Origin of the sequence: Streptomyces verrucosisporus, from assembly GCF_017114865.1 — a bacterium.
GTDB lineage: Bacteria > Actinomycetota > Actinomycetes > Streptomycetales > Streptomycetaceae > Streptomyces > Streptomyces fenghuangensis.
Genome location: NZ_JADEYH010000001.1, coordinates 279,154 through 393,745, shown reverse-complemented (window position 1 = coordinate 393,745; position 114,592 = coordinate 279,154). Strand labels below are relative to the sequence as shown.

102 protein-coding genes, 1 pseudogene and 1 riboswitch (2 of these 104 running past the window's edge) are annotated in these 114,592 nt (G+C 73.6%); of the genes and pseudogenes, 31 read left to right on the top strand and 72 right to left on the bottom strand.

The window, feature by feature from the left end:
• The 8 genes in view from hisF to hisD are tightly spaced (at most 48 nt apart) and all read right to left on the bottom strand, a layout consistent with a single transcriptional unit that may run on beyond the window.
• On the bottom strand, window positions 1–736 hold the 5' portion of the coding sequence (gene hisF / locus IQ279_RS01830; RefSeq protein WP_206346457.1) for an imidazole glycerol phosphate synthase subunit HisF. It extends 35 nt beyond the left edge of the window; the window shows 736 of its 771 coding nt (coding positions 1–736); its start codon is at window positions 734–736; its stop codon lies off the left edge, out of view.
• On the bottom strand, window positions 737–1,198 hold the full coding sequence (locus tag IQ279_RS01825) for a RidA family protein (RefSeq protein ID WP_206346456.1): 462 nt from the start codon (window positions 1,196–1,198) through the stop codon (window positions 737–739). It lies immediately after the preceding gene.
• Complete coding sequence (gene priA, locus IQ279_RS01820; RefSeq protein ID WP_093848396.1) at window positions 1,195–1,926, bottom strand: bifunctional 1-(5-phosphoribosyl)-5-((5-phosphoribosylamino)methylideneamino)imidazole-4-carboxamide isomerase/phosphoribosylanthranilate isomerase PriA; 732 nt, start codon at window positions 1,924–1,926, stop codon at window positions 1,195–1,197. Before priA ends, IQ279_RS01825 begins: the two co-directional genes overlap by 4 nt.
• Before the next feature lie 48 nt (window positions 1,927–1,974).
• Window positions 1,975–2,616, bottom strand: coding sequence for an imidazole glycerol phosphate synthase subunit HisH (hisH, locus tag IQ279_RS01815; RefSeq protein WP_206346455.1), 642 nt, complete (start codon window positions 2,614–2,616; stop codon window positions 1,975–1,977).
• On the bottom strand, window positions 2,613–2,777 hold the full coding sequence (locus tag IQ279_RS01810; RefSeq protein ID WP_206346454.1) for a CG2302 family histidine operon protein: 165 nt from the start codon (window positions 2,775–2,777) through the stop codon (window positions 2,613–2,615). The genes hisH and IQ279_RS01810 overlap by 4 nt, the downstream gene beginning before the upstream one ends.
• Window positions 2,774–3,364, bottom strand: a complete 591-nt coding sequence (gene hisB / locus IQ279_RS01805) for an imidazoleglycerol-phosphate dehydratase HisB (RefSeq protein WP_093655257.1) — start codon at window positions 3,362–3,364, stop codon at window positions 2,774–2,776. The genes IQ279_RS01810 and hisB overlap by 4 nt, the downstream gene beginning before the upstream one ends.
• Entirely contained in the window at window positions 3,361–4,476 is a 1,116-nt protein-coding gene (locus IQ279_RS01800; protein WP_206346453.1) for a histidinol-phosphate transaminase, read from the bottom strand. Before IQ279_RS01800 ends, hisB begins: the two co-directional genes overlap by 4 nt.
• Entirely contained in the window at window positions 4,473–5,792 is a 1,320-nt protein-coding gene (gene hisD / locus IQ279_RS01795; RefSeq protein WP_206346452.1) for a histidinol dehydrogenase, read from the bottom strand. The genes IQ279_RS01800 and hisD overlap by 4 nt, the downstream gene beginning before the upstream one ends.
• Before the next feature lie 174 nt (window positions 5,793–5,966).
• On the opposite strand from hisD, the gene IQ279_RS01790 reads away from it, so the two are divergent.
• The 3 genes from IQ279_RS01790 (at window position 5,967) to ybaK (ending at window position 9,045) form a co-directional block, all read left to right on the top strand.
• The gene (locus IQ279_RS01790) at window positions 5,967–7,586 is read left to right on the top strand and encodes an oxidoreductase (RefSeq protein WP_206346451.1); all 1,620 of its coding nucleotides are present in this window, start codon (window positions 5,967–5,969) and stop codon (window positions 7,584–7,586) included.
• 80 nt (window positions 7,587–7,666) lie between these two features.
• On the top strand, window positions 7,667–8,467 hold the full coding sequence (locus IQ279_RS01785; RefSeq protein WP_206346450.1) for an LON peptidase substrate-binding domain-containing protein: 801 nt from the start codon (window positions 7,667–7,669) through the stop codon (window positions 8,465–8,467).
• 74 nt (window positions 8,468–8,541) lie between these two features.
• Window positions 8,542–9,045, top strand: coding sequence for a Cys-tRNA(Pro) deacylase (gene ybaK / locus IQ279_RS01780; RefSeq protein WP_206346449.1), 504 nt, complete (start codon window positions 8,542–8,544; stop codon window positions 9,043–9,045).
• Between the two features lie 81 nt (window positions 9,046–9,126).
• On the opposite strand, the gene IQ279_RS01775 is transcribed toward ybaK, so the two are convergent.
• The 4 genes from IQ279_RS01775 to IQ279_RS01760 form a co-directional block, all read right to left on the bottom strand.
• A complete protein-coding gene (locus IQ279_RS01775) occupies window positions 9,127–9,816 on the bottom strand; it encodes a hypothetical protein (RefSeq protein WP_206346448.1) in 690 nt (229 codons plus the stop codon).
• Window positions 9,817–9,916: 100 nt separating this feature from the next.
• The gene (locus tag IQ279_RS01770) at window positions 9,917–10,774 is read right to left on the bottom strand and encodes an ABC transporter permease (protein ID WP_307792016.1); all 858 of its coding nucleotides are present in this window, start codon (window positions 10,772–10,774) and stop codon (window positions 9,917–9,919) included.
• Window positions 10,771–11,808, bottom strand: coding sequence for an ABC transporter ATP-binding protein (locus IQ279_RS28600; protein WP_372445059.1), 1,038 nt, complete (start codon window positions 11,806–11,808; stop codon window positions 10,771–10,773). Before IQ279_RS28600 ends, IQ279_RS01770 begins: the two co-directional genes overlap by 4 nt.
• 30 nt (window positions 11,809–11,838) lie before the next feature.
• On the bottom strand, window positions 11,839–13,254 hold the full coding sequence (locus IQ279_RS01760) for an NYN domain-containing protein (protein ID WP_206346447.1): 1,416 nt from the start codon (window positions 13,252–13,254) through the stop codon (window positions 11,839–11,841).
• 307 nt (window positions 13,255–13,561) lie between these two features.
• Between IQ279_RS01760 and IQ279_RS01755 the strand changes: the two genes are divergently transcribed.
• A complete protein-coding gene (locus IQ279_RS01755; RefSeq protein ID WP_206346446.1) occupies window positions 13,562–13,735 on the top strand; it encodes a hypothetical protein in 174 nt (57 codons plus the stop codon).
• A gap of 88 nt (window positions 13,736–13,823) precedes the next feature.
• On the opposite strand, the gene dnaE is transcribed toward IQ279_RS01755, so the two are convergent.
• On the bottom strand, window positions 13,824–17,366 hold the full coding sequence (dnaE, locus tag IQ279_RS01750) for a DNA polymerase III subunit alpha (protein ID WP_206346445.1): 3,543 nt from the start codon (window positions 17,364–17,366) through the stop codon (window positions 13,824–13,826).
• A 309-nt stretch (window positions 17,367–17,675) separates the two neighbouring features.
• On the opposite strand from dnaE, the gene IQ279_RS01745 reads away from it, so the two are divergent.
• The 3 genes from IQ279_RS01745 (at window position 17,676) to IQ279_RS01735 (ending at window position 21,139) form a co-directional block, all read left to right on the top strand.
• Window positions 17,676–18,368 (top strand): hypothetical protein, encoded by a 693-nt coding sequence (locus tag IQ279_RS01745; protein ID WP_241027388.1) that lies wholly within the window; start codon window positions 17,676–17,678, stop codon window positions 18,366–18,368.
• A 50-nt stretch (window positions 18,369–18,418) separates the two neighbouring features.
• A complete protein-coding gene (locus IQ279_RS01740) occupies window positions 18,419–19,210 on the top strand; it encodes a thioredoxin domain-containing protein (protein WP_206346444.1) in 792 nt (263 codons plus the stop codon).
• Between the two features lie 270 nt (window positions 19,211–19,480).
• A complete protein-coding gene (locus tag IQ279_RS01735) occupies window positions 19,481–21,139 on the top strand; it encodes an alkaline phosphatase D family protein (protein WP_206346443.1) in 1,659 nt (552 codons plus the stop codon).
• 67 nt (window positions 21,140–21,206) lie between these two features.
• Here the strand turns inward: IQ279_RS01735 and IQ279_RS01730 are convergent, their stop codons facing one another.
• Complete coding sequence (locus IQ279_RS01730; protein ID WP_307792012.1) at window positions 21,207–21,797, bottom strand: dienelactone hydrolase family protein; 591 nt, start codon at window positions 21,795–21,797, stop codon at window positions 21,207–21,209.
• Between the two features lie 141 nt (window positions 21,798–21,938).
• On the opposite strand from IQ279_RS01730, the gene IQ279_RS01725 reads away from it, so the two are divergent.
• Entirely contained in the window at window positions 21,939–23,069 is a 1,131-nt protein-coding gene (locus tag IQ279_RS01725; RefSeq protein ID WP_206346442.1) for a mechanosensitive ion channel family protein, read from the top strand.
• A gap of 93 nt (window positions 23,070–23,162) precedes the next feature.
• Here the strand turns inward: IQ279_RS01725 and IQ279_RS01720 are convergent, their stop codons facing one another.
• The 3 genes and pseudogenes from IQ279_RS01720 to IQ279_RS27685 form a co-directional block, all read right to left on the bottom strand.
• Entirely contained in the window at window positions 23,163–24,104 is a 942-nt protein-coding gene (locus tag IQ279_RS01720) for an RluA family pseudouridine synthase (RefSeq protein ID WP_206346441.1), read from the bottom strand.
• 110 nt (window positions 24,105–24,214) lie between these two features.
• A complete protein-coding gene (gene lspA, locus IQ279_RS01715) occupies window positions 24,215–24,835 on the bottom strand; it encodes a signal peptidase II (protein WP_372445058.1) in 621 nt (206 codons plus the stop codon).
• A gap of 55 nt (window positions 24,836–24,890) precedes the next feature.
• Window positions 24,891–25,635: pseudogene (locus tag IQ279_RS27685) on the bottom strand (TraR/DksA family transcriptional regulator).
• A gap of 443 nt (window positions 25,636–26,078) precedes the next feature.
• On the opposite strand from IQ279_RS27685, the gene ileS reads away from it, so the two are divergent.
• Window positions 26,079–29,228 carry an isoleucine--tRNA ligase gene (gene ileS, locus IQ279_RS01705; RefSeq protein WP_206346439.1) on the top strand — a complete coding sequence of 1,050 codons (3,150 nt, stop codon included), beginning with the start codon at window positions 26,079–26,081 and terminating at the stop codon, window positions 29,226–29,228.
• 194 nt (window positions 29,229–29,422) lie between these two features.
• Here ileS and IQ279_RS01700 read toward each other — a convergent pair whose 3' ends face one another.
• From IQ279_RS01700 to rsmH, 16 genes are all read right to left on the bottom strand, one after another.
• The gene (locus IQ279_RS01700; RefSeq protein ID WP_206346438.1) at window positions 29,423–30,544 is read right to left on the bottom strand and encodes a DivIVA domain-containing protein; all 1,122 of its coding nucleotides are present in this window, start codon (window positions 30,542–30,544) and stop codon (window positions 29,423–29,425) included.
• Between the two features lie 48 nt (window positions 30,545–30,592).
• Complete coding sequence (locus tag IQ279_RS01695; protein WP_093655225.1) at window positions 30,593–30,877, bottom strand: YggT family protein; 285 nt, start codon at window positions 30,875–30,877, stop codon at window positions 30,593–30,595.
• A gap of 67 nt (window positions 30,878–30,944) precedes the next feature.
• The gene (locus tag IQ279_RS01690; RefSeq protein ID WP_206346437.1) at window positions 30,945–31,589 is read right to left on the bottom strand and encodes a cell division protein SepF; all 645 of its coding nucleotides are present in this window, start codon (window positions 31,587–31,589) and stop codon (window positions 30,945–30,947) included.
• 216 nt (window positions 31,590–31,805) lie between these two features.
• On the bottom strand, window positions 31,806–32,549 hold the full coding sequence (locus tag IQ279_RS01685; protein WP_206346436.1) for a YggS family pyridoxal phosphate-dependent enzyme: 744 nt from the start codon (window positions 32,547–32,549) through the stop codon (window positions 31,806–31,808).
• Window positions 32,546–33,319: a peptidoglycan editing factor PgeF gene (gene pgeF / locus IQ279_RS01680; RefSeq protein ID WP_206346435.1), complete on the bottom strand. Its 774-nt coding sequence runs from the start codon at window positions 33,317–33,319 to the stop codon at window positions 32,546–32,548. The genes IQ279_RS01685 and pgeF overlap by 4 nt, the downstream gene beginning before the upstream one ends.
• An 11-nt stretch (window positions 33,320–33,330) precedes the next feature.
• Window positions 33,331–34,590, bottom strand: a complete 1,260-nt coding sequence (gene ftsZ / locus IQ279_RS01675; protein ID WP_206346434.1) for a cell division protein FtsZ — start codon at window positions 34,588–34,590, stop codon at window positions 33,331–33,333.
• A 276-nt stretch (window positions 34,591–34,866) separates the two neighbouring features.
• A complete protein-coding gene (locus IQ279_RS01670) occupies window positions 34,867–35,763 on the bottom strand; it encodes a cell division protein FtsQ/DivIB (protein WP_206346433.1) in 897 nt (298 codons plus the stop codon).
• A 32-nt stretch (window positions 35,764–35,795) separates the two neighbouring features.
• Entirely contained in the window at window positions 35,796–36,890 is a 1,095-nt protein-coding gene (gene murG / locus IQ279_RS01665) for an undecaprenyldiphospho-muramoylpentapeptide beta-N-acetylglucosaminyltransferase (RefSeq protein ID WP_206346432.1), read from the bottom strand.
• 6 nt (window positions 36,891–36,896) lie between these two features.
• Window positions 36,897–38,291, bottom strand: coding sequence for a putative lipid II flippase FtsW (gene ftsW, locus IQ279_RS01660; protein WP_206346431.1), 1,395 nt, complete (start codon window positions 38,289–38,291; stop codon window positions 36,897–36,899).
• Window positions 38,292–38,619: 328 nt separating this feature from the next.
• Window positions 38,620–40,065: a UDP-N-acetylmuramoyl-L-alanine--D-glutamate ligase gene (gene murD, locus IQ279_RS01655; RefSeq protein WP_206346430.1), complete on the bottom strand. Its 1,446-nt coding sequence runs from the start codon at window positions 40,063–40,065 to the stop codon at window positions 38,620–38,622.
• Window positions 40,062–41,120 (bottom strand): phospho-N-acetylmuramoyl-pentapeptide-transferase, encoded by a 1,059-nt coding sequence (mraY, locus tag IQ279_RS01650; RefSeq protein WP_206346659.1) that lies wholly within the window; start codon window positions 41,118–41,120, stop codon window positions 40,062–40,064. Before mraY ends, murD begins: the two co-directional genes overlap by 4 nt.
• Window positions 41,120–42,541 carry a UDP-N-acetylmuramoyl-tripeptide--D-alanyl-D-alanine ligase gene (locus tag IQ279_RS01645; protein ID WP_241027475.1) on the bottom strand — a complete coding sequence of 474 codons (1,422 nt, stop codon included), beginning with the start codon at window positions 42,539–42,541 and terminating at the stop codon, window positions 41,120–41,122. Before IQ279_RS01645 ends, mraY begins: the two co-directional genes overlap by 1 nt.
• Window positions 42,542–42,546: 5 nt before the next feature.
• Complete coding sequence (locus tag IQ279_RS01640; protein ID WP_206346658.1) at window positions 42,547–44,256, bottom strand: UDP-N-acetylmuramoyl-L-alanyl-D-glutamate--2,6-diaminopimelate ligase; 1,710 nt, start codon at window positions 44,254–44,256, stop codon at window positions 42,547–42,549.
• A 34-nt stretch (window positions 44,257–44,290) separates the two neighbouring features.
• Window positions 44,291–46,219, bottom strand: a complete 1,929-nt coding sequence (locus tag IQ279_RS01635; RefSeq protein WP_307792007.1) for a peptidoglycan D,D-transpeptidase FtsI family protein — start codon at window positions 46,217–46,219, stop codon at window positions 44,291–44,293.
• Window positions 46,216–46,527 carry a cell division protein FtsL gene (ftsL, locus tag IQ279_RS27680; protein ID WP_241027387.1) on the bottom strand — a complete coding sequence of 104 codons (312 nt, stop codon included), beginning with the start codon at window positions 46,525–46,527 and terminating at the stop codon, window positions 46,216–46,218. Before ftsL ends, IQ279_RS01635 begins: the two co-directional genes overlap by 4 nt.
• A 128-nt stretch (window positions 46,528–46,655) precedes the next feature.
• Window positions 46,656–47,612: a 16S rRNA (cytosine(1402)-N(4))-methyltransferase RsmH gene (gene rsmH / locus IQ279_RS01630; protein ID WP_206346428.1), complete on the bottom strand. Its 957-nt coding sequence runs from the start codon at window positions 47,610–47,612 to the stop codon at window positions 46,656–46,658.
• Between the two features lie 419 nt (window positions 47,613–48,031).
• Here rsmH and IQ279_RS01625 point away from each other — a divergent pair, with 419 nt between their 5' ends.
• From IQ279_RS01625 to IQ279_RS01610, 4 genes are all read left to right on the top strand, one after another.
• Window positions 48,032–48,562 carry a beta-class carbonic anhydrase gene (locus IQ279_RS01625; protein ID WP_206346427.1) on the top strand — a complete coding sequence of 177 codons (531 nt, stop codon included), beginning with the start codon at window positions 48,032–48,034 and terminating at the stop codon, window positions 48,560–48,562.
• A 143-nt stretch (window positions 48,563–48,705) separates the two neighbouring features.
• On the top strand, window positions 48,706–49,731 hold the full coding sequence (locus tag IQ279_RS01620; RefSeq protein WP_206346426.1) for an AAA family ATPase: 1,026 nt from the start codon (window positions 48,706–48,708) through the stop codon (window positions 49,729–49,731).
• Window positions 49,731–51,113, top strand: a complete 1,383-nt coding sequence (locus IQ279_RS01615) for a DUF58 domain-containing protein (RefSeq protein WP_206346425.1) — start codon at window positions 49,731–49,733, stop codon at window positions 51,111–51,113. Before IQ279_RS01620 ends, IQ279_RS01615 begins: the two co-directional genes overlap by 1 nt.
• Window positions 51,113–53,500 (top strand): transglutaminase TgpA family protein, encoded by a 2,388-nt coding sequence (locus IQ279_RS01610; RefSeq protein ID WP_206346424.1) that lies wholly within the window; start codon window positions 51,113–51,115, stop codon window positions 53,498–53,500. Before IQ279_RS01615 ends, IQ279_RS01610 begins: the two co-directional genes overlap by 1 nt.
• 212 nt (window positions 53,501–53,712) lie before the next feature.
• On the opposite strand, the gene IQ279_RS01605 is transcribed toward IQ279_RS01610, so the two are convergent.
• The 3 genes from IQ279_RS01605 to IQ279_RS01595 all read right to left on the bottom strand — a co-directional run bounded on the left by IQ279_RS01605 (window position 53,713) and on the right by IQ279_RS01595 (window position 55,753).
• Window positions 53,713–54,132: an SCO2097 family morphological protein gene (locus IQ279_RS01605; protein WP_206346423.1), complete on the bottom strand. Its 420-nt coding sequence runs from the start codon at window positions 54,130–54,132 to the stop codon at window positions 53,713–53,715.
• 223 nt (window positions 54,133–54,355) lie between these two features.
• Window positions 54,356–55,138, bottom strand: coding sequence for a methyltransferase (locus IQ279_RS01600; RefSeq protein WP_206346422.1), 783 nt, complete (start codon window positions 55,136–55,138; stop codon window positions 54,356–54,358).
• Between the two features lie 105 nt (window positions 55,139–55,243).
• The gene (locus IQ279_RS01595) at window positions 55,244–55,753 is read right to left on the bottom strand and encodes an SAV_6107 family HEPN domain-containing protein (protein ID WP_241027385.1); all 510 of its coding nucleotides are present in this window, start codon (window positions 55,751–55,753) and stop codon (window positions 55,244–55,246) included.
• Between the two features lie 614 nt (window positions 55,754–56,367).
• Here IQ279_RS01595 and IQ279_RS01590 point away from each other — a divergent pair.
• A complete protein-coding gene (locus IQ279_RS01590; protein ID WP_241027384.1) occupies window positions 56,368–57,870 on the top strand; it encodes a phytoene desaturase family protein in 1,503 nt (500 codons plus the stop codon).
• A gap of 40 nt (window positions 57,871–57,910) precedes the next feature.
• On the opposite strand, the gene IQ279_RS01585 is transcribed toward IQ279_RS01590, so the two are convergent.
• The 5 genes from IQ279_RS01585 to IQ279_RS01565 form a co-directional block, all read right to left on the bottom strand.
• The gene (locus tag IQ279_RS01585; protein WP_206346420.1) at window positions 57,911–58,897 is read right to left on the bottom strand and encodes a hypothetical protein; all 987 of its coding nucleotides are present in this window, start codon (window positions 58,895–58,897) and stop codon (window positions 57,911–57,913) included.
• Between the two features lie 22 nt (window positions 58,898–58,919).
• Window positions 58,920–59,837 (bottom strand): methylenetetrahydrofolate reductase [NAD(P)H], encoded by a 918-nt coding sequence (gene metF, locus IQ279_RS01580; protein WP_206346419.1) that lies wholly within the window; start codon window positions 59,835–59,837, stop codon window positions 58,920–58,922.
• Between the two features lie 109 nt (window positions 59,838–59,946).
• Entirely contained in the window at window positions 59,947–60,594 is a 648-nt protein-coding gene (thiE, locus tag IQ279_RS01575) for a thiamine phosphate synthase (RefSeq protein WP_206346418.1), read from the bottom strand.
• A gap of 135 nt (window positions 60,595–60,729) precedes the next feature.
• Window positions 60,730–61,095, bottom strand: a complete 366-nt coding sequence (locus IQ279_RS01570) for an Rv2175c family DNA-binding protein (RefSeq protein WP_206346417.1) — start codon at window positions 61,093–61,095, stop codon at window positions 60,730–60,732.
• A gap of 33 nt (window positions 61,096–61,128) precedes the next feature.
• A complete protein-coding gene (locus tag IQ279_RS01565) occupies window positions 61,129–62,379 on the bottom strand; it encodes an NAD(P)/FAD-dependent oxidoreductase (protein WP_206346416.1) in 1,251 nt (416 codons plus the stop codon).
• Between the two features lie 183 nt (window positions 62,380–62,562).
• A riboswitch (TPP riboswitch) is annotated at window positions 62,563–62,675 on the top strand.
• Here IQ279_RS01565 and thiO point away from each other — a divergent pair.
• The 6 genes from thiO to IQ279_RS01535 all read left to right on the top strand — a co-directional run bounded on the left by thiO (window position 62,673) and on the right by IQ279_RS01535 (window position 69,201).
• Entirely contained in the window at window positions 62,673–63,818 is a 1,146-nt protein-coding gene (thiO, locus tag IQ279_RS01560) for a glycine oxidase ThiO (RefSeq protein ID WP_206346415.1), read from the top strand. Its footprint overlaps the riboswitch before it by 3 nt.
• Entirely contained in the window at window positions 63,815–64,048 is a 234-nt protein-coding gene (gene thiS / locus IQ279_RS01555; RefSeq protein ID WP_206346414.1) for a sulfur carrier protein ThiS, read from the top strand. The genes thiO and thiS overlap by 4 nt, the downstream gene beginning before the upstream one ends.
• 8 nt (window positions 64,049–64,056) lie before the next feature.
• Window positions 64,057–64,854 (top strand): thiazole synthase, encoded by a 798-nt coding sequence (locus IQ279_RS01550; RefSeq protein WP_206346413.1) that lies wholly within the window; start codon window positions 64,057–64,059, stop codon window positions 64,852–64,854.
• Between the two features lie 135 nt (window positions 64,855–64,989).
• Window positions 64,990–66,960, top strand: coding sequence for a Stk1 family PASTA domain-containing Ser/Thr kinase (gene pknB, locus IQ279_RS01545; protein ID WP_206346412.1), 1,971 nt, complete (start codon window positions 64,990–64,992; stop codon window positions 66,958–66,960).
• A gap of 368 nt (window positions 66,961–67,328) precedes the next feature.
• A complete protein-coding gene (locus IQ279_RS01540; RefSeq protein ID WP_241027383.1) occupies window positions 67,329–68,165 on the top strand; it encodes a transglycosylase SLT domain-containing protein in 837 nt (278 codons plus the stop codon).
• 94 nt (window positions 68,166–68,259) lie between these two features.
• Entirely contained in the window at window positions 68,260–69,201 is a 942-nt protein-coding gene (locus IQ279_RS01535; RefSeq protein WP_206346411.1) for a deoxyribonuclease IV, read from the top strand.
• A gap of 72 nt (window positions 69,202–69,273) precedes the next feature.
• Here IQ279_RS01535 and IQ279_RS01530 read toward each other — a convergent pair whose 3' ends face one another.
• Window positions 69,274–69,897: a sulfite oxidase-like oxidoreductase gene (locus IQ279_RS01530; RefSeq protein WP_206346410.1), complete on the bottom strand. Its 624-nt coding sequence runs from the start codon at window positions 69,895–69,897 to the stop codon at window positions 69,274–69,276.
• A gap of 185 nt (window positions 69,898–70,082) precedes the next feature.
• On the bottom strand, window positions 70,083–71,432 hold the full coding sequence (locus IQ279_RS01525) for a class II 3-deoxy-7-phosphoheptulonate synthase (RefSeq protein ID WP_206346409.1): 1,350 nt from the start codon (window positions 71,430–71,432) through the stop codon (window positions 70,083–70,085).
• Window positions 71,433–71,794: 362 nt separating this feature from the next.
• Between IQ279_RS01525 and IQ279_RS01520 the strand changes: the two genes are divergently transcribed.
• A complete protein-coding gene (locus IQ279_RS01520) occupies window positions 71,795–73,702 on the top strand; it encodes an anthranilate synthase family protein (protein ID WP_307792082.1) in 1,908 nt (635 codons plus the stop codon).
• Between the two features lie 72 nt (window positions 73,703–73,774).
• On the opposite strand, the gene IQ279_RS01515 is transcribed toward IQ279_RS01520, so the two are convergent.
• From IQ279_RS01515 to IQ279_RS01500, 4 genes are all read right to left on the bottom strand, one after another.
• A complete protein-coding gene (locus IQ279_RS01515) occupies window positions 73,775–74,812 on the bottom strand; it encodes a 6-phosphofructokinase (RefSeq protein ID WP_206346407.1) in 1,038 nt (345 codons plus the stop codon).
• 180 nt (window positions 74,813–74,992) lie between these two features.
• Window positions 74,993–75,706 (bottom strand): response regulator, encoded by a 714-nt coding sequence (locus IQ279_RS01510; protein ID WP_206346406.1) that lies wholly within the window; start codon window positions 75,704–75,706, stop codon window positions 74,993–74,995.
• Complete coding sequence (gene macS, locus IQ279_RS01505) at window positions 75,703–76,923, bottom strand: MacS family sensor histidine kinase (RefSeq protein WP_241027465.1); 1,221 nt, start codon at window positions 76,921–76,923, stop codon at window positions 75,703–75,705. The genes IQ279_RS01510 and macS overlap by 4 nt, the downstream gene beginning before the upstream one ends.
• Window positions 76,924–76,954: 31 nt before the next feature.
• Entirely contained in the window at window positions 76,955–77,773 is an 819-nt protein-coding gene (locus IQ279_RS01500; protein ID WP_206346405.1) for a lysophospholipid acyltransferase family protein, read from the bottom strand.
• Window positions 77,774–77,970: 197 nt separating this feature from the next.
• Here IQ279_RS01500 and IQ279_RS01495 point away from each other — a divergent pair, with 197 nt between their 5' ends.
• Together IQ279_RS01495 and IQ279_RS01490 are read left to right on the top strand one after the other, a co-directional pair.
• Window positions 77,971–78,741, top strand: a complete 771-nt coding sequence (locus IQ279_RS01495) for an alpha/beta hydrolase (RefSeq protein WP_206346404.1) — start codon at window positions 77,971–77,973, stop codon at window positions 78,739–78,741.
• Entirely contained in the window at window positions 78,728–79,297 is a 570-nt protein-coding gene (locus IQ279_RS01490; protein WP_206346403.1) for a hypothetical protein, read from the top strand. The genes IQ279_RS01495 and IQ279_RS01490 overlap by 14 nt, the downstream gene beginning before the upstream one ends.
• Before the next feature lie 44 nt (window positions 79,298–79,341).
• Here IQ279_RS01490 and IQ279_RS01485 read toward each other — a convergent pair whose 3' ends face one another.
• From IQ279_RS01485 to IQ279_RS01460, 6 genes are all read right to left on the bottom strand, one after another.
• Entirely contained in the window at window positions 79,342–80,058 is a 717-nt protein-coding gene (locus IQ279_RS01485; protein ID WP_206346402.1) for an endonuclease/exonuclease/phosphatase family protein, read from the bottom strand.
• Between the two features lie 155 nt (window positions 80,059–80,213).
• Window positions 80,214–81,155, bottom strand: coding sequence for an ROK family glucokinase (locus IQ279_RS01480; protein ID WP_206346401.1), 942 nt, complete (start codon window positions 81,153–81,155; stop codon window positions 80,214–80,216).
• 207 nt (window positions 81,156–81,362) lie between these two features.
• Window positions 81,363–81,869, bottom strand: coding sequence for a DUF5304 family protein (locus IQ279_RS01475; protein WP_206346400.1), 507 nt, complete (start codon window positions 81,867–81,869; stop codon window positions 81,363–81,365).
• A gap of 166 nt (window positions 81,870–82,035) precedes the next feature.
• Complete coding sequence (locus IQ279_RS01470) at window positions 82,036–83,316, bottom strand: ArsA family ATPase (protein ID WP_206346399.1); 1,281 nt, start codon at window positions 83,314–83,316, stop codon at window positions 82,036–82,038.
• A 2-nt stretch (window positions 83,317–83,318) separates the two neighbouring features.
• On the bottom strand, window positions 83,319–83,768 hold the full coding sequence (locus IQ279_RS01465) for an SRPBCC family protein (RefSeq protein ID WP_206346398.1): 450 nt from the start codon (window positions 83,766–83,768) through the stop codon (window positions 83,319–83,321).
• Window positions 83,769–83,916: 148 nt separating this feature from the next.
• Complete coding sequence (locus IQ279_RS01460) at window positions 83,917–84,678, bottom strand: metallophosphoesterase family protein (RefSeq protein WP_206346397.1); 762 nt, start codon at window positions 84,676–84,678, stop codon at window positions 83,917–83,919.
• Between the two features lie 282 nt (window positions 84,679–84,960).
• On the opposite strand from IQ279_RS01460, the gene IQ279_RS01455 reads away from it, so the two are divergent.
• Window positions 84,961–86,754, top strand: a complete 1,794-nt coding sequence (locus IQ279_RS01455; protein WP_206346396.1) for an AMP-dependent synthetase/ligase — start codon at window positions 84,961–84,963, stop codon at window positions 86,752–86,754.
• A 251-nt stretch (window positions 86,755–87,005) separates the two neighbouring features.
• Here IQ279_RS01455 and IQ279_RS01450 read toward each other — a convergent pair whose 3' ends face one another.
• Entirely contained in the window at window positions 87,006–88,163 is a 1,158-nt protein-coding gene (locus IQ279_RS01450) for a glycosyltransferase family 4 protein (RefSeq protein ID WP_206346395.1), read from the bottom strand.
• A gap of 60 nt (window positions 88,164–88,223) precedes the next feature.
• On the opposite strand from IQ279_RS01450, the gene IQ279_RS01445 reads away from it, so the two are divergent.
• Complete coding sequence (locus IQ279_RS01445; protein ID WP_206346394.1) at window positions 88,224–89,528, top strand: glycosyltransferase 87 family protein; 1,305 nt, start codon at window positions 88,224–88,226, stop codon at window positions 89,526–89,528.
• Window positions 89,529–89,567: 39 nt separating this feature from the next.
• On the opposite strand, the gene IQ279_RS01440 is transcribed toward IQ279_RS01445, so the two are convergent.
• The 5 genes from IQ279_RS01440 to IQ279_RS01420 form a co-directional block, all read right to left on the bottom strand.
• The gene (locus tag IQ279_RS01440) at window positions 89,568–90,839 is read right to left on the bottom strand and encodes a peptidase MA family metallohydrolase (protein WP_206346393.1); all 1,272 of its coding nucleotides are present in this window, start codon (window positions 90,837–90,839) and stop codon (window positions 89,568–89,570) included.
• A 76-nt stretch (window positions 90,840–90,915) separates the two neighbouring features.
• A complete protein-coding gene (locus tag IQ279_RS01435; protein ID WP_372445056.1) occupies window positions 90,916–91,983 on the bottom strand; it encodes a C40 family peptidase in 1,068 nt (355 codons plus the stop codon).
• Window positions 91,984–92,242: 259 nt separating this feature from the next.
• Window positions 92,243–93,268: a C40 family peptidase gene (locus IQ279_RS01430; protein ID WP_206346392.1), complete on the bottom strand. Its 1,026-nt coding sequence runs from the start codon at window positions 93,266–93,268 to the stop codon at window positions 92,243–92,245.
• Window positions 93,269–93,593: 325 nt separating this feature from the next.
• Window positions 93,594–94,946, bottom strand: coding sequence for an NYN domain-containing protein (locus IQ279_RS01425; RefSeq protein ID WP_206346652.1), 1,353 nt, complete (start codon window positions 94,944–94,946; stop codon window positions 93,594–93,596).
• A gap of 22 nt (window positions 94,947–94,968) precedes the next feature.
• Window positions 94,969–95,214, bottom strand: coding sequence for a hypothetical protein (locus IQ279_RS01420; protein WP_093848576.1), 246 nt, complete (start codon window positions 95,212–95,214; stop codon window positions 94,969–94,971).
• A 436-nt stretch (window positions 95,215–95,650) separates the two neighbouring features.
• Here IQ279_RS01420 and IQ279_RS01415 point away from each other — a divergent pair, with 436 nt between their 5' ends.
• Window positions 95,651–95,932, top strand: coding sequence for an Lrp/AsnC family transcriptional regulator (locus IQ279_RS01415; RefSeq protein WP_206346391.1), 282 nt, complete (start codon window positions 95,651–95,653; stop codon window positions 95,930–95,932).
• A gap of 166 nt (window positions 95,933–96,098) precedes the next feature.
• Here IQ279_RS01415 and trpD read toward each other — a convergent pair whose 3' ends face one another.
• The 5 genes from trpD to ctaE all read right to left on the bottom strand — a co-directional run bounded on the left by trpD (window position 96,099) and on the right by ctaE (window position 101,550).
• Window positions 96,099–97,163 carry an anthranilate phosphoribosyltransferase gene (gene trpD / locus IQ279_RS01410; protein ID WP_206346390.1) on the bottom strand — a complete coding sequence of 355 codons (1,065 nt, stop codon included), beginning with the start codon at window positions 97,161–97,163 and terminating at the stop codon, window positions 96,099–96,101.
• Window positions 97,164–97,363: 200 nt separating this feature from the next.
• Window positions 97,364–99,007, bottom strand: a complete 1,644-nt coding sequence (qcrB, locus tag IQ279_RS01405; protein WP_206346389.1) for a cytochrome bc1 complex cytochrome b subunit — start codon at window positions 99,005–99,007, stop codon at window positions 97,364–97,366.
• Window positions 99,004–100,071, bottom strand: a complete 1,068-nt coding sequence (gene qcrA, locus IQ279_RS01400) for a cytochrome bc1 complex Rieske iron-sulfur subunit (protein ID WP_206346388.1) — start codon at window positions 100,069–100,071, stop codon at window positions 99,004–99,006. Before qcrA ends, qcrB begins: the two co-directional genes overlap by 4 nt.
• A complete protein-coding gene (gene qcrC / locus IQ279_RS01395; RefSeq protein ID WP_206346387.1) occupies window positions 100,068–100,886 on the bottom strand; it encodes a cytochrome bc1 complex diheme cytochrome c subunit in 819 nt (272 codons plus the stop codon). Before qcrC ends, qcrA begins: the two co-directional genes overlap by 4 nt.
• Before the next feature lie 55 nt (window positions 100,887–100,941).
• A complete protein-coding gene (gene ctaE / locus IQ279_RS01390; protein WP_206346386.1) occupies window positions 100,942–101,550 on the bottom strand; it encodes an aa3-type cytochrome oxidase subunit III in 609 nt (202 codons plus the stop codon).
• Between the two features lie 259 nt (window positions 101,551–101,809).
• Here ctaE and IQ279_RS01385 point away from each other — a divergent pair, with 259 nt between their 5' ends.
• Window positions 101,810–102,211, top strand: a complete 402-nt coding sequence (locus IQ279_RS01385) for a hypothetical protein (RefSeq protein ID WP_206346385.1) — start codon at window positions 101,810–101,812, stop codon at window positions 102,209–102,211.
• A gap of 94 nt (window positions 102,212–102,305) precedes the next feature.
• On the opposite strand, the gene IQ279_RS01380 is transcribed toward IQ279_RS01385, so the two are convergent.
• From IQ279_RS01380 to ctaC, 4 genes are all read right to left on the bottom strand, one after another.
• Window positions 102,306–103,499: a L,D-transpeptidase gene (locus IQ279_RS01380; RefSeq protein ID WP_206346384.1), complete on the bottom strand. Its 1,194-nt coding sequence runs from the start codon at window positions 103,497–103,499 to the stop codon at window positions 102,306–102,308.
• A gap of 122 nt (window positions 103,500–103,621) precedes the next feature.
• Window positions 103,622–104,020 (bottom strand): cytochrome c oxidase subunit 4, encoded by a 399-nt coding sequence (locus IQ279_RS01375; RefSeq protein WP_206346383.1) that lies wholly within the window; start codon window positions 104,018–104,020, stop codon window positions 103,622–103,624.
• On the bottom strand, window positions 104,017–105,759 hold the full coding sequence (gene ctaD, locus IQ279_RS01370; RefSeq protein ID WP_206346382.1) for an aa3-type cytochrome oxidase subunit I: 1,743 nt from the start codon (window positions 105,757–105,759) through the stop codon (window positions 104,017–104,019). Before ctaD ends, IQ279_RS01375 begins: the two co-directional genes overlap by 4 nt.
• Window positions 105,760–105,762: 3 nt before the next feature.
• Window positions 105,763–106,707, bottom strand: coding sequence for an aa3-type cytochrome oxidase subunit II (gene ctaC, locus IQ279_RS01365; RefSeq protein ID WP_206346381.1), 945 nt, complete (start codon window positions 106,705–106,707; stop codon window positions 105,763–105,765).
• 312 nt (window positions 106,708–107,019) lie between these two features.
• Here ctaC and IQ279_RS01360 point away from each other — a divergent pair, with 312 nt between their 5' ends.
• Window positions 107,020–108,477, top strand: a complete 1,458-nt coding sequence (locus IQ279_RS01360) for a cysteine desulfurase/sulfurtransferase TusA family protein (RefSeq protein WP_206346380.1) — start codon at window positions 107,020–107,022, stop codon at window positions 108,475–108,477.
• Between the two features lie 64 nt (window positions 108,478–108,541).
• Here IQ279_RS01360 and IQ279_RS01355 read toward each other — a convergent pair whose 3' ends face one another.
• Window positions 108,542–109,516, bottom strand: a complete 975-nt coding sequence (locus tag IQ279_RS01355; RefSeq protein WP_206346379.1) for a carbohydrate kinase family protein — start codon at window positions 109,514–109,516, stop codon at window positions 108,542–108,544.
• Window positions 109,517–109,714: 198 nt separating this feature from the next.
• Between IQ279_RS01355 and IQ279_RS01350 the strand changes: the two genes are divergently transcribed.
• Window positions 109,715–111,190 carry a hypothetical protein gene (locus IQ279_RS01350; RefSeq protein WP_307791995.1) on the top strand — a complete coding sequence of 492 codons (1,476 nt, stop codon included), beginning with the start codon at window positions 109,715–109,717 and terminating at the stop codon, window positions 111,188–111,190.
• Window positions 111,191–111,387: 197 nt separating this feature from the next.
• Here IQ279_RS01350 and erpA read toward each other — a convergent pair whose 3' ends face one another.
• Window positions 111,388–111,744, bottom strand: coding sequence for an iron-sulfur cluster insertion protein ErpA (gene erpA, locus IQ279_RS01345; RefSeq protein ID WP_093655108.1), 357 nt, complete (start codon window positions 111,742–111,744; stop codon window positions 111,388–111,390).
• 243 nt (window positions 111,745–111,987) lie between these two features.
• Here erpA and nadA point away from each other — a divergent pair, with 243 nt between their 5' ends.
• Complete coding sequence (gene nadA / locus IQ279_RS01340; RefSeq protein WP_206346378.1) at window positions 111,988–113,208, top strand: quinolinate synthase NadA; 1,221 nt, start codon at window positions 111,988–111,990, stop codon at window positions 113,206–113,208.
• 71 nt (window positions 113,209–113,279) lie between these two features.
• The gene (locus IQ279_RS01335; protein ID WP_206346377.1) at window positions 113,280–114,191 is read left to right on the top strand and encodes a GNAT family N-acetyltransferase; all 912 of its coding nucleotides are present in this window, start codon (window positions 113,280–113,282) and stop codon (window positions 114,189–114,191) included.
• Window positions 114,192–114,221: 30 nt separating this feature from the next.
• Here IQ279_RS01335 and pspAA read toward each other — a convergent pair whose 3' ends face one another.
• Both pspAA and IQ279_RS01325 read right to left on the bottom strand, forming a co-directional pair.
• Complete coding sequence (gene pspAA / locus IQ279_RS01330) at window positions 114,222–114,512, bottom strand: PspA-associated protein PspAA (RefSeq protein WP_093848470.1); 291 nt, start codon at window positions 114,510–114,512, stop codon at window positions 114,222–114,224.
• Window positions 114,513–114,589: 77 nt separating this feature from the next.
• Window positions 114,590–114,592: the 3' portion of a PspA/IM30 family protein gene (locus IQ279_RS01325; protein WP_206346376.1), read on the bottom strand. 804 nt of this gene lie beyond the right edge of the window; only the last 3 of its 807 coding nucleotides appear in the window; its start codon lies off the right edge, out of view; the stop codon is at window positions 114,590–114,592.

Genomic DNA, 114,592 nt, shown 5'->3' with positions numbered 1-114,592 from the left:
TCTTGACCTGCCCGATGCGCAGGTCGCCGAAGTGGAAGACACTCGCGGCCAGCACCGCGTCCGCGCCCGCCTCCACCGCCGGGGCGAAGTCGGCGAGCTTCCCCGCTCCGCCGGAGGCGATGACGGGGATGGTGACGTGCTTGCGGACGGCACCGACCATGGCGATGTCGTAGCCGTCCTTGGTGCCGTCGGCGTCCATGGAGTTGAGCAGGATCTCCCCGGCCCCCAGCTCGGCGGCCCGGTGCGCCCATTCCACCGCGTCGATGCCGGTGCCGCGCCGGCCTCCGTGCGTGGTGACCTCGAAGCCGGACGGCGTCACCGTCCCCTCCGGGCAGCGGCGGGCGTCCACCGACAGCACCAGCACCTGGCTGCCGAAGCGCTCGGCGATCTCCCGGATCAGTTCCGGGCGGGCGATGGCGGCGGTGTTGACACCCACCTTGTCGGCGCCCGCGCGCAGCAGCTTGTCCACGTCCTCGGTGGTGCGTACGCCGCCGCCCACCGTCAGCGGGATGAAGACCTGTTCGGCGGTACGGCGCACCACGTCGTAGGTGGTCTCGCGGTCGCCGGAGGAGGCGGTGATGTCGAGGAAGGTCAGCTCGTCGGCGCCCTCCGCGTCGTACACCTTGGCCATCTCGACCGGGTCGCCGGCGTCGCGCAGGTTCTGGAAGTTGACCCCCTTGACGACCCGGCCGCCGTCCACGTCCAGGCAGGGGATGACTCGTACGGCCAGGGACACTTAAGGGTGCTCCTTCGGTGTGCGGAAGGCTTCGATCTCCACCTCGACCAGTACGCGCGAGTCGACGAAGCCGGAGACGACCACGAGCGTCGCGACGGGGCGGACGGAGCCGAAGACCTCGCGGTGGGCGCGGCCCACCTCCTCCACGTCGCGCGCGTGGGTTATGTACATGCGGGTGCGGACGACGGAGCGGACGTCCAGGCCGAACGGCTCCAGGGCCGCCACTGCGCGCTCGAAGGCGGTCCGGGCCTGGACGTACGGGTCGCCCTCGCCCTGGATCGCCCCGTCGACCAGGGGCATCGTGCCCGCGACGAGGATCCGGTCGCCGATCTCGACGGCCCGGGCGAAACCGATGGTCTCCTCCCAGGGGCTGTCGCCGCGCACTCGCCGGAGCCGCCGGCCGTCCCCGTCCGTCTCCCCGTCTGCGTCGCTCTGCCGCCCCACCGCCGCGGACTCCGTCATCGGGACACTGCCTCCAGGGCCTCTTCCAGGGTGAACGCCTTGGCGTAGAGGGCCTTGCCCACGATGGCGCCTTCGACCCCCTCGGGTACCAGGGTGGCGATCGCACGCAGGTCGTCGAGGGAGGAGACGCCGCCGGAGGCGACGACCGGGCGGTCGGTGGCGGCGCAGACGTCCTTCAGCAGCTGGAGGTTGGGGCCCTTGAGGGTGCCGTCCTTGGCGATGTCGGTGACCACGTAGCGGGCGCAGCCCTCGGAGTTCAGGCGCTCCAGCGTCTCGTAGAGGTCGCCGCCGTCACGGGTCCAGCCGCGCCCGCGCAGGGTGGTGCCGCGCACGTCGAGGCCGACGGCGATCCGGTCGCCGTGCTCGGCGATCACCTTGGCGACCCACTCGGGGCTCTCCAGCGCGGCGGTGCCCAGGTTCACCCGGGTGCAGCCGGTGGCCAGCGCGGCGGCCAGGGAGGCGTCGTCGCGGATGCCGCCGGAGAGCTCGACCCTGATGTCCATGGTGCGGACGACCTCGGCGATCCGCTCGCGGTTGTCGCCGGTGCCGAACGCGGCGTCCAGGTCCACCAGATGCAGCCACTGCGCTCCCGCCCGCTGCCAGGCCAGGGCGGCCTCCAGCGGGTCGCCGTAGGAGGTCTCGGTGCCGGACTCGCCGTGGACGAGACGGACGGCCTGTCCGTCGCGGACGTCGACGGCGGGGAGGAGTTCGAGACGGTGGGTGCTCATCAGCTGGCGGTCCTAAGATCCTGGGGGTCGGTGGGGTGGCGGGTGGGGCTAGAGGGTGCTGATCCAGTTGGTCAGCAGCTGTGCGCCGGCGTCGCCGGACTTCTCGGGGTGGAACTGGGTGGCCCACAGCGGGCCGTTCTCCACGGCGGCGACGAACCGCTCGCCGTGGGTGGCCCAGGTGACCTTGGGGGCCGCCATGGCGGGGTTGGTGCTCTGGAGTTCCCAGTCGTGCACGGCGTAGGAGTGCACGAAGTAGTAGCGGGCGTCTGCGGGCAGGCCCGCGAACAGCCTGGAGTCCCCGGGCGCCTCGACGGTGTTCCAGCCCATGTGCGGTACGACGTCCGCCTTGAGCGGGCCGACCGTGCCGGGCCACTCGTCCAGGCCCTCGGCCTCGACACCGTGCTCGATGCCCCGGCCGAACAGGATCTGCATGCCGACGCAGATCCCCATCACCGGGCGCCCGCCGGCGAGCCGGCGCTCGACGACCCAGTCGCCGCGGGCCCTGCGCAGACCCGTCATGCAGGCGGCGAAGGCGCCGACGCCGGGCACGAGCAGCCCGTCGGCGTTCATCGCGGTGTCGTAGTCGCCGGTGATCTCCACCTCCGCGCCGGCCCGGGCCAGGGCACGCTCGGCCGAGCGCACGTTGCCGAAGCCGTAGTCGAAGACGACGACCTTCTTCCTCTCCGTCACGACCACACCTCCAGGCGCAGGATTCCGGCGATCAGGGACAGGGCGGCACCGATACCGAGCAGGGTGATGACTCCCTTGGGCATCCGCTGCTTCCAGAAGGAGACGGCGCCGCCGAGCAGGAAGAGTCCCACGAAGATCAGCACGATGGAGACACCGCTCACAGCGCGCCCTTGGTGGAGGGGATGCCCGTCTGGCGCGGGTCGATCTCGCTGGCGTAGCGCAGCGCGCGGGCCAGCGCCTTGAACTGGCACTCCACGATGTGGTGCGCGTTGCGGCCGTAGGGGACGTGGACGTGCAGGGCGATCTGCGCCTGGGCGACGAAGGACTCCAGGATGTGCCGGGTCATCGTGGTGTCGTAGCTGCCGATCATCGGCGCCATGTTCTCCGGCTCGCTGTGCACCAGGTACGGCCGCCCCGACAGGTCCACGGTCACCTGGGCGAGGGACTCGTCCAGCGGCACCGAGGCGTTTGCGAAGCGGACGATGCCCCGCTTGTCGCCCAGCGCCTGCCGGAAGGCGGCGCCGAGCGCCAGCGAGCTGTCCTCGATGGTGTGGTGGCTGTCGATGTGCAGGTCGCCCTCGGTCTTGACCGTGAGGTCGAACAGCCCGTGGCGGCCGAGCTGGTCGAGCATGTGGTCGTAGAAGCCGACCCCGGTCGACACGTCGACCTTCCCGGTGCCGTCGAGGTCGATCTCGACGACGACGGAGGTCTCCTTGGTGGTGCGCTCGACGCGACCCACACGGCTCATCGGTTGTTCTCCTTCAGTACTGCGCGTACCGCGTCGAGGAACGCGTCGTTCTCGGCCGGGGTGCCCGCGGTGACCCGCAGCCGGCCCGGCACTCCGTTGTCCCGGACCAGCACGCCCCGCTCCAGCAGCGCCTGCCACACGGCGTGGGCGCCGCCGGGGCCGTCGAAGTTCCCGAACTGCACGAAGTTGGCGTCGGAGTCGGTGACCTCGCAGCCCATCGCCCGCAGCTCGGCCACCAGCCGGTCCCGCTCGTCCTTGAGCTGCCGGACATAACCGAGGAGGGTGTCGGTGTGTTCCAGCGCGGCGAGCGCGGTGGCCTGGGTGACGGCGGACAGGTGGTAGGGCAGGCGCACCAGCTGGACGGCGTCGACGACGGCCGGGTGGGCGGCGAGGTAGCCCAGCCGCAGTCCGGCGGCGCCGAACGCCTTGGACATGGTGCGCGAGACCACCAGGCCCGGGCGGCCCTCGGTCAGCGGCAGCAGCGAGGGCCGGTGGCTGAACTCGCCGTACGCCTCGTCGACGATCACCATCGAGGGCCGGGCGGCCTGGGCGGCGTCGTACAGGGCCAGCACGGTCTTGGCGTCGACGGCCGTGCCGGTGGGGTTGTTGGGCGAGCAGACGAAGACCACGTGCGGCCGGCGCTCGGCGATGACCGCCTTCGCCGCCTCCACGTCGATGCGGAAGTCGTCGTCGCGCGGCCCGGAGATCCAGCCGGTGCCGGTGCCGCGGGCGATCAGGGCGTGCATCGAGTACGAGGGCTCGAAGCCGATCGCGGTGCGCCCCGGCCCGCCGAACGCCTGGAGGAGCTGCTGGAGCACCTCGTTGGAGCCGTTGGCGGCCCAGACGTTCTCCGCGGTGACCTCGTGCCCGGCGGTGCGCGTCAGATAGCGGGCCAGCTCGCCGCGCAGCTCCACCGCGTCGCGGTCGGGGTAGCGGTTGAGCCCGCGGGCGGCCTCGGCGACGCGTTCGGCGATGCGGGCCACCAGCGCCTCGGGCAGCGGGTAGGGGTTCTCGTTGGTGTTCAGCCGCACGGGCACGTCCAGCTGCGGCGCCCCGTAGGGGGACTTGCCGCGCAGTTCGTCCCGGATGGGCAGGTCGTCGATGCCGGTCACTTTCCCTGGGGCACCTTCCAGTCGAACCTCGCCTTGAGGGCCGCCCCGTGTGCGGGCAGGTCCTCGGCCTCCGCCAGGGTGACCACGTGGTGGGCCACGTCGGCCAGCGCGTCGCGGGTGTAGTCCACGACGTGGATGCCGCGCAGGAAGGACTGCACGGACAGCCCGGAGGAGTGGCAGGCGCAGCCGCCGGTGGGCAGCACGTGGTTGGAGCCGGCGCAGTAGTCGCCCAGCGAGACCGGGGCCCAGGGGCCGACGAAGACCGCGCCCGCGTTGCGGACCCGGGCGGCGACCTCGGCGGCGTTCTCGGTCTGGATCTCCAGGTGCTCGGCGGCGTAGGCGTCCACCACCGCCAGACCCTGGTCCAGGTCGTCCACCAGGATGGTGCCGGACTGCCGTCCGGCCAGCGCCTCGGCGATGCGCTCGGCGTGCTTGGTGGAGGCCACCTGGGAGGTCAGCTCGGAGTCGACGGCGTCGGCCAGCGCCTCGGAGGGGGTGACCAGGACGGCGGCGGCCAGGGTGTCGTGCTCGGCCTGGCTGATCAGGTCGGCGGCGACGTGGCGGGCGTCGGCGGTGTCGTCGGCGAGGACGGCGATCTCGGTGGGGCCGGCCTCGGAGTCGATGCCGATACGGCCCTTGAGCAGGCGCTTGGCGGCCGCGACCCAGATGTTGCCGGGGCCTGTGACCAGTTGGGCGGGCGCGCACTCCTCGGTGCCGTAGGCGAACATGGCGATCGCCTGGGCTCCGCCGGCGGCGTACACCTCCTCGACGCCCAGCAGGGCGCAGGCGGCCAGGATCGTGGGGTGCGGCAGCCCCCCGAACTCCTTCTGCGGCGGCGAGGCGACGGCCAGCGAGCCGACCTCGGCCTCCTGCGCGGGCACGACGTTCATCACCACGGACGACGGGTAGACGGCCCGCCCGCCGGGGACGTACAGGCCCACGCGCTCGACCGGCACCCAGCGCTCGGTGACGGTGCCGCCGGGGACGACGCGGACGGTGGAGTCGGTGCGCCGCTGGTCGCGGTGGACGATCCGGGCGCGGCGGATGGACTCCTCCAGCGCCGCCCGCACGGCCGGGTCGAGGTCGGCCAGTGCCTTGCCCAGTGCCTCGGCCGGGACCCGTACGCGCTCCAGCCGCACACCGTCGAAGCGCTCGTTGTACTCGATCACCGCGGCCGTGCCGCGATGGTGCACCGCGTCGCAGATCGGCCGCACCTTCTCCAGGGCGGCCTCGACGTCGAGTTCGGCTCGGGGCAGCAGCTCCCGCTCGACCCCGGCGGCGGCGAGGTCGCGTCCGCGCAGGTCGAGTCGGGTCATGGATACGGATCGAAGCACGTGTCCCAGTGTCTCAGACGCGATCCGGTGCCCGGCGCTCCGTATCAGTGCGTGATACGCGGTACGGGTGGGCCTGGAGAGGGCATCCAGATGTCAGTGCTGACCGATAGCGTCTTGATCGTCACGCAGTGCCATCTGTGACTTGGGGGACACATCGTGAGTGATGTTCCGAACAACGGTGATCCGCCGCCCGGGATCCGGCTGACCACCGCGGAGTGGGGCATGTGGCAGGCCTTCCGCAACGGCAGCGAGCACGACCTGCGCTCGGGCGAGGCGGAGCTGGACGACCCGAACGGCGACCACGAGTGGGGGCCGCAGCGGACGGTGCGGGCCCGCGTCGTCGCCCTGCTCCTGCTGCACGGTCCGCCGCCGCTGCTCGGGCGTGTCGCGTCCCTGCAGCTGACCGGTGTGTACGTGACGGGGCGGCTGGACCTGTCCGGCGGGACGGTCGAGCCGTACTTCGAGTTCCGGCAGTGCCGCTTCGAGCAGGAGGTGCTGCTGCACGAGTGCCGGCTGGTAACCGCCCGCATGATCGACTGCCACATACCCCGGCTGGAGGCCGCCCGGATGAGCACCGAGGGCGATCTCCACCTGCCGCGCTGCACCATTCCCGGCGGCGTCCGGCTCACCGACGCCTCCATAGGCACGGACCTGATGCTCAACGAGATGACGGTCGGCCGCGGAGAGCGAGTGCGGTCGCTGTCCGCCGACGGGATCGAGGTCGCCCAGGACCTCCAGGCCAGCCTGATGTTCGCCCAGGGAGAGGTGAGCCTGCGCGGTGCGGAGATCGGCGGCTCGCTGTTCATGTACGGCAGCGTCCTGCGCGGCGGCAACGGGCAGTACGCGCTGTACGCGCCTCAGATGACCGTGGAGCACTTCGCCCACTTCGCCTCCTCCGGGCCGCGCCGGCTGCCGGTCGTGCACGGCACCACCCCGCCGGGCGGCACCTCCTGGCCGCCTCCGGACGAGCACAGCCACATGGTGCGGCGCGTCAAGCGCTTCGAGTGCACCGGCGGGGTGAAGCTGGACGACGGGAAGTTCGGGGACTCGCTGGTGCTGGACGACGCGCGCTTCGTCCTCCAGCGCGACCAGGAGCTGTCGCTGCGCCGCGTCCAGACCCCGGAGCTGTGCTTCACGCCCGAGCGGCCGGGCGGCGGCCGGGTGGTGCTCGCGGGGGCGACCGTGGACAACCTGGTGGACAGGGTGGAGAGCTGGCCGGTGGACGAGGGGCTGTGGATGGCCGGGTTCACCTACCAGAACCTGATCCCGCGCGGCCGGTTCACCCTCGCCCAGCGGCTGCGGTGGCTGGAGACGGCGACGCCGGAGTACGCCCCGGAGCCGTACGAGCAGCTCGCGGCGGTGATGCGCAACAGCGGGGAGGACGCGGACGCGCGCGCGGTGCTGCTGGCCAAGCAGCGCCGCCGCCGCGAGACCCTGCCGCTGGCCGCCAAACTGTGGGGTTATCTGCAGGACTGGACGGTCGCCTACGGCTACCGGCCGGGCCAGGCCGCCCTGTGGATGGCGGTGCTGTGGGCCTCGGGCACGGTGCTGTTCGCCCGGCGGCCGCCGGCTCCGCTCAAACCGGGGGAGTCGCCGCACTGGAACGCCCCGCTGTACGTCCTGGACCTGCTGCTGCCGGTGATCGACCTGGGTCAGGACAGCCACTGGAGGCCAGGGGGGAGCTACCAGTGGACGGCCGCGGCGCTGATCATGCTCGGCTGGGTGCTGGCCACCACGGTCGCGGCCGGGGCCACCCGGCTGCTGAGACGCCAGTGAGCGTGCCCGGCGGGCGGGTGCGGCGGACGGGTGGCGGGTGACGGAGGCGCCCCGCGGCGGGGAGGCCGTAGGCTGCGGCTGTGACCACCACGCGCCTACCGATCTTCCCCCTCAACACCGTGCTGTTCCCGGGGCTGGTGCTGCCGCTGAACATCTTCGAGCAGCGGTACCGCGCCCTGATGCGCGACCTGCTGGAGATCCCCGAGGACGCGCCGCGCCGCTTCGGGGTGGTCGCCATCCGGGACGGCCGCGAGGTCGCCCCCACCTCGGTCGGGATGCCGGACCCCACGGAGCGGGCCGCCGCCGGGCCGGCCGCGGGCTTCGGCCCCGACCCGATGCGCGCCTTCCACACGGTGGGCTGCGTCGCCGACGCCACGTCCATCCGCGAGCGCTCCGGCGACGGCGGGGAGGCCGGCGAGGACGTGGACGGCGACGGGGAGCGGGACGGCGGGAGCACGGGCGGCTACGAGGTGCTGGCCACCGGCACCACCCGCTTCCGGCTGCTGTCCGTCGACGCCTCGGGACCGTATCTGGTCGGCGAGGTCGAGGAACTGCCGGAGGACGGCGGCGAGGGGGCGGGCGCGCTCGCCTCCGGTGTGCTGCGGGCCTTCCGCGCCTACCAGAAGCAGCTGGCCGGCGCGCGGGAGAGGACCCTGGCCGGGAGCCAGGAGCTGCCGGACGAGCCGTCGGTGGTGTCGTATCTGGTGGCCGCCGCCACCGTCCTGGACACCCCGGCCAAGCAGCGGCTCCTACAGGCTCCGGACACCGCCACGCGGCTGGCCGAGGAGCTGAGGATCCTCAGGCGCGAGACGGCACTGATCGGCAGGCTCCCCTCCGTTCCCGCCGCCGATCTCACCCGTGTGCCGACCAGCCCGAACTGAGAGCCCCCGTTCCCCGGCGCCGCCGGGGAACGGCGACCGCACACCAGCACCGACCGACGCGAGGCACGGCGAGAATGGCCAGGAAGAAGCAGAAGACGAATTCCGGGGGCACCCCGGCGACGGTGGCCGCCACGAAGGCGGGCGTGGACTTCACCCTCCACTCCTACGAGCACGACCCGGCGGCCCCCTCCTACGGGGAGGAGGCCGCCGAGGCGCTCGGTCTCGACCCGGGGCAGGTGTTCAAGACCCTCGTCGCGGACGTCGACGGCGCACTGACCGTGGCGGTCGTCCCCGTCTCCGGCTCGCTGGACCTCAAGGCTCTGGCCGCGGCGGCCGGCGGCAAGCGGGCCGCGATGGCCGATCCTGCCGCGGCCGAGCGCGCCACGGGCTATGTGCGCGGCGGAATCTCCCCGCTGGGCCAGCGCAAGGCGCTGCCGACGGTGGTGGACGCCTCGGCCGGGGGGCACGCCACCGTCTGCGTCTCGGCCGGGCGCCGCGGGCTGGAGATCGAGCTGGCCCCGGCCGACCTGGTGAAGCTCACCGGTGCGGTGACGGCGCCGATCGCCCGGTCCCGGTAGCCGGACGGCCGCCCCGGCGGCGGGCCGAGGCGCTGGGCGGGCCGAGGCGCTGGGCGGGGTGGCGCACCGGCGCCGGAGGGCTCACGCCCCCGGCCGGTCCTCCGCGCCGCCCGGCGGCGGGCCCCATCCGGGGTGGAGCGGGTGGGCGGGCTCGGGGTCCCGTGGGCCGAACAGGGACGTGAGGGCCAGGTGGACGCCCAGCGCGGCCAGCGGCCACACCAGCAGCGCCCCCTTGGCGTGGAGCTCCAGCGGTGCGTCGAAGACCCGGCCCTCGCCCACGGCCCCGGCCCGGGCCACCACGTCCTGGTCCGGGCCGAGCTGCACCCCCAGCCACCAGGCCAGCAGCGAGCCGGCCAGCGCACCGGCCGCCAGGCCGATCACCACGCCGACACCACCGCGGCACCGGGCCAGGAAGACCGCGGCCCCGCTCAGCGCGCCGATGCCCAGGGCCAGCAGGACGAACGTGCCGTCGGCGCCGACCGTCTCCTCGCCCTCGGAGTCCTTGAGGTAGACGGCCGTGCCGTCCGAGATCAGCGGAACCCTGGGGGCCAGCCACAGCCACAGCAGCCCGAGCGCCACTCCCAGGGCCGCCACGGCCACGGCCACCGCCGCGGCTTCGAGGGCCTCCCGCCCCGCCGGGGCACCGCCGTCCCCGCCCTCACCGGGGTTCCCACCGGGGTCCTTGCCGCGCGGGGTGCTCCCCCACGGGTCGTAGGGCGGGGGCGACTGGGACGAGCCGTGGTCCGGGGAGGGAGGCGTCGGTGCGGTCACCCCGCCATCGTGCCAGGTCCGGCCCCCGGCCCGCCGGGCGGTACCGCACATGGTGATCACCCGGCCCGGGCGGCGGCCGGGTGCGGAACCGGAGCGGCTCTCAGCGCACCGCGGCCCGGCGGTACGCCCAGGCGGCGGCGGCCAGTGCCGCGGCTCCGACGACGGCGCACACCCCCAGGTCGAGGATCACCTCGTCCCAGTGCGGCCGGGGCCCGAGGACGGCGGCCAGCGCCTCCACACCGTACGTCGAGGGCAGCAGGTCACGCAGCAGCCGGACCGGCTCCGGCAGACCTCCGGCCGGGAGCACGCCCAGCAGCAGGGCCGCCGACATGCCCAGCTGCCCGCAGAGCGTGGCCAGCTCCTGGCGGGGCGCGAGCAGGCCGAGGGCCGCGCCGAGCCCGGCGAGCGCCGCGCCGGCCAGCGGCACCACCGCCGCCAGCAGCCACAGCCCGTCCAGCGGAAGTCCGTAGAGCAGGCAGCCGGCCACCGCGGTGACGGCCGTGCCGGGCACCGTGAAGGAGGCGTACGCGCCCGCCGTGCCCAGCACCACCGCGGCGGGCGGCACCGGCAGGGTGGCGTAGTGGTCCAGTCCCCCGGAGGCACGCAGCTGGCCGAAGTACTGGGCCAGGAGGTTGAGCGCGACGAAGGCGACCACCAGCACGCTGGAACCGGCCACCACCGCCCGCGCCTCCTGCCCGGGCCCCCCGTCGACGACCCCGCGCATCAGGACCATGATCCCGACCGACTGGAAGGTCGCCACGAACAGCAGCGGGATGCGGGCCACCCGCGCCCGGGAGAGCTGGGCCCGGTAGACGGCTCCCAGGGCGGGCCACAGCCTCGCGCCCGGGGCGAGCGGGGCGGCTTTCGCCCCTTGCGCCTCCCCGCCGGTTCCCGCGCTCCCGGCGGCCTCCGCGGCCTCCGCGGCCTCCCGCCGGGTCCTCGCCACGGCCGTGCTCACGCCTTCACCAGACCTTCCGTGTGTCCTCCCAGTGCCAGATAGACGTCCTCCAGACTCGGCGTGGCGAGGGTGAAGTCGTCCAGCGCGGCGAACGCCGGGCCGCCGGTGACGGCGGCGACCGCCGCGCGCGCCTCCTCGGGAGGCAGCCGCAGCGTCCAGCGGCGGCCCGTCCCCGCGGTGTCCGGGCACAGCGCGGCGACCTCGGGGACTTCCAGCGGCGGCCGGTCGCGCCACACCAGCTCCAGCCGTACGTCCTCACCGAGCATGGCTTTCAGGCCGGCCGGGGTGCCGCAGGCCACCGCCCGGCCGCGGTCCATCACCGCGACCCGGTCCAGGACCAGCTCGGCCTCGATGACGTTGTGGGTCACCAGGATCACCGTGGCCCCGCGCTCGGCGCGCCGCCGGTCGACCGCCGCCCACACCGCGCGCCGCGCGACGGGGTCCATGCCGGTGGTCGGTTCGTCCAGCACCAGCAGGGGCCGCTCCCCCACCAGCGCCGCCGCCACACAGGCCAGCCGCCGCTGGCCGCCGGAGAGCCGCTTCAGGGGGCGTGAGGCGATCGCGCCGAGCCCCAGTTCCTCCAGGACCTCGCCGCTCTCGCGCCGCGCGGCCGCCGCGTCCAGACCGCGCAGCCGTCCTGTGGTCTCGGCGGCCAGCGCCACGGTCAGCTCGTCCAGCGCGGTGGACTCCTGGCCGAGGTAAGCCAGCAGCCGCGCGGCCCGCCGCGGATGGCGGACCAGGTCGTGGCCGAGGACCTCGACGCGCCCGGAGTCGGGGCGCAGCAGTCCGGTGAGCTGCCGCACCAGGGTGGTCTTCCCGGCGCCGTTCGGGCCGAGCAGTCCGAAGACCTCCCCGTGCCGGACGGTCAGGCCGACGTTGTCGCTGGCCCGTACGGCGGCGGTGGCGGGGGCTCCGCGGCGGCCACGCCGGGCGGGGTAGGTCTTGACCAGGTCGTGGACGCGTACGGCGGCCTCCGCCGGCGTCTCCACGCTGTCCACCGCGTCGCCCACCGCCTGCCCAGTGCCCGTGCTCACGAGCTACGAGGGTACGCGCCCGGCGCGGGCTCACTCCGCGGCGGGGGCGCGTTCGCCCGCGGTGCGGGCGTCGATCTCGCGCCAGAAGCCCGCGCGGATCGCGTAGCGGTCCTGTTCGTCGATCTGGTCGTCCTTGTGCGCCAGCAGGCCGAAGCGGGCGGCGTAGCGCAGCAGCTCGCCGTCGATGCGGTGCGGGATGCGGGGGTACTCCCCCGACAGCGTCCTCAGGTGGGCGGTGGTCGCCAGCCGCTCGATCCAGCGGCGGGCGAAGACCTGGCCGACCTCGAAGGGATCGCCACTGACGGTGGTGATGTCCTCCTCGCGGTCGGCCCACCGCTGCTCGGCGGTGGTGAGCTGGGCCAGCATCGGCAGGGCGGCGGACTCGGGGGACTCGGGGGCGGCGCCCCGGTCGACCCAGCCCTTGTCGGAGGACCAGCGCAGGGTGGCGCCGGCGGGCCCGGGGGAGGCGCTGTGGGTGTGCGCGGCGGGCCTGCCGAGTCCGGCGAGGTCCTTGGGGGTGGGCACCCCCCGGCCGTGGCCGGTGTCGGCGGCCCGCCCCTCCCCTTCCGCGAGACCTTCCATGCCTTCCCGTTCCCCTCCCGCGAGCCCTGCCGCGGGTCCCCGGGCCGCCTCCTCGGCGAACTCCCCGGCCGCGGGGGCCTCGGCGCGGTTCCCGCCGGGGGCCGGGGCCGGGGCCGGGGCCGGGACCGGAACGGTGCTGCCCCCGGCGCCCGCGGCGTCCGCCGTGCTCGCGGCGCCTCCGGCGTCCGGCGCGGAGACGCCGGGGACGCCGGAGGCGGCGGCCGGGGCGCTCCCGCCGGAGGGGGCGGGCTCGGGCAGCGGGGCGGAGAGGATGGCGGCGATCTCGGGCTGCTGGGGCGGGCACACCCCGGTCAGGTCCCTGGCCCGTACGGCACGGGTGATCCAGGCCCTGTCCAGTACGCGCCGCTCGTCGGCCTCGGCCACCAGGTCCTCGGACTGGTTGTAGTCGCCGTCGGCCGCCTGGACCGCCCACAGGTGGACGGCCACTCCGTGCTCCTTGGCGGACATCAGCCCGGGCAGCAGATCGCCGTCCCCGGTGACCAGCACGATGTCGGAGCAGGCGCGGTTGCGGGCCAGTTCCGTCAGCTCGGCGTGCATGGCGGCGTCCACGCCCTTCTGCGCCCACCGCCCCTCGCTGCGGGTGAGGGCGCCGAGCCGCACCGTCACGCGCGGCATGACCCGCAACCGCCGGTGCTCGGGCTGGGGCACCCGGTCGGGGGCGCCGTCGAACCAGTAGATGCGCAGCAGCCGGCAGCCGGTGTCCAGCTCCGCGCGCTCGCGCAGCCCCTGGACGAGCACGGAGTGGTCCACGGTGATCCGGGAGCGCGCGGGCTCGCCCGCCAGGAGGCTCGCGGCGGCGCCCAGGAGATATCCGGCGTCCACCAGGACGACGCAGCGGTCCACGCTCCACCCACTCTCGGTACGACCGGCACGACCGGTACGGCCGCCGGGGCCGGTGACGTCTGGCGCGGCCGCGGCGCGCTCGCCCCGGCCCCGTTCCTCGGAGTCTGTTTCGAGTCTGCCCGACCGTACAGGGCTTATGGGCCCCGGCTCGATCTTCGGCGTGGCGGGAGGCCGGTGTCCACCGTGCGGACGGCCCCTTCCCGGCGGAAGGGCGGCCGCCGGGGGGTGTCGCCCGACATGCGCACCGTGCGAACGCGTGCGACGCTGGGCTCGGCCCATCGTTCCGAGATCCGCACAGGAGGCGATCGTGGGCAAGCGCAAGAAGGAGAACCGCGAGCAGCACGGCAGGCGCACCGCCGCCGAGGAGACGCAGGAGCAGTCGAAGGCCACCGCCGAGCGGATGGCGCGGACGCAGCCGGCCGCGCAGGGAACCCCCGCCGACGTGGCGCGCAAGCACCGCAGGCGCTTCGGCCACAACTGACACCGGCCGCCGCGCACGGCACCGCGGCGGCCGTCGCACGGGGCGCCCCGAGGAGGACCGGGGCGCCCCGTGGCGCGTCCGGCCCGTCTCAGCCGGCCAGGCAGGAGGGGCCGAGCAGTGCCTTGAGGTCGCCGAAGAGCGCGGGATCGGCGGTGACCCGGTGCCGGTCCAGGCGCAGCACCGTCGTCTTGCGGCTGCCCTGGAGCCTGACCCGTACCTCGGTGGAGCCGCGGTGGTGGGTGAGCACCTCTCCCAGCTTCTCCACCAGCGGCGGGGTGACCTTGACGGTGGGGATGGTGATGGTGACGGGCGCGTCGGAGGCGGCGTCCGACAGGTCGGGGACCATCAGCTCCATGGCGACCAGCCGGGGGACGTCCTCGCGCTTGTCCAGGCGTCCCTTGACGAAGACCACCGCGTCCTCCACGAGCTGGGTGGAGACGAGCTGGTAGGTGGCGGGGAAGAACATGCAGTCGATCGAGCCCGCCAGGTCCTCCACGGTGGCGATCGCCCAGGCGTTGCCCTGCTTGGTCATCTTCCGCTGGAGGCCGGAGATGATGCCGCCGATGGTGACGATCGAACCGTCGGAGAAGTCGCCGCCGGTGAGCTGGGAGATCGCCGCGTCCGTCTTGTCGGACAGCACGTGCTCGAGCCCGAACAGCGGGTGGTCGGAGACGTAGAGGCCGAGCATCTCGCGCTCCTGTGCGAGCAGGTAGCTCTTGTCCCACTCCTCGGGGGAGAACTCCACGTCCATGCCGAAGCCGGGGCCGCTGTCGGAGGACTCCTCCCCCATCCCGCCGAAGAGGTCGAACTGCCCCTCGGCCTCCTTCCGCTTGACCTGCACCACGTTGTCGATCATGGTCTCGAAGTGCGCGGTCAGGCCCTTGCGGGTGTGGCCCAGCTCGTCGAAGGCCCCGGCCTTGATCAGCGACTCGACCGTGCGCTTGTTGCACACCACCGCGTCGACCTTGTCGAGGAAGTCGGGGAAGGAGGTGTACCTCCCCTTGGCCTTGCGGCAGGCGACGATGGAGTCCACCACGTTCTGGCCGACGTTGCGCACGGCGGTCAGCCCGAAGACGATCGTGTCGTCGCCGCGCGGGGTGAAGTTCGCCTCGGACTCGTTGACGTCCGGCGGCAGCACCTTGATGCCCATGCGCCGGCACTCGTTGAGGTAGACGGCCGACTTGTCCTTGTCGTCGCGCACCGAGGTCAGCAGGGCGGCCATGTACTCGGCCGGGTAGTTCGCCTTGAGGTAGGCCGTCCAGTAGGAGACCAGCCCGTACGCCGAGGAGTGCGCCTTGTTGAAGGCGTATCCGGCGAAGGGCACCAGCACGTCCCACACGGCCTGGATGGCCTCGTCGGAGTAGCCCTTCTCCCGGGCGCCCTTCTGGAAGTTGACGAACTCGGCGTCCAGGACTTCCTTCTTTTTCTTACCCATCGCCCGGCGCAGCAGGTCGGCCTGTCCGAGGCTGTACCCGGCGAGCACCTGGGCGGCCTTCTGTACCTGCTCCTGGTAGACGATCAGGCCGTAGGTGATGTCGAGGACCTCCTTGAGAGGCTCCTCCAGCTCCGGGTGGATCGGGGTGATCTCCTGCTGCCCGTTCTTGCGCAGCGCGTAGTTGATGTGGGAGTTCATCCCCATCGGACCGGGCCGGTACAGGGCCGAGACCGCGGAGATGTCCTCGAAGTTGTCGGGCTTCATCATGCGCAGCAGGGAGCGCATGGGGCCGCCGTCGAACTGGAAGACGCCCAGGGTGTCGCCGCGCTGGAGCAGCTCGAAGGTCTTGGGGTCGTCCAGCGTGAGGTCGAGCAGGGTGATGTCGACGCCCTTGTTGGCCTTCACCAGCTTGACGGCGTCGTCCATGATCGTGAGGTTGCGCAGGCCCAGGAAGTCCATCTTCAGCAGGCCGAGCGACTCACAGGTGGGGTAGTCCCACTGGGTGACCACCGCGCCGTCGTTCTTGGGGCTGAAGACCGGCACGTGGTCGATCAGCGGCTCGCTCGACATGATCACACCCGCGGCGTGCACGCCCATCTGCCGCACCAGGCCCTCGATGCCGCGGGCTGCGTCGATGACCTTCTTCACGTCCGGCTCGTTCTCGTACATCCCCCGGATCTCGCCCGCCTCGTTGTAGCGGGGGTGCTTGGGGTCGGTGATGCCGGACAGGGGGATGCCCTTGCCCAGGACGTCGGCGGGCATCGCCTTGGTGATGCGGTCGCCCATGGCGTACGGGTAGCCCAGCACCCGGGCGGAGTCCTTGATCGCGGCCTTCGCCTTGATGGTGCCGTAGGTGCCGATCTGGGCGACCTTGTCCGCGCCGTACTTCTCGGTCACATAGCGGATGACCTCACCGCGCCTGCGCTCGTCGAAGTCGATGTCGACGTCGGGCATGGAGACGCGCTCGGGGTTGAGGAACCGCTCGAAGATCAGCCCGTGCTCGATCGGGTCGAGGTCGGTGATGCCCATGGCGTACGCCACGATCGAGCCGGCCGCGGAGCCGCGGCCCGGGCCGACGGCGATGCCGTTGTTCTTGGCCCACATGATGAAGTCGGCGACGACCAGGAAGTAGCCGGGGAACCCCATCTGGACGATGACGTCCATCTCGTAGTCGGCCTGCTTCTGCCGGTCCCCGGGGACGTTGCCGGAGTACCGGCGGGCCATGCCGCGGCGGACCTCCTCGCGGAACCAGGACTCCTCGGTGTGGCCTTCGGGGACGGGGAAGCGGGGCATCAGGTCCTGCTTCTCGAACCATCCCTCGGCGTCGATCTGCTCGGCGACCAGGAGGGTGTTGCGGCAGCCCTCCTGCCAGGCGTCGGAGGAGTCGATGGCGTACATCTCCTCCGTGGACTTCAGGTAGTAGCCCGAGCCGTCGAACCGGAAGCGGTCGGGGTCGGAGAGGTTCTTGCCGGTCTGGATGCACAGCAGCGCGTCGTGCGCCTCGGCCTCGTGGGAGTAGGTGTAGTGGCTGTCGTTGGTGACCAGCGGGGGGATGCCCAGCTTCTTCCCGATCTCCAGCAGCCCGTCGCGGACCCGGCGCTCGATCTCGATGCCGTGGTCCATCAGTTCCAGGAAGTAGCGGCCCTTGCCGAAGATGTCCTGGTAGTCGGAGGCGGCCTTGAGCGCCTCGTCGAACTGGCCGAGCCGCAGCCTGGTCTGCACCTCGCCCGAGGGGCAGCCGGTGGAGGCGATCAGGCCCTCGGAGAACTCGGCGATCATCTCCCGGTCGGTCCTGGGCCACTTGACGAAGAAGCCCTCCATGTAGGCGTCCGAGGAGAGCCGGAAGAGGTTGTGCAGGCCGGCCTTGTTCGAGGCCCAGATCGTCTTGTGGGTGTAGCCGCCGGAGCCGGAGACGTCGTCGCGCTTCTGGTGGGGCTGGCCCCACTGGACGCGCCGCTTGTACCGCCGCGACTGCGGGGCGACGTAGGACTCGATGCCGATGATCGGCGTGATGCCCGCCTTGGTGGCGTGCTGGAAGAAGTCGTAGGCACCGTGGAGGTTGCCGTGGTCGGTCATGGCGATGTGCGTCATGCCCATCTCCTGACACGCCTCGAACATGTCCTTCAGCCGCGCCGCACCGTCCAGCAGGGAGTACTGCGTGTGTACGTGCAGGTGTGTGAACGGCGGTTTGGCCACGGCGGATGTCCTCCAACGAGCGGGCGTGCGGCGGTTCCCTGAACGGGTCCGAAGTCTACGTCCCGGCGGGCGGCGGGAGCCCTCTGCCCGGCGGGCGCGAGGCCCGTTCCCGCGCGCCCCCGCGCCTGTCGCCGCCGCGCCCCCGCGCGAGCCCTCACGAGATCCCGTGCGCCCCCAACGCGGGACCCCGCTGCCACACAGGTCACACCGCCCGCACCCGCGGCCGCGGGCATCGGTCGTGTTGCGATCCTCACCCGGCCCACGCCCTTTAGGCACTTCTTAACGGAGCCCGTGGCACACTCGGCTGCGATGAGCGGGACCGGCTTCACCGACACAGGCATCCGGGCGGTGCGCGCCGCGGTCTTCACCGCGGTGTGCCTCGTGCTGTCCGCGGGCGCCCATGTGCTGCTCTCGGCCGGTCCCCTGCCGTATCCGCCGCTCCTGGCGGTCGGCGCGGCGGTGTTCGTGATCGCCTTCGCCTTCGCCGGACGCGAGCGGGGCTTCGGGGCGATCGCCGCGCTGCTGGTGCCGCTGGAGCTGGCCGCCGACACCGTCTTCACCACCGGCCAGCACGCCTGCTACGGGCAGGCCGGCGGCCCGGTGGCCGGGCCGCTGCGGGCGGTCGGGCTGGACCTGCTGTGCGCGGGGGGCGACTTCGGCACGCCGCTGGCGCGGATGACCGCCTCCGGCGCGTCCCCGCTGCCCGTGGCCGCCCACCCGGCCGCCCCGTGGCTGCTGCTGGCCGCGCATGTGGCCGTCGGCCTCACCGCGGCCGCGTGGCTGCACCGGGGCGACGCGGCGCTCGCCCGGCTGCTGCGCGCCGCCGCGGCGGCCGTCTTCCGGCCGCTGCTGCTGGCCGCGGAAGCCCGGAGCGCGGCCGGCGAGGCCCCCGGCCGGGTGCTGCGCCCCGCCCGCCGCACCCGCACGCGCCGCGTGCTCCCCCTGCTGACCCACTCCGTCGTACGGCGCGGACCTCCGTGCTCCGCGGCCCTCGCCGCCTGAGCACCACCGCCCCCACCCACTCACGTACCGGACACGGAGAACACACCCCCATGAGCAAGCGCAACAGCCAGGAAGCCAAGCGCGCCGCCCGCGAGCGGCTGCGGGCCGAGCGGGAGAAGCAGGCCAAGAAGGACAAGCTGCGCCGCCAGGCGGTCGTCGGCGGCTCGGTGCTGGCGATCCTCGCGGTCGCGGGCGGCATCGGCTTCGCCGTCGCCAACATGGACGACGGCGGCAGTGACAAGTCCTGGGCCGACGCGGCGGACAAGAAGCTGGTGAAGCCTGCCAACTCCTCCGGGAAGAACGGCACGATCGTCCTCATCGGCGACGAGGACGCCAAGAAGACGATCGACGTCTACGAGGACATGCGCTGCCCCGCCTGCGCCAACTTCGAGCAGGCCCTGGGCGAGACGGTCAAGAAGGGCGCCGAGGACGGCAAGTACAAGCTGCAGATCCACCTCGGCAGCATCATCGACGGCAACTTCGGCGGCGACGGCTCCAAGAACGCCACCAGCGCCCTGGGTGCCGCGCTGGACGTGAGCACCGAGGCGTTCAGCGAGTACCACTCCCTGCTGTACTCGGCCGAGCACCACCCGCCGGAGAACCAGGACAAGTTCGCCGACAACGACTACCTGCTGAAGGTCGCCGAGAACGTCGACGCGCTCAAGGACAACAAGGAGTTCGAGACGGCCGTCGAGAAGGGCACCTACGACAAGTGGGCGCTCGAGATGATCGACAGCTTCAACGAGGCCGGTGTCCAGGGCACCCCGACCGTCCGGATCGACGGCAAGGACGTCGAGGTCAGCACGCTGCCCGCCGAGCTGGAGAAGCTCGGCGCCAAGTGAGCCGGCCGGCGGCCGGCGGCACCGCTCCCGGTGCCGCCGGCTGCCGGGCCGCACCGGCCCGCCGGTGCGCCGCCTTACGCGGCGTACCGGCGGGCCGGTCCCGTCCGGTGGGGCGGTGCGGTGCGGTGGCGCCGTGTGTCCCTGCACGGTGCGGTGCGGGTGCGGCCAGATCCGGCTCACGCCTCTTCCAGGACAACGCCGTTCGACCGGTTGGCGAACTCTTTCCGGCGCCCTGTCCCGTAGCTCTACCGGCACGTAGCATCTGCGGCCGTGACCGACACCCACACCGCATCCCACACCCCTGCCCCCACGCGGCGCACGGTCGTCGCGGCCACCGCCGCGACCGCCGCCGGCGCGGCGCTGCTGCCGCTGAGCACCCCGCAGCGCGCCCGGGCCGCGGACGGCCCGGCCTTCGCCCACGGCGTCGCCTCCGGCGATCCGCTGCCCGACGGCGTCCTGCTGTGGACCCGTGTCACCCCCTCCCCCGACGCGACGCCCGGCTCCGGAGCGGGCGCGCCCGTGGAGGTCGGCTGGGAGGTCGCCGAGGACCGCGCCTTCACCCGCGTCGTCGCCTCCGGCCGCACCACCGCCACCGCGGAGGCCGACCACACCGTCAAGGCCGATGTGCGCGGGCTGCGCCCGGCCACCGGTTACCACTACCGCTTCTCGGCCGGGGGCATCCTCTCCCCGGCAGGCCGCACCCGCACCGCTCCCGCCGACGGCACGGCCGCGGACCGCGTCCGCTTCGGGGTGGTCTCGTGCTCCCACTACGAAAGCGGCTTCTTCTCCGCCTACCGCCACCTCGCCGCCCGTGCCGACCTGGACGCGGTCCTCCACCTGGGCGACTACATCTACGAGTACGGCAAGGGCGAGTACCCGCTCAAGGACGGCGTCGTCCGCGAGATGCGCCCCGTCCACGAGACGGTCACCCTGGCCGACTACCGGCAGCGCCACGCCCACTACAAGAGCGACGCCGATCTCCAGGCGCTGCACGCCGCGCACCCGGTGATCGCGATCTGGGACGACCACGAGACGGCCAACGACGCCTGGTCCGGCGGCGCGGAGAATCACACACCCGGCGCGGAGGGCGAGTGGGAGGCGCGAGCCGCTGCCGCGCGCCGGGCGTACTTCGAGTGGATGCCGGTGCGCCCCTCCGTCGAGGGCACCGTCTACCGGCGGCTGCGCTTCGGCGACCTCGCCGATCTCCACCTGCTCGACCTGCGCTCCTTCCGCGACCGCCAGGCGGGCATCGGCAGCGGCGACGTGGACGACCCCGGCCGCACCATCACCGGCCGCGCGCAACTGGACTGGCTGAAGTCCTCCCTGGCGTCCTCCGGCGCCCGGTGGCACCTGGTGGGCACCTCGGTGATGATCTCGCCCATGGCCTTCGGCTCCGTGCCGGCGTACCTGCTCGGGCCGCTGGCCGAGCTGCTCGGCGTGCCCCGCGAGGGTCTGGCCGTCAACGTCGACCAGTGGGACGGCTACACCGACGACCGCCGCGAGCTGCTGACGCACCTGCGCGACCGCGGTATCGGCAACACCGTCTTCCTCACCGGCGACATCCACATGGCCTTCGCCAACGACGTGCCCCTGCGGGCCGCGACCTATCCGCTCCAGCGTCCGGTGGCCACGGAGTTCGTGGTCACCTCCGTCACCTCCGACAACATCGACGACATCCTGGGGGTGCCGCCGCACACCGTCTCCTCCGTGGCGGAGGCCGCCGTACGCGCCGCCAACCGGCACACCAAGTGGCTCGACATGGACTCGCACGGCTACGGCGTCCTCGACGTGGACGCCGAACGGACCCAGATGGACTACTACGCGCTGTCGGACAAGACCGACCCGCGGGCGTCCGCCGTCCACGTGCGCTCCTACCGGACCCGCTCGGGCACGCAGCGGGTGGAGCGCGCGGAGGACCCCGTGCGCTGAGGACTCTCCCCGTGCGGGAGGCCCGCGCTCCGGGCCTCCCGCACGCGCTTCGCGCGGCCTGCGGGGTTCAGCGGCCCGCCGGCTCCTCCAGCTCCGCCAGGAAGCCGAGTGCTGTCCGCCAGGTCAGCTCGGCCGCCTCCTTGTCGTGGTCCGGCAGGCCGGGGTCGGTGAACAGGTGCCCGGCCCCGGGGTAGCGGTGCACCTCGACGTCCGCGCCCGCCCGACGCATCCGCAGGTACCAGGCGTTCAGCCAGTCGTGCGGCTCGAACGGATCGGGGTCGGCGACGTGGAGCTGCACGGGCAGGTCGTCGACGGCCGCGTCCTCGGGGATGTCGGAGGTGCCGTGCAGGAGCAGCAGCCCGCGGGCGCGGGTGTCGGCGAGCGCGAGGTTCTGGGCGATCGCCCCGCCCAGGGAGAACCCGGCATACACCACCCCGCGCTCGGAGAGGGGGGCGGTGGCGGCGACGGCCCTTCTCAGCAACTCGTCGCGGCCGATCCCGTCCTTGATCGCCATGCCCTCCTCGACCGTCCGGGCCGTCCGCCCGCCGTACAGGTCGGGGGTGTGGACCTCGTGCCCGGCCTCCCTGAGCCTGACGGCCGCCTCCTCGACGGCGGGGCGCGGCCCGTAGGCGGAGTGGAACATCACAACGGTGGGCACGGTGTCACTTCCTTAGCAGGTCAGCCTCATGATCCACGTCACGGCGCCGCGCCGGGAGGCGGAGTCCTCCCATGGTGCCAGGTACGGTCGGTGGGGTCCTTTTTCCGTTCCCAGGAGTCTTGACGAGGAGTTCACACCACCATGGAGAACGTGCTGCGACCGCTGATCGTCTTCGGCGGCGCCATCATCCTGGCGTTCGCCGTCGGCTGGGCGGTGGACCGCGCGCTGCGGCGCATGGACGCCCGGCACCCGGAGACTCCGCTGTGGGGCCTGCTGCGCAGCGGCCGGGTCCCGCTCCAGGCGGTGGTCTTCGTCGGTCTGCTCAACGCCTTCGCGGACGAGACGCACCTGGCCAGGGACCACCAGAAGGCCGTCGACCTGTGGCTGAACCTGATACTGATCGGGGCCGCCGCGTGGCTGATGCTGCGGGTGCTGACCGCCGTGGTGGAGACGGCCTACTCCCGGTACGCCGGGATCGCCCACGACGCGGCGCGGGTGCGGCGGGTGCGCACCCAGCTGACGCTGATCAAGCGGCTGGCCACGGCGGTGGTCACCGTGATCGCCGGCGCGGCGATGCTGCTGCAGTTCCCCGCGATGGAGAAGCTGGGCGCCTCCATGCTGGCCTCCGCCGGTGTGCTGGGCATCGTCGCCGGTATCGCCGCCCAGTCCACGCTGGGCAACCTCTTCGCCGGCCTGCAGATCGCCTTCGGCGACATGGTGCGCATCGGCGACACGGTGATCGTGGACGGCGAGTGGGGGACGGTCGAGGAGATCACCACCTCCTATCTGGTGGTCCTCACCTGGGACGAGCGCAGGATCACCATGCCGGTGTCCTACTTCACCAGCAAGCCCTTCGAGAACTGGACCCGCGGCAACCCGCAGATGACCGGCACCGTCTACCTCCACCTCGACCACTCGGCGCCCATCGCCGAGATCCGGCGGAAGACCGAGGAGATCGTGCGTGCCAGCGACGCCTGGGACGGCCGCAGCCACGGCCTGGTGGTGACCGACTCCACGCCCACCACGGTCGAGGTCCGCGCGACGATGACGGCGCGCACCCCCGACGACATCTGGACGCTGCGCTGCCAGGTCCGCGAGGGGCTGATCACCTGGCTCCACCGGGAGCACCCCTACGCCCTGCCCCGCGTCACCACCGCGCAGGCGGCCCCGGCCCCGGCCTTCGAGCGGGGGCCGGAGCGTGAGGAGGCGGGTGTGGACGGCCGGGCGAACGGCGGACGGCCGGGGATACCGGACGCGCGGAAGCCCGGCTGAGAAGAGGCCTCGAAGCGATCAGCCCGGCACGGGCCCTGTGGGGCCGCGGTGTACGCCTCGGGTGTACTCCGCGGCCCCGCGGCGTACACGCCCCTACGCGCTCTCGGCCCGGATCCTGTCCAGCGCGGTCTGCAGGTCGTCGGGGTAGTCGCTGGAGAACTCCGTCCAGCGGCCGTCCGCGGGGTGTTCGAAGCCCAGCCGTACCGCGTGCAGCCACTGCCGAGTCAGCCCCAGGCGCCCGGCCAGCTTCGGATCGGCTCCGTAGGTGGTGTCGCCGACGCACGGATGCCGGTGGGCGGCCATGTGGACGCGGATCTGGTGGGTGCGGCCGGTCTCCAGCTTGATGTCGAGCAGGCTGGCGGCCCGGAACGCCTCGATGAGGTCGTAGTGGGTGACCGACGGCTTGCCGTCGGCGGTGACGGCCCACTTGTAGTCGTGGACGGGGTGCCGCCCGATGGGGGCGTCGATCGTGCCGCTGAGCGGGTCGGGGTGGCCCTGGACGAGCGCGTGGTAGCGCTTGTCGACCGTGCGCTCGCGGAACTGCTGCTTGAGCAGGGTGTAGGCACGCTCGGACTTGGCGACCACCATCAGGCCGGAGGTGCCCACGTCCAGCCGGTGCACGATGCCCTGCCGCTCGGCCGCGCCCGAGGTGGAGACGCGGAAGCCGGCGGCGGCCAGCCCGCCGATCACGGTGGGGCCGCTCCAGCCGGGACTGGGATGGGCGGCCACGCCGATCGGCTTGGCGACGACCACGATGTCGTCGTCGTCGTGCACGATCTCCATGCCCTCCACGGGCTCGGCCACCACCTGGACCGGGGCCGGCGGTGCGGGCATCTCGACCTCGATCCAGGCCCCGCCGCGCACCCGCTCGGACTTGCCGACCTCACCGCCGTCGAGCCGGACCTTCCCCGTGGCGGCCAGCTCGGCCGCCTTCGTACGGGAGAAGCCGAACATCCTGGCCAGGGCCGCGTCTATGCGCTCGCCCTCCAGGCCGTCGGGTACGGGCAGGGTACGGATCTCGGGAAGCTGGCTCACCCGGTCGAGTATGCCGGAAGCCGGTGGCGCCCCCGCCCGGCGGGCAGGCGCACGCGCCCGGCGGGGCCTTCCCCGCGGGCCGGGATGGACCGGCCGCGGACGGGGGCCGGTCAGTCCTTGTGAACGGTTCCGTCGGGGTCCAGGCCCCGGAAGGAGAGCAGCACGATCAGCACCCCGCCGCAGACGATCGCCGAGTCGGCCAGATTGAAGACGGCGAAGTGGGCGGGCGCGATGAAGTCCACCACATGCCCCTGGAAGACCCCGGGCGAGCGGAAGACCCGGTCGGTGAGATTGCCCAGGGCCCCGCCCAGCAGCAGTCCGAGGGCGATGGCCCAGGGGGTGCTGTACAGCTTGCGGGCGATCCGCGCGATCACCACGATCACGGCCGCCGCGATGACGGTGAAGACGACGGTGAGGGCCTCGCCGATGCCGAAGGCCGCGCCCGGGTTGCGCACGGCCTGGAACCGCAGCCAGGTGCCGATCACCTCGATCGGGTCGTGGCCCTCCAGCTTCTCGACCACGAGGATCTTGGTGACCAGGTCCAGGGCGTAGGCGACGGCCGCCACGATGGCGAGTTCCACCGTCCGCCGCCGTCCGCGGGGGGCCGGCCCGCCGTCGCTACCGGACCCGCCGCCGGACTCGGCCGCACCCCGGCCGGCGGCTGTGTCCACGGTCTCGGTCTCGGTCTGCGCCTCGCCCGGCTGCTCGCCGGACCGTTCCACCTCTGTCACGTGATGCAGGGTACGTCACGCCCGGGCGGCGGCGGGCGGCAGCGGCCGGCGGTGGTCAGCGGCGTTCCTGCCGCTGCTTGCACTCGACGCAGAGCGTGGCCCGGGGGAACGCCTGCATCCGCGCCTTGCCGATGGGCTTGCCGCAGTTCTCGCACACGCCGTACGTCCCGGCCTCCAGGCGGTCCAGGGCCCGCTCGGTCTGGTAGAGCATCTCGCGGGCGTTCTCCGCCAGGGCCATCTCGTGCTCGCGCGTGATGTTCTTCGTTCCCGTGTCGGCCTGGTCGTCCCCGGCTCCGTCGGCCGAGTCCCGCATCAGGCCGTTGAGGGCCTCCTCCGCGGCGTGGATCTCCACACGCAGCCGCTCGGACTCCGAGGACAGCTCCGTGCGCGCCTCCTCCACCTCCTGCTCGGTCCAGGGCTCCTCTCCGGGCCGTACGACCAGCTCGTCGGGGGCGGCGGTGGCCGCGGCCGTACGAGCCGGGGGGACCGGGGCGGCGTGCCCGGCGGCCCGCGCTCCCGTCGTGGACTTCTTGGCAACCACCGTCTCGGCTCCTGTCTTCCTGCCGGCCGCCCTTCCGGCGCCCGTGCTCTCCGCCGCCCTCTTCGCGGCGGACTTCCCTCCGGAGTGCTTCTTCCCCGCGCTCTCGGTGTCCCCGTCGCCCGCGGCGGCCTCGGGGTCCGCGGCTCGCGCCCTCCTCGCTGCGGGTTCCCTCGCCACCACGGCCACGACCCCTTCACATATTGTGATCTTGTGTATGAATCGTGACCGGAACGATAAATCGGCGCCGACTGTGCGGCAACAGGGCACGCCGGGCCGCTCCCGCTTCCCGGGCGCGGCGCCGCACCCTCGCGAAGCGTTCTGCCCTGCGCCGCGGGCGGAAAACCGGTCAGCCCCCATTGGGAGGCACCCTTACACTTGGGCTGAGCGAGAGGCGTCGAAGGGGACGAGTAGCGTCCGTATGCGGCCACGAGCGACCCGGGGACGGTGTGAGCCCGGGGGCGAGCGCGGCGTGAAGATCACCCCGGAGCCGCCGGAAGAAAGCCCCCGCGCACGTGCGGCCACGGCACGCGGTGCGACGGGCGGTGAGTAGAACCGGCATCGCCGCACCAATGAGAGGGCGGTGGACCCGTACCCGCGTACGTGTCCGGCGCCAAGGAGGGTGGTACCGCGGGCACCGGCGCCGACTGGCGGCGGTCTCGTCCCTCCGGCGGAAGTCACCACGTCCGTTGGAGGAAGCTCACCATGAGCCCGCAGCCCCCGCCCCGGTACCGTCCGGTGCCCGCCCAGGTCGACCTGCCCGCCCTGGAGCGCGCCGTACTGGACTTCTGGCGCGAGAACAAGGTCTTCGCCCGCGGCCTGGAACAGTCCGAGGGCCGCCCCGAGTGGGTGTTCTACGAGGGTCCGCCGACCGCGAACGGCATGCCCGGCGCCCACCACATCGAGGCCCGCGTCTTCAAGGACGTCTTCCCCCGCTTCCGCACCATGCGCGGCTACCACGTGGCGCGCAAGGCCGGCTGGGACTGCCACGGGCTGCCCGTGGAGCTGGCGGTGGAGAAGGAGCTGGGCTTCAACGGCAAGCAGGACATCGAGGCCTACGGCATCGCGGAGTTCAACGCCAGGTGCCGCGAGTCGGTGACCCGGCACACCGACGCGTTCGCCGAGCTGACGACCCGGATGGGTTACTGGGTCGACATGGACGACGCCTACCGGACGATGGACCCGGCCTACATCGAGTCCGTGTGGTGGTCGCTGAAGGAGATCTTCGGCAAGGGCCTGCTCGTCCAGGACCACCGCGTGGCGCCTTGGTGCCCGCGCTGCGGCACCGGCCTGTCCGACCACGAGCTGGCGCAGGGCTACGAGACCGTCGTGGACCCCTCGGTCTACGTCCGCCTCCCGCTGACCTCCGGCCCGCTGGCCGGCGAGGCCTCGCTGCTGGTGTGGACGACCACGCCCTGGACGCTGGTGTCCAACACCGCCGTGGCCGCCCACCCCGACGTCACCTACGCGGTGGCCACCGACGGCACCGAGAAGCTGGTGGTGGCCGAGCCGCTGCTGGCCAAGGCCCTCGGAGAGGGCTGGAGCGCGACCGGGCAGACCTTCACCGGCCGCGAGATGGAGCGCTGGGCCTACCGCCGCCCGTTCGACCTGGTGGAGATCGAGGGCGCCCACTTCGTCCTGAACGCCGGGTACGTCACCACCGAGGACGGCACCGGTCTGGTCCACCAGTCCCCCGCCTTCGGCGAGGACGACCTGCTCACCTGCCGGGCCTACGGGCTCCCGGTGGTCAACCCCGTCCGGCCCGACGGCACCTTCGAGGAGGGCCTGGAGCTGGTGGGCGGGCAGTTCTTCAAGAAGGCCGACGAAGCGCTGGTCGCCGACCTCGACGCCCGTGGCCTGCTCTTCCGCCACCTGCCCTACGAGCACAGCTACCCGCACTGCTGGCGCTGCCACACCGCGCTGCTCTACTACGCCCAGCCGTCCTGGTACATCCGCACCACCGCGATCAAGGACGAGCTGCTGCGGGAGAACGAGCGGACCAACTGGTTCCCGGAGTCGGTCAAGCACGGCCGCTACGGCGACTGGCTGGACAACAACATCGACTGGGCCCTGTCCCGCAACCGCTACTGGGGCACCCCGCTGCCCATCTGGCGCTGCGAGGAGGGCCACCTCACATGCGTCGGCTCGCTGGTGGAGCTGTCGGAGCTGACCGGCACCGACCAGTCCGGCCTGGACCCGCACCGCCCGTACATCGACGACGTCGTCTTCGGCTGCACCGCCGAGGGCTGCTCGCTGACGGCCGTCCGCGTCCCGGAGGTCATCGACGCCTGGTACGACTCGGGCTCGATGCCCTTCGCCCAGTGGGGCTACCCGTACCGCAACAAGGATGTCTTCGAGAAGCGCTACCCGGCGCAGTTCATCTCCGAGGCCATCGACCAGACCCGCGGCTGGTTCTACACGCTGATGGCGGTCGGCACGCTCGTCTTCGACCGCTCCTCCTACGAGAACGTGGTCTGCCTGGGCCACATCCTCGCTGAGGACGGCCGCAAGATGTCCAAGCACCTGGGCAACATCCTGGAGCCCATCCCGCTGATGGACCGGCACGGCGCGGACGCGGTGCGCTGGTTCATGGCCGCCGGCGGCTCCCCGTGGAGCGCGCGGCGCGTCGGCCACGGCACGATCCAGGAGGTCGTCCGCAAGACCCTGCTGACCTACTGGAACACCGTCGCCTTCCAGGCCCTGTACGCCCGCACCTCCGGCTGGGCGCCGTCCCGGTCCGACCCGGCTCCCGCCGACCGCCCGCTGCTGGACCGCTGGCTGCTGAGCGAACTGCACGCCCTGGTCGACCAGTGCACCCAGGCCATGGAGGCCTACGACACACAGCGCACGGGCAAGCTGCTGTCCACCTTCGTGGACGATCTGTCCAACTGGTACGTGCGCCGCTCCCGGCGCCGCTTCTGGCAGGGCGACGCGGCGGCGCTGCGCACCCTGCACGACGTACTGGAGACCGTCACCCGGCTGATGGCCCCGCTGGTGCCGTTCATCACCGAGCGGGTCTGGCAGGACCTGGTCGTCCCCGTTACCCCCGGAGCGCCGGACTCCGTGCACCTGGCCGACTGGCCCGAGGCCGATCTGTCCGCCGTCGACCCGGACCTGTCCCGCGACATGCTGCTGGTGCGGCGGCTGGTGGAGCTGGGCCGGGCCACGCGCGCGGAGTCGGGGGTCAAGACCCGGCAGCCGCTGTCCCGCGCACTGCTGGCGGCGCAGGGCTTCGAACTGCTCAGCGACGATCTGCGCGAGCAGATCGCCGAGGAGCTGAACGTCACCTCGCTCGCCTCCCTGTCCGAGGTCGGCGGCTCCCTGGTGGACACCACCGCCAAGGCCAACTTCCGGGCGCTGGGCCGGCGGTTCGGCAAGCGCACCCAGCCGGTCGCCAAGGCCATCGCCGAGGCGGACGCGGCGGCCCTGTCGGCGGCGCTGCGCGCCGGTACGGCGGCGGTGGAGGTGGACGGCGAGACCATCGCCCTCTCCCCGGAGGAGGTCATCATCACCGAGACCCCGCGCGAGGGCTGGTCTGTGGCCTCCGATGCCGGCGCCACGGTCGCCCTGGACCTGGAGATCACCCCGGAGTTGCGGCGGGCGGGACTCGCCCGTGACGCGATCCGGCTGATCCAGGAGGCCCGCAAGAACAGCGGCCTGGACGTGGCCGACCGGATCGCCCTGCGGTGGAGGTCGGACGACGAGGAGGTCGCGCGCGCACTGGCCGAGCACCAGTCCCTGATCTCGGACGAGGTCCTGGCGACGGACTGCGCGGAGGGCGCGGGGGACGACTCCTTCGGCGAGCCGTTCGAGGACGAGTCGCTGTCCCTGGTCTTCCGGCTGCGCCGCGTGTAGCCGTCCGGCCGTCACCGGTGCCCCGGACCGTCCGCCGGCCCGGGGCACCGGTGTGCCCGGCCGGGCGTCCGCCCCGGGCCAAGAGGCCGGAGGAGACGGAGACACGGCAGAGGGCCGGGCCCGGGATCTTCGATCCCGGGCCCGGCCCTCTGCGATATGCCGATCCGATTCACCCGCCGCCTACGGCGGCTGCGTCAGTTGTCGTCCTCGTCGATGAGGAAGCCGCGCATCGGCGAGGGCGCCTGCTGCATCGGCTGCGGACCCTGCGGCCGTACGGGGGCCATCGGCTGGGTCATCGCCGGTGACATCTGCTGCTGCCCGCCGTAGGTCTGACCACCACCCTGGTTGTGGCCGCTGTGACCACCGTGGTGGCCGCCGCCCGGACCGCCCATGGACTGGTGGCCGCCCATGGTGCCGCCACCCGGTGCGCCCGCCGATGCCATCGAGGGGGACGGCGGCAGCGAGGCCGTGGCCGGGGTGCGCGGCGGGGCCAGGGAGTCGTCGGCCTGGTTCTCCAGCTGACGGAGCTGGCTCTCCAGGTACGACTTCAGGCGGGTGCGGTACTCGCGCTCGAAGCCGCGCAGGTCCTCGACCTTGCGCTCCAGCGTGGCGCGGGCGGACTCCAGCGAGCCCATCGCGACGCGGTGCTTCTCCTGTGCGTCCCGCTCCAGCGCGTCGGCCTTGGCGCGGGCGTCCCGCTCCAGGCCCTCGGCACGGCTGCGCGCCTCACCGACGATCTTGTTGGCCTCCGAACGGGCCTCCGCGATCGCCTGGTCGGCGGTCTGCTGCGCCAGCGACAGCACACGGGCCGCGCTGTCACCGCCCGGCCCCTGGCCCTGCTGGTGCATGCCCGGACCGCCGGGACCACCGTGGCCGCCCATCGGACCGGGACCGCCCGGGCCACCCGGGCCGCCCGGACCACCGGGGCCCATCGGACCGGGGCCCATGGGGCCGCCCTGCGGGCCGTGCCCGCCGGGACCTGCCGGCAGCTGCGGCGCACCGCCGGGCAGCTGGGGCGGACCGCCCATCTGCCCCGGCGGGACCGGCTGCGGTCCCGATATGGCGGCGGGGACGGGACCCGGCCGTTCCTGCTGCTGCTGGGGCTCGGGTTTGCGCATGCCCTGCTGCTGGTTCTGCGCGGCGGCCCGCGTCGCGGCGGCCAGCTTGGCGCGCAGATCCTCGTTCTCCCGGAGCAGGCGCGTCAGTTCGGCCTCGACCTCGTCGAGGAAGGCATCAACCTCGTCCTCGTCGTAGCCCTCTCGCAGGCGGACGGTTGTGAACTGCTTGTTCCGCACGTCCTCGGGGGTCAGCGGCATCTCTTCACCTCAACGTAAGTCATCGGCATATCGGCAAGACCGTATCGCTCACAGCCTGGCCACGACACTGATCAGGATGTAGACGATGATCATCAGTACGAAGAAGGACAGGTCGAGCGCCACGCCCCCGAAGCGCAGCGGCGGTATGAACCTCCGCAGTAGCTTGAGTGGCGGATCAGTGACAGTGTAGGTGGCCTCCAGGACGACCACCATCGCCTTGCCGGGCTGCCATGAGCGGGCGAACATGAAGACGTAGTCCATCACCAGGCGGAAGATCAGTACGACCAGGAAGACCTGCAGCACAATGAGGACCACCTGCTGTACGACGCCCATCGTGCGCTTCCCTCTCCCCTTTGGTCGCGTCCGGCCCGTCGGCCGGCCCGTCCGGTTGCACTGACTCTCAGCTCTGGTTGAAGAACCCGCCCTCTGCGATGCGGGCCTTGTCCTCCGCCGTGACATCGACGTTAGCAGGAGACAGGAGGAAGACCTTCTGTGTCACCCGCTCGATACTCCCGTGGAGACCGAACACCAGACCTGCCGCGAAGTCGACAAGACGCTTCGCGTCCGTGTCGTCCATCTCGGTCAGATTCATGATCACCGGAGTGCCCTCCCGGAAGTGTTCCCCGATGGTACGGGCTTCGTTGTACGTCCGGGGGTGCAGCGTGGTGATCCGGTAGGGCTCCCTCTCGGACACGACCTTGGGCATGATCACCGGTGCGTTCTTCTCCAGGTTCTGGCGTTCGGGTGTGATGGATGACACGGGGGCAATCCTCCCGTGCCGTCCGTTTTCGGAAGCGAGCGCGGGCACCTGCTCCCGCTCCCGGTGGGCAGGGGGGTGGACGACCCGCACCGGCTCCTCGGGCTCCTGCTCCCCATCGGGCTTCGCCGCGGGAGCCGCCGCGGGCTGGTGCGTCTGGTGCCGCCGGTCCCTGTCGGGCTCCGGCTCGGGCTCGAACTCGTCGTCGGGGTCGAACCCCGGGCCGTCGTACCCATCGTCCTCCACGAGGCCGAGGTAGACCGCCATCTTGCGCATCGCGCCGGCCATTCTCTGCGTCCTCCGCTCTGTGGTGGTTCCCCGGCCATCGGCGGGGAGGCCCCGTCTCCTGCCTGCGGCGGGGAGACCCCATTCTGCCTCCGGTGCCTCCGACGGGGAGGCCCCCGAACCCAAGACTCCGTCACCGGTGCCCATGAGCTCACGCGGTCATCCACACTGGGCGGGAATGACCATATTTTCTGCTGTGGTCCGACCTGCTTGGCGACGTTACCGGAGCCCGGGTCGTACTCCGAGTACCGCACTGCCGATACGCACATGTGTCGCCCCGGCGGCCACCGCCTCCTCCAGGTCCCCGCTCATCCCCGCCGAGACCATGTCCGCGCCGGGATGGTCCGCCCGCAGGGCGGTTGAGATCTCCCTCAACCGCTCGAAGGCGGCCTGCGGTCTCCCGGCGTACGGTCCGGACAGAGGCGCGACCGTCATCACGCCCGCGAGCCGGAGGCCGGGGGCCGCGGCCACCTCGTCGGCCAACTCCCCCACCTCCTGCGGCGTCGCGCCGCCGCGCCCTCCGGCCGCACCCGCCTCCCGGTCGAGCGCGACCTGCAGCAGGCAGCCGATCCTCCTGCCCTCGCGCTCGGCCGCCGAGGAGAGCGCGCCGACCAGCCGGGGCCGGTCGACCGAGTGGACGAAGTCGGCGTAGCGGGCCACGGACCGGACCTTGTTGGTCTGCAACTGCCCCACGAAGTGCCAGGTGAGGGGGAGGTCCACGCAGGCCTCGGCCTTGGGCGCCGCCTCCTGGTCCCGGTTCTCCGCCACGTGCCTCACCCCGAGCCCGGCCAGCAGCCGCACATCGTCGGCGGGGCGGGTCTTGGTGACGACGACCAGGGTCACGTCCTCGCGCGCGCGCCCCGCGGTGACACAAGCGCGGGTGATGCGCTCCTCCACCCGGGCGAGGTTGGCGGCCAGTTCGGCCCTGCGGTCGGTGCCGCTGCCGGTTCTGCGGTCGGTCACGCGACGGCCTCCCCGTCAGTCTCTCCCGCTCCGCCTGCGGGAGCCTCCAGCCACACATAGCCGGCCAGCCGTCCGGTGGTCCTCTCCCGGCGGTACGAGTAGTGGTCCGGGGACTCCATCGTGCAGACCGGCTGCGCCGGCGGCTCCGGCACTCCGAGCCGGGCCAGTTGGGCACGTACCCCGGCCGCGACGTCGACCGCCGCGGTGCCCCGCCTCGTGGTGGCGTACGCCTCGGGTACCGCGGCCGCGACCTCCTCGCGCATCCGCTCCGGCACCTCGTAGCAGCCCCCGCACACCGAGGGGCCGATGCGGACGGCCGTGCGGGCCGGGTCCGCGCCCAGGGAGCCCATCGCCTCGACCACCGCCGGGACGACCCCGGCGACCAGCCCCGGCCGCCCGGCGTGTGCGGCTCCCACCACCCCGGCCACGGGGTCGGCGAGGAGGACGGGGACACAGTCGGCGGTCAGCACGGCCAGGGCCAGGCCCCGGCGGGCGGTCACGACCGCGTCCACGCACGGCGCGTCGCCGCCGCGCCACGGCCCGGTGACGACGGCCGCGTCGCGCCCGTGCACCTGGTTCATCCAGACCACCGCGGCCGGGTCGAGGCCGAGCGCCCTCGCCGCCAGTCCCCGGTTGGCCCTCACCGCGCCGGGGTCGTCACCGACCGCGCCGCCGAGGTTGAGTTCGTCATACGGAGCGGCGCTCACCCCGCCCCACCTGTCGGTGGTGGCGAAGTGCGCGCCGCTGACGATGTCGTGCTGTGCTATCACGCTCGTGGTGCCTACTTGAGGAAGTCGGGCACGTCGAGTTCCTCGGCCGAACCGTCCTGGTAGGGACGGGCCGGGGGAACCTGCGGGGCCGCGGGCGTGCCGCTCTCGCCGGACAGCGGCGAGGGGGAGCCCGCGCCGTAGGCGGACGGGGAGTCCGCCAGCGGGACGGCCGGGGACGGCTCCTCCTCGCGCGGGGTGACCGATCCGAGCCCGCCGAAGGACGGGCGGTCGGGCTCGGAGGCCGCCGGGCGCGGAGCGGCCGGCGCCTCCTCCTTGCCTCCGGCGTACGAACCGAGCACCTTGTCACGGTTCTTGGCCGGCGGCTGCCCGCCGTCGAAACCGGCCGCGATGACGGTGACGCGGACCTCGTCGCCGAGGGCGTCGTCGATGACCGCGCCGAAGATGATGTTCGCCTCGGGGTGCGCGGCCTCGCTCACCAGCTGGGCCGCCTCGTTGATCTCGAACAGACCCAGGTCGGAGCCGCCGGAGATGGACAGCAGCACACCGCGGGCGCCGTCGATGGACGCCTCCAGCAGCGGCGAGGAGATCGCCATCTCGGCGGCGGCCACCGCGCGGTCGTCGCCGCGTGCCGAGCCGATGCCCATGAGCGCCGAACCGGCCTCGGACATCACGGACTTGACGTCCGCGAAGTCCAGGTTGATCAGGCCGGGTGTGGTGATGAGGTCGGTGATGCCCTGAACACCCGACAGCAGTACCTGGTCCGCGGACTTGAACGCGTCGAGCACGCTCACCTGACGGTCCGAGATGGACAGCAGCCGGTCGTTGGGGATGACGATGAGGGTGTCGACCTCGTCGCGCAGGGCCGCGATGCCGTCCTCGGCCTGGTTGGCCCGGCGGCGGCCCTCGAAGGTGAACGGGCGGGTGACGACGCCGATGGTGAGGGCGCCCAGAGAACGTGCGATGTTCGCGACGACGGGCGCGCCGCCGGTGCCGGTGCCGCCGCCCTCGCCGGCGGTGACGAAGACCATGTCGGCCCCCTTGAGGACCTCCTCGATCTCCTCCCGGTGGTCCTCGGCTGCCTTGCGGCCGACATCGGGGTTGGCGCCGGCACCGAGGCCGCGGGTGAGCTCGCGGCCGACGTCGAGCTTGACGTCGGCGTCGCTCATCAGCAGGGCCTGTGCGTCGGTGTTGATCGCGATGAACTCGACGCCCTTGAGACCGACCTCGATCATCCGGTTGATGGCGTTGACGCCGCCGCCGCCGATACCGACGACCTTGATGACTGCGAGGTAGTTCTGCGGTGCTGCCACGTCGAAGGCCTCTCGCCTCGAGTTACGTGTCGCCGCTCCACGATGGTTGCGGTGCGCCGACCTATGCCGAGTGGGACGGTTCGGACGCCGACCCGAACCCTAACGTTCAAGTTTAGGGTTACCAATGCCTGTCGTTCCTCGGATTCTTTGGAACGGACACTAGGTCGACAAGTGGTTCGCGTTCAACGAACACGCCGAACCTCCCGTTTTTCCTCTCACCCTATGTGATCAGGCAACGCGGTAGCCAACCAGGGTGCTGGCCTGCACATACGTACGTCAACTCCCTGACGCGGCAGGTGCGCCCGGAACACTCACGTCGAATCTCTCCGCGCCGTCGGCGGCTTTCATCAGCAGGGTGAGTGATCTGGCCTTCGCGTCGCTGTCCTCGCCGCTCCCCCACACCACCGTGCGCCCGCCGCTCATCTCCAGGGTGATGGAGTCGTAGGAGCGGACCCGTACGGTCCGGGTGTCGCGGCGCACCCGCTCGGGGAGGGCCGCGGCGACCCCGACCGCCTCCTGGCGCATCCTCCCGGGCCCGAAGCGGTGCCCGCTGGGGGATCCGGCGAGGTCCAGCGCGAGAAGGGGGACGCCCGCGGGCCGTTCGGCGACCGTGCCGAACAGCACCCCCTCGTCGTCCACCTCGGCATAGCGCCGCCCCCTCGTGCCGTCCTCGTCTCCCCCGCCTTCCCCGTTTCGCGCGTCCTGCACCATCACGACCACGGCTTTTCTCTCCCTGACGGTCAACTCCACGCCGTGCGGCCAGGAACGGGCCGCCTCCACGGAGTCGATCCGCGGCAGCGCCTCCAGCAGCCGCCGCTCCACCTCGCCGGGGTCGACCGAGACCAGGGGGTCGCCGAGGGGGATGCGGGCGGCGTCGAGGATCCGCCGCTCCGTCAGGGCTTCCTCGCCGGCGACCGTGACGCTCTCCACCCTCAGCCACGCGGAGCCGTAGAGCAGCCACAGGGCGAGACCGCCGACCAGCAGCGCCGGGCCGACGGCGAGGGCGAGCAGCAGACGGCGGCGTCCGCGGCCCTCCGGAGGACGGGGCGCGCGCGGGCGCCCGGGCCACCGGAGGGCCGGCGGGGCCGGGGACGGCCCCGAGCCCGCTCCCGGCCCGTGGGGGTCACGCTGGTCGCGGCCGCCTCGCCCGGCGGCCGCCGTCCGTCCGGCCACACTCCCTGCTCTCCCGCGCCCCGCCTGCGGCCTCAGCCCCGGCGGTGTGCCGCGATCGCCTCGTACACCATGCCGACCAGCAGTTCGTCGGCGTCCCGGCGCCCGAACTCGGCGGCGGCCCGCGACATGTCGTACAGCCGGTGCGGGTCGGTGAGCACCGGCAGGACGTTGGACTGGATCCACTCCGGCGACAGCTCGGCGTCGTCGACGAGGAGTCCGCCCCCCGCCTTGACCACCGGCTGGGCGTTCAGCCGCTGTTCGCCGTTGCCGATCGGCAGCGGGACGTAGGCGGCCGGCAGTCCGACGGCGGACAGCTCGGCGACCGTCATCGCGCCCGCACGGCAGAGCATCATGTCGGCCGCGGCGTACGCCAGGTCCATGCGGTCCAGGTACGGCACCGGGACGTAGGGCGGCATCCCGGGCATGTTGTCCACCTGCGGCAGCTCGTTCTTCGGGCCGACCGCGTGCAGGATCTGGACACCGGAGCGCTGGAGGTTCGGGGCGATGGCCTGGACGACCTCGTTGAGCCGCCGGGCGCCCTGGGAGCCGCCGGTGACCAGCAGGGTGGGCAGGCCGGGGTCGAGCCCGAAGGCGGCCCGCCCCTCGGCGCGCATCGCCGCCCGGTCCAGGGTGGCGATGGAGCGGCGCAGCGGGATCCCGACGTAGCGGGCGTTGCGCAGCTTGCTGTCCGGGGTGGAGACGGCCACGTAGTCGGTGTATCGGGAGCCGATCTTGTTGGCCAGGCCCGGGCGGGCGTTGGCCTCGTGGATGACGATCGGCACCCTGAGCCGCTTGGCCGCGAGGTAGCCGGGCAGCGCCACGTAGCCGCCGAAGCCGACCACGCAGTCGGCCTTGGTCCGCTCCAGGACCTGCTCCGCGGCCTTGATGGTGCCGCGCAGCCTCCCCGGCACGGTGATCAGCTCGGGAGTGGGTTTGCGCGGCAGGGGCACGGCCGGGATCAGCTCCAGGTCGTAGCCCCTCTCCGGGACGAGCCGGGTCTCGAGTCCGCGCTCCGTGCCGAGTGCCGTGATCCCCACGGTCGGGTCCTGCCTGCGCAGGGCGTCCGCGAGGGCGAGCGCGGGCTCGATGTGGCCGGCGGTCCCCCCACCGGCGAGTACGACATGCACCGAATTTCACCGCTCTCCGGACGGGCGCCGTACGGCACTCCGTCCCATCGTCTTCCTTCTCACCCCAGCCAGCTTCTTTCTCACAGCAGGCTGCCGCATGGCCAGTGCCGCCTTCGCGGCGGGTTCCGATCTCGCGGCGGAGATCAGCAGCCCGACGGCGAACATCGTCGGCAGCAGGGCGGAACCTCCGTAGGAGAACAGCGGGAGCGGGACGCCGGCGATCGGCAGCAGACCGAGCACCGCACCGATGTTGACCACGGCCTGGGCCGTGATCCAGGTGGTCACACCTCCCGCGGCGTACCTGACGAAGGGGTCCTCCGTGCGTCCGGCCACGCGGATACCCGCATAGCCTAGAGCGGCGAAAAGGGCGAGCACCGGCAGCGTCCCCGCCAGGCCGAGTTCCTCCCCGGTCACGGCGAAGATGAAGTCGGTGTGCGGTTCGGGCAGTTGTCCCCATTTCTCCATGCTGTCGCCCAGTCCCGAACCGAACCATCCGCCCGACGCCAGGGCGTAGATGCCGTGGACGGCCTGCCAGCACTGGTCGTTCGGACCGGGATCGGTGGCGCCCAGGCAGGCGAACCGGGCCATCCGGTTGCCGCTGGTCGCGATCAGGAGGGTGCCCAGCACCCCGGCGACGGCGAGCACCCCGGCGAACAGCCGCAGCGGCGCACCGGCCAGCCAGAGCAGACCGACGAGGATCGCGGCGAGGATCAGCGAGGTGCCCATGTCCCGGCCCAGCATGATCAGGCCGAGCAGCAGGAAGGCCACGGGGACGAGCGGCACCAGCATGTGCTTCCACTGGTTCAGCAGCCGCCTGTCGCCCTTGCGCGCCAGCAGGTCCGCCCCCCACAGCACCAGGGCGAGTTTGGCGAACTCGCTGGGCTGGAACTGGAAGGGGCCGCCGAGCTGGATCCAGTTCTGGTTGCCCTTGACCTCCTGCCCGATCCCCGGCACCTGGACCAGGCAGAGCAGGAAGACGGAGGCCGCCAGCAGCGGGTACGCCAGCCCTCGCTGGAGGGCCACCGGCATCCGGGCGGCCGCCAGCAGCAGGACGCCGCCCAGAACGGCGGCCAGCAGTTGTTTGCGGAAGTAGTAGGCGGAGGACAGCCCGGAGCCCAGCGCCTCGATCTGCGAGGCAGAGAAGACCATCACCAGGCCGAGGCCGAGGAGCATCAGGCTGCCGCCGAGGATCAGGTAGTAGGCGGTCAGCGGCCGGTCCCAGGCGCGCTTCGCCCGCAGGTACAGCCCGCGCGCCCGTTCGGCGGCGCGGCGCGGGCCGCGGGCGGGGCGCGCGGGGGCGCTGCGGGGCGCCCGGGGCGCGGCGGCGGGACGGGGGGCGCGGGAAGCACTCGGGCGCGCCGTACGGGGGCCGGGACGGGAGCGCTGGGCCTCGCGCAGCATGGTTCCGTGCCCCGGTGGCTTCCACCCGGCCGTACCCGCCGCCGCCCGGACGGGCCCGGTCGGCGCGGCGGTGGCAGCCGCCGGGAAGCGGCCCGCCAGACCGGCCGCGGCCACGCCTGCCCCGGCCGACCGGAACGCCGCACAGAGGGCGGCCACGGCCGCGAAAACCGCCGTCCGGGCCCGCACCCCCGCCCGGTGCCCGTCAGGGCGCGGGGCGGGACCGGTTCCGGCGTGCGGACGCGCCACCGCGGGCGGTACGGGTCGCTCGGCCGTCATCCGTCCCCTCCTGTCTCCCCGGCCGCCGGTCCGCGGCGCGGGGACCGGCGGGTTATCGCTCCCGCGCCGCGGGGCGGTCCGCGGCCAGGTCGCGGACCGCGGCGGCGAAGGCCTCCCCGCGCGCGTGGTAGTTGGTGAACATGTCCATCGAGGCGCAGGCCGGAGCCAGCAGGACGGTGTCCCCCGGGCGGGCCAGTCCGGCGGCCTCGCCGACCGCCGCCGCCATCGCCCCAGTGTCGGTCCGGTCGAGATCGACGACCGGGACATCCGGGGCGTGTCGCGCCAGCGCTTCACGGATCAGGTGCCGGTCCGCGCCGATCAGCACCGCCCCGCGCAGCCGCTTCGCGGCCCCGGCGGCCAGTTCGTCGAAGACGGCTCCCTTAGCCAGCCCTCCGGCGATCCACACCACCGGGTCGTAGGCGTTCAGCGACGCCTCGGCGGCGTGGGTGTTGGTGGCCTTGGAGTCGTCGACGTAGGCCACCTCCCCCACGTCGGCGACATGCTCGATTCGGTGCGGGTCGGGCCGGAAGGCCCGCAGGCCGTCGCGTACCGCCGCCGGCCCCACGCCGAAGGCGCGGGCCAGGGCCGCGGCGGCCAGGGCGTTGGCGATGTTGTGCGGGGCGGGCGGGTCGACGTCCGCGACCCCGGCCAGCTCGCGGGCCTGCCTGTGCCGGTCGGGGACGAAGGCCCGGTCCACCAGTACGCCGTCCACGACGCCGAGTTGGGACGGAGCGGGGGCGCCGAGGGTGAAGCCGATCGCCCGGCAGCCCTCCACCACGTCGGCGCGGCGCACCAGTTCCTCGGTGAGGGGGTCGGCGGTGTTGTAGACGCAGGCGACCTCGTTGCCCTCGTAGATGCGGCCCTTGTCGGCGGCGTACGCCTCCATCGAGCCGTGCCAGTCGAGGTGGTCGGGCGCCAGGTTGAGCACCGCGGCCGAGTGGGGGCGCACCGAGGAGGACCAGTGGAGCTGGTAGCTGGACAGCTCCACCGCGAGCACGTCGTACGGTTCGCCGCCCAGGACCGCGTCCAGCAGCGAGACGCCGATGTTGCCGACCGCCGCGGTGCGCAGTCCGGCGGCCTCCAGGATGGAGGCGAGCATCCGCACCGTGGTGGTCTTGCCGTTGGTGCCGGTGACGGCCAGCCAGGGCGCGGCGCCGGGGCCGCGCAGCCGCCAGGCCAGCTCCACGTCGCCCCACACCGGTACGCCCGCGGCCCCGGCCGCCGCGAACAGCGGCTTGTCCGGCCGCCAGCCGGGCGTGGTGACGACAAGTTCGGTGCCCTCGGGCAGGGTGGCCCCGTCGCCGAGGCGCACCGCGGCTCCCAGCTCCTCCAGCTCGGCGGCCTGCAGCCGGGCGCGTTCGTCGTCGCCGTCGTTGACGACCGTCACCTCCGCTCCCAGGGACCGCAGTACGCGCGCGGCGGGGATCCCGGAGACGCCGAGGCCGGCGACGGTGACGTGCTTCCCGGCGAACTCCTCGCCGACGGGGCCGCGCGTCATTTCCCGGCCGCCCAGCCGGCGTAGAACAGACCGATTCCTACGATCACGCACATGCCCTGGATGATCCAGAAGCGGACCACGACCAGCACTTCGCTCCAGCCCTTGAGTTCGAAGTGGTGCTGGAGCGGCGCCATTCTGAAGACCCGCTTGCCCGTCAGCCGGAACGAGCCGACCTGGATGACGACGGACATGGTGATGAGGACGAACAGACCGCCGAGCAGGGCGAGCAGCAGCTCGGTGCGGGAGACGATGGCCAGGCCGGCCAGCGCGCCGCCCAGGGCCAGCGAGCCGGTGTCGCCCATGAAGATCTTGGCGGGCGAGGTGTTCCACCACAGGAAGCCGAAGCAGGCGCCCATCAGGGCCGAGGCGACGACCGCCAGGTCCAGCGGGTCGCGCACCTCGAAGCAGCTCGGGCTGCCGGTAATGGCGCAGGAGTCCTGGTGCTGCCACACCCCGATGAAGGTGTAGGCGCCGAAGACCATCACCGAGGCGCCGGTGGCCAGGCCGTCGAGGCCGTCGGTGAGGTTCACGCCGTTGGACATCGCCAGGATCATGAACAGCGCCCAGATCACGAAGAGCACCGGCCCGATCGACCAGCCGAAGTCCTGGATGAAGGAGAGCTTGGTGGACGCCGGGGTCTGGCCGCGTGCGTCGGCGAAGTTCAGCGACAGGACCGCGAAGGCGATGCCGACGATGAGCTGGCCGAGCATCTTGGCCTTGGCCCGCAGGCCCAGGCTGCGCTGCTTGACGATCTTGATGTAGTCGTCGAGGAAGCCGACCAGGCCCATGCCGGCCATCAGGAAGAGCACCAGCACACCGGAGAACGACGGCTGCTCGCCGGTGATGACCTTGGTGAGCGCGTAGGCGATCAGCGTCGCCAGGATGAAGGCGATGCCGCCCATGGTGGGGGTGCCGCGCTTGCTGTGGTGGTCCCGCGGGCCGTCGTCGCGGATGTACTGCCCGTAGCCCTTGCGGGCCAGCAGTTTGATCAGCAGCGGAGTGCCGATCAGGGTCAGGAAGAGCCCGATGACCCCGGAGAAGAGGATCTGCCTCATCATCGGCCGGCGACCTCTCCCCTGCCATCGGCGGAAAGGCCCCTGCCCTCGACCAGCGCGAGCGCCAGCTGCTCCAGGCCGGCCGACCTGGAGGCCTTCACCAGCACGACATCCCCCGGCCGCAGATCGTCGCGCAACAGGTCGATTGCCGCCTGCGCGTCGGACACGTGCACCGACTCCTCACCCCACGAACCCTCGTTCTTGGCGCCCATGTCGATCCAGCGGGCCTCCCGGCCGCCGACCGCCACGAGCTTGCTGACGTTGAGCCGGACGGCCATCCGTCCGACCGCGTCGTGCTCGGCGAGCGACTCCTCGCCGAGCTCGGCCATCTCGCCGAGCACCGCCCACGTGCGACGTCCCTTGCCCATGGCTGCGAGTGCGCGGAGCGCGGCCCGCACGGATTCGGGGTTCGCGTTGTAGGCGTCGTTGACGACGGTCACGCCGTCCGAGCGCTCGGTGACCTCCATCCGCCAGCGGGAGAGCGTGCCGGCCTCGGAGAGCGCGGTGGCGATCCCGTCGGCGGGCATGCCCAACTCGTGGGCTACGGCGGCCGCGGCGAGCGCGTTCGACACGTGGTGCTCACCGTACAGGCGCATGGTCACATCGCTGCACCCGGTGGGGGTGTGGAGGGTGAAGGCGGGCTGCCCCTTCGGTGTGAGACGGACATTCTCGGCACGGATGTCGGCTTCCTCGGCCTCTCCGAAGAGCAGGACGCGTGCCTCGGTGCGGGCGCGCATGGCGCGCACCAGGGGGTCGTCGGCGTTGAGGACGGCCACGCCGCCCTCGTCCGCCGCCGGGAGGGACTCCACCAGCTCGCCCTTGGCCCGGGCGATCTGCTCCCGGCCGCCGAACTCGCCGATGTGCGCGGACCCGACGTTGAGGACCACGCCGATGCGCGGCGGGGTCAGTCCGGTCAGGTAGCGGATGTGGCCGATGCCGCGGGCGCCCATCTCCAGCACGAGGTGGCGGGTGCCCTCCTCGGCGCTCAGCGCGGTCAGCGGCAGGCCGATCTCGTTGTTGAGCGAGCCGGGGGTGAAGACGGTCGGGCCCAGCCGCCGCAGGAGCTGGGCGATCAGGTCCTTGGTGCTGGTCTTGCCGGCGGAACCGGTGAGGGCGACGACGGTGGTGCCCAGATGCCGCACCACATGGCGGGCCAGGGCCCCCAGGGCGGTCTCCACGTCGTCCACGACGATCGCGGGCACGCCGACGGGCCGGGCGGCCAGCACTGCCGCCGCGCCGTCCGCGACGGCGCGGGCGGCGAAGTCGTGGCCGTCCACCCGGGCCCCGCCGAAGGCGACGAAGAGCGCGCCCGGGCGCACCTCCCGGGAGTCCTTGACCACGGGGCCGGTGACGGTCGGCTCCGGGTCCGGTATGTCGTGGACCCGGCCGGAGACGATGCCGGCGATCTCTGCGGGAGTCATCGGGATCACGGCGCGCTCTCCCCGGTGTCCCCGTCGCCCCCGACGTCCCGCCGGGCGGCCATCGCCTGCTCGACGGCCTCGCGCAGCACCTCGCGGTCGTCGAAGGGGCGGACCACCCCGGCGATGTCCTGGCCCACCTCGTGGCCCTTGCCGGCCACCAGCACCGTGTCCCCGGGCTCGGCCCGGGCGACGGCCGCCGCGATGGCGGCGGCCCGGTCCTCCTCCAGCAGCACGGTGCCGCGCTCGTGGACGGGGACCTCGGCCGCTCCCGCGAGCATGGCGGCGAGAATGGCCAGCGGATCCTCCGAGCGCGGGTTGTCTGAGGTCAGGACGGCGGTGTCGGCCAGCCGGGCCAGCGCCGCGCCCATGGCGGGGCGTTTGTGCGGGTCGCGGTCGCCGCCGCAGCCGAGCACCGCGTGCACCCGGCCCTCGGTGACCTTGCGCAGGGCACGCAGTACGGAGTCGACGGCGTCGGGCTTGTGCGCGTAGTCCACGACCGCCAGGTACGGCTGGCCGGCGTCCACGCGCTCCAGACGGCCCGGCACGCCGGGTACCGCCGCGACGCCCTCGGCCGCGGTCTTCAGGTCGACCCCGGCGGCGACCAGGGCGGTGATGGCCGCGAGCGCGTTGGCGACGTTGAACGGGCCGGGCAGGGGGGCACTGGCGCGGACCGTCTCGCCGTCCGGCCCGATGACGGTGAAGGTGGAGCCGAGCGGGCCGATCTCCACGTCGTCCGCGCGCCAGTCGGCGTCCGGGTGGCCCTCGGCGGAGAAGGTGGTGACGGGGACCTCGCTGACGCCGGCGGCCAGCCGCTGCCCGTACTCGTCGTCGATGTTGACCACACCGGCGCGGGAGCGGGCCTTGGTGAACAGCTGCGCCTTCGCCCGGAAGTAGTCCTCCATGTCCGGGTGGAAGTCCAGGTGCTCGGGGCTGAGGTTGTTGAAGACGGCGATGTCGAAGACGCAGCCGTCCACCCGGCCCAGCACCAGCGCGTGGCTGGAGACCTCCATGGCCACTGAGCGCACCCCGCGCTCGCGCATCACGGCGAACAGCGCCTGGAGCTCGGTGGCCTCGGGGGTGGTGCGCTCGGACTTGATCCGCTCGTCGCCGATGCGGGACTCGACCGTGCCGATCAGCCCGGTCGGCTCGCCTTCCTTCGCCGCCGCGCGCAGCCCGCCCTCGATGAGGTAGGCGGTGGTGGTCTTGCCGGAGGTGCCGGTGATGCCGATCTGCAGCAGGTCCCGGCCCGGATCGCCGTAGATGGCGGCGGCCAGGTCGCCCGTCACCTCGCGCGGCTCGGCCACCGTCAGCACCGGCAGACCGGTGGCGGCGGCCCGCTCGGTGCCCGTGGGGTCGGTGAGCACCGCGACGGCGCCCAGGCGGGCCGCCTGGACGGCGAAGTCCGCGCCGTGGAAGCGGGCGCCCGGACGGGCGATGTAGATGTCGCCGGGGCGTACGGCGCGCGAGTCGTGGGTGATGCCGGTGACGGCCGCGTCGCCCTCGGGGGCCGCGACCCCCAGCCGCCGGGCCAGCTCCGCCAGCGGCACGGGACGGACCCGCTCCGGGCGGGGCGGGGCGGGCAGGGATGGGGTCTGATCAGCGTGTGGCACGGCGGTGAGCGTACCCGCCGTGCCGGGCCCGCCGCGAAGCGAGGGGCCGGGTGTGCCGGGCGCGCCGCCGGTGGCACCGGGGCTGTTGCGGGGGAGGTCGTCGATGGTTCTCACGGTCGCTTTCCGATCGGTTCCCGGGTCAGTCCCGGGGGTCGAAGGTGACGGGCAGACGCGGGGGCTCGGCGCCGGTCGGGGGGATCCGCAGGGCCTTGAGCGTGTACTTCATGACCTGCTGGTACACCGGGCCGCACACCTGGCTGCCGAAGTAGCTGCCCTTCTTGGGGTTCTGCACGGCGCAGTAGACGGTGACGCGGGGCGCGTCGGCGGGGGCGAACCCGGCGAAGGAGGAGGTGTAGCCGTTGTAGCGGCCCGTCTCGGGGTCCACCCGGTTGGCCGTTCCGGTCTTGCCCGCCACCCGGTAGCCGGGGATGCGCGCGGTGGTGCCGGTGCCCTCCATGTCCGCCACCACCGACTCCAGCATGGTGGCGAGCGTCGTGGCGGTCCTCTCGCTGACGACACGGTTGCGCTGCGGCTTCGGCGCGGGCTTCCACTCGCCGTCGGGCCCGGTGGTACCGCGCACCAGGGAGGGTTCGACGCGTACGCCCCCGTTGGCGACGGTGGAGTAGACCGAGGCCGCCTGGACGGCGTTGATCGACAGACCCTGTCCGAAGGGGATGGTGTACTGCTGCGAGGCGTTCCAGTCCTCGGGGTCGGCGAGGATGCCGGCGGTCTCGCCGGGGAGGTCCAGACCGCTCCTTCGCCCGATGCCGAACTCGCGCAGGTAGGAGTGGAGCACCCGATTGGCCTCCGCCTGGGTGTCGCCCAGCTGCTCGACGGCCAGGATGGTGCCGATGTTGCTGGACTTGGCGAGCACCCCGTTGAGGGTGAGGTACCAGGTGGGGTGGTCGACGTCGTCAGCGAAGCTGCGGTCCGCCCGCGGCAGCCGGTTGGGCACCACGACATGGGTGCCCGGGGTGGCCGCGCCTTCCTCCAGGACCGCGGCCATGGACATCACCTTGCTGGTGGAACCGGGCTCGTAGGCGTCCTCCACGGCGCCGTTGCGCAGCGCCGAGGCACTGGCCGTGGACAGGTCGCCCGGATCGTAGCCGGGAGCGTTGGCCATGGCCAGGATCTCACCGCTGCGGACGTCCTGGACGATCACGTAGCCGCTGTCCGCGTCGGACTTCTCGACCTGCTCCTCGATGGCGCTCTGCGCGGCCCACTGGATGTCCCGGTCGAGGGTGAGCTCCACGTCCGACCCCGGGCGCGCGGGCTGCTCGTGCTCGTCCCCGGTGGGCACCTGGCGGCCGCCGGACTGGGCGTAGGTGATCTTGCCGTCCTTCCCGGCCAGCACCTTGTCGAACTTCGCCTCCAGGCCGCCGCGGCCCCTGCCCTCGGAATTGACGAAGCCGAGCACGGCGGCCGCGAGCTCCCCTCCCGGATAGACCCGCTTGGCGTGCTCCTCGGAGTACACCCCGGCCAGCACGTGGTGGCCCCCGCCCGCGCGCTGCCGTCCGGCCAGTACGCGCTTGAGGTCGATGATCTGCCGCCAGACCTGCGGGGACTGCTGCCGGGCCAGAAGGACGTAGCGGGTCCCCTTCCGGGAGAGCCGCTCGGTGAGCGTCTTCTCCTCCACGCCGAGAACGGGGGCGAGCAGCTCGGCCGCCTGGGCCGGTGCGTCGGGGACCTTCGTCTGCTCGGGGGTGAACAGGTAGGGGTCGGCGGTGATGTCGTACGCGTCGACCGTGGTGGCCAGGGCGACGCCGTCGCGGTCGGTGACGGTGCCGCGCTCGGCGGCGAGCGGGACGGTGATGTAGCGGTTGACGTCGGCCTTGGCCGCGTAGGTGCTCGCGTCCACGGCCTGCACCTGGAGCAGCCGCACGGTGAAGGCCAGCATCACCAGTGTCAGCAGTACGCCGAACAGCCTCAGCCGGGGGCGCGGGCTGCTCAGCCGTACGGTGCCGGGCCTGGGCCTGGGCCGGGGCGCGCGGGCGGAGCGCGACGCGGCTGAACGGGACGCGGGCTGGGTGCGGCGGGGGCGCTGGGGGTGCCGGGGGCGCTCGCTCACGGGGCGTCCTCCCCCTCGGGTCCCCCGGGGACGGCGGGAGCCGGATCGGGCATGCCCCGGACGGTGCCGTCCGGAAGGATGAAGGCGGGGTTCCCGCCGGGCACCATGCCCAGCTCCCGGGCCCGTTCGGCCAGCGCGTCCGGAGCGGAGAAGGAGTCCAGCTCCTCCTGGAGCGCCTGCTCCTCGTCGGCCAGCTCCCCGGCCCGTTTCTCCAGCTCCCTCAGTTCGAAGGACCCCTGGTTGACGGATGCGTTGAGCAGCAGCAGGGCCAGCAGCCCGGAGCCGAGCAGCAGGACCACCAGCAGCACGAAGGGGGCGCGGGCCGGTGCGGAGGGTGCGCCCGCGGGGACCAGTCGCGTCAGCCGCGCCAGCCGCTGCTGGGGGGTCGGGTGGGCCGGTTTCCCGGTGGCCCCGGGCGCGGCCTTCGGTGTGTCCTTCAGGGCTCCTCCCGGATGCGCTCGGCGCCGCGCAGCCTGGCGGGGGCGGCACGGCGGTTCTCGGCGACCTCTTCCTCGGCGGGGAGTTCCGCCCCCCGGGTCAGCAGCCTCAGCCGGGGCTGGTAGCGCTCGGGGACCACCGGCAGCCCCGGCGGCGCGGTGCTGGTGGCCCCCGCGGCGAGCACCTGCTTGACCAGGCGGTCCTCCAGCGAGTGGTAGGACAGGACGGCGATCCGGCCGCCCACCGCCAGCGCGGCGACGGCCGCCGGCAACGCCCGCTCCAGCACGGCCAGTTCGCCGTTGACCTCGATACGCAGCGCCTGGAAGGTGCGCTTGGCGGGATTACCTCCGGTCCGCTTGGCCGCCTGCGGCAGCGCCTCGCGGATCAGCTCGACCAGCCGGGCGCTGCCGGCGAACGGCTCCTTCTCGCGCTCGCGCACGATCGCGGAGACGATCCGCCTGGCCTGCTTCTCCTCGCCGTAGGCACGCAGGATGCGCACCAGCTCGCCGGGCGGGTAGGTGTTGAGGACCTCGGCGGCGCTGACGCCCCTGCTCTGGTCCATCCGCATGTCCAGCGGCGCGTCCCTGGAGTACGCGAAACCGCGCTCGGCCTCGTCGAGCTGCATGGAGGACACGCCGAGGTCGAACAGGACCCCCTGGACGCGCGGCACGCCGAGCCGCCCCAGCACCTCGGGCAGTTCGTCGTAGACGGCGTGCACCAGGGTGGCCCGGTCGCCGAAGCGGGCCAGGCGCCCGCCGGCCAGTTCCAGCGCGGCCGGATCCCGGTCCAGGCCGACCAGCCGGACGTCCGGGAACCTCGACAGCATCGCCTCGCTGTGCCCGCCCAGCCCGAGGGTGCAGTCCACGACGGTGGCGCCGGGCTCGCGCAGGGCGGGGGCGAGCAGGTCCAGGCAGCGCCCGAGCATGACCGGGACGTGCCGCTCGTTGGTGCTCACTGGACTCTCCTTGAGCGGGCCCGTACGGCCTGGTCCCCGCCCGCTCGCGAAGGGGAAGAACGGCGGCCGGCGCCGGGGAAGGGGCACCGGCCGGCCGGGAGCGGGAGGAGGCCGGGCCGTACGCGGCCGTACGCGCGCCCGCGCACATGGGATCTGGGGGTTCGGCAGGGGGAGCCCGGCGCTTGCCCGGCTCCCGCTTCGCGTCACTTTAGTCCACTCGTCCCCCCGGTCAACCAACTGGTCAGGCGCGTCCCGGCCGCTTCCCCGCGCAGGCGTGCCGCGGGTCCCCGCGTCCGGTTCCACCCGCACGGGGGACAGGACACCACCGATGTGGGTTACATCACACACCATGCGCGTTGACCGGCTTTGCCCTGCCCCATTCCGGGTCGGAGCAGGACGGGGCGGTTACGGTCATAGGCATGCCATCGTCTCCCTCCGAGTGGCCGGTCATCGACCGCCTCGTCACAGCCAACCAGCGTTACGCAGCCGAGTTCACCGACCCGGGGATGGACGCCCGGCCGGTGCTGAAGGTCGCCGTCGTCGCCTGTATGGACGCCCGGCTGGACCTCCACGCCGCCCTCGGTCTCGAGCTCGGCGACTGCCACACCATCCGCAACGCCGGCGGCGTGGTCACCGACGACGTCATCCGCTCGCTGACCATCAGCCAGCGCGCCCTGGGTACGCGCTCCGTCGTGCTGATCCACCACACCGGCTGCGGCCTGCTGAACCTGACCGAGGACTTCCGGCACGAGCTGGAGATGGAGGTCGGCCAGCGGCCGTCATGGGCCGTGGAGTCCTTCAAGGACGCCGACCAGGACGTGCGGCAGTCGATGGAACGGGTACGTACCTCTCCGTTCCTGCTGCACACCGGCGACGTACGGGGCTTCGTCTTCGACGTCACCACGGGTCTGCTCCGGGAGATCGACCCGGCGGACGGCCCGGAATCGTGACGCACGGGGCTGTGTAAGTGAAGAATGCCTGAGTGACGGCTTTCCCCCGCGGGTACCTCCCGCGGGGGACGTGCCGGTTGTTCGGGGATATGGCCGGCCCGCCGCGGGGCGGACCGGCCCGTGAGCGGGCCGAGGAGGGCCGGGTGACGACCTATGACGAACGAGCTGATCTCAGCGATCTGACCGCCACGGCGGACCGGGTGCGCCGGTCGGTGGAGAGCGTGATCGAGGGCAAGCCGGAGGTCGTACGGCTCTCGCTGACCGTACTGCTGGCCGAGGGCCACCTGCTGATCGAGGACGTGCCGGGCGTGGGGAAGACCATGCTCGCCAAGGCGCTGGCCAGATCCGTGGACTGCTCGGTCCGCAGGATCCAGTTCACCCCCGACCTGCTGCCCTCCGACATCACGGGGGTGAGCGTCTACGACCAGCAGCAGCAGGAGTTCGAGTTCAAGCCGGGCGCCATCTTCGCCCAGGTCGTGATCGGCGACGAGATCAACCGCGCCTCACCCAAGACCCAGTCGGCCCTGCTGGAGTCGATGGAGGAGCGGCAGGTCACCGTCGACGGGCGCAGCTACGAACTGCCCGACCCGTTCATGGTGGTGGCCACCCAGAACCCGGTCGAGATGGAGGGCACCTACCCGCTGCCCGAGGCACAGCGCGACCGCTTCATGGTGCGGGTGTCGATCGGCTACCCCAGCCCCGAGGCCGAGCTGAGGATGCTCGACGTGCACGGCGGGACCTCCCCGCTGGACGACCTGCGGCCGGTCGCCCACGCGCACGAGATCGCCAAGCTGGTGGAGGCGGTGCGCGGCGTGCACGTCTCCGAGCCGGTCCGCCGGTACGCCGTCGACCTGGTGGCCGGCACCCGCAGCCACCCCGAACTGCGGCTGGGCGCCTCGCCCCGGGCGACCCTGCACCTGCTGCGGGCGTCGAAGGCGGCGGCGGCCCTGGCCGGCCGGAACTTCGTACTGCCCGACGACGTGCAGGCGCTGGCCGTGCCCGTGCTGGCGCACCGGCTGCTGCCCACCGCCCAGGCCCAGCTCGGCGGGCGCACCTCGGAGCAGCTCGTCCTCGACATCGTGCGGCGTGTCCCGGTGCCCGCGTCCAACTACCGGGAGGCGACCTCGCAGCCCCCGCTGTACGGCCGGCCCTCCCAGCGGGGACTGTGATGGACGGCCCCGGCACAGCGGCCCCGGGCGCCGGCAAAGGCACGGACGGGGGCTCGGACGGGGGTCTGCGGGCGGGAGGGCGCCGGGGTCCGCTGCGCGCCGCACTCACCGGGCTCACCACCAGGGGGCGCTCGTTCCTGGCCGCGGGGACGGCCGCGGTGGTGTGCGCCTACGTGCTGGGCCAGGGCGACCTGCTGCGGGTGGGGGTGCTGCTGGCCGCGCTGCCCCTGGTCTGCGTGATCGTGCTGTACCGCACCCGCCACCGCGTGGCGGCCTCCCGGCGGCTGTCCCCGGTCCGCGTGCCCGCCCGGGAGGAGTCCCTGGTGCACCTGCGGCTGGAGAACGTCTCGCGGCTGCCGACCTCCCTGCTGATGCTCCAGGACCAGGTCCCCTACGTCCTGGGCCCGCGCCCGCGCTTCGTCCTGGACCGGGTGGAGCCGGGCGGCCGGCGCGAGATCTCCTACCGGGTCCGCTCCGACCTGCGGGGACGCTATCCGATAGGTCCGCTGCAACTGCGGCTGACGGACCCGTTCGGCATGGTGGAGCTGACCCGCTCCTTCAGTTCCCGCGACACCCTCACCGTCGTACCCCGGACCGAGGAACTGCCCCCCGTACGGCTGGCCGGGGAGGCGGCCGGCCTGGGCGAGGGACGGCATCGCTCCCTGGCCGCGGCCGGCGACGACGACGTGATCCCGCGCGGCTACCGCCACGGCGACGACCTGCGCCGGGTGCACTGGCGCTCCACCGCCCGCCACGGGGAGCTGATGGTGCGCCGCGAGGAGCAGCCGCAGCGGCCGCGCTGCACCGTGCTGCTGGACACCCGCCGGACGGCCTGGGCCGGCTCCGGTCCGGAGTCGGCGTTCGAGTGGGCGGTCTCGGGAGCCGCCTCGGTGGCCTTGCACCTGCTGGAGCGCGGCTACGCGGTACGGCTGCTGACCGACACCGGCACGGCCGTGCCCGGGCCGGACGGAGCGGGTGCGGACATCGCCGCCCTCGACACCGCCGGGCTGGTCCTGGACACCCTCGCGGTGGTGGAGAACTCCGGCGAACCGGGCCTGTCCCGGGCGTACGAGGCGCTGCGCGGAGGCGACGGCGGTGGCGGTGGCGGGCACGAGGGGCTGCTGGTGGCCTTCCTCGGTTCACTGGACGGCGAACAGACGGTGCTGGCCGGCCGGATGCGGCAGCGCGCGAGGGGCGCGGTGGCCCTCCTGCCCCGCGGGGCGCGCGAGCCGGCCGTGCAGGGGGAGGGGGAGCGGCTGCTGCGCGAGGCGGGCTGGACGGTACTGCCGTACACGCCCGGGGAGGCGCTGCCCGATCTGTGGCGGCGGGCGGACCGGTCCGCGGGCGGGGTGCCCGGGCGGACGGCGAGGAGTGGACGGTGATGAGCGGACGGGCCCGGCTGGCGTTCTGCGCCTGGGCGGCCACCCTGGCGGCGGCGTGCGCGCTGCTGCCGCTGGTCGCCCCGGCCGGCTGGCTGTTCCAGGCCGCCCTGCTGCTGGGCGTCCAGAGCGCGGTGGGCACGGCGGTGCGGCGGGCGACACCCTCCGGACCGCCGGTGGTGGCGGCACAGGCGGTGGTGTCGCTGCTGCTGCTCACCTTCGTCTTCGTCCGCGGCGACGCCGTGCTCGGTGTGCTGCCGGGCCCGGACGCCGTCGAGGCCTTCGGTGCGCTGCTGGCGCAGGGAACCGCGGACGTCGGCCGGTTCTCGATCCCGGCCCCGGTCACCGACGGCATCCGGCTGCTGCTGGTGGGCGGTGTGGTCGTCATCGGCCTGCTGGTGGACATGCTCGCGGTGACGTACCGTGCCGCGGCCCCCGCCGGGCTGCCGCTGCTGGCGCTGTACTCGGTCGCGGCCGGACTGTCCCCGGAAGGGGGGAGCCGGCTGTGGTTCCTGTGCGCGGCGGCCGGCTATCTGCTGCTGCTCCTGACGGAGGGCCGGGACCGGATGTCGCGGTGGGGCCGGGTGTTCGGCGGCGGGTTCGGCACCACGCGCCCCGGCGGCACAGTGCGGCCCGGCGGTACAGCGCCGCCGCCGGTGCGCACCGGGCGGCGGATCGGCGCGGTGGCACTGGGCATCGCCCTGGTGGTGCCCGCGGTGCTGCCGTCGCTGGGCGGCGGGCTGCTGGACACCGCGCGCCAGGGGCGGGGCACGGGGAGCGGCGGCGGCACGATCTCGGCGATCAATCCGCTGGTCGCGCTGCAGGACAGCCTGAACCAGCCGGACAACCGCACGGTGCTGACGTACACCACCGACGCCGGGAGCACCTCGGACATGTACCTGCGGATCGTGGCCCTGGACCGGTTCGACGGCACCTCCTGGAAACCGTCGGAGCGCCGGATCACCGATCTGCCGCGCCCGCTTCCGCCGGTGCCCGGGCTGTCGCCGTCCGTCGGCACCGAGCGCGTCACCACCTCCTTCCGGGCCGCCGGATGGTACGCCCAGAACTGGCTGCCCATGCCGTACCCGGCCGCCGAGGTGCGCATCGACGGCCGGTGGCGCTTCGAGCCGGAGGGCCGCACGCTCGTCGGCGACCGCGGACAGACCACCCGGGGCGTGCGGTACGAGGTGGACAGCCTGGTGGTACGGCCGACCGCGCGCCAGCTCGCCCAGGCCCCGGCGCCCCCGCCGCAGATCATGGAGGAGTACACCGGCGTACCGGAGTCGCTGCCGTCCGTGGTGGCCGAGACGGCGCGGAACGTCACCGAGGGGGCCTCCGGCGACTACGAGCGGGCCGTGAGGCTCCAGGACTGGTTCTCCTCCCAGGGCGGCTTCCGCTACGACACCCAGGTGAAGGCCGGCAGCGGCAGCGCGGCCATCGCCCGCTTCCTGGAGGACCGGGAGGGCTTCTGCGTCCACTTCGCCTTCTCCATGGCCGCCATGGCCCGCACCCTGGACATCCCGGCGCGGGTCGCGGTGGGGTTCACGGCCGGGGCGGCCGACGGCAGCGGCGAGATGACGGTGGGGCTGCAGGACGCGCACGCCTGGCCGGAGCTGTACTTCGAGGGCGTGGGCTGGACCCGCTTCGAACCCACCCCGAGCCGGGGCAGCGTGCCGGAGTACACCCAGCCCGATCTGCCCTCCCCCGAGCAGTCGGACGCCCCCGCCCCGCGTCCGGAGGACAGCACGCGGCCGCTTCCGGAGCCGTCGGAGTCCGAGGAGTGCGTTCCTGGGCAGGGCACGGAGGACTGCGGCGCGGCGGCCGTTCCGCGAGACGGCGAGGCCGTCGGCGGCCTCCCGGTGGGCAGGGTTCTGTCGGTGACGGCGTCCGTGCTGCTCGCCGCGGGGATCCTGGCGCTGCCCGCCCTGTGGCGGGGCAGGGTCCGGTCCCGGCGGCTGGAGGGCGGCGGCGGCCCGGGCGCCCGTACGCTCGCCGCCTGGCGGGAGGCGACCGACTCCGCCTGGGACCTGGGCATCCTCCCGCAGGAGTCCGCCACCGTGCGGACGGCCGCGGCGCGCGTCGTACGGCTGGGAAGGCTGGAGGGCGAGGCCGCCGAGGCCCTGCACCGGCTGGCCGCGGCGGTCGAGCGGGCGCTCTACGCCCCCGAGCCGCAGTCGGCGCAGGGGCTGGCCGGGGACGTGCGGCGGGTGCGGGCCGGGCTGCGGGCGGCCGCCGGGCGCGGTGCGCGGCTGCGGGCCCTGCTGCTGCCGCGGTCGGCCGTACGGGTGGTGTGGGCCGTCTCGGAGCGCTGGTCGGCGGAGGCCGGACGGTGGAGCGGCCCGGCTCGGCGGGCCCTGGCGCGGATCAGGCCGTCGCGGCAGCGGGTCTGAGACCGGGCGGGCGCGGTAGGCGCCACGCCGGGGGGTTGCGGAGGGCGGCCGCTCAGGACGCGACAGCGGGCGGTGGGGAGACCGGAGATCTCCGGTCTCCCCACCGCCCGCTGTCGTCGGTTCCGGCTCGCCGGCCGTGTGGGGGCGGTGCGGCGGGGCTGTCGGGTCGCGGCGGCCGCCGGCAAGGACGACGGCAGCGCGTGAGCGGACCGTTACTGCTGCTCGTCCCGGCGGCGCTGCCAGCGGTCCTCGATGCGGTTCATCATCGAGCGGCGCGGCCTTCCCTGCCTTCGCGCGTGCGGACGGCCTCCGGCGTCGCCGGCTTCGTGCCCCTGGCCGGCGGGGGGTTGCTCGCCCGGCTTGGGCGTCTTGCGCCAGCCCGTCACCGCCAGGACGGCACAGCCGAGCATCACCAGGAAGCCCAGCACACTGACGATGACCAGCTTCGCGACCATCCCGGCCATGAGGAGCGCGACGCCCACCAGAAAGCCCGCGACCGCCTGGTAGACCCGTCGCCGGGTGTACGTGCGCAGCTCGCTTCCCTCGAGCGCTGTCGCGAACTTGGGGTCTTCGGCGTACAGCGCTCGCTCCATCTGCTCGAGCATCCGCTGCTCGTGCTCAGAGAGCGGCACGGAGTCCTCCTACTCGTCGGTCGCGGGGGCGACCGGATGCGACCCTTCAAGGATAGGCAGGGATTCGCCCCCGTGAAACCCGCCCCTCTACGCCAGTTCGTGCCACCGGGACCGGGAGCCGGATGGCGGTGTCGGGCTTCTCATTCCCCCGCCGCCACGCCGTCATGCCGACCGGTGTGCTTCGATCATACGGCGGGCAGCCGCCGTTCGGGTCGCCTGTGGCCTACCGCACCTGGTCGGCGGAGGGTGCGGAGCCCTCCCGGGTACGCGCCAGTACGTGGAGGTGCGCCGCGACCGACTGGAAGGCGGGCAGTTCGGCCACCGCCTCCTCCAGCGCCGCCAGTGCCTCAGAGGCACCGGGCTCGGCGTCCAGCAGCGCCCCCGGCACCAGGTCCGCGAAGACCCGCACGCCGTGGACCGCGCCGACCTCCAGCCCGTTGGCGGCCACCAGGGAGCTGAGCCGCTCGGGGGTGAAGCGCCGGGGCACCGGATCCCCGCCGCCCCACCGGCCGTCGGGGTCGCCCAGCGCCCGGCGGGCCTCGGTGAAGTGCCCCGCCAGGGCGCGGGCGAGCACCGCGCCGCCCAGTCCGGCGGCGAGCACGCTCAGGGTGCCGCCCTGGGGGCGCAACGCGGCCGTGACGTTGCGCAGCCCCTCGGCCGGGTCGTCGACGTACTCCAGGACGCCGTGGCAGAGCACCACGTCGTAGCCCCCGCGCTCGGCCACGTCGAACAGCCCGTGCGCGTCTCCCTGCACGCCGCGCACCCGGTCGGCCACGCCCTCCTCCGTCGCGCGGCGTTCCAGGGCGAACAGCGCGTCGGGGCTGGGGTCCACCACGGTGACGCGGTGGCCGAGCCGGGCGACGGGCACGGCGAAGTTGCCGGTGCCGCCGCCGGTGTCCAGGACGTCGAGCGTCTTCCGGCCCGCGGCCTCGGCCCGGTCCTCGAGTGCTTCCCGCAGGACCTCCCAGACCACGGCGGTGCGGAAGTGTGCGTGGGGGCGGGACATGGCGGACGCTCCTAGGCGGCTCGGACGTGGCTGGCCCAAGCCTATTGCGTCCCCGCCCCGGCCCGGCCGGCCGGGCCGGGGGAGAGGGAAGGCCCCGCCCCGGCCTCAGCCCGCCCGCAGCCGCGGCCCCCCACCTTCCGGGCGGCCGCGCTCCCCCGGCCTCTCCGGACTCCTGGGAAGGGGCAGCACGGGCTGCCTCACCAGCATCTGCTCGACGATGCGCAGGAACATCCCCGCGTCGCGTATCAGGTCGTCGCAGTCGCGCCGACCGGCCGCGCCGGCGATACCGGCCTCGGCGCGGGCGCGCCTGGGTGCTCCGGCGGCGAACAGCCTGCACCACTCCTCCAGCTCGGGCGCCACCTCGGGCAGCACCTCCCAGGCGCTGCGTATGCGCCGTCTGGCGCGTGCGGTGGACTCGGGGCGGCCGCGCACGGCGAGCACCGCGGCGGCGGTGCGCAGGGCGGCCAGGTGCGCGGTGGCGTACCGGTCGTTCGGATGCTCCAGCTCCGCCGCCTCGTCGAGGCCGCGCCGCGCCTGGGCGAGCAGGTCGAGTGCGGCGGGCGGGGCCGACGCCCTGCGCGGCACGGGGTGGACATCCTCCGGGGGCCCGTTCATCTGCGAACCTCCTGTCATCGTCATGACCGTCACGACTGTGCTGTTCGCGTGCTGTCCGCCGTGCTGTCCGCACGCGCGGGTCGCGACCATCGATCGCGATGGGAACATCGTTGCGCATGCCACTGACAATCGGTCCCGACCTGGGCAAACGTCTCCTGTCGGGGCTCGTCCGGCGTACCGGTGAGCAGCGCCCGGCAGGCCTGGCGAGGGCAGAGCCGCGGGCGGGCGCGGAAGGGGCCGCGACGGCCCCGGACCGGATGGCGCCCTCGGTCGGGGAGGCCGCCGGAGTGGAGGTTCCCGGTGCGCTGTCGCGGCTGCCGGGCGGGCGGTACAAGCCGGTGGAACGGCGGGAGCGGGCGGCCCGGCCGATCGCCGTGCCGCCCGCTCCCGTCCCCCGTGTCCCCCGAGCGTTCCCCCCGCAGACGGCCGCCGCGCCGCTCCGCCGCCCCGTGCCGGCGGTGCGTCGCCGCGTTTCCCGTCGTCTCCGACTCTGCCGTCCACGCCTGGTGAAGCCCATCCGTACGGCTACTCAGAACCGGACTCAGGTACTTCTACTCATCTACTGCGTACGGCCCTTCGAAGCTGTTACCGCGCCCCGGTTAGAGTGCCTGGTCATGGCACGGACTGTGGTGATCGGCGCCGGTATGGGCGCCATGGCCGCCGCCGCCAGGCTGGCCGTGGCGGGCCACCGGGTGACGGTGTACGAGCGGGCGCGGACCCACGGCGGCGCGGTGCGCCGTCTGGAGCGGGACGGATTCGGTTTCGACACCGGCCCCGGGCTGCTGTACCTGCCCGCCGTCTGGCGGGACCTCTTCGTCAAGACCGGACGAGAGCCGCTGGAGGAGTGCGTCGCGCTGACCGAGGTGGACCCGGCCGTCCGCCACGTCTTCGCCGACGGCACGTCCGTCCTCCTGCCCGGCGGTTCCCGGGCGGGCACGGTCGACGCCCTGGACTCGGCCCTCGGCGCGGGCGCGGGAGAGCGGTGGAGCGAGCTGCTGGGCCGCGGCCGCAGGACGTGGGAGGCCACCCGGCGCCCGCTGCTGGAGGAGCCGCTGACCGACGCCGGCGACCGCGCCCGGCTCGGCTCCGACCCGTATCCGGCGCCGCGGCGCGGGCTGCTGCGCCGCCGCGCCCCCTTCCTGTCCGAGATCGCCCGCACCGAGCTGCGCGATACGCGGCTGGTGGCGCTGCTGGAGAGCCATGCGCTCGCCCACGGCCTCGACCCGCGCCGCACCCCGGCGAGCGCCGCCGTCCTGCCGTATCTGGAGCAGACCTTCGGCATCTGGTACGTCGGCGGAGGGATGCGCGCGCTGGCGGACGCGGTGTACGAGCGGTGCCTGGCACGCGGGGTCGAGTTCCGGTTCGGCACGGCGGTGTCCGGAATCGCGGTGGAGGGCGGCCGGGCCGCCGGGGTGGAGCTGGCCGACGGGTCGCGGGTGGGCGCGGACACCGTGGTCTGCGGAATCGACCCCCGGCCGATGTACGGCGGCCGGGCCAGCGCGGCGGACGGCGGCCCCGGCTACGCGGCGGGACGGCTGACCGTGCTGCTCGCGCTGCGCGGCCCCCGGCCCGGGGACGCCGTCCACCGCACCGTGGTGCACACCGGGGGGCCGGGCGGCGCGGCGCGCACCGTCACCGTGCTGCGGCCCGGCGACCCGTCGCTGGTCCCCGGCGCGGAGCACGAGTCGGCGGTGCTGTCGGTGACCGTTCCGCCGCACCGCGCGGGGACGGCCGGGCCGCCGGCCGGCGCGGGGGGCGAGGACGGCGGGGCCGTGGACTGGACGGCGCCGGGCGCGGCCGAGCGGGCCGCGGACGAGGCGCTGGCCGCCGCGGACGCCGCCGGGCTGGGCCTGGGCGGGCGGGTGCTGTGGCGCGAGGTGCGCACCCCCGCCGACACCGAGCGGGAGACCGGGGCCCCGGGCGGCGCGGTGCCGGCCCCCGCCCTGGCCGGGGCGGATGGGGCCTTCCTGCGGGCGGCCAACTCCACGGGCACGGCCGGGCTGTACCGGGTGGGCGGCTCGGCCCACCCGGGCGGCGGGCTGGCGCACGCCGGGATGTCGGGGGCGCTGGCCGCCGGGCTGATCGTCGAGGGGGACGGCTGGCGCGGCTCACGGTGACGCGGCCGGACGGGCCGGACGGGACGAGCGGCCGTGCGGCTCAGTGGCGGGGCTGCTCGCCGTAGGGGTGAGCGGCTCCGGCGGCCGGGTCGTACCCGCCCTCGCCGTAGCCGTATCCGCCGTACCCGCCGTCCTCGGCGTCCTCGGCGTACTGCCCGGGCTGCGGCTCGGAGCCTCGCTGCTGGGGCACCCAGACCCCGCCGGGCGGGGTCTGCCCGGCGTACGGGTCGGCGGGGTGGCCGGTGCCGTACCCGTCGGCGTAGGAGGGGGCGGAGACGTAACCCTGGCCGCTCTGGTTGCCCTGGCCGCTGTGCGAGTCGTGGGCGGGCCGGCCAAAGGCGTCGGCGTACGGGTCGGAGTAGGCGGCGTACTGCTGCTGCCCGTCTCCGGAGCCGTAGCCGTAGTCGTACGATCCGGCGTACCTGCCGCCCTGGTCGTGGCCGGGGTGGCCGGTGTAGTCACCGGTGGTGTACGGGACGGAGTGGGCGGGGTGCTGCCCCTGCTCCTCGTACCGCTCCTGCCCGCCGTACTGCCCCTGCTCCTCGTACCGCCCCTGCTCGTCGTACCGCTCCTCCGGCTGCCCGGTGGAGGCTCCCCGCTCGTAGACGCCGTAGCCGCCTGTGTCGTCGGGCAGCGGCTCCGGGCTGTACGCGGGGGGCTCCGGCTCGTGGACCTCCAGCCCGGAGACCTCCAGGTGCGGGTCGGCGTCCTGGGGCGGCATGGGGCGCACCTCGCGGCGGCGCCTGCTGGTGCCGGGCATGCCGCCCAGTGCCCAGCCGGCGGTGAAGCCGCGCCGGTAGGAGAGGGTGACGAAGGTCTGGCCGACCGTGAAGGCCGATCCGCCGAGCGCGATGACCGTCAGGGACAGCGGCACCGAGGAGATCGCCACCACCCCGAGGACCACCATGGCGAACCCGCCGAAGGCCAGCAGCCGCCAGCGCAGCCTCGCCTTGTACTGCAGCAGCACCTCGGCCAGCAGCCAGACCGCGACGATTCCGAACGCGATGTAGAGGAGCGTCCACCCCATGTACGTCCTCCCACCCCGTCTTCTAGCCCCGCCGGTGCAGGCCCAGATTCTCGTAGATCTCCAGCGTCGCCGTGGAGTGGTTGAGGGTGATGAAGTGGAGTCCGGGGGCGTCCTCGGACATCAGCCTCGCGCACAGCTCCGTGGCGTACTCGATTCCCAACGAGCGTACAGCGGCCGGATCGTGCTCCACAGCGAGGATGCGTTCGGCCAGGTCCGGAGGGAAGGTCGCGTTGCTCAGCTTCGCGAACCGCTCGATCTGCCGCACGCTCGTGACGGGCATGATCTCCGGAATGATCGGGACGTCGCAACCCGCCGCGGCCACCTTGTCGCGCAGCCGCAGGTAGTCGTCGGCGTAGAAGAACATCTGCGTGATGGCGTAGTCGGCGCCGGCCCGGCACTTGTCGACGAAGTGGCGGATGTCGCTGTCCCAGTCGGTGGAGCGCGGGTGCATCTCGGGGAAGGCCGCCACCCCGACGCAGAAGTCCCCCGACTCCTTGATGAGCCGGACGAGTTCGGCGGCGTAGGTGATGCCCCGCGGATGCGGTACCCACTCGCCGGTGGGGTCGCCGGGCGGGTCGCCGCGGACGGCGAACATGTTGCGGATGCCGGCGTCCGCGTACTGGCCGATGACATTGCGCAGCTCGGCCACCGAGTGGTCCACCGCGGTGAGGTGGGCGACGGGGGTGAGGGTCGTCTCGGTGGCGATCCGCTCGGTGGCGCGCACGGTGCCCTCCCGGGAGGAGCCCCCGGCGCCGTAGGTCACCGACACGAAGGTGGGGGCGACGGCCTCGACGCGGCGGATGGCGTTCCAGAGGGTGCGCTCGCCCTTCTCCGTCTTGGGCGCGTAGAACTCGAAGGAGTACGAGCGCTCACCGGAAGCGAGCAGCTCGCGGACGGTGTGCGCGCGGTCCGTCCTGGTGGAAGGGGTACCGAGGGCCATGTCGGCAGGCTAACCGGCGCCCCGGCCGCACACCGCATCACCGGGGCGATACGCCCGTTTGGCCCGCTTGCCGTCCAGTGGGTGGACACCCGCCCCGGGCCGGGCCGCCTCAGACCGACCGCAGTCGCCCGGCGAGGTCCGCGGCGGCGGCCCCCGGGTCCTTCGCCTCGGTGATCGCGCGGACCACCACGACCCGCCGCGCCCCGGCCTCCAGCACCTGCTCCAGGTTGGCGGCGTCGATCCCGCCGATGGCGAACCAGGGCCGCCCGGGCCGCAGCCGTGCGGCGTACCGCACCAGGGAGAGCCCCGGGGCGGGGCGGCCGGGCTTGGTGGGGGTGGGCCAGCAGGGGCCGGTGCAGAAGTAGTCCGTACCCGGCTCGGCCAGTGCCGCGTCCACCTCGGCCTCGGTGTGGGTGGAGCGGCCGATCAGGACGCCATCGCCCAGGATCGCGCGGGCGGCCGGCACCGGCAGATCGCCCTGACCCAGGTGCAGCACGTCCGGGTCGGCGGCGTGGGCGACGTCCGCCCGGTCGTTGACCGCCATCAGCTTCCCGTGGCGGCGGCAGGCGTCGGCGAGGACGGCCAGGTGCTCCAGTTCCTCGGCGGCCTCCAGGGACTTGTCGCGCAACTGCACGATGTCGACGCCCGAGGAGAGCACGGCGTCCAGGAACTCCGCCAGGTCGCCGCGCTCCCTGCGCGCGTCCGTGCACAGGTACAGACGGGCGTCGCCGAGCCGCTCGCGTGCGGTCGCTGCCATGCGGGAATCCCCCCGGGACGAGGCGTGCGGGCCCCGGCGCCCACCAGGGCGCCGGGGCCCGCACGCCGGTGATCGGTCGTACGGTTGGCTGTGTCCGGCCCTGCGGGGCCGGGGCGTCCGCGGTGAGCGCGCCGCTCAGACGGCCAGCGCCTGGGCGCGCCGCTTCACCTCGGTGCCGCGATTCTCCCGCAGGGCCCGCGCCGGGGTGCCGGGCAGGGTGTCATCGGGTGTGAACAGCCACTCCAGCATCTCCTCGTCACTGAAGCCGTCGTCCTTGAGCAGTGTGATGGTCCCGGTCAGGCCCTTCACCACCCGGCCCTCGCCGATGAAGTCGGCGGGCACCTGGAGCACCCGGTTCTCACCGCGGCGCACCGCGATGAGCTGGCCCTCCCTGACCAGCTGCCGCACACGCGTCACCTCGACGCCGAGCCTGTCGGCGACGTCGGGGAGGGTGAGCCAGGCCGGGACGAGAGCATCGGTCTTCGCGTCAATCTCGTTCACGGGAACCAGCCTGCCATCTGCCACCGACAGTCACTAGCGGGCCGCGCTCTTCAGGGGGACGGACGGGTCGGCGGCCCGCAGCGGATCCAGGGCCGCGGCGCGCTCGATGAGCTTCCGCCCCTGGGTCAGGTCGCGCGGGCGGCCCACGGCCAGCAGGGCGCGCAACACACCGTCTCGCAGCCAGCACACCGACCAGGCCGCGTCCGCCGGATCGCCGCGCCACAGCATCTCGTCGTCGCCGGTGTGGTGGCCCGCGTACTGGACGAAGCGGCCGAACTGCTCGGACCAGAAGTACGGCACCGGGTCGTACGCCGGCGTCTCGGCCTCTCCGGCGACCAGGCCCGAGGCGACCGTGCGCGGCCCCTGGAGCGCGTTGTCCCAGTGGTGGACCAGCAGCCGGCGGCCGTAGCGGGCCGACGGATAGGAGGCGCAGTCCCCCACGGCGTGGACGCCGGGGGCGGAGGCGCGCAGGTACTCGTCGGCCAGGACCGAGCCGTCCCCGCCCAGCGCCACGCCGGAGCCCGCCAGCCAGCCGGTGGCCGGGCGCGCGCCGATCCCGGTGACGACCGCGCCCGCGGTCAGCACCGAGCCGTCGGACAGCCCCACCTCGCACACCGGGTCGTCCGGTGTGCCGGCCGCGGCGACGCCCGTGACGGCGCACCCGGTGCGCAGTTCGGCGCCCGCCTCCTCGTACCAGGCGCGCATCCGGGCCGCGACGGACGGCGGCAGCGCCCCGGCCAGCGGCTGGCCCGCGGCCTCCACCACCGTCACCCGGCAGCCCGCCTCGCGGGCCGCGGTGGCGAACTCCGCGCCGATCCAGCCCGCTCCGACGACCACCACCTCCCGGCGCCCGGCGAGCACCGGCCGCAGCCGCTCGGCGTCGTCGAGGGTGCGCAGCAGGTACACCCCGGGGACGCCCTCGGCGCCGGGCAGGGGGACCGGCTCGGCGCCGGTGGCGAGGACCAGGTGGTCGTAGGGCAGCGGGCCGGCGTCCGTGTCCGCCTCCCGGTCGCCGGTGCGCAGCCCGGTGGCGGCCGTGCCCAGGCGCAGGTCCACCCCCAGGGCCCGGAAGTCGACGTCGAAGGCGGATCCGGCCGCCCTGCCCAGCAGCACGGCCTTGGACAGCGGCGGCCGGTCGTACGGCCGGTGGGGCTCCTCGCCCACCAGGGCGATCCGCCCCGGCCAGCCCTGCTCACGCAGCTGTACGGCGGTCTGCACCCCGGCCATCCCGGCACCGACGACGAGGATCCGCTGCCTGCTCTGCTGCTCGGTTCGCACGCTCACGCGATCACTGTAGGAGGTCGGGGCCGGCCGCCGGGCGGCCCGGCGGCCGGGTCCGGTGAGAGCCCCGCCACAGCCGCCGGGGCCGAAGGGGGCCGGGGCCGGGCTCCCCTTCAGCCCCGGCGGGCGCGCGGATAGGGTGGTCGGCGTCCGGGGGACTGGAGGACCCCCGGGGCGAACCGGCGAACGACGAAGCGCGGGAGCCCGGCGCACCGGGCTGAGAGGGAGGCTTGCGCGGCCTCCGACCGTACGAACCTGATCCGGGTCATTCCGGCGAAGGGAGGAGCACCGCACCCATGCACGTGCTGATCATCGGCGGTGGCGTCATCGGGCTGGTCACGGCCTGGCGGACCGCGCAGCGGGGGGCACGGGTCACGGTCGTCGACCCGGCGCCGGGCGGCGGCGCCGCCGAGGTGGCGGCCGGGATGCTGGCGGCCGTCACCGAGCTGCACTACGGCGAGGAGTCCCTGCTCGCCCTCAACCTGGCCTCGGCGCGCCGCTATCCGGACTTCACGGCCGAACTGGAGGAGGCCTCGGGTCTGGGGACCGGCTACCGAGCCTGCGGCACGCTGGCCGTCGCTCTGGACGCCGACGACCGGGCCCATCTGCGGGAACTGCACGCGCTGCACCGGCGCTGCGGGCTGGAGTCGGCATGGCTGACCGGCCGCGAGTGCCGCCGCCTGGAGCCGATACTCGCCCCCGGGGTACGCGGCGGGCTGCGTGTGGACGGCGACCACCAGACCGATCCGCGCCGGCTGACGGCCGCCCTGCTGGCCGCCTGCGAGCGGGCCGGGGTCCGCTTCGCGCGGCAGCGGGCCGAGCGGCTGTCCCTGTCCGGCGACCGGGCGGCCGGGGCGCGGCTGGCCGACGGCACCGCGGTCGGGGCCGACCTGGTGGTACTGGCGGCCGGCAGCGACAGCGGCCGGCTGGCGGGGGTGCCCGAGGAGGTCCTGCCCCCCGTGCGCCCGGTCAAGGGCCAGATCCTGCGGCTGCGGATCCCCCGCGCGTACTCCCCGTTCCTCTCGCGCACCGTGCGGGCCCTGGTGCGCGGCGGCCATGTCTACCTGGTTCCGCGGGCCGACGGCGAGCTGGTGCTGGGCGCGACCAGCGAGGAGCAGGGCTGGGACACCACCGTGACGGCCGGCGGCGTCTACGAGCTGCTGCGCGACGCGCACGAGCTGGTGCCCGGCATCACCGAGCTGCCGCTGGTGGAGACCCGCGCCGGCCTGCGCCCCGGCTCCCCCGACAACGCCCCGCTGCTCGGCCCGACCGCCCTGCCCGGCCTGCATCTGGCCACCGGCCACCACCGCAACGGGGTGCTGCTCGCCCCGGTCACCGGCGACGCCCTGGCCCAGGCCCTGACCACCGGCGAGCTCCCCGAGGAGGCACGCCCGTTCACCCCCCGGCGCTTCGACCGCACGCTTCAGGAGAGTCCTCTGTGAACACCGGCACGGCCCGTACCGCCGCAACCGTCACCGTCCATGTCAACGGCGAGCCGCGCGAGATCGCGGCCGGCCTCGCCCTCGACGCGGTCGTGGCGTCCCTGACCACCGCCCCGGCCGGCGTCGCCGCGGCCGTCAACGAGACCGTCGTGCCGCGCGGGCAGTGGCCGGCGACGGAGCTGGGCGACGGCGACCGGGTCGAGGTCCTGACCGCGGTGCAGGGGGGCTGACGGCGGCCATGGCTGACGACACCCTCATCATCGGCGGCACCGCCTTCACCTCCCGCCTCATCATGGGCACGGGCGGCGCGCCCAGCCTGGAGGTGCTGGAGCGGGCGCTGCTGGCCTCGGGCACCGAGCTGACCACCGTGGCCATGCGGCGCCTGGACCCGACCGTCTCCGGCTCGGTGCTGTCGGTGCTGAAGCGCAACGGCATCCGCGTGCTGCCCAACACCGCCGGCTGCTTCACCGCCGGGGAGGCCGTGCTCACCGCCCGGCTGGCCCGCGAGGCGCTGGGCACCGACTGGATCAAGCTGGAGGTCGTCGCCGACGAGCGCACCCTGCTGCCCGACCCGGTGGAGCTGCTGGAGGCCGCAGAGACGCTGGTCGACGACGGCTTCACCGTCCTGCCCTACACCAACGACGATCCGGTACTGGCCCGGCGGCTGGAGGACGTGGGCTGCGCGGCGATCATGCCGCTGGGCTCGCCCATCGGCTCGGGCCTGGGCATCCGCAACCCGCACAACTTCCGGCTGATCACCGAGCGGGCGTCCGTCCCGGTCGTCCTGGACGCGGGCGCGGGCACCGCCTCGGACGCCGCCCTCGCCATGGAACTGGGCTGCGCGGCGGTGATGCTCGCCTCCGCCGTCACCCGCGCCCAGGAGCCGGTGCTGATGGCCGGGGCGATGCGGCACGCGGTGGAGGCGGGGCGGCTGGCGTACCGGGCGGGCCGGATCCCGCGCCGCCACTTCGCGCTGGCCTCCTCGCCGGCGGAGGGGATGGCGGACCTCGACCCGGAGCGGCCGGCCTTCGGGTGAGCGGGCTCCGGGTGGGCCGCGGTTCCCCTCCCGACGTCGCGGGGCGGCGGCGGTTTCGTCACCGTTGTGCCGCACTCCGGTGCGCCTGCGCCGGTGCGGTCGGCCGTGCGGGCGGCGGCTCGTAGACTCTGCGCCGTGGACACGACCCTTCGGGACCCGTTGATCGGGCACGTGCTCGACGGCCGCTACCGCGTGGAGTCGCGGATCGCCGTCGGCGGCATGGCCACGGTCTACCGGGCGATGGACACCCGGCTGGACCGGGAACTCGCCCTGAAGGTGATGCACCCCTCCCTCGCGGCCGACGCCTCGTTCGTCGACCGCTTCATCCGGGAGGCCAAGTCCGCGGCCCGCCTGTCCCACCAGAACGTGGTGGGGGTCTTCGACCAGGGCGAGGACGGCGGCTACGTCTACCTCGCCATGGAGTACGTCCGGGGCTGCACGCTGCGCGAGGTGCTGCGCGAGCGCGGGGCGCTCCGGCCACGCGCCGCGCTGGACGTCCTGGAGCCCGTGCTCGCCGCGCTGGGCGCCGCCCATCTGGCCGGCCTGGTGCACCGCGACGTGAAGCCGGAGAACGTCCTGATAGGGGACGACGGGCGGGTCAAGGTCGCCGACTTCGGCCTGGTGCGGGCCGTGGGCTCCCAGACGTCCGCCTCCACCGGCTCGGTGCTGGGCACCGTCTCCTACCTCGCGCCAGAGCAGATCGAGCACGGCACCGCCGACGCCCGCGCGGACGTCTACGCCTGCGGCGTGGTGCTGTACGAGATGCTGACCGGCTCCAAGCCGCACGCCGGCGGCACCCCGGCCCAGGTGCTCTACCAGCACCTCCACCAGGACGTCCCGGCCCCCTCGGCCCTCGTACCCGGCCTCGCCCCCGCCCTGGACGACCTGGTGGCCCGCACAGCCGCCCGCGACCCCGGGCGGCGGCCGGCCGACGCCGTGGAACTGCTCGCCGAGGTCGGGGCCGTGAAGGAGTCGCTGACCGGCGAGGAACTGGACGCGCTGCCTCCGGCCGCCGCCGGCGGGGACGGCTCTCCCGCCCCCGCCGGCTCCGAGGACCGCACCACCGTGCTCCCGCGCGGCGGCGCGCCGAAGGCCCCCGTCGGCGGCCCGGAGGAGCCCGGGGAGGCCCTGAACCGCACGTCCGTCCTGCCCCGGCCGGACTCCGCACGCACGCCTTCCCGGGAGCCGGGCCCGCCCGGGCCGGGCGGGCGCCGGCGGTGGGCGGGCCGCGGGCCGGGGCGTTCGCTGCCGGCGCTGGTCACCGCCGTCCTGCTGGTCCTCGGCACGGCGCTGGGCCTGTGGTACATCAACTCCGGGCAGTTCACCAGGACCCCCGGGGTGCTCGACATGACCGAGGACCGGGCCAAGCGGACGGTCGAGGAGGCCGGGCTGGAGTGGCGGATCGTCCGGGACTACAGCGACACCGTGGAGCGGGGCCATGTCATCGGCACCGACCCGGGCCGCGGTGAGCGCATCCGCGGCAACGGCACGGTGACCATCACCGTCTCCCAGGGGCCGGAGCGGGTCGAGGTCCCCGATGTGACGGGCGACACGCCGGATGAGGCCCGCCGGAAGATCAAGGCCGCCGGGCTGAAGCCCGGCATGGTGACCAGGGAGTTCTCGGGGAAGGTGGAGCGGGGCTCAGTGGCCCGCACCGAGCCCGGGTCGGGCAGCGTGCGCCGTCCGGGCACGGCCGTGGCGCTCGTGCTCTCCAAGGGCACGCGGGTCGAGGTACCCGGTGTCGTCGGCGAGGACGAGGGAACGGCCCGGCAGCGGCTGGAGGAGGCCGGGCTGGAGGTGCGCACCGCCCCGGAGCGGGTCTTCTCCGAGGAGGACGAGGGCACGGTCGCCCGGCAGTCGCCCCGCGAGGGTGCGGTCGCCGGCGAGGGAGACAGCGTGACGCTGACCGTCTCCAAGGGGCCGGAGATGATCGAGGTCCCGGACGTGGAGGGGCTGGAGGAGAGCGAGGCCCGGCAGGCCCTTGAGGAGGCGGGCTTCGAGGTGAGGGTCCGCAGGGTCTTCTTCACCGGCACCGTCTTCGACCAGTCGGTCGCCGCCGGCGAGCGGGCCCCGCGCGGCTCGGAGATCACCGTCTGGGTGCGCTGACGGGAGCGGACCGGACCGGCCGGCCCGTCGGCCCGTGTGTCACCGATCGGGCACCGAGGGTTGCTTGAGCGGGCAGCCGTTGTGAAGCGGCCCATAGGACCCAGATCACCTACGAAGCCGTTTAGTAGGTACTGCGGCGGCCGGGCCGGCCCCGAGCGGCCCGGACCGGCACCCGAAGGCCCGTTGCGCCGGATATCAACGAAACCGGGTAGTACGTCACACTTTTGTCCTCATAAGTTCCGGCCGCTAACAATGCAACAGTCGCCAGCGCCGAGGAGAGGAACCCGGCGCAACCCCGCTCGGCCCCATGGCCGGCCCGGCTGATCCGGCTCTGCGACGCAAGCGATCGGAAGAGGTTCTCCTCCCCCATGTCTGTGTTCCGCATTCTCGACCAGTTCCGCGTGTCCGGCACCACCCGTATGACCGGCGCCCACAAGTTCTCCGCCATCGGCGTCGTCGCGGCCACCGGTGCCGCCACCCTGGCGCTCGGCCTCGCCCCGGCGGGCGCCGAGCAGGCCGCCCCCTCGGCCGAGGGGAAGTCCGCCCCCGCACCGGTCTCGCTCCCGGTGGAGCCGGCCGCCCAGGCCGAGGACGTCACCGCCGGGCAGGGCGGCCTGCGGGCGCAGTTCTCCGGCTCCTACCAGCAGGCCCAGGCCGACGCACGCGAGGCCGCCGCCGAGGAGAAGCGCGAGGCCGAGAAGGCCGAGAAGGCCGAGAAGGAGGCCGAGCGCGAGGCCGCCGCCGACCGCGACTCCACCCGCGAGAAGGCCGCCGACCGCTCGCACGACCGCGGCGGCTGGGGCAGCGGCGGCAACTGGGGCGAGCGCGACAGGGAGTCCCTGAAGCTGGCGTACGAGCACGAGCGGCGCGAGGCCGCCTCGTACCCGGACAACCTCGACGGGTGGATCCGCGAGGCCCTGGCCATCATGGAGCGCGAGGGCATCCCCGGCACCTACGAGGGCATCCACCGCAACATCATGCGCGAGTCCAGCGGCGACCCGCGGGCCATCAACGACTGGGACGTCAACGCCCGCAACGGCATACCCTCCAAGGGGCTGCTCCAGGTGATCCAGCCCACCTTCGACGCCTACCACGTCGAGGGCACCAAGTACGACCTGTACGACCCGGTGGCCAACATCGTCGCCGCGTGCAACTACGCCGCCGACCGGTACGGCTCCATGGACAACGTCGACTCGGCCTACTGACCGGCCGGAGGACCCCTTCCGCACGCCCCGGCGGCCCGCTCACCACGAGCGGGCCGCCGGGGCGTGTGCCGTGAGGGCCTGGCACCCTCGATGTGTGAGCACCGCACCTTCCCCGTACGACGCCCCGCCCTCCTCCCCCGCGGACACGGGCGGGGCCGCCCCCTCCCCCCGCCGCGTCCGCAACCCCGTCGGCAGCCATGTCGCCGTCGCCGGCGGACTCGCCGCCAAGGGCCTGGCGTACGCCCGCGAGATCGGCGCCGAGGCTGTGCAGGTCTTCGTGGCGAATCCGCGCGGCTGGGCCACCCCGGCGGGCGACCCCGGGCAGGACGAGGCCTTCCGCACGGCCTGCGCGGACGAGGGGATCCCGGCCTACGTCCACGCGCCCTACCTGATCAACTTCGGTTCGCACACCGAGGCCACGGCCGAGTTGTCCGTGGCCTCCCTGCGCCACTCGCTGCGGCGCGCCCGGCACATCGGCGCCCTGGGCGTGGTCGTCCACACCGGCTCGGCCACCGGCGGGCGCGACCGCGCCACGGCTCTGGCCCAGGTGCGCGAGCGGATGCTGCCGCTGCTGGACGAGCTGGACCACGGCGAGGGGTCACAGGATCCGTGGCTGCTGCTGGAGCCGACGGCCGGCCAGGGCGCCTCGCTGTGCGCGCGGGCCGCGGACCTGGGCCCCTACCTCGACGCCCTGGAGCGGCACCCCCGGCTCGGGATCTGCCTGGACACCTGCCACGCCTTCGCCGCCGGGCACGACATGGCGGCCGAGGGCGGCATGAAGGCGCTGCTGGACGAGGTGGTGGCGGTGGCCGGCGAAGGGCGGCTGCGGCTGGTCCACGCCAACGACTCCAAGGACGTCGCCGGCGCCCGCAAGGACCGCCACGCGAACATCGGCGCGGGCCACATCGGCGCCGAGCCGTTCCGCGAGTTGCTGCGCCACCCGGCGACCGAGGGCGTGCCCCTGGTCATCGAGACCCCGGGCGGCGGGGAGGGGCACGCGGCGGATGTGGCCCGGCTGAAGGAGCTCAGGGGCTGACGCGGCCCCCGGACGGCGGGAGGGGCCGCACGAGGGGGCTGCGCGAGCGGGCCGCGGGCCGGTCGGGTCCGGTCACAGTCCGGGGCCGTCGCCCGGCTCCTCCTGGTACGAGTAGCGCTGCTCGTGCCAGGGGTCGCCGATGTTGTGGTAGCCCCGCTCCTCCCAGAACCCCCGGCGGTCGGCGGTCATGTACTCCACGCCCCGCACCCATTTGGGCCCCTTCCAGGCGTACAGATGGGGTACGACCAGCCGCACCGGGAAGCCGTGCTCGGCCGTGAGCGGCTCGCCGGCGCGGTGGGTGGCGAAGAGCGTGTGGTCGGCGGTGAAGTCCGCCAGCCGCAGGTTGGCGCTGTAGCCGTATTCGGCCCACACCATCACATGGGTGACCTCCGGCGCGGGCGGCACGAGTTCGAGGAGGGTGCGGGTGCGCACCCCGCCCCATTCGACGCCGAGCATGCTGAACTTGGTGACGCAGTGCAGGTCGGCGACCACTGTCTCGTGGGGCAGCGCCGAGAACTCCTCGTGCTTCCAGTGGTGCGTGCCCCCGTCGGCGGTGGCCCCGAAGACGCGGAACTCCCAGCGTTCGGGCCGGAACCTGGGCACCGGGCCGTAGTGCGTCACCGGCCAGCCGCGCTGGAGCCGCTGCCCCGGCGGGAGCTGCAGGCGCTCCTCTTCGCGGCTTTCCGGCTGAACCATGCCTCCATGGTGACAGACCACCGGTCGTGCCCGTGACCGCGCCCCGGACCGCACGGGGAGCGGCCCGGGGAGGCGAACGGCGCCGTGGGGCGCGGATCGCTGCGATCCGCGCCCCACGGCGCCGCTGTGTGCCGGCGGGTACCGGCGGGTGCCGGCACCCGCCGGTGCGCCGGGGCACCCGCCGTTCACTGGTCCCGGTACATCTCCGCCACCAGGAAGGCCAGATCCAGCGACTGGCTGCGGTTCAGCCGCGGGTCGCAGGCGGTCTCGTAGCGCTGGTGCAGGTCGTCGACGAAGATCTCGTCGCCGCCGCCCACGCACTCGGTGACGTCGTCGCCGGTCAGCTCCACGTGGATGCCGCCCGGGTGGGTGCCCAGGCTCTTGTGGACCTCGAAGAAGCCCTTGACCTCGTCCAGCACGTCGTCGAAGCGCCGCGTCTTGTGCCCGCTGGCGGCCTCGAAGGTGTTGCCGTGCATCGGGTCGCACACCCACACCGGCTGCGCGCCGGAGGCCGTGACCTTCTCCACCAGGGTGGGGAGCCTGTCGCGGATCTTGTCGGCCCCCATCCGGGTGATGAAGGTCAGCCGGCCCGGCTCGCGGTCCGGGTCCAGCCGGTCGATCAGCGTCAGGGCGTCCTCGGGCGTGGTGGCGGGGCCGAGCTTGACCCCGATCGGATTGCGGATGCGGGAGGCGAACTCGATGTGCGCGCCGTCCAGCTGGCGGGTCCGCTCGCCGATCCACACCATGTGGCCGGAGACGTCGTACAGGTTCCCCGTGCGGGAGTCCACCCGGGTCAGCGCCGACTCGTAGTCGAGGACCAGCGCCTCGTGCGAGGCGTAGAACTCCACCGTCTTGAACTCCTCCGGGTCCACCCCGCAGGCGTTCATGAAGTTCAGCGCCCGGTCGATCTCCCGGGCCAGCGCCTCGTAGCGCTGGCCGGAGGGGGAGTTCTTCACGAAGTCCTGGTTCCAGGCGTGCACCTGGCGCAGGTCGGCGTAGCCGCCGGTGGTGAAGGCGCGCACCAGGTTCAGCGTCGCCGAGGACGCGTGGTACATCCGCTTGAGCCGCTGCGGGTCCGGGGTACGGGCCTCGGGAGTGAACTCGAAGCCGTTGACGGAGTCGCCCCGGTAGGAGGGCAGGGTCACACCGTCGCGGGTCTCGGTCGGCTTCGAGCGCGGCTTGCTGTACTGACCGGCGATCCGGCCCACCTTGACCACCGGGACGGACCCGGCGTAGGTGAGCACGGCCCCCATCTGAAGCAGCGTCTTGAGCTTGTTCCTGATCTGCTCGGCGGAGACGGCGTCGAAGGCCTCGGCGCAGTCGCCTCCCTGGAGCAGGAACGCCTCGCCCTTGGCCACGGAGGCCAGGCGGGCGCGCAGCTGGTCGCACTCGCCGGCGAAGACGAGCGGCGGATAGGACTCGAGCTCGGCGATCACATCGCGCAGAGCCTCAAGGTCCGGCCATTCGGGCTGCTGCGCCGCGGGCAGGTCTCGCCAGGTGCGGGCACCGGCGTCGGGTTTGGCGTTCACGGTCACGCGTCCAGGTTACGGGGTGGGGTCGGCCGCTCAGCCCGCCTGACCGATGGGTGAGACGGAGCCTGCGGGGGCGGGCGGGGCGGGGGTAGGGTGCGGGACATGCACGCGCAGACGACAGTGCCGGCCGCGACGGCCGCAGCCTGGTGGTGGCCCGCCTCCTCGGCGGCCCACCGACGCGTGCACTGATCCGTACGACGCGAAGGCCGCCCGAGGGGCGGCCTTCCGCGTCCGCGCCGGCAGCCGGCGCGCGGGCCGTTCCCTCCCCCGACAGGAAGGAACGAACCGCTGTGAGAGACCGCGCGAACACCCCCGAGGCCACCGGCGCCCCCGAGGTCCCCGGCACCGTCGCCACGAGCGCCCTGGTGGAGCGTCTGCTGGCCGGCGACTGCCCGCCCTTCGCCCTGCTGCTGCGCCGCACCCCCGGCCGGGACGGGCGCACCGTCGAGGTGCTGATCGGGCCGGTCCGCGAGGCGGAGCGGCTGGCCGACATCCCCGCCGACGGGCCGGGCGCCCTCGCCCTGGTGCCGTTCCGGCAGATCCGCGAACGCGGCTTCGAGGCGGCCGACGACGGCACTCCGCTGTCCGTGCTCGTCCCCGACGAGGTCCACCAGGTGCCCCTGGACGCGCTGGAGGCCGCCCTGCCCGGTCACGCGGTCCGCGTCACCGGCGGGGGCTTCGACGTGAGCGACGGCGCGTACGAGGAGATCGTGCGCCGGGTGGTCGAGGACGAGATCGGTGCCGGCGAAGGCGCCAACTTCGTCGTCCGCCGCACCTACCGGGGCGTGATCGAGGGCTACGGCAGGGCCGACGCGCTGGCGCTGTTCCGGCGGCTGCTGGCCGGGGAGCGCGGTGCGTACTGGACGTATGCCGTGCACACCGGCGAGCGCACCCTGGTGGGGGCCAGCCCCGAGGTCCACGTGCGGATGAGCGGCGGGACGGTGGTGATGAACCCGATCAGCGGCACCTACCGCTATCCGGCCGGCGGCCCGTCCGCGGAGGGCCTGCTGGAGTTCCTCGGCGACCGCAAGGAGACCGAGGAGCTGTCGATGGTGGTCGACGAGGAGCTGAAGATGATGTGCGCCGTCGGCGACATGGGCGGTGTGGTGGTCGGGCCGCGGCTGCGGGAGATGACCCATCTGGCGCACACCGAGTACGAGCTGCGCGGCCGCAGCACCTGGGACGTCCGCGAGGTGCTGCGCGAGACGATGTTCGCCGCGACCGTCACCGGCAGCCCGGTGGAGAACGCCTGCCGGGTGATCCGGCGCCACGAGGAGGGCGGGCGCGGCTACTACGCGGGCGCGCTGGCGCTGATCGGCCGGGACGGCGGCGGCGCTCAGACGCTGGACTCCCCCATCCTCATCCGCACCGCCGACATCGACGCGGCCACCGGCGAGGTACGGGTTCCGGTGGGCGCCACGCTGGTGCGCGCCTCGGACCCGGCGGGCGAGGTCGCCGAGACCCATGCCAAGGCCGCCGGGGTGCTGACCGCGCTGGGGGTGCGGACCGGTCCGGCCGCTACGGCGGGAACAGCGGGGGCGGCCGGACCGGCCGGACCGGCCGTGGGGCCGCGCCTGGCGGACGACCCGCGGGTGCGGGCCGCGCTCGACGCGCGGCGCGCGGACCTGGCCCCGTTCTGGCTGCGGATGCGCACGCCCGCACCCGGCGCCGGGCACGGCGCGGTACGCGGCCGGGCGCTGGTGGTGGACGGCGAGGACTCCTTCACCGCGATGCTGGCCCACCTGCTGCGCTCCACCGGCCTGGAGGTGGTTGTGCGGCGGTACGACGAGCCGGGGCTGCGCGAGGCGGCACTCGTCCACCGGGGCCCGGTGGTGCTCGGCCCGGGCCCCGGCGATCCGCGCGACGCCGCAGACCCGAAGATGCGGATGCTGCGCCCGCTCGCCGCCGAACTGCTGAGCGGCCACCGGCACGGGCTGCTGGGGGTCTGCCTGGGACACGAGCTGATCGCCGCCGGGCTGGGTCTGGAACTGGTCCGCAAGGACGAGCCGTACCAGGGCGCGCAGGAGCGGATCGACCTGTTCGGCACGGAGCGGACCGTCGGCTTCTACAACTCCTACACCGCCCGCTGCGACGCGGCGCGGGAGCGGGAACTGGCCGCGGACGGGGTGGAGCTCAGCCGCGACCCGGCCCGCGGGGACGTCCACGCGCTGCGCGGGCCGCACTTCGCCGGGGTGCAGTTCCACCCCGAGTCGGTGCTGACGCTGGAGGGGGCCCGGATCACGGCCGATCTGCTGGCCGCCGTGCTGGTCTGAGGTCCTCCCGGTCCGGCGCGGTCCGGCCCGGCGCGGTGGATCCGCCGGGCCGGGGGCCAGCCGGGCCGGAGATCAGCCGAAGAAGACGCCGGCCTCCTCGTACAGCGACAGATCGACCGTCTTCAGCGAGGAGGTCGCCTCCGCCAGCCGTACGCGGGTGACCCGGGTGCCCTGCAGCGCCGTCATCGAGCCCCAGTCGCCCCGGTGCACCGCGTCGATGGCGTGCAGGCCGAAGCGGGTGGCCAGCCAGCGGTCGAACGGACTGGGGGCGCCGCCGCGCTGGAGGTGGCCGAGCACGGTGGTGCGGGACTCCTTGCCGGTGCGCCGCTCGATCTCCCTGCCCAGCCACTCGCCCACCCCGGAGAGCCGGGCGCGGGGATCCGCGCCCGGCAGCGGCGTGGTGCCGCGGCGCAGGGTGATCTCGCCCGACTCGGGCAGGGCGCTGTCGGCGATGACGACGATCGGGGCGTAGGTGGCCCGGAAGCGGGACTCGACCCACTCGCACACCTGCCCCACGTCGAAGGGCTGCTCGGGGATGAGGATGCAGTTGGCCCCGCCCGCCAGGCCGGAGTGGAGGGCGATCCATCCGGCGCTGCGCCCCATCACCTCCACCACCAGCACCCGCTTGTGGGACTCGGCGGTGGTGTGCAGCCGGTCGATGGCCTGGGTGGCGACGCCGACGGCGGTGTCGAAGCCGACGGTGTAGTCGGTCAGGGGGATGTCGTTGTCGATGGTCTTGGGCACGCCCACCAGGGGGACACCGTGGTCCTCGGCGAGCCGGGCCGCGGCGCCGAGCGTGGCGGTCCCCCCGACCACGATCAGGGCGTCCAGCCGGTGCCGGGCGAGGGTCCCCAGCACCCGGTCGGCCCCGTCGTCCCGTTCCAGGGGGTTGGTGCGCGAGGAGCCGAGGATGGTGCCGCCGCGCGGCAGGGTGCCGCGCACGGCCCGGATGTCGAGCGGCACGGTCTCGTCCCGCAGCACACCGCGCCAGCCGTCGCGGAATCCGGTGAACTCGTCGCCGTACTCCTGCACCCCCTTGCGGACGATCGCGCGCAGCACCGCGTTGAGTCCGGGGCAGTCGCTGCCGCCGGTCAGCACTCCGACCCGCATGAGTCTCCCTTCACCGCCTGGTCTTCCGGTTCCCGGTCTCCTGCGGCGGGTTCCCCCGATCCGGTAAAACCACCGGCCGGCCGCCCCGGCAACGCTAGCGGCGGTACGGGCGGCCGGTGCGGCGGAGCGCCGGAGGGAACGGCGGGCGGCCGGCGGCGGGCGCGGCGGGTACGGCTGCGGTCAGGCGTCGTCCAGGCCGCGCTCGATCGCGTAGCGCACCAACTCCACCCGATTGTGGAGCTGGAGCTTGCCCAGGGTGTTCTGCACATGGTTCTGCACGGTGCGGTGCGAGATGACCAGCCGCTCGGCGATCTGCTTGTACGACAGCCCCTTGGCGACCAGCCGCAGCACCTCGGTCTCCCGTTCGGTCAGCCGGGGCGCGCCGGGCTCGTCGCGTCCGCGCGGCGCGGGGTCGCCGGCCAGCCGCCGGTACTCGCCGAGCACCAGCCCGGCCAGCCCCGGCGTGAACACCGGGTCCCCCTCCGCCGTGCGGCGTACGGCCTCCAGCAGCTCCCGGGTGCTCGCCGACTTCACCAGGTAGCCCGTCGCCCCGGACTTCACCGCCTCCAGCACGTCCGCGTGCTCGCCGCTGGCGGAGAGCACCAGCACCCGGGGACCGGCGGGCCCGCCCCCGGGCCCGGAGCCGACGAGCTGCCGGCACACCTCGACACCCGGCAGCCCGGGCAGGTTGAGGTCGAGGACGAGGACGTCCGGCTCGGCGGCCCGCGCCCGGCGCACCGCCTGGGGGCCGTCCCCGGCCGTGGCCACCACCTCGAAGCCCGCCTCGGCCAGGTCCCGGGCGACCGCGTCCCGCCACATCGGGTGGTCGTCGACGACCATCACCCGTACGGCCCCGTCGCCGCGCCCGCCGTTCCCATCGGTTGTGCTCGTCATCGCTTGGGCACCCTCAGCTCGACTTCCGTCCCCTGTCCCGGCACCGACAGCAGCTCCGCGCTGCCGCCCAGGTCCCGCAACCGGCCGCGGATGGACAGCGCCACGCCCATGCGGCCCTCGGCCTCCGCGTCCTCCAGCCGTCCGGGCGGGATGCCGGGCCCGTCGTCCCGCACGGTCACCACCACGGCGTCCGGCTCGTCCTCCAGCAGGATCCACGCCTGCGCCTCCTCGCCCGACGGCCCCCGTGCGTGTGTGCGCACATTGTCCAGGGCGGCGCCGACCGCCGCGGCCAGTTCCCGGGCGGCCGCTGCGGGCAGCCGCACCGGGGCGCCGGGCTCGGCGAAGGAGACCCTGCTCCCGGCGTACGCGGACAGCGGCGCGCGCACGTCGCACTCCCCGCCGTCCTCCCCGCGCTCCGCTCCCCCGCCCTGGGGCGGCACGGCGGCCGGGGAGGCGGAGGGGCCCGGAGCGAAGACCCCGGCGCGGGGCATGGAGACCTCGGGCGCCACACCGCTGGAGACCAGCGTGCGCAGCGCCGCCTCCTGCTCCCCCGCCAGCCGCCCCAGTTCGGCCGCCTCGCCGCCGATGGCGGCGAGGCGGCGCTGCACCATGGCCAGCACCTGGAGCACGCTGTCGTGGATGTCCCGGGCCAGGCGCTCCCGCTCGCGGGTGGCGGCCTCGATCCGGAGCGCGCGGGCCAGGGTGCGCTCGCTGGCGCGGGCCACCTCGACGACGTATCCGATGGCGATGCTCGCGATGCACACCAGCAGCACGTTGTGCACGGTGTCCTGTGCGAAGCCGCCCGCCGCGGCCACGTTGGCGGCGCCGACCAGCAGCGAGGCCGCCGCGGCCCGGCGCCAGCCGCTCTTGATCGCGAAGCCGAGCACCGCGCCGGCCGTCCATATCGACGGCAGGGTGGGGCCGCCGGCGTCGATGCGCGCCTGGGTGTCCACCACCGGTGTCAGCAGGATGCCGGCGAGCGCGACGGCCAGCTCCACCGCCAGGAAGGGCGGGGTGCAGCGCTCGGCCGAGGAGACCCGGCGGACGGTCGCCAGCGTCCACACCGCCAGGACGGCGAGGTAGGCGCCCGCGCCCAGCGGACGGACGTACTCGCCGTACGCGTGGGCGTACAGCGCCAGCGCGTACCCCATGGTGAGCACCCGATAGGCCGTCAGCGCCCTCCACAGCGGCTGCTCGACGGACATCCCCGCGGCCATCGCCACGCCCCCGTACCTCCCCCGGCGGCTCCTAGGCCGCTCTGTCGTCGCCCCCGCCGCCGGCGGCGGCCTCCCCCGGTCCCCCGGTTCCTTCGGGCTCCCCGTCCTCCCGGGCCCCGCCGCCACCGCGCGTCCCGCCGGCCCGGTGCCGCGCGGCGCGCTCGGCCTTCTGCGCCTTCTCCCGCTCGGCGATCTGCCGTTTGGCGGCCGTGGCGTACATGTCGACGTACTCCTGGCCGGACAGCTTCATGATCTCGTACATGACCTCGTCGGTGATCGACCGCAGGACGAAGCGGTCGCCGTCCATGCCCTGGTAGCGGCTGAAGTCCAGGGGTTTGCCGATCCGGATGCCGGGCCGCATCAGCTTCGGGACGACCTTGCCCGGCGGCTGGATCTTCTCGGTGTCGATCATCGCGATGGGGATGACGGGCGCGCCCGTGGCCAGCGCCACCCGGGCCAGTCCGCCCGGCTTGCCGCGGTAGAGGCGGCCGTCCGGGGAGCGGGTGCCCTCGGGGTAGATACCGAACAGCTCGCCGCGCTCCAGCACCTGGATGCCGCTGCGGACCGCGGCCTCGCCCGCGCCCCGCCCGCCCGAGCGGTCCACCGGGAGCTGGCCGATGCCCTTGAAGAACGCCGCCGTCAGCCGGCCCTTGACGCCCGGGGTGGTGAAGTACTCCGCCTTGGCGATGAAGGTGACCTTGCGGTCCAGGACGGCGGGCAGGAAGAAGGAGTCGGAGAACGACAGGTGGTTGCTCGCGAGGATGGCCGGCCCCTCGGCCGGGATGTTCTCCAGCCCCTCCACCCAGGGACGGAACGCGAGCCTGAGCCCGTTCCCGAGGGAGAGCTTCATGACGCCGTACAACAACCGAGGAACCTCCTGTGTCTGCCGGTAAGACCATATCCCGCCGGGACCGCTCCCCCACCCTCGTTCCGCTCCCGCGCGGGCCGTCCGGCCTACCCGGTCACCGCGCGCACGCGTAGGGTGGCAGCACCCCGCCCGTCCGTGTCGGGCGGCCCCACCGAGTCGACCACCGAACGGAGATCACGGTGCCCCTGCTCCCCGGTGCCGAACCGCTGCGCCACGACGGCGGCGATGTCGGCGTCCTGCTGTGCCACGGTTTCACCGGCTGCCCGCAGTCGATGCGCCCCTGGGCCCGCCATCTGGCCGACAGGGGCCTGACCGTCTCGCTGCCGCTGCTGCCCGGCCACGGCACGCGCTGGCAGGACCTGGCGGTCACCGGCTGGCAGGACTGGTACGCGACCGTCGAACTCGAACTGCGCCGGCTGCGCGAGCGCTGCGAGCAGGTCTTCGTCTGCGGCCTGTCGATGGGCGGGGCGCTCGCGCTGCGGCTTGCCGCCCTGCACGGCGACGCGGTCAGCGGGGTCGTGGCGGTCAACCCGGCTGCCACCCTCCCGCGGGTCCAGGGGTACGCGCTGCCCGTCCTGCGCCATCTGATCCCCACCACCCGGGGCGTCACCGGCGACATCGCCAGGGAGGGCGCGGTGGAGGTCGGATACGACCGGGTGCCGCTGCACGCCGCCCACTCCCTGTACGACCTGCTGCGGACGGTGCGCGGGGAGCTGCCCCGGGTCACCCGGCCGCTGCTGCTCCTGCACAGCCGCGTGGACCACGTCGTCTCCCCCTCGGACTCGGCACTGATCCTGGAGCGGGTCTCCTCGCGCGACGTCACCGAGACGGTGCTGGAGCGGAGCCTGCACGTGGCCACACTGGACCACGACGCGGAGCGGATCTTCGCGGACTCCTACGGATTCATCACCCGCCTCACAGCGAGGAAGACGGCACGTGACGGAGCGTGAGCAGGGACGCGGCGAGGGCCCGGAGCCCCTGGACGAGGAGGCCGCCTGGGCCCAGATCGTGGCCGCCTACGGGGAGGAGCCCGCGAGCCCTCCGCGGGAGGAGCGGCGCGGCGGCCGGTCCGGCGGGAGCGACGAGGAGGACGGGGTCGAGGTCCCCGGCGGGGACGGCGAGGGGGACGGCGAGCGCTCCGGGCCGGAGGCCGGCGACTCCCCGGCGCGCAGCTTCACCGTGTACGCGGCCGGTTCCGGACCGCGCGACTGGAGCCCGGCCGAGCCGTCCGAGGGCGACCTGGGCGAGGACGACGAGGGCCACTTCGTGCCGCCCGAGCCCCCGCCCCTGCCCAAGGGGGATCCCGCGAGCCGCTTCGCCTGGCTGGCGGTCCTGGGCGGTCCGCTGCTGCTGATGCTGACCATCCTGTTCCAGCAGCCGGTGACGTGGTGGATCGCCACCCTGGGCATCGGCGGGTTCCTGGGTGGTTTCGCGGCGCTGGTGATGCGGATGCGCGACGACGAGGACGACGACTTCGAGGATCCGGGGCGCGGCGCCGTGGTCTGACGGGCCGGCCGGACCGGTGAAGGGGCCGGACCGTACGGGAAGGCTCAGGCCGTACGGGAAGGCCCGGGCTGCGCGGCGGGTACGCGCAGGGCGGCCAGGACCGGCCGATGGTCGGTGGCCGCCCTCAGGTCCGCGTCGGCGACGCCCGGCAGGCCGGCCGGCACACCGCAGCCCATCACCTCCACCGCCCCGGTGGCCAGCACCGCGTCGATGCGCTTGCGCGGCTCGGCCGCGGTCGAGGTGAGTTCGCCGCCCCACGCCCTGGTGGCCCAGCCGTCCTGGAGTGCGGCGGCCAGACGGCGGAAGGCACGGCCGTCCGGCTCGTCGTTGAGGTCACCGGCCACCACCGCGGCGTCCACTCCCATGTCCGCCAGGCGGTCCAGGACCATCCCGGCCTGGGCGTACCGCTCCTTCTCGGCCAGGCTGAGGTGGCAGCAGACCACCGCCAGCCGGGCGGAGGGACCGAAGCGCAGCACCGCCGTGGCCAGGCCGCGGCGGTGCAGGCCGGGGGTGCGCGGCAGCAGCACGTCCTCGCTGCGCTCCACGTGGGCGCGGAGCGAGGACAGGATCATCGGTCCGGTGGCGGTCGCCCCGCCCGTGACGTGGACCAGGCCCGTCTCCCGGGCGAGGCGGGCCGCGTACTTGCGCCAGCGGAAGAAGCGGGGCGCCTCCTGGACGCAGAGGACGTCGGGCGCGCAGGCCCGTACGACCCGGGCCAGCGCGTCCGTGTCGTCGCGCATGGAGCGGATGTTGTAGCTCATCAGCCGGACGACGGCCGAGCCGTCGGGTCCGGTGCGGGACGCGGGCAGCTCTCCGGGCAGCGCGCGCCCGGGTCCGGACCCGGATTCGGGTCCGGTTCCGTTCCCGGGGGAGCCTCCGTTCCCGGCGGCCTGGCTCACCCGCGCCCCCTGCGCCGTCAGCCCTGGCGGGCCAGGTCGGCCGCGCCCACCAGACCGGCCCTGCCGCCGAGCCGGGCGGCGAGCACCTGGGCGTGCGGGCGCCACTGGCTGCCCACCAGCCAGCGGCGGAAGGACTTGCGGATCGGTTCCAGGACGAGGTCGCCCTCGTCCGAGACGCCGCCGCCGACGATGAACGCGGCGGGGTCGAAGAGGGAGGCCAGGTCGGCCAGTCCCGCTCCGGCCCAGCGGGCCAGCTCGCGGAAGGAGTCGACGGCCACCGGGCAGCCCTGCCGGGCGGCCTGGCTGATGTGCCGGCCCTCGATGCCCTCCGGGGTCCCGTCGCCCAGGGCGAGCAGGATCTTCGCGTTCTCGGGGGTGGCGTTGGCACGCTGGCGGGCGTACCGGACCAGTGCGCGGCCCGAGGCGTACTGCTCCCAGCAGCCCTGGCTGCCGCAGCCGCACAGCAGGCCGTCGGGGACGACCCGGACGTGGCCGAACTCCGCCGCGACGCCGAACCGTCCGCGGTGGAGCTTCCCGCCGATGATGATGCCGCCGCCCAGTCCGGTGCCGAGCGTGATGCACACGACGTCGTCGTGGCCCTGGCCGGCGCCGAAGCGGTACTCGCCCCAGGCCGCGGCGTTGGCGTCGTTCTCGACGACGACCGGGAGGCCGACGCGCTGCTCGACCTTGTCCTTGAGCGGCTCGTTGCGCCACTTGATGTTGGGTGCGAACAGGACGGTGGCCCGCTTGTCGTCGACGTAGCCGGCGGCGCCGATGCCGACCGCCTCGACCTCGTGTCCGGTGCTGACGGTGCGGACCGCCTCCGCGATGGCGTCGATGACGCCCTCGGCGGTGGACGGGGTGGGCACCGTGCTGGTCTCGAGGATCGCGCCCTCTTCGTCGACCACGCCGGCCGCGATCTTCGTACCGCCGATGTCGACGCCGATGGTGAGTCCCATGTGTCCCTCAGTTACTCGGTCGATCCCCGCTGTGCACAACCGTACCGGAGGGCGGAGGCTTGAACGGACCGACTGCGAAACCCAACCCGGTCCGTACAAGGCGTGAACACTGCCCGAACGGTGTCCGGGCACTGTCCGTGGGGATCCCATCCGGATTCCGGACGGGACCGGCCGGAATCCGGGCGGAATGGAAGTCGTGGCCGGGGGTCAGTCGAGATCGATGCGCTGGGATCCCGCGGGGCCCTCCCCCTCGCCGCCCCGGCCCTTGTCGCCCTTCTCCTCCCGGGCCGTGCCGCCGTCCTCCGCCGCGCCGCCGCCCGCTCCCTCACGGGTCCAGCGCCCCTCCTGGTCCGCCACCGCGGCGCGGTAGGCGGCCAGCAGCTCGCCGCCCGCGGCTGCGAGGTGGTCGAAGACCTGCGGGTTGCGTTCGACGACGGGTTCCACCGCGGCTCTGGCGCGGTCGGCGAACTGGGCGAACTGCCGCACCGCGCCCCGGGCGGCGGGGCCGGCCAGCGGCCCTCCGAGTTCGGCGAGCTTCCCCGTGACCGCCTCGGCCAGCTTGAGCAGTTCCTCGGCCGCGCTCCCCGGCGGGGTCCCGTACCGCTCGCGGCGGCGCTCGCGCTCGGCGGCGAGGTCCTCCTCGCAGGCGGTGGCCCAGGCGTCGGAATCGGCGCCGGGGTCTGCGTGGGAGGGGCGCTCGGTGGCATCGCTCATGGCGGGCTCCTGGGGCGGTGGCTGCGACGGGGGCCGCGGCGGTCCGCGGCGTGCGGCGGAGGACCGTCCGGCGGAAGGTCCCTCCCTCCCCGACGTTACCCGAACGCCCCGGCCGTGCCCGGGGCGTCGGGCTCCCCGGCGCCCCTCGGTCCCGCTCGGTCCTCGCTCAGTCCCGCGCGGGCCACAGCCCGGATTCGGGCTCGAAGCGCACCGTCAGCTCGCCGTCGGCCAGCCGTGCTCCGGCCACCGCGCAGCGGCGCAGCGCGGCGGGCAGCGGCAGCACCCTGCGGAACGGTCCGGTGGTGACGACGACCTCGTCGCCGCGGCGCACCAGGGAGAGCGTCTCGCGGACGGCGCCGGGCAGCGGCAGCCGCCACAGCAGGACGCCCTCGTCCGCCAGCCGGTCCTCCACCGTCCACGGCCCTTCGGCCCGGTCCTCGGCCCGGTCCCCGGCCAGGTCCCCGCCCGGGGCGGCTCCGGGCGGCGGGCCGGGCGGCGGGATCCGCTCCGCCAGTTCGCCGAGGTCGGCCGCGCCCTGCGGCTCCCGTCCCAGGTGCGGCAGCTCGCACACGTCCGCCGAGCCGTCCGGGCAGTCGCCCAGCAGCTCCTTGAGCGCCTTCCGCTGGCGGGACGCCAGGCCCGCCAGCCAGGGATCGGGCGAGGCGGTGGGCAGCAGCCGGTTGGCGACCACGGCGTCCAGCGCCAGGCCGTGCAGCGCGAGCGCGGCCCGGGCGGCGCGAAGCGCGCGGACGGCGGCGGGGCCGGGCTCGACGACCAACCGCACGGTCGTCCCCGGCGACTCGACCACCGCCTGCACCGCGGCGAGTTCGCGGTCCAGCCGGCCGGCGGCCTCGTAGAGCGACCGGGCGGGCATCGGCGCACCGGCGAGCTGGGCCAGCACCGGCCGCAGCGCGCGGGCCGCCTGCCGTTCGGGCGGCAGCAGCCGCCGCAGCCAGCGCCGGGTGTGCTCGGGCAGCGCCAGAGTGCGCACGGCCCGCCCGACCGGGGGCATGTCGGCCACGACCACGTCATACGGGCCGCCCCCGGCCGGGTCGTGCGCGGCCCGCAGGGCGCGCAGCAGGGCGAAGGCGTCGGCCCCGGGCGGCTCGGCCAGCTCGTCGTCGTCCAGCGGCTCGGCGCCCAGCAGGTCCAGGGCGGAGCGGGCGCGCTCCTGGAGGGCGACGGCGCGGGCCCGGAAGTCGGCGCCGGAGTCGAGGCGGGACAGGACCAGGCCGGGCGCGACCTCGCGGGAGGCCCCCTCCCCGTCCGTACCGCCCGTGCCGCCCGTGCCGAACAGCGCCTCCAGCAGGGCCGGGTCCTCGGCGCTGAGCAGCAGTGCGCGGTGGCCGCTCCGGGCCGCCGCCAGCGCGGTGGCGGCGGCGACGGTGGTACGGCCGCTGCCCCCGCCGCCGGTGACCAGGACCGTGCGCGTCCGGACGCCCCCCACGCTCAGGACTTGGCGCCGCTCTCGACGCGCTTCTTCAGCCCGTCCAGAGCGCGGTCGATGATGACCTTCTCGGCCTTGCGCTTGATCATGCCGAGCATGGGGATCTTCACGTCCACGGTGAGCTGGTAGGTCACCTCGGTGCGGCCGCCGCCGTCGAGGGCCCGCAGGCGGTAGACGCCGTCCAGGGTGCGCAGCATCTGCGACCTCACCAGGGACCAGCGGACCTCCTCGGGACCGGCCCACTCGTAGGCGAGGGTGTGCTCGTCCCGGATGGCCCCGGCGTCGAGCAGCAGCCGCACCTGCTCGGCCCGGCCCCGGTCGTCGGTGGAGAGCACCTCGGCCTCCTTGACCTCGCCGGTCCACTCCGGGTAGCGCTCGAAGTCGGCGATCACCTCCATCACCTCGGCAGGTGCCGCCTCGACGATGATGCTCGACCTGGTGTGCTCGGCCATCCCTGTGGCTCCTCCGCGTTGCTGCGCCCGGCTCGTGGTCCGCCGCCGTCTGCGGGGGAAGGCTACCGCGCGCGGGCGCGGCGTCCCGCCCGCCCCCGCCTCCGCGCGTGCTGCCCCTCCCGGCCGCGTTCCCGTCCACCCGGTGCCGTCACCACTCCAGGACCCAGGGCCTGCCGGTGGCGTTGAAATGGCCGACGTTCACGCACTCGGTCCGGCCGATCCGGGTGCGCCGCACCAGTGGCTGGTGGACGTGGCCGAAGAGGGCGTACCGGGGCCGCACCGCGTGGACGGCCTCCAGCAGCGCCTCGCTGCCGCGCTCGAAGCGGCGGGCGACCGTGTCGTAGCACAGTTCGGGCACCAGGGGCGGGATGTGGGAGCACAGTACGTCGACCTCGCCGAGGGCGGCGACCTTGGCCGCGTACGTCTCCTCGTCGACCTCGAAGGGCGTGCGCATCGGGCTGGGCAGCCCGCCGCCGACGAACCCGAAGCGCAGGCCGCCGATGTCGGCCGTCCGCCCGTCCAGGACGGTGGTGCCCTCACCGGCGTACTCGGGCCACAGCGCGGGGAGGTCCACGTTGCCGTAGGTGGCGTACGTGGGGGTGGGGAAGGCGGCGAACAGTTCGGCGTACTGGCGGCGCACGGCCGCCTCCACCGCCCCGGCCTTGTCCACGTCTGCCCAGAGCCGGGCCGACAGCTCACGGGCCTCGTCGAAGCGGCGCGCGGTGCGCAGCTCGACGTACCGGGTGGTGTTCTCCGCCCCGAAGAGGTCGGGGAAGATGCCGCGGGTGTGGTCGGCGTAGTCGATGAACAGCACGAGGTCGCCCAGGCAGACCAGTGCGTCCGCGCCTTCGCCGGCCGCGGCCAGGTCCCGGCCGTTGCCGTGTACGTCGCTCACCACGTGGACTCGCATGAGGCCACCCTAGAACCCGCGCCCCGGCGCGCGGAGGGCCCGCGCGCACCCCCTTGGACCTGCGTCTCCTTCGTGGCCTCCGGGTGTGTGGACTACCCTGCTGGTGACAGTCCCGTGGTGTGTGACGCACCGAACATCTCGGCGCCACCCCCTATCCCGAGCCCCGTACCGGTGGGTAACGTCCGTGGCCGTCCACCCTCAAGACGTCACGTCTTGGGCCAGAGCCGGCGGAGGTTCCGTTTCCCGGCGGATCCGCGGCGGCGCCGATGAGGAGCATCAGTTTTGCGCGAGTTCAGCCTTCCGGCCCTGTACGAGGTGCCCGCGGACGGAAATCTGACCGATCTCATCCGCCGCAACGCCGCCCAGCACCCCGACCTCCCGGTCATCGCCCGCAAGGACGCCAAGGGCGGCTGGGAGGACCTGACCGCACGGGAGTTCCTGGCGGAGGTGCGGGCCGCCGCCAAGGGCCTGATCGCGGCGGGCGTGCGCCCCGGTGACCGGATCGGCCTGATGTCGCGCACCCGCTACGAGTGGACGCTGCTGGACTTCGCCGTCTGGAGCGCCGGCGCGGTGACCGTGCCCATCTACGAGACCAGCTCCCCCGAGCAGATCCAGTGGATCCTGTCCGACTCCGGCGCCGTCGGCTGCGTCGTGGAGAGCGGCGCCCACGCCGCCGCGGTGGAGTCCGTGCGCGACCGGCTGCCCGAGCTGGCGAACCTGTGGACCGTCGACGACGGCGCGGTGCGGAAACTGGCCGACTCCGGCACGCAGATCACCGACGCGGTCCTGGACGAGCACAGCGGCGCCGCCGACGCCGACGCCCCGGCCACCATCGTCTACACCTCCGGCACCACCGGCCGTCCCAAGGGATGCGTCCTGTCCCACCGGGCGTTCTTCGCCGACTGCGGCAACGTGGTCGAGCGGCTGGGGCCGCTGTTCGTCCCCGGCGAGGGCTCGGTGCTGCTCTTCCTGCCGGTCGCCCACGTCTTCGGCCGCATGGTGCAGATCGCCGCCGTCATGGCGCCGATCCGGCTCGGCCTGAGCCCGGACATCAAGCAGCTCACCGACGACCTCGCCGGCTTCCGCCCGACGCTGATCCTGGGCGTGCCGCGGGTGTTCGAGAAGGTCTACAACTCGGCGCGGGCCAAGGCCCAGGGCGAGGGCAAGGGGAGGATCTTCGACCGGGCCGCCGACACCGCGATCGCCTACAGCCGCGCGCTGGACACCGCCTCCGGCCCCTCCCTGGGCCTGAGGCTGCGGCACAGACTCTTCGACAAGCTGGTCTACGGCAAGCTGCGCGCGGTCCTCGGCGGCCGGGCCACCCACGCCATCTCCGGCGGCGCGGCGCTGGGCGAGCGGCTGGGGCACTTCTACCGCGGCATCGGCTTCACCGTGCTGGAGGGCTACGGCCTGACCGAGTCCTGCGCGCCCACCGCGTTCAACCCCTACGACCGCCCGAAGGTCGGCACGGTCGGGCAGCCGCTGCCGGGCTCGACGGTCCGCATCGGCGACGACGGCGAGGTGCTGCTGCGCGGCGAGCACCTGTTCAGCGGCTACTGGAACAACGAGGCCGCCACCGCCGAGGCGATGGAGGACGGCTGGTTCCACACCGGCGACATCGGCACCCTCGACGAGGACGGCTACCTCACCATCACCGGCCGCAAGAAGGAGATCCTGGTGACGGCGGGCGGCAAGAACGTCGCCCCGGCCGTCATCGAGGACCGCATCCGGGCCCACGCCCTGGTCGCCGAGTGCATGGTGGTCGGCGACGGCCGCCCGTTCGTCGCCGCGCTGATCACGCTGGACGAGGAGTTCCTGCCCCGCTGGGCCGAGGAGCACGGCAAGTCCGGCCTCTCCAGGGAGCGGCTGCTGGAGGACTCCGAGCTGCTCGCGGCCGTCCAGCAGGCGGTGGACGACGGCAACGCGGCGGTCTCCCGTGCGGAGTCGGTGCGCAAGTTCCGCCTCCTGGCCACCCAGTTCACCGAGGACTCGGGCCATCTGACGCCCTCGATGAAGCTCAAGCGCGGTGTGGTCGCCAAGGACTTCGCGCAGGAGATCGAGGCGCTGTACGCGTAACGCGGCGTCAGCCGCGCGCTTCTCGCGCGGCGGCGCGAAAAGCGCCGGGACACACGGACCGCCCCGGTCCGGGCGGGAGTCTTCCGTCCGGACCGGTCCGGCGTTCGCCGCCCTCTCCGGGGCCGGCCCGCCCGGCCGGGAGGCAGCGCCTCCCAAGCGCCCCGGAAGCGGGGAAGCCCGGGACCGGGGGCCGGCCCCGCTCCCGGCGCGCCGCCGGCCCCCGGTCCGGCAGGGCGCGGCGCGGCCGCGCGCTAGAGCAGTGCCCGCAGCCGCTCGGCCAGCAGGTCCCAGCGCCAGCGCTCCTCGACCCACTCGCGGCCGCGCTCGCCCATCCGGCGGCGCAGCGCGGGGTCCTTGAGCAGGTTCACGATGCGGTCGGCCGTCTCCGCGGCCGCCTCGCCGCCCGGGGCGCCGCCGCGCACCACCCAGCCGGTCTCTCCGTCCAGCACGGCGTCGGGAGCGCCGCCGGAGTCGCCGGCGACGACCGGCAGCCCGGTCGCCGACGCCTCCAGGTAGACGATGCCGAGCCCCTCCACGTCCAGCCCGCCGCGACGGGTGCGGCAGGGCATGGCGAAGACGTCGCCCGCACCGTAGTGGGCGGGCAGTTCCTCCCACGGCACCGCTCCGGTGAAGCGGACCGCGCCGGCCACACCGGTCTCCTCGGCCAGCTTCCGCAGCGCCTGCCCGTACGGCCCGCCACCGACGATCAGCAGCACCGCGTCGGGCACCTCGGCCAGGATCCGCGGCATGGCGCGGACGAGGGTGTCCTGGCCCTTGCGCGGCACCAGCCGCGAGACGCACACCACGACCGGCCGGCCGGCCAGGCCCAGCCGCTCCCGCACCGCGTCGCCGCCGGAGCCGGGGTGGAAGGTCTTCTCGTCGACGCCCGGCGGCAGATGGACCATCCGGGCCGCCGCCTCCTCGGTGAGCGCGGCGGCTATCCGGGAGCGGGTGTACTCGCCGAGGTAGGTGAGGGTGTCGGTGCCCTCGCCGATGCGACGCAGCAACCGCCGGGCGGCCGGCAGCCCGGCCCAGCCGGCCTCGTGGCCGTGGGTGGTCGCCACCAGCCGCCGCGCCCCCGCCCGGCGCAGCGCGGGGGCCATCAGCCCCAGCGGCGCCGCCGCCCCGAACCACACCGACGTACAACCGTGTTCGCGCAGGAGCGAGACCGCGCGGCGCGTCACGCGCGGGGTGGGCAGCAGCATGGTCGTGGAGTCGCGCACGACGGTGAAGGGCTGTTCCGCGTCGAAGCGCGCGGTGGCCTCGGCGCCCTCCCGGCCGCGCTTCCAGGTGGAGGCGTAGACGACGACCCGCTCCGGGTCCAGACGCAGCGCCATGCTGTGCAAAAAGGCCTGGATGCCGCCGGGCCGGGGCGGGAAGTCGTTGGTGACGATCAGGGTCTTGTCCATCGCCGCCGACAGTACCCGCTGCCCTCCGGGCGCCGGGGCGGCACCCGGTACGGTCGGTCCATGCGCCTTCTGATCGCGGCCTGGGCCGCCACCCGGACCGTACTGCTCCTGTGCGTGTTCAAGGTGATAGCGGTGCCGGGGCCGGACGTCACCAGCGACGTCTCGGTGATCTACCAGGGCTGGTACCGGGTGCTGAGCACCGGCGTGTTCCCGCCGGACGACGTCACCTGGCAGTACCCGCCCGCCGCGGCGCTGGCGATCCTCTCCCCCGCGCTGCTGCCCTTCCTGGAGTACCCGGCCGCGTTCTACGTGCTGGCCTGCGCCGCCGACGCCGCCGCGTTCGCGCTGCTGCTGTACGCCTCCCGGCGCGGCACCGGGCCGGACCGGGACCATGGCCTCGGCCGCAGCCGCAGCCGCGCGGGAGCGTGGGTGTGGGTGGCCGGGCTGCCGCTGCTGGGCCCGACGGTGTACGCCCGCTACGACCTGATGGTCACCGCCGTCGCGGTCGCCGCGCTGCTGGCGCTGTCGCGCAGCCCGCGCACGGCCGGGGCGCTGGCGGCCTTCGGGGCGCTGCTGAAGGTGTGGCCCGCGCTGCTGCTGGTGGGCACGCCGCGCGGACGCGTCGCCCGCGCCGTGTGGGGCGCGGCCGTGGCGGCGGCCCTGGTGCTGACCGCCGCGTTCGCCGCCGCCATGCCCGGCGCGCTGGACTTCCTCACCCACCAGCGCGACCGCGGCACCGAGGTCGAGTCGGTGGGCGCGCTGGTCTTCCACGTGGCGCGGCACTTCGGCTGGGAGGGCCAGGTGCTGCTGAACTACGGCTCGGTGGAGTTCCTGGGCCCGTACGTGGATCTGGTGAGCACCGCGGCGCTGCTGTGCACCGCCGCCGCCTTCGGCTGGATGCTGCGGTGGCGGCTGCGCGCGGTGGAGTGGACGGCGTCCACCGCGGCGGACGCCGCGTTCGCCGCGGTGCTGCTGTTCACCGTCACCAGCCGGGTCATCAGCCCGCAGTACATGGTCTGGCTGGTGGGCCTGGCGGCGGTATGCGTGACGCTGCGCACCGGACGGCAGGGGCTGCCCGCCGTGCTGGTGGTCGTGGCGACGGGGGTGACGCTGCTGGAGTTCCCCCTGAACTTCGGCAGCGTGGTGGCGAGCGACGCCCTGGGCATCACGCTGCTGGTGGTGCGCAACGGGCTGCTGGTCGCCGCCGCGGTGCTGGCCTGCGCCCGGCTGTGGCGCACGACGGTGACCGAGCCCCTGCGCCGGGCGGAGGGGCCCTCCGGGGAGGGCGAGGACAGCGGCGGGGACGGGGACGACGGCAGGGGTGAGAAGGCGCCGGAGCCGGAGGGCGGGCTGGTCTCCCGGTGAGGCTGCCCGTACGGCGGCGCGCCGGTGCGGCCGCGGGCGCTACCGCCCTCCCAGCTCCCGCCGTACGTACTCGCGCCAGCGCTCGGTGAGCCCGTCCATGCCGGTGCCGAGCACCTCGCGGACCACCGGGTCGATGTCCCCGCCGGACTCGCCCGCCGCCAGGTACAGCTCGACCAGCTTCTCCTCGCCCCACCGCTGCGCCACCATCCGGCACAGCAGCCAGCCGCTCTCGTAGGAGCGGGCGAGCCGGTCGGCGTCCCCGGCGAAGGCGAACTCCTCGTCCGTGGGCAGCCGGCGGGGCACCTCGCCGTCGCGGACGGCGTCGTCCAGCAGTGGGGCGATCCGGGCGGGCGACCGGTCCACCTCCCGGTAGGCGGCCCAGTCGGCGAAGCCCTCCGACAGCCACAGCGGAGTGGACTCGGTGGTGTGCTCACGGGTGGCCACATGGGTGACCTCGTGGGTCATGACGATCCGCCGCCCCTCCTCGCCCAGCAGCCAGTAGGCCTCCGGGTTGACCACGATCCGCTCGGCGGGGGCTGTGCTCCGTCCGCCCGCCTCTCCGGTGGTGACGGCGGCGATGCCGCGGTAGGAGGAGGGCGGGCCGCCCAGGAGGCCGGCCATCCGCTCCAGTGTCGCGGGGGCCTGGACCAGCACCCGGCGCGGCCAGCGGCGCGGCCAGGCCTCGTCTGCGCCGGGGACCGCGCGGTCGGCGTCGTCCGCCAGGGCGCGCAGGTCGAACTCCGGGCGGCCGACCCCCAGCACCAGGCTCCGCTCGCCGCGCACGACGGTCATCTCGCCCTGCTCCCACAGCTGCTGGGTGCCGCGACGGCCACCGGGCGCGCCGTCGCCGTCGCCGTCGGAGGAGACGTACCAGCGGCCCTCCCGCTCGGTGAGGGTCAGGTGCTCCACGTCCCGCACCGGCGCGGGGTCGTAGCCCCCGATCCGGTAGCGCAGTTCGGCCCGGACCGCGATCCTCCGGGGGCCGGCTCCCCCGTCCGCCGGCAGCGGGAAGGCGTCCTCGCCGGTGGCGGTGACGCGGTAGGACCAGTGGTCGATCGGCAGCCGGGCGAGGTTGCCGAACACCGTGCGCTGGGCGTCCCGGTAGCCGTCCGCGCGGGGATCGACGGTGGCCAGGTAGGCCTCGCGGTCGCCGGCGAGGACGGCCTCGGCCTGGCGGTCCAGCACCGCCTGGAGCAGTCCGCGCTCCGCGGCGCCGTCCCGGTCCCGCTCCACGCAGCCCGGCTGGAACGCCAGCAGCACGGCCACCAGTACGGCCGGTACCGCCGACGCCCTCCGCCACCTGCGTGTCACACCGCCGATCGTACGGCCCAGGCCCGGGGCGCGCGGAGGAGCGGGCTCGGGGGCGGAGTCAGGACCGGGAGCGGGATCAGGGCCGGACCACGGCGGCGACCGGCATCATCCCGACCGGGTCGTACCGCACCCGCGCCCCGGGGCGCGGAGCGTGGACGACCTGTCCGCCTCCGACGTACATCCCCACATGGCTGGCGTCGGACCGGTAGACGACCAGGTCGCCGGGGAGCGCCCGCTCCAGCGGTACGTGCCGCCCGGCGTGCAGCTGCCCCTGCGAGGTGCGCGGCAGGAAGACCCCGGCCCGTGCGTACGCCCAGGAGGTCAGCCCGGAGCAGTCGAAGGAGCTCGGGCCGGCCTGGCCCCAGGCGTACGGCGCTCCGACCGCCCCGCGGGCGGCGGCGACCGCCGCGGCGGCGCGCGACGAGGGGGCCGGCTCCATCGGCGCACCGGGGCGTCCGGCGTCGCGCGAGACATGCCCGCGGGCGGCGCGCTCCCTGGGCGGGAGCCGGTTGAGCAGCCGCTGGGCGGCCGCGAGCTTGCGCTGCACGGCCTCGCGGTGCTCGCCCAGGGCCTCGCGCCGGCTCCGCAGTTCGGCGAGTTTCCCGCCGGCCTCGGTGCGCTGCTGCTCCAGCGCGCGCACCGCGCCGCGGAACGCCCTGAGCTTGGCCGCCTGGCGGCTGTTGATCCGGTCGAGGGTGGCGGCCTTGGCGAGGTACTCCTCCGGCCCCTCGGACAGCAGCAGCGCCAGCGACGGGTCGATGCCGCCGGAGCGGTACTGCGCGCTCGCCAGGGAGCCCAGGTCCCCGCGCATCCGGTTGACCCTGGCCTGCTCGCGGGCGGCTCCGTCCTGGGCCCGCTCGACCTGCTCGCGCAGGTCCTCCACGCGTTCGGAAACGGTGTTGTAGCGCTCGGTGGCCCGTTCCGCGTCGGCGTAGAGCCGGTCCACCCGCGCGCTCAGCGCGGCCGGGGACGGACCGCCCGCGGGGTCGGCTCCCGCCGGGGCCGCCGTCAGCACCGCCGCCGCGCCCGCGGCGGCGGACAGCGCGGTGACCCTGGTACCCAGCCCGGACAGGCCGGAAGAGGAGGCGCGCCGACGGGAGCCGGGGCGGCGGGGGGCGTGTCGGGGCGAAGGCTGCGAGACCACGGCGGAACCGCTCTCCCTTCCGCTTCGAGGACGGTGGCCGCCGACAGTAGCGGCACGGACACGCTCCGTTCGCGGATCGCCGCACCGACCATCGCGCCGCCCCTCCCCCCGGCACGGAACGGTGGCACGGGCCAGGACCAGGTCAAGGGCCTGGTCAGGGCCGGGCCGATGACGGGAGGCCGAGGGACGGCGACGAAAAGCCTCCCCCGCCGGGATTCACCCGTACGGAGGAGGCCTGAGAGGTGGAGGTGACGGCCGGTCAGACGCGCACGCCGAACATGAACGGCATGTTGTTGATCGACTCGTAGCGCACGTTGGCGCCGGGCTTCGGGGCGTGCAGGATCTGCCCGTTGCCCGCGTAGAGGCCGACGTGGTGCAGGTCGCCGTAGAAGAAGACCAGGTCTCCGGGGGCGAGCTGGCTCTGGGAGATGCGGGTGCCCGCGTTCGCCTGGGACTGCGAGGTGCGCGGCAGGGAGACGCCGGCCTGGCTGTAGGCCCAGGAGGTCAGCCCGGAGCAGTCGAAGGAACTCGGGCCGGTCGCGCCCCAGACGTAGGGCGAGCCGAGCTTGGACTTGGCCGCGCCGAGGGCGGCCGAGGCGCGCTGCGTGGCGGAGGCCGAGCTGCCGAGGTCCACACGGGCCGAGGAGGCCCGGTTGGCGCGCTCCTCCTCCCTGGCGAGCTCGGCGCGCTCCTGCGCGGTGAGGGTGTTCAGCAGCCGCTGGGCCTCGGCGAGCTTGCCCTGGATCTTCTTCTTCTTGTCGCCGAGCTCCTTGCGGGTGTCCTCCAGGTCCTTCAGCTTCTCGGAGGCCTCCTCGCGCTGCTGCGAGAGGGTCCGCTGCTTGGACTGGATCTTCTTCAGCGCGCCGGCCTGCTTGCTGCCGAGCTGGTCGAGCGCGGAGGCCTTGGCCAAGTAGCTGTCGGGGTCGGAGGAGAGGAACAGCTGAAGGGAGGGGTCGAGGCCGCCGCTGCGGTACTGGGCCGTGGCCATCGAACCGAGGCTGTCGCGCAGGTCGTTCAGCTCTCCCTGACCGCTTGCGACGCTGTCCTGGAGATTGCCGACCTGCTTCTGCAGCTCCTCCTGCTTCTCCTTCGCGCCGTTGTACTTCTCCGTGGCGTGCTCGGCCTCTTCGTAGAGCTTGTCGACCTTGGCCTTGACCTCGTCCTTGGTCGGCTTGGGGTCGGCCTGGGCCGTCTGGGATGTCAGTGCGACCGCCGCCGCTGCGGTCGCGGTGAGCACGGTCACACGTGCGCGGTTCGGCTGCTTGGGTCGACGGTGGGACGCCACTGGGGCGAGCTCCTTCTTCCTCAGCCGCCTGCCGGGAGTGACCGGGGCCACCCGGCTCCGCGATGAGCGCCGCGGATTCGGCGGTTCCTCCGCTGTCACCCCGGTTGGGTGATCAACTGCGCAGAGGTTCGGGCCAGACACTAGCCATGCGGGGTGATCGCTTCAAATCCTCATAGGAAAAATCTCGCCCGTCGGCCACATCCTTTACCATCGCTCCACTGTCGGCTACCGCGGCCTGACGCTGAGTGCCGCCCCGGGCGAACATTCCGGGCACGCGGGGGGAGGTGACGGGGCGTCCGGTACGGACCGGACGGCGCGCCGGGCGTCAGGTGCGGCCGAGCCTGCGCAGCAGCAGCACCGAGGCCACCGGACGGGCTCCGGCCGCGGCCACCCCGTCGGCCACCTCGCGGTCGGCGGAGACGACGACCACCGGACGGCCGGGCGGCTCGGCGCGTACCAGACGCCGGATCAGCTCGTCGGCGGTCTGCCCGGGTTTGCTGAACAGCACCCGCACCCCCCGCGGTGGCGCCAGCAGCACCGGGGCCGACAGCTCCGCCCCGTCGAAGACACAGGTCACCTCGGCGCCGGTCTGGGCCGCCAGCCCCGCCAGTCCGCCCAGCAGCCGCAGCCGCTGCTTCTCCAGGGGCAGCGACGGATAGCCGGTCTTGGTGACGTTGTAGCCGTCCACCACCAGATGCGCCTGGGGCAGTGCCAGCAACTGGTCCAGCAGCGCGGGGTCCTCCTCGGACAGGGCCCGCCGGGCGATGTCCTTCGGCGTCATCCGGCCCGGCTCGACCGCGTCCACGGTCTCGGCCGGACGGTGCGTGGCCGGCGGCAGGGCCAGTTCGCGCCGCAGCCCCTGGGCGGCGTCCAGCACCGTGTCCAGCAGCAGCCGCAGGCGCATGTCCTCCACACTGCGCCCCTCGCGCACCACGCGGCGGCCGGCCTCCAGAGCCGCCTCCGCCTCCGCCAGCCGCGACCGCAGCCTGCGCGCCTCGCTCTCGGCGGCGGCCCTCTCCGCGACGGCCGCGGTCCGCGCCTCCTCCAGCTCGGCCCGCACCTTGCGCACCGCGGCCTCGCCGCGCTTGACGTCACTGAGCGCGCTGCGCAGCCTGCGGTGCAGGGAGTCGGTCTCCTTGCGGACGGCGTCCAGTTCCGCGCGGAGCCCCTCGGTGTGGGCGCGCTCGGCGGCCCGGGCCTGCGCCAGTTCCTCGCGGAGCCGGGCCAGTTCCCGCTCCGCCTCCTCGCCGGCGCGTTCGGCCTGCGTCCGCTGGGCCTCCTCGGTCGCGGCGGTGACGAGCTTGGGCCAGCCCTCCGGCCGCAGCACGTAGGCGACCGCGGCCACGTCCACGGGATCGGCGGCGGCCGGGAACGTACCGCCCCGGACGGAGGCGGCCAGTTCCGGCAGCGCCTCGCACAGCCGGTCGGCGATGCGCTGCCGGAAGGCCGGGTCGCTCTCCAGGGCGGCGGCCATCGCGTTGCCCGCGAACCTGACCCGCCGCTGGGGGGTGAAACGGGCGTACTGCCGCAGGGGGACGGGGAGTTCGGCGACGGTGAGGCCGCCGAGCGCGTCACCCGTCAGCGCCACCACCCGGCGGCGCACCTTCTCGGGCAGCGGGCGGTCGAGCGCCTCCTCGCCGGGCTCCCCCGGTCCGCGCTCACCACCCGTCCGTTCCACCACGGTTCACACCCGCCCGTCGTCACACCTGCGCGCCGGAGCTGGGACGGTCCACCAGTTCGACCTGGTCCACCGCGTTGCACCAGCGACAGCGCACCGACTCGATCGTCTCACTGAGCACCTCGCGCTCCTCCACCCTCGGTTCCCCGGCCAGGTCCAGATGGACGTACTCCACCACCTTGCTGGAGCGCGTCACATCGAAGCGGGTGAGGTTGCCGCACATCGTGCAGCGCCACCGCGATCCTTCGTTCGGTCGGGGAACCGGCATCATCCTGTCCTCTCCTCGGTCTTCCCGCGCCGCCGGCGCCGGCGGCGGCGCGTCCACTGCCGCGTTTCGTCTCGGTCCTGCCGTCTTCCTGCCGTCGTACTGCCACCCCGCCGTCTTCCGGCGCTCTTCGGTACCCGGGTGACCCGGACGCCGGAAGACGCTCACGTGGTGCGCGTACCCCGGGCATCCGGCCGGGGGTATCCCCGCAACCCTACGGCCTGGCGGCCGCCCGGCGCGCCGCGGCGGGGGCCCGTATCCGCTCCGGCACCGCCCGCGGGGCCGGTCCGCCCCCGCGTCCCACGGCACCCCCGCCCCCATGGGCACGCCGCCGGCGGCGGCTACAGTGAGCGGGCCGGTTCCGCCTGTGGTTGGGACCACGAGAACGAAAGGCCCGCCGAGGCGCCGCCGCGGCCCCTCCCCCGTAGAAGGGAAAACCGTGATCACCTCGATCGTGCTCATCAGGACCAGTACCGACCGCATCCCGGAGATCGCCGAGCAGATCGCCGCGCTGGAGGGGGTCAGCGAGGTCTACTCGGTGACCGGCGCCCACGACCTGATCGCCATGGTGCGCGTGGCCCAGCACGACGATCTCGCGGAGGTCATCCCGGGCCGCATCAGCAAGGTTCCCGGTGTGGAGTCCACCGAGACCCACATCGCCTTCCGGACCTACTCCCAGCACGATCTGGAGGCCGCCTTCGCCATCGGGCTCGATTCCTGAGACCCGCGGGCCGCCGGAAGCGGCCGGTCGGGTCGGGCCCCGGCACACGCGGTGTGCCGGGGCCGTGCCGTCCGCTCCTCCCGGCGGCCCGCCAGGGCCTCCCTGCGGGCTCCCCGCGGGAGGCCCTGGCGGGCCGCACCCGGGGGCGGGGCGGGGGCGCGCGGCCTCAGGTGTTGCTGGCCGCCACCCAGCGCTCCAGCGCCGCCCTGGCCGCGCCGGAGTCGATGGAGTGGGCGGCCCGCTCCATGCCCGCGGCGATCTGCTCGGCCAGCGGCGCCCCGGTGGGCTCCAGGGCGGCCAGGGCGGCCGCGGAGTTCAGCAGTACGGCGTCCCGCACCGGCCCCTCCTCCCCCTCCAGCAGCCGCCGGGCCACGTCCGCGTTGTAGGCGGCGTCCGCACCGCGCAGCGCCTCCAGCGGCACCAGGGGGATGCCGACGTCGCGCGGGTCGAAGGTCTCGCTGCGGACCTCGCCGCCTTGGACCACCCACACCGTCGAGGTGCCCGTCACCGTCAGCTCGTCCAGGCCGTCGTCGCCGCGGAAGACCAGCGCGGACGTACCCCGCTCGGCGAGCACGCCCGCCATGATCGGCGCCATCCGGGCGTCGGCGACACCGGTGGCCTGGGCCTTCACCCGGGCCGGGTTGGTCAGGGGGCCGAGGAAGTTGAAGGTGGTCGCCACGCCCAGCTCCCTGCGGGCCGCGGCCACGTGGCGCAGCGCGGGGTGGAACCTCACCGCGAAGCAGAAGGTGATCCCGGCCTCGTGCGCGACCTCGGCGACCCGTTCGGGGCTGAGGTCCAGGTTCACGCCCAGCTTCTCCAGGACGTCCGAGGAGCCGGAGGCGCTGGAGGCCGCACGGTTGCCGTGCTTGACCACGCGCGCGCCCGTGCCGGCCACCACGATCGCGGACATCGTCGAGATGTTCACCGTTCTGGCCCGGTCGCCGCCGGTGCCGACGATGTCGACGGACGGACCGGGCACCTCGATCACGTTGGCGTGCTCGTACATCGCGCGGACCAGTCCGGTGACCTCGTCGACCGTCTCGCCCTTGGCGCGCAGCGCCACCGCGAACCCGGCGATCTGGGCGTCGGTCGCCTCGCCGCGCATGATCTGGTCCATCGCCCAGGCGGTGCTCCCGGTGGGCAGGTCCTCGCCGGCCAGCAGGGCGCTCAGCACGTCCGGCCAGGTGCGCGCCGCCACGGTGTCGCCTCCGGTGGTCGTAGCAGCGCTCATGGGAATCACTCCTGGCGTGGTCGGATGCGGGGGCGGCCGGATCGGCTCGGCGGCCCGCAGCCAGCCTAACGGCGCGCCGCGGCGTCCACGGCCGCTGCCCGCAGTCCGGACACCCGCGACGCCGAGGGCCCCGGCCCTCCCTGAGGAGGACCGGGGCCCGGGGTGTGGCGACACCCGGTACCGGACTCGGCGGCCGTGACTCAGTGGCCGTGGCTGTGGCCGCTGGTGAGCTCCTTGAACTCCTCCGCGGTCGGCTTGGCGACCTGATTGCCCTCGCCGTAGTAGCCCCGGCTGAGCCTGGCACGGAGCTTCTGGACGGGGCCGATCTTGCGCCGTACGCCGTTCTCGTCCGTCTCCGGGCCGATCTCCAGCGGCTTGTACTGCTCGTGCGCGGTGAGCGTGTGCAGCTGCTCCTGGGAGAGCGGCTCGTGCACCTCGACGAACTCACCGTGCGGCAGCCGCTTGATGATGCCGCTCTCGCGGCCGTGCAGCACCTTCTCGCGGTCGCGCCGCTGCAGACCCAGGCAGATCCGCTTGGTGATGATGAAGACCACCACGGGCACCACGAAGAAGCCGATCCGGACGAACCAGGTGATGGCGTTGATCGACAGGTGGAAGTGGGTCGCCCACAGGTCGTTGCCGCCACCGACCAGCAGCAGGAAGTACAGGCTGATCCAGGCCGCGCCGAACGCGGTGCGCGTCGGGGCGTTGCGCGGGCGGTCCAGGATGTGGTGCTCGCGCTTGTCACCGGTGATCCAGGACTCGATGAACGGGTACACCGCGATCGAGGTGAGGACCAGCGGGAAGATGATCACCAGCGGGATGGCCACGCCCAGGTTGAGGGTGTAGCCGCCGGGCAGCACCATCTCCCACGCGGGCATCGCGCGGATCAGTCCCTCGGAGAAGCCCATGTACCAGTCTGGCTGCGCGTTGGTGGACACCTGGTCCGGCCGGTACGGGCCCAGCACCCAGATCGGGTTGATGGTGAACGTCGCGGCGATGACCGAGATGACGCCGAAGACCAGGAAGAAGAAGCCTCCCGCCTTGGCCATGTAGACCGGCAGCAGCGGCATGCCGACGACGTTCTTCTCGGTCCGTCCGGGACCGGCGAACTGGGTGTGCTTGTGGTAGAAGACCAGGATCAGATGTGCCACCACCAGGCCCAGCATGATGCCGGGCAGCAGCAGGACGTGGGCGACGAAGAACCGCGGGATGATCTCCGTTCCCGGGAACTCCCCGCCGAAGAGGAAGAAGGCGAGGTAGGTGCCGACCACCGGCACGGACAGGACCGCGCCCTCCATGAACCGGACACCGGTGCCCGAGAGCAGGTCGTCCGGCAGGGAGTAGCCGGTGAAGCCGGTGAACATGCCCAGCACCAGCAGCAGGAAGCCGAACAGCCAGTTGATCTCGCGCGGCTTGCGGAACGCGCCGGTGAAGAAGACGCGCATCATGTGGACGAACATGCCCACCAGGAACATCAGCGCGGCCCAGTGGTGGATCTGCCGCACGAGCAGACCGCCGCGGACGTCGAAGCTGATGTCCAGGGTGGTGGCGTACGCCTGCGACATGTGCACACCCTGCATGGGCACGTAGGCGCCGTGGTACTCCACCTCGGCCATGCTCGGGTTGAAGAACAGCGTCAGGTAGACACCGGTCAGGATGATGATGATGAAGGTGTAGAGGCAGATCTCTCCGAGCATGAAGGACCAGTGGTCCGGAAAGATCTTGCGCATGTTGGCCTTGGCCAGGCTGTAGATGCCCAGCCGGCCGTCGGCCCAGTCCGCGACCCGCTCGCCGGCGGGTGCCTTGCCCCGGCGCTTCGGGGCGTCGCCTGCAGTACTCATCCGCGCTCCCAGAAGCTCGGGCCGACGGGCTCCGCGAAGTCGCCCTGCGCCTCGAGGTAGCCGTCTTCGTTGACACTGATCCGCAGCTGCGGCAGGGGGTGGCCGGCCGGGCCGAAGATCACCCGCGCGCCGTCGGCCAGGTCGAACGTCGACTGGTGGCACGGGCACAGCACGTGGTGGGTCTGCTGCTCGTACAGGGTGACCGGGCAGCCGACGTGGGTGCAGATCCTGGAGTAGGCCACGATGCCCTCGTGGGACCAGTCCAGCTCCTGCTTGTCCTTGATGTCCTTCGGCTCCAGGCGCACGAGCATCACCGCGGCCTTGGCGATCTCCGCCATGAACTCGTGGGTGCCCTCCTCCAGGCCCTCGGGCTTGGCGAAGACCAGGGAACCGACGGTGATGTCCTCGGGACGCAGCGGCTCGTCGGTGTTCTGGTTGACGAGCAGCTTGCCCCTCTCCCAGGCGGTGTGGCGCAGCTTGTCCTCGGGCAGCGGGCCGAGGTCGCGCAGCAGCACCACGCCGGACAGCGGCACCACGGCCAGCGCGCCGAACATGGTGTTGCGGATCAGCTTGCGGCGGCCGAGCTGCGACTCCTTGGCGCCCTGGGAGAAGTCGGCGAGGACCTGCGTGCGGGTCGGCTCGTCCGCCTCGATCGGGTGGCGCTCGCCGATCAGCTCGTGGTCCGACATCAGCGTGCGTCCCCAGTGGACCGCGCCGGCGCCGATGCAGAACAGGGCGATGCCCAGCGTCATGCCCAGCGAGAAGTTCAGGGCGCTGATCTCACCGAGCGGCCAGATGAAGACGTACTGGTCGATCGGGAAGATCACATAGGAGGCGATGAAGCCGATGGTGGCCAGGATCGAGACCGTGAACAGCAGGGCGACGGTGCGCTCGGAACGCTTGGCGGCCCGCTCGTCGATGTCCTGGACACGCGGCTCGTGGGGCGGCAGCCCCGGGTCGGCGAACGGGTTCTGCGCCCTGGTCGCCGCCTCGCCGTGGGTGCTCTCGCGCCCTTCCGGCAGGTTCTCGTCTGGCACGTCGTGGGATCCGGTGTGGCTACTCATGACTTCCTGGCCTTGGCGGTACGCGCCGCGACCCACACGGCGACGCCGATCAGAAGAGCGAGGACGATCGTCCACGCGAACATGCCTTCGGCGACCGGGCCGAAGCCGCCCAGCTTGAAGCCGCCGGGAGACTTCTCGTCCTCACCCTGGACATCGTTGACGTAGGCGATGATCTCCCGCTTCTCCTCCTCGGGCAGCACCGAGTCGGGGAAGACGGGCATGTTCTGCGGGCCGGTCAGCATCGCCTCGTAGATGTGCTTGTCGGAGACACCGTCGAGCGAGGGAGCGTACTTGCCGTTGGTGAGGGCGCCGCCCTCACCGGTGAAGTTGTGGCACTGCGCGCAGTTGGTGCGGAACAGCTCGCCGCCCGCGGCGCTGTCGGCACCCGCGGGGTCGTACTGCTCCTCGGTCGGGATGCTCGGACCGGGGCCCAGCGAGGCGACGTACGCCGCGAGCTGGTCGATCTGCGCCTGCGTGTAGACCTGCGGCTTCTTGGGCGCCTGGGCGCCCGGGGACTGGGCCGGCATGCGGCCGGTGCCCACCTGGAAGTCCACGGCCGCGGCGCCGACGCCCACGAGGGTGGGGCCGTCACTCGTGCCCTGGCCGCCGGTTCCGTGGCAACTGGAGCAGCCGGTGGCGTAGAGCTTCTCGCCCTCCTCGATGGCGAGAGACTGCGAGGACGCGGCCGAGGTGTCGGCCTTCGCCTCGTCCGCGGGGGCGAACGCGGCGTACAGCCCCCCGGTGGCCGCCAGCGCGAAGAGTAGGACGACGAGCGCCGCCAGCGGATGGCGCCGTCGTGCGGAGAGCTTTTTCACGGATTACCCCGGTGTCAGGATCTTCTGCGTCGATGCTTCTGGCTGTACTGCCTGATCACTTGATCAGGTAGATGGTGGCGAAGAGGCCGATCCAGACGACATCGACGAAGTGCCAGTAATAGGACACCACGATGGCCGCGGTGGCCTGGTGGTGCGTGAAGCGCCGTGCCATGTACGTCCTGCCGAGGACGAACAGGAAGGCGATCAGGCCGCCCGTCACGTGGAGGCCGTGGAAGCCGGTGGTCAGGTAGAACGCCGACCCGTACGGCCCCGAGGAGATGGAGACGCCCTCGTGGACCAGCTCGGTGTACTCGAAGACCTGGCCGCCGATGAAGATCGCACCCATGACGAACGTGATCACGAACCACAGGCGCAGCCTCTTCACGTCACCGCGCTCGGCGGCGAAGACGCCGAGCTGGCAGGTCAGGGAGGAGAGCACCAGGATCGTGGTGTTCGTCGCCGCGAACGGGAGGTTCAGGATGTCCGCCCGTTCCGTCCAGTATTCGGCTCCCGTCACCGACCGGAGGGTGAAGTACATCGCGAAGAGGGCCGCGAAGAACATCAGCTCGGAACTCAACCAGATGATGGTCCCGACGCTGGTGAGGTTCGGCCTGTTGACCGACGGGTGCGCGTGCCCGGTATCTACTGCTGTTGCTGTCGCCACGCCGACATTATGTCGGTCGCTTATCCGGCCCTCACCCCGGGGGGTCCTGTTCGGTGTGTCAACCTCCCATGTCCTGCTCAGACAGCCCATCCCCGGGCCTTCCGGATCCCTGACGCGACGGGCCGGGACGGAGTAGCATCCGCCAACGACGGCATACACGGCCCGCAGGTCCGTGGCTCCACGGACCCGTGGACCTCTGAGCCACCCCGAGACACCCCGAGACGCCCCCGGCGGGCGTCCCCGAGGACACGGAGGAACCATGCAGCCGACCGCCACGGTGCTGGTCTACAGCGACGACGCCAACACCCGCGAGCAGGTGCGGCTGGCCGCCGGGCGCCGACCGGCCGCCGACGTGCCGCGGGTCGAGTACGTGGAGTGCGCCACGCTTCCCGCCGTGCTCACGGCCCTGGAGGAGGGCGGCATCGACGTCTGCGTCCTGGACGGCGAGGCGGTGCCCGCCGGCGGGATGGGCGTGTGCCGCCAGATCAAGGACGAGATCTTCGACTGCCCGCCCGTACTGCTGCTGATCGGCCGCCCGCAGGACGCCTGGCTCGCGACCTGGAGCCGGGCGGAGGCCGCCGTCGCGCACCCGGTGGACCCGGTGCTCCTGGCCGACGCCCTGGCCGGGCTGCTGCGCCGCGACGAGCACGCGGCCGCCTGAGAGCCCGCCCGCGGGCAGGGGCCGCTGCCGGCACCTCGGGGTGCCGGCAGCGGCCCCTGCCTCTTTCGGGTGATCTGTGCTCCTTCCGTCCCGGTCAGCCCAGGGCGCTGCCCTCGCGCCACTGCTGCCAGGAGAGGTTCCAGTCGCCGAGGCCGTTGCCGAAGGCCGGCATCCTCGGCCCGTCTCCTCCCACGTACCGGACGACGTCGCCCTGGCGGACGTTGTCGAAGAACCAGCGGGCGTTCTCCATGCTCATGCCCGTGCAGCCGTGGCTGACGTTGTCCTTGCCGTGGTGCGCCGCCGACCAGGGCGCGGCGTGGACGAACTCGCCGCTGTCGGTGAGCTGCACGGCCCAGCGGACGTCCAGGTCGTAGGAGTCGGCGCTGCCCGCCGGGATGCCGATGCTGGTGCCTGTCATGCGTACGGCGGCCTGTCGGCCGAGCACCACCTTGACGCCCTCGCGGGTGCGGAACCCGGGCTTGCCGGTGGTGACCGGGATGGTCCGGACGGCCTCGCCGTTCTTCCGGACGGTCATCTTCGTTTTGTCGATGTCCACGACGGCCTCGACGCGGTCGCCGGTCCGGATGCGCACCGGCTCCGCCTTCCCGCCGCGCAGCCCGTCCCTGATCCACACGCCCTCCAGGCTGCCGCGCACCTCGACGGTGGCGTGCGCGGGCCAGTAGGAGCGCGGGCGGTAGTGGAGTGTGTGGTCGTCCATCCAGCGCCAGGAGCCCTCGACGGCGGGCGAGGACTCCACCCTCAGCGCGCGTTCCACGATCGCTCGCTGACGGGCGTCCCTGACCGGCCGGCTGAGTTCGGCGGTGATGGGCTGGCCGACGCCGTAGGTGCCGTTGTCCGGCCCGAGGTCCACCTCCAGCCTCTTGCCGCCGGTCGCCGGCCGGGTGGTGAATCCGGCGGTGCGGCGGCCCTGGGAGCCGTCGCCGCGCTCGGTGCTGACGACGACGGTGTAGCGCATGGCGCCGGCCGGCGGGGTGTCACTGCGCCAGCGGGAGCCGTCGGCGGTCAGCTCGCCCTCCAGGCGGCGGCCCGCCGTGTCGACCGCCCGCACGTCCGTGATGCGGTTGCCGTCGCGGGCGGTGATCTCCAGGGGCTTGTCCGGGTCCGCGGCACGGTCCTTCCCGCCGGTGTTCAGCGAGACGTGCGCGGTGGCGTCGTAGGGGGCCGCGTCCTGAGGCCGCTCGCCGCTGCTGCACGCGGTGGGTCCCACCGCGAGCGGCGCGAGTATCAGGAAGCAGATCATTGCCGTCCTGCGTGATCCACGACTCATGCTGCCACGGTAGGAACGCTGCTCGGAACGGACGAGCCGGACACGTACGAACGGGTCATCTCCGGAGTGTGTCCGGAGATGACCCGTGCGTAAGGGGGTAGGGCTACTGGTTCCCTACCGGTTCACTGGTTCTGGTTCTCGCCGTGGTAGTACTCCAGGACCCAGCCGAACAGACCGATGAGCAGCAGCGGCGCGGAGATGTAGACCAGCCACCAGCCGATGGCCACGCCGAGGAAGGCGAACGCCCCGCCCGCGGCCAGGACGAGCGGCTGCCAGCTGTGCGGGCTGAAGAAGCCCAGCTCGCCGGCGTCGTCGGCGACGTCCGCGTCCTTGTTGTCCTGCGCTCCGGTGTCCACCCGCCGGGCGGTGAAGGCCAGGTAGTAGCCGACCATGATCGACAGGCCGAAGGCCATGAAGAGCGCCGTGGTGCCGACCGGCTCCTTGGCCCAGAAGCCGTAGATGACGGCGACGGCCAGGATGAAGACCGACAGCCAGATGAACATGCGTCCCTGGATCTTCACTTGCCGGCCTCCTTGGCACCGGAGAGGGCCGGGCCCTCGGGACCTTCGGTGTTCTCGAGCTGGTCGAGGGCCGCGATCTCCGGGTGGTGCAGGTCGAACGCCGGGGATTCGGAGCGGATCCGCGGCAGGGAGACGAAGTTGTGCCGCGGCGGCGGGCAGGAGGTCGCCCACTCCAGCGAGCGTCCGTAGCCCCACGGGTCGTCCACGGCGACCTTCGGCGCGTACTTCGCCGTCTTCCAGACGTTGTAGAAGAACGGCAGCATCGACATGCCCAGCAGGAACGAGCTGATCGTCGAGAAGGTGTTCAGCGCGGTGTAGCCGTCGGCCGCCAGGTAGTCGGAGTACCGGCGCGGCATGCCCTCCGCGCCCAGCCAGTGCTGGACCAGGAAGGTGCCGTGGAAGCCGATGAACAGCGTCCAGAAGGTGATCTTGCCGAGCCGCTCGTCGAGCATCTTCCCGGTGAACTTCGGCCACCAGAAGTGGAAGCCGGCGAACATCGCGAAGACGACCGTGCCGAAGACCACGTAGTGGAAGTGCGCCACCACGAAGTAGCTGTCGGAGACGTGGAAGTCCAGCGGCGGAGAGGCCAGGATGACGCCGGTCAGACCGCCGAAGAGGAAGGTGATCAGGAAGCCGATCGTCCACAGCATCGGCGTCTCGAAGCTCAGCGAGCCCTTCCACATCGTGCCCAGCCAGTTGAAGAACTTCACACCGGTGGGCACCGCGATCAGGAACGTCATGAAGGCGAAGAACGGCAGCAGCACACCGCCGGTGACGTACATGTGGTGCGCCCACACGGTGATCGACAGACCCGCGATCGCGATCGTCGCGGCCACCAGGCCGATGTAGCCGAAGATCGGCTTGCGGCTGAAGACCGGGATGATCTCGGAGACGATGCCGAAGAACGGCAGCGCGATGATGTAGACCTCGGGGTGGCCGAAGAACCAGAACAGGTGCTGCCACAGCAGCGCGCCGCCGTTGGACGGGTCGAAGATGTGCGAGCCGAACTTGCGGTCGGCCTCAAGCGCGAAGAGCGCGGCGGCCAGCACCGGGAAGGCCAGCAGAACCAGGACACCGGTCAGCAGCACGTTCCAGGTGAAGATCGGCATCCGGAACATCGTCATGCCCGGGGCGCGCATGCAGATGATCGTGGTGATGAAGTTGACCGCGCCCAGGATCGTGCCGAATCCGGAGAGGGCCAGGCCCATGATCCACATGTCGCCGCCGACACCGGGGCTGTGGACGGCGTCGCTCAGCGGGGTGTAGGCGAACCAGCCGAAGCTGGCGGCGCCGTTGGGGGTGAGGAAGCCGCCGACCGCGATCAGCGAGCCGAAGGAGTAGAGCCAGTAGGCGAACATGTTCAGCCGCGGGAACGCCACGTCGGGCGCGCCGATCTGCAGCGGCATGATCCAGTTCGCGAAGCCGGCGAACAGCGGGGTGGCGAACATCAGCAGCATGATCGTGCCATGCATGGTGAACGCCTGGTTGAACTGCTCGTTCGACATGACCTGCAGGCCCGGACGGGCCAGCTCGGCACGCATCACCAGCGCCAGCACGCCGCCGACGCAGAAGAAGAAGAACGAGGTGACCAGGTAGAGCGTGCCGATCGTCTTGTGGTCGGTGGTGGTCAGCCACTGGATCACACGGTTGCCGCGCCGGCTGCGGCGCGGGGGCGCGGGGGTCGCCGCCGGCTGATCCGACGTCGCGGCGGCACCCCGGGATTCGTTGAGGATGCTCACGGGTTACTGGCCTTCTCGCTCTTGGCGGGCTCCGCCCGCCGGGATGTAGCCGGTCTGGCCCTTCTCCGCCAGTTCCTCCAGGTGCTGCTGGTAGCGCTCCGGGGAGACGACCTTCACGTTGAACAGCATCCGGGCGTGGTCCGTGCCGCACAGCTCGGCGCACTTGCCCAGGAAGGTGCCCTCCTTCTCGGGGGTCACCTCGAACTGGTTGGTGTGACCGGGGATGACGTCCTGCTTGAACAGGAAAGGCACCACCCAGAAGGAGTGGATGACGTCGCGCGAGGTCAGGATGAACCGGACCTTCTCGCCCTTGGGCAGCCACAGGGTGGGGCCGGGGTTGCCGGTCTGCGGGTTCCGGTCGCCCGGCGTGCCCACCGTGTAGACGCCCTCGGCGCCCTCGGGGACGGCCTTGAGCATGTCGGCGGGGATGCCGGAGAGCTCGTCGGCGTCCGTGTTGGACGTGGAGGCGTCACCGTCCACGTCCTCCAGGTAGTTGAAGCCCCAGCTCCACTGGTAGCCGACCACGTTGATCACGTGGTCCGGCTTCTCGGAAAGCTCCAGGAGCTTGGTCTCGTCACGGGCCGTGAAGTAGAAGAGCACCGAGATGATAATGAGCGGAACCACCGTGTACAACGCCTCGATGGGCATGTTGTACCGGGTCTGCGGGGGTACCTCGACCTTGGTCCTGGTGCGCCGGTAGACGATGACGCACCACAGGATCAGGCCCCACACCAGGACGCCCACCGCGAGCGCTGCCGCCCACGATCCCTGCCACAGGGAGAGGATCCGCGGCGCCTCCTCCGTGACCGGGGTGGGCATGCCGAGGCGGGGGAAGTCCTTGTATGTGCAACCGGTGGCGGTCGCCAGGACCAGGCCCGCAGCAAGCGCCTGCGGCAGCTTCCGCCGCATCGGGCGCCGCGACGAGCGGTCGGAGCCGTTGGGACTCACGTAGCGCCTTCCCGAGAGTCTCGCCCGCTCGGCCCGGGCTCGGCCGTGTGTGGTCGGGCGCCGGCCCTGGCGCGGGCAGGGGTTTGGATGTTTATGCGGACCAAACCCTACTGGACGCTATTTGGGGTCGCGCGGGGAGGGTGCCCAACGCGCCGCGCGGCCCTCCGATGGGGTGGAATCGGGGCCGTGACCGGGTCCGGGGCAGCGGCCGGTGCCGGGCCGGGACGGAGGAGGGACAGGGGCGGAACGACCGCCTCCGCGGCCGTGCGGCCCCGGAGGCACTCGGTGCGGCGGGCGCGTTAGCGTGCCGGTGTGCCCTACTTCGACGCAGCCTCCTCGCTCCCCCTCCACCCCGTCGCCCGCCAGGCGCTGCTCGCCGCGCTCGACGAGGGCTGGGCCGATCCCGCCCGGCTGCACCGGGAGGGCCGGCGGGCCAGGCTGCTGCTGGACGCGGCGCGCGAGGCGGCGGCCGAGGCGGTGGGATGCCGCCCGGACGAACTGGTCTTCACCCCGTCGGGCACCCGCTCCCTGCACACCGGCGTCGCGGGCGCGCTCGCCGGGAGGCGGCGGGCCGGGCGCGCCCTGGTGGTCTCCGCCGTGGAGCACTCCGCCGTGCTCCACGCCGCCGAGGCCCACGAGGCCGGCGGCGGGACGGTGGTCCGTGTGCCGGTGGACCGCACGGGCCGGGTGGACGCGGCGGCCTTCGGCGCGGCGCTGCGGGGCGGCTCCCCGGGGCCGGGGACCGCGCTGGCCTGCCTGCAGTCCGCCAACCACGAGGTGGGCACCGAGCAACCGGTGGAGGAGGTGGCCGGGGTCTGCGCCGAGGCCGGGGTACCGCTGCTGGTGGACGCCGCCCAGTCGCTGGCGTGGGGCCCGGTGCCCGGACGGTGGTCCCTGCTGGCGGCCAGTGCGCACAAGTGGGGCGGTCCGGGCGGGGTAGGTCTGCTGGCGGTACGCAAGGGGGTTCGGTTCGCCCCGCCGGCCCCGGCGGACGAGCGGGAGTCGGGCCGCTCCCCCGGCTTCGCCGACCTCCCCGCGATCGTCGCGGCGGCGGCTTCGCTGCGGGCGGTACGGGCGGAGGCGGACGCCGAGGCGGCACGGCTGCGCGCCCTGGTGGACCGCGTACGCGCCGAGGTGCCCGCGCTGGTGCCGGACGTGGAGGTGGTGGGCGATCCGGTGCGCCGGCTGCCGCATGTGGTGACGTTCTCCTGCCTGTACGTGGACGGCGAGGCGCTGCTCCACGCCCTGGACCGGGCGGGGTTCTCGGTCTCCTCCGGGTCCTCGTGCACCTCCAGCACGCTGACGCCCAGTCATGTGCTGCGCGCGATGGGGGTGCTGTCGGAGGGGAACGTACGGGTGTCGCTGCCACCGGGCACGGCCGAGGCGGACGTCGAGGCGTTCCTGGCGGTGCTGCCGGAAGCGGTGCGGGAGGTGCGCGACCGGCTCCGGGTGCCGTCCGCCGCCGTGGCCGACGCCCCGCACGCCGCGGCAGGCGGACCGGGAGACGGGGAGGGCGAGGGGACCGGCGGGCCCGCGGGCATGGACTCCGGCCGGGAGGCGGACCTCACCGTCGACTCCCGGGGCAAGCGGTGCCCGATCCCGGTGATCGAACTGGCGAAGGTGATCGGCCGGGTGCCGGTGGGCGGCACGGTCCTGCTGCTGGCCGACGACGAGGCGGCCCGGCTGGACGTCCCGGCCTGGTGCGAGATGCGCGGTCACGAGTACCTGGGCGTCAGGGGCCACGCCCACCGGGTGCGCCGCACCGCCTGAGGCCCTCTCCGCCCCCGGCCGCCGCCGGGGGCGGGCCCGCACCGGAACGCGCGCCGGCGTGTACTCAGGACAGGCAGGCCCGTACCTGGGCCGCGGCGTCCTCGCCGTAGGCCTTGGTGAAGCGCTCCAGGAAGTGGGAGCGCTTCAGCTCGTACTCCTGGGTGCCCAGCGTCTCGATCACCAGGGTGGCGAGCATGCAGCCGAGCTGTGCGGCGCGCTCCAGTCCGAGGTCCCAGGCCAGGCCCGACAGGAAGCCGGCGCGGAAGGCGTCTCCGACGCCCGTCGGGTCGACCTTGGCCTCCTCCTCCGGGCAGGGGACGGTGAGGGTCTCGTGGCCCGCCCGCTCGATGCGGACCCCGTCGGAGCCCAGCGTGGTGACACGGGCGCCGACCCGGTCGAGGATGTCCTGTGCGCCCCAGCCGGTCTTGGACTCCACCAGCCCGGCCTCGTACTCGTTGGTGAACAGGTAGGCCGCGCCCTCGGTGAGTCCGCGGATCTCCTCCCCCTCCATCCGGGCGAGCTGCTGGGAGTAGTCGGCGGCGAAGGGGATGGAGCGGGTGCGGCACTCCTCGGTGTGGCGCATCATCGCCTCGGGGTCGTCCGCTCCGATGTGGACCAGGTCCAGCCCGCCGACCCGGTCGGCGACCGTCTTGAGCTCGATCAGCCGGGCCTCGCTCATGGCGCCGGTGTAGAAGGTGCCGATCTGGTTGTGGTCGGTGTCGGTGGTGCACACGAAGCGCGCGGTGTGCAGGATCTCGGAGATGCGCACCGACGCGGTGTCCACGCCGTGCCGCTCCAGCCAGGCGCGGTACTCCTCGAAGTCGGCGCCCGCCGCCCCCACGAGGATCGGGCGCACCCCGAGCTGGCCCATGCCGAAGCTGATGTTCGCGCCGACACCGCCGCGCCGGATGTTGAGGGTGTCTGCCAGGAAGGACAGCGACACCGTGTGAAGCCGGTCGCCGACGAGCTGGTCGGCGAAGCGGCCGGGGAAGGTCATCAGATGGTCGGTGGCGATGGAGCCGGTGACAGCGATACGCACGGCGGGCTGCTCCTGGGGAGGCGGGACTGCGGGTACACCACGCTACTTCCTCGCCGCCTCCTTCCCGCCCGGAGCCTCCTGTCCCGCCGCGGCCGCGCACCGGTGGAACCGTCCGCGGCCCGCTCCCGTCACATCGGCGCACGGCAGGAAAGACAGGCACCGAGGACGCGCGGTGCACGGAACCGAAGGAGCGATGCGGTGAGCGCCGACCACACCCCGGAATCCACCCGAACCCGGCGACGCGGGCTGACGACCGTCTCGGTGGCCCTCGCCGTCCTGCTGGCCGGAGGCGGCGGCGCGTACTGGGCCTCGACCGCCGGGAGCGGCGGGGCCTCGGACGCGGCCGGGCAGGGCGGCCGGGACAGGCCCGCGCCGCTGGTCCTGGACGGCTACGGGCAGGCCCGCGCCGCCTCGCCGGAGCGCGGGATCGCGCCCGGCGAGCCGGCCCCCGGCGGCCCGGTCTACAAGGCGTCCGGCCCGCTGCCCGACGGCCCGGCCTCGGCCCCGGTGTACCGGCCCGCGGGGAAGGTCGGCGAGGAGGAGGTGGCCGAGCTGGCGAGGGCTCTGGAGGTGCGCGGCGAGGTCCGCGGGAAGGACGGCTCCTGGACGGTCGGCGGCGAGGACGCGAACCTCACCGTGGACGCCGCTTCGGGCGCCTGGTCGTTCACCGGCGCGGTGCCGCTGAAGGCCGGGGAGGTATCCGAGAAGGAGGCGAAGGAGGCGGCCCGGCCCGTCGTGGAGGCCCTCGGTCTGGAGGGCGCCGAGGTGGACGCCGGTCAGGAGCGGGGCGGGCTGCGGATCGTCCGGGTCGAGCCCCGGCAGGACGGGCTGCCCGTCCACGGCTGGACGACCGAGATCGGTGTCGCCCACGAAGGCGCTCTGGCGAGCGGCAGCGGAAGGGCGATCGCGCTGGAGAAGGCCGGCGGGGGCGCCGGGTACCCGGTCATGGACGCCGGGGAGACCCTGGCCGCGCTCAACGAGCGCGGCGGCCGGGTGGACCTGGGCCTGAAGTGCTCCGGGCCGTCGCGAGAAGACGCGCCGAAGCCGGAGCCGGGGAAGGCCGGACCGGGGGCCGGGCAGCCGGGAGACGTCCCGCCCGCCGACGGCGATCCGGAGCGGCCGGGCGGTGCGGGCGATCCCGAGCCCTGCGGCCCGGCCGTGGACAGTGAGCCGGTGAGGGTGACGGGGGCGGAGTTCGGACTGTCGCCGTACTCCTCGCAGGGGCGCGAACTGCTCGTTCCCTCCTGGCTGTTCGAGGTGGCGCCGGAGGGCGGGGGGACGCACACGGTGGCCCACCCGGCGGTGGAGCCGGAGTTCCTGGCGCCGCCCTCCGCCGGGGACGGGGACGGCTCCACGTCCGCGCCGGGTGCTCCGGGCCCGCGTCCCGGGGAGCGGATCGAGACCGCCACCTACGTCGAGGAGTACGGGCCGAAGGACCGCAGGCTCACCGTCCACTTCTGGGGCGGGGTGTGCGACGAGTACCGCGCGAGTGCCGAGGAGAGCGCCGGGAAGGTGACGGTGCGGATCACCGGCGAGCCCAGGGAGCCGGGCAGGGCCTGTGTGATGGTCGCCAAGGACATGACCGTGGAGGTGGAGCTCGACGAGCCGGTCGGCGACCGCGACATCGTGGACGGAAAGGGCGAGAGGCTGCCCGAGGGCGCTCCGAAGGAGTGAACGCGGGGGAGGGCGCGGGCCGGGCCCGCGCCCTCCCCCGCTTCCCCGGTGCGGCGTGTGAGGTGCGGTGCGCGGCGTGCCGGAGCGGCGCGCCGAAGGCGGCGGCCCCGGTCGGGGTCGCCGCCTTCGGTGTGTCGTGTGCGCGCCGGTTCCGGGCGGCTGCCCGGAACCGGCCGGAGCGGCTCGGCTGAAGCGGCTCAGCTGAAGGAGTCGCCGCAGGCGCAGGAGCCCGTGGCGTTCGGGTTGTCGATGGTGAAGCCCTGCTTCTCGATGGTGTCGACGAAGTCGATGGAGGCGCCGCCCAGGTACGGAGCGCTCATCCGGTCGGTCACGACGCGGACACCGTCGAACTCCTTGACGACGTCGCCGTCCAGCGACCGCTCGTCGAAGAAGAGCTGGTACCGCAGGCCGGAGCAGCCGCCGGGCTGAACGGCGACGCGCAGGGCCAGGTCCTCACGGCCCTCCTGTTCGAGCAGGCTCTTGACCTTCGCCGCGGCGGCGTCGGACAGGATGATTCCGTCAGTCGTCACAGCGGTCTCGTCCGATACGGACATCTGCTTCTCTCCCGGGTTGTACGGACTGCTCTGCCGCCTGCTCAACAGACGGCTTCCCGGTTTCATTCCAGGCCGGGCGCGTCTTGCGTCTTTCATGCTCGCATACCCGGCGCCCGGCGGTCACTCCCACGCGGGCGGGCGGGGATGCGTCACATTGACGCGATCGGCATCGTCAATATGACGTGAAGGGGTTATGATAGATAGCGTCAATCCGACGAAAAGACCCGCTGAGTCGATGAAAGGGTGCGTGCCGTGAACACCGCCCCGCCTTCCGCCCCCGCCCCGGTCACCCCCGGGGACGCCCTGGACGTCCAGCCGACCCCGCTGGCCCTTCTCCTCCTCGGCCGCGACGCCGACCCGAGGAGCGAGCGCGGAGTGGAGTGCCCCGGCGACCTGCCCTCCCCGTCGGACCCCGGCCTGATCGAGCGCGCCCGTGCGGCGAAGGAGCGGCTGGGTGAGAAGGTCTTCGTGCTCGGCCACCACTACCAGCGCGACGAGGTCATCCAGTTCGCCGACGTCACCGGCGACTCCTTCAAGCTCGCCCGGGACGCCGCCGCCCGCCCGGAGGCGGAGTACATCGTCTTCTGCGGCGTGCACTTCATGGCCGAGTCCGCCGACATCCTCACCTCCGACCGGCAGCAGGTCGTCCTGCCCGACCTGGCCGCGGGCTGCTCGATGGCGGACATGGCCACCGCCGAGCAGGTCGCCGAGTGCTGGGACGTGCTGACCGAGGCGGGCGTCGCCGGCACCACCGTCCCGGTCTCGTACATGAACTCCTCGGCCGACATCAAGGCCTTCACCGGGCGGCACGGCGGCACCATCTGCACCTCCTCCAACGCCAGGCGGGCGCTGGACTGGGCCTTCGGGCAGGGGGAGAAGGTGCTGTTCCTGCCCGACCAGCACCTGGGCCGCAACACCGCCGTGCGGGACATGGGGATGTCCCTGGAGGACTGCGTCGTCTACAACCCGCACAAGCCGGGCGGCGGTCTGACCGCCGAGGAGCTGCGGGCGGCGAAGATGATCCTGTGGCGCGGTCACTGCTCGGTGCACGGGCGCTTCACGCTGGACTCGGTGAACGACGTGCGCGAGCGCGTTCCCGGCATCAACGTGCTGGTGCACCCCGAGTGCCGTCACGAGGTCGTCGCGGCGGCCGATCACGTGGGCTCCACCGAGTACATCATCAAGACCCTGGAAGCGGCCCCGGCCGGCTCCAAGTGGGCGATCGGCACCGAGCTCAACCTGGTGCGCCGACTGGCGAACCGCTTCGCCCCCGAGGGCAAGGAGGTCGTCTTCCTGGACCGGACGGTCTGCTTCTGCTCGACCATGAACCGGATCGACCTGCCCCATCTGGTGTGGGCCCTGGAGTCGCTGGCCGACGGCAAGGTCGTCAACCGCATCCAGGTCGACCCGGAGACCGGGAAGTTCGCCAAGCTGGCCCTGGAGCGGATGCTCGCCCTGCCGTGAGCCCCGGCAGGTCCGTGCGAGACGCGTGACGCGCGTGACCGGGCGCGGCGCGGTCGGCCAGGATGGCCGTCATGCTGCTGCGCCCGGTACGCGACCGCGAGGACGACGCCCAGGCCGTGCGGTTCGTCGCGGACGCCGCCCTCCTGGCACCGCCGTCCCCCCGCGATCCGCCGCCCGGCCGCGCGCCGCTGCCCGCGCCGGCGGTCCGCCGCCACTACCACACCCGCCATCTGACCCGCACCGACCCCGGCGGCTGCTGGCTGGCCGAGGACGCCGCCGGACGTCCCGTCGGGGTCGTGCTGTCCGCGCGGCGGGAGGGCACCTGGGGGCTGTCACTGCTCGCGGTGCTGCCCGAGGCGCGGGGCAGGGGCGTGGGCGGGGCCCTGCTGAAGCGCGCGCTGGAGTACGGCCGCGGCTGCCTGCGCGGGATCGCCCTGGTGCCGCCCCACCCGGTCGCGGCCCGCGTCTGCCGCCGGGCGGGTCTGGATCTGCACCCGGCCACCCGGCTGACGGGGACGGTCTCGACCGCCTCGCTCCCCGCTCCCGACGGCGCGGTGGCCGCGGGCGGCCCCGGGGACCGCGACCTGATGGACTCGGTGGACCGCCGGCTGCGCGGCGGCGCCCACGGGCCGGACCACGAGGAGCTGCCGCGCCACGCCGGGCTGCTGGTCACCGACGATTTCGCCGGCAGCGGCTACTGCTACCTCTCCGGCGGTCCCGGGGACCCCGGCGGCCCCGGGGCCGAGGTGCGGGTGGAGCTGCTGGGCGCGACCTCGCGACGGCTGGCCACCCGGCTGCTGACCGCCGCCCTGGGGGCTGCGGGCGAGGGCCGCCGGGTGCGGATCGAAGGTCTGACCGCCGAGCAGCAGTGGGCGCTGGACGTCGGGCTGGCCGCCGGACTGGAGCCGGACGCCGCGGGCTGGGTGGGGCTGCGCGGGATGCGGCCGCCGTCGCCGTACATCCCCTCCGCGCCGTTCCCGTAGCGCCCGCCGCCGCGAACGGCTCCCGGCCTCTCAGGCGGGGGCGTCGGCGGGGAACAGCCCGTCCTCGCCCAGCATGGCGCGCACCTCTTCCAGCGTGGCGCCGGGCTCGGGCAGGATCAGGTCCGAGGGCTCCAGGGCGTCGTCCGGCAGCGGTGTGCCCAGCGAGCGCACGGCGTCCAGCAGGGCTTCGAGGGTGCGGCGGAAGCCCGCCTCGTCACCGTGCTCCATCTCGTGGAGCAGCTCGTCGTCCAGTGCGTTCAGGCCGGGCAGGTGGCTGTCGTCCAGCCTGACCTGCCCCTCACCCATGATCCGTACGATCACGGCGGTCTCCTTCCGGGCTTCCCGGAGGACGGGTGCCCGGTGCGCCGGGGGTGATGCTCCCCGGCGCACCGCTGCTGCTA

What these genes read in the sequence shown, in the direction of transcription:
- IQ279_RS01825 (WP_206346456.1), bottom strand. Translation starts at nt 1,198, where the DNA reads ATGACGGAGTCCGCGGCGGTGGGGCGGCAGAGCGACGCAGACGGGGAG.
- priA (WP_093848396.1), bottom strand. Translation starts at nt 1,926, where the DNA reads ATGAGCACCCACCGTCTCGAACTCCTCCCCGCCGTCGACGTCCGCGAC.
- hisB (WP_093655257.1), bottom strand. Translation starts at nt 3,364, where the DNA reads ATGAGCCGTGTGGGTCGCGTCGAGCGCACCACCAAGGAGACCTCCGTC.
- hisD (WP_206346452.1), bottom strand. Translation starts at nt 5,792, where the DNA reads ATGACCCGACTCGACCTGCGCGGACGCGACCTCGCCGCCGCCGGGGTC.
- ybaK (WP_206346449.1), top strand. Translation starts at nt 8,542, where the DNA reads ATGGCCAGGAAGAAGCAGAAGACGAATTCCGGGGGCACCCCGGCGACG.
- IQ279_RS01745 (WP_241027388.1), top strand. Translation starts at nt 17,676, where the DNA reads ATGAGCGGGACCGGCTTCACCGACACAGGCATCCGGGCGGTGCGCGCC.
- IQ279_RS01740 (WP_206346444.1), top strand. Translation starts at nt 18,419, where the DNA reads ATGAGCAAGCGCAACAGCCAGGAAGCCAAGCGCGCCGCCCGCGAGCGG.
- IQ279_RS01725 (WP_206346442.1), top strand. Translation starts at nt 21,939, where the DNA reads ATGGAGAACGTGCTGCGACCGCTGATCGTCTTCGGCGGCGCCATCATC.
- ileS (WP_206346439.1), top strand. Translation starts at nt 26,079, where the DNA reads ATGAGCCCGCAGCCCCCGCCCCGGTACCGTCCGGTGCCCGCCCAGGTC.
- IQ279_RS01700 (WP_206346438.1), bottom strand. Translation starts at nt 30,544, where the DNA reads ATGCCGCTGACCCCCGAGGACGTGCGGAACAAGCAGTTCACAACCGTC.
- IQ279_RS01695 (WP_093655225.1), bottom strand. Translation starts at nt 30,877, where the DNA reads ATGGGCGTCGTACAGCAGGTGGTCCTCATTGTGCTGCAGGTCTTCCTG.
- IQ279_RS01690 (WP_206346437.1), bottom strand. Translation starts at nt 31,589, where the DNA reads ATGGCCGGCGCGATGCGCAAGATGGCGGTCTACCTCGGCCTCGTGGAG.
- ftsW (WP_206346431.1), bottom strand. Translation starts at nt 38,291, where the DNA reads ATGCTGCGCGAGGCCCAGCGCTCCCGTCCCGGCCCCCGTACGGCGCGC.
- murD (WP_206346430.1), bottom strand. Translation starts at nt 40,065, where the DNA reads ATGACGCGCGGCCCCGTCGGCGAGGAGTTCGCCGGGAAGCACGTCACC.
- mraY (WP_206346659.1), bottom strand. Translation starts at nt 41,120, where the DNA reads ATGAGGCAGATCCTCTTCTCCGGGGTCATCGGGCTCTTCCTGACCCTG.
- IQ279_RS01645 (WP_241027475.1), bottom strand. Translation starts at nt 42,541, where the DNA reads ATGACTCCCGCAGAGATCGCCGGCATCGTCTCCGGCCGGGTCCACGAC.
- IQ279_RS01625 (WP_206346427.1), top strand. Translation starts at nt 48,032, where the DNA reads ATGCCATCGTCTCCCTCCGAGTGGCCGGTCATCGACCGCCTCGTCACA.
- IQ279_RS01615 (WP_206346425.1), top strand. Translation starts at nt 49,731, where the DNA reads ATGGACGGCCCCGGCACAGCGGCCCCGGGCGCCGGCAAAGGCACGGAC.
- IQ279_RS01610 (WP_206346424.1), top strand. Translation starts at nt 51,113, where the DNA reads ATGAGCGGACGGGCCCGGCTGGCGTTCTGCGCCTGGGCGGCCACCCTG.
- IQ279_RS01600 (WP_206346422.1), bottom strand. Translation starts at nt 55,138, where the DNA reads ATGTCCCGCCCCCACGCACACTTCCGCACCGCCGTGGTCTGGGAGGTC.
- IQ279_RS01595 (WP_241027385.1), bottom strand. Translation starts at nt 55,753, where the DNA reads ATGAACGGGCCCCCGGAGGATGTCCACCCCGTGCCGCGCAGGGCGTCG.
- IQ279_RS01590 (WP_241027384.1), top strand. Translation starts at nt 56,368, where the DNA reads ATGGCACGGACTGTGGTGATCGGCGCCGGTATGGGCGCCATGGCCGCC.
- IQ279_RS01585 (WP_206346420.1), bottom strand. Translation starts at nt 58,897, where the DNA reads ATGGGGTGGACGCTCCTCTACATCGCGTTCGGAATCGTCGCGGTCTGG.
- metF (WP_206346419.1), bottom strand. Translation starts at nt 59,837, where the DNA reads ATGGCCCTCGGTACCCCTTCCACCAGGACGGACCGCGCGCACACCGTC.
- thiE (WP_206346418.1), bottom strand. Translation starts at nt 60,594, where the DNA reads ATGGCAGCGACCGCACGCGAGCGGCTCGGCGACGCCCGTCTGTACCTG.
- thiO (WP_206346415.1), top strand. Translation starts at nt 62,673, where the DNA reads ATGCACGTGCTGATCATCGGCGGTGGCGTCATCGGGCTGGTCACGGCC.
- IQ279_RS01550 (WP_206346413.1), top strand. Translation starts at nt 64,057, where the DNA reads ATGGCTGACGACACCCTCATCATCGGCGGCACCGCCTTCACCTCCCGC.
- IQ279_RS01540 (WP_241027383.1), top strand. Translation starts at nt 67,329, where the DNA reads ATGTCTGTGTTCCGCATTCTCGACCAGTTCCGCGTGTCCGGCACCACC.
- IQ279_RS01530 (WP_206346410.1), bottom strand. Translation starts at nt 69,897, where the DNA reads ATGGTTCAGCCGGAAAGCCGCGAAGAGGAGCGCCTGCAGCTCCCGCCG.
- IQ279_RS01515 (WP_206346407.1), bottom strand. Translation starts at nt 74,812, where the DNA reads ATGCGGGTCGGAGTGCTGACCGGCGGCAGCGACTGCCCCGGACTCAAC.
- IQ279_RS01510 (WP_206346406.1), bottom strand. Translation starts at nt 75,706, where the DNA reads ATGACGAGCACAACCGATGGGAACGGCGGGCGCGGCGACGGGGCCGTA.
- macS (WP_241027465.1), bottom strand. Translation starts at nt 76,923, where the DNA reads ATGGCCGCGGGGATGTCCGTCGAGCAGCCGCTGTGGAGGGCGCTGACG.
- IQ279_RS01500 (WP_206346405.1), bottom strand. Translation starts at nt 77,773, where the DNA reads ATGAAGCTCTCCCTCGGGAACGGGCTCAGGCTCGCGTTCCGTCCCTGG.
- IQ279_RS01485 (WP_206346402.1), bottom strand. Translation starts at nt 80,058, where the DNA reads ATGAGCTACAACATCCGCTCCATGCGCGACGACACGGACGCGCTGGCC.
- IQ279_RS01480 (WP_206346401.1), bottom strand. Translation starts at nt 81,155, where the DNA reads ATGGGACTCACCATCGGCGTCGACATCGGCGGTACGAAGATCGCGGCC.
- IQ279_RS01475 (WP_206346400.1), bottom strand. Translation starts at nt 81,869, where the DNA reads ATGAGCGATGCCACCGAGCGCCCCTCCCACGCAGACCCCGGCGCCGAT.
- IQ279_RS01465 (WP_206346398.1), bottom strand. Translation starts at nt 83,768, where the DNA reads ATGGCCGAGCACACCAGGTCGAGCATCATCGTCGAGGCGGCACCTGCC.
- IQ279_RS01460 (WP_206346397.1), bottom strand. Translation starts at nt 84,678, where the DNA reads ATGCGAGTCCACGTGGTGAGCGACGTACACGGCAACGGCCGGGACCTG.
- IQ279_RS01450 (WP_206346395.1), bottom strand. Translation starts at nt 88,163, where the DNA reads ATGGACAAGACCCTGATCGTCACCAACGACTTCCCGCCCCGGCCCGGC.
- IQ279_RS01445 (WP_206346394.1), top strand. Translation starts at nt 88,224, where the DNA reads ATGCGCCTTCTGATCGCGGCCTGGGCCGCCACCCGGACCGTACTGCTC.
- IQ279_RS01420 (WP_093848576.1), bottom strand. Translation starts at nt 95,214, where the DNA reads ATGCCGGTTCCCCGACCGAACGAAGGATCGCGGTGGCGCTGCACGATG.
- trpD (WP_206346390.1), bottom strand. Translation starts at nt 97,163, where the DNA reads ATGAGCGCTGCTACGACCACCGGAGGCGACACCGTGGCGGCGCGCACC.
- qcrB (WP_206346389.1), bottom strand. Translation starts at nt 99,007, where the DNA reads ATGAGTACTGCAGGCGACGCCCCGAAGCGCCGGGGCAAGGCACCCGCC.
- qcrA (WP_206346388.1), bottom strand. Translation starts at nt 100,071, where the DNA reads ATGAGTAGCCACACCGGATCCCACGACGTGCCAGACGAGAACCTGCCG.
- IQ279_RS01385 (WP_206346385.1), top strand. Translation starts at nt 101,810, where the DNA reads ATGCAGCCGACCGCCACGGTGCTGGTCTACAGCGACGACGCCAACACC.
- IQ279_RS01380 (WP_206346384.1), bottom strand. Translation starts at nt 103,499, where the DNA reads ATGAGTCGTGGATCACGCAGGACGGCAATGATCTGCTTCCTGATACTC.
- erpA (WP_093655108.1), bottom strand. Translation starts at nt 111,744, where the DNA reads ATGTCCGTATCGGACGAGACCGCTGTGACGACTGACGGAATCATCCTG.
- IQ279_RS01335 (WP_206346377.1), top strand. Translation starts at nt 113,280, where the DNA reads ATGCTGCTGCGCCCGGTACGCGACCGCGAGGACGACGCCCAGGCCGTG.